Genomic DNA, 110,601 nt, shown 5'->3' with positions numbered 1-110,601 from the left:
GTGCCGTATTTGCCGGTCAGCGTCACGCCGTCCTTGTCGACGTATTCGCCCTCGAAGCGGCGAAGCAGCAGGGTTCCATTGGCCGAGCTGTCGTTTTCGAGGAGATTGCCGTAATGGGCGGCGTCCAGATCGGAGGCGATTTTCAGGCTGTCATGGGCTGCGACAAGCGCAGGCGCCGTGTCCGTGTGCGTCACATCGCCGACCGCGAGACTATCGCTGCTCGCAAGCATCGTCGCCTGGGCCTCGTCGAGCGTCGTGTTGTTGCTGACGGGAAAAGTGTTCGCGGCGATGATGGTGGGGGAGATGCTGGAGGGCGTGACATCGCTGGCGATGACATTGTCGTGGAACGAGCCGGATGCTGGCCTGTCGACCTTCAACGCCGCTGAGGACAGGTCATCGAAAACGTTGCCGTAAATATTGATATCTTCGCGAACGTAAGTGGGGGTGCCGACAGCGCTGATCGCCACGCCCCATACGCCGTCATGGATGTAATTGCCCGAGATATCGTAATCCCGCGTGTCGCCCTGGTCACCGAGGCCGATGGCGTAGGACCAGCTGTAGCCGCCATAACCTGAAATATCGTTGTCGTGAATAGCGACGTTGGTGCCGGCTTGTGCGCCGATCCCGAAGCCGCCACCGATAATCGCGTTGTCCTCGACCAGGACATTGACAGGCCGAACGAGCGCGATGACGCCTTTCGGCGTCGCTGCACCCGTCTGGTCGAGGTAATTGCCGCTGATCACGATGTTGCTGCTGTCGTTCATCTGCACGGCATCTGCGGCGGTGCCGTGAGCGTTGGTGACGGTGTTGTTGAGAAAATTGACGCCGTTGATCTTCTCGATCCAGACGCCGTCGCCGTTGACGTCGTTGATCGTGCTGTTTTCGATGGTGATGTTCGAGCCGGTCCTGAACGTGACGGAACCTGACTTGCCCGCCAAACCGGTATGATCGACCTCGACGTTGCGCACGGTCCAGTTCGAAACATATCCGCCATAGATGGCTGCCCCGCCAGTGTCCGATATCTTGATATTCTCGATGACGATGTTCGATGCATAAAGGCTGTGAATACCATCGCCGGGGCTATGGATGACTGGCGCATCGCCGACCCCGTAGCTGCCGATGGTGATCGGGGCACTCACTGTGCCGGAATATTTCAGATCGAGCTGGTCATTGAACACGCTTCCGGCGGCAAGCAGCACGCTGTCGCCCGGCTGCAGCTTCAAGCTTTCCACCGCCGAGAACGACAAAAACGGCGTGTCCTCGCTCGTTCCGCTATTGCCGTTGGAGCCTATCGCCGGATTCACATAATAGATCGTCATATCGCCTTGTTCTCGAATTGCCGCGCAGCCGTCTGGATCGGCTGCGACACGTGGATCGGATGTGGTCGGGGCTAAAGGCCGTGGCCTTCGAGATTGCCTTCACGACGGTCGGCAGACCCTGTGGGCCTGCCTTGGTCCCGAGAACGCCTGGCGGAGGCGGTATCCTAAAAATGACAACTTATACGGAAAAAATCTACCAAAAAGCGACCGAAAGGTGAATAAACGGTAATCGTCCTCCTTGGCGACGTATGGTCGCAGGAGTGTAGACGTTCTGTTTCAGGTCAGTCGCCAGCCGGAAAGGTTGAGGCCGCTTGCAGCCCCTTACCCTCACCCGGCGGCAGCCGGATGAGGGACGCTGCGAAGCCATTTGGTGGCGAGAGCAACGCCTCCCCGGAAGGAAGGTCTCCGGGCGTAGCGCCGCTCCCGGCACGCTCACCTCAGCTCAGCAAGCCATCCAGGTGGATGAAGACGGTCAACGTATCCCCGTCGCTATGATGCGAGCTTCCATCGTTGATCCCATAGGTGAAGGATTCGCTTACATGTCCGCTATGGTCAGGGAGTTTCGTTTCATCGAGCGTGTAGGCGTAGTTGCCTTCCCGGTCCACATGGATATCGCCGTATTCCCCGGTCAGCGTCAGGCCGTGCTTGCCGACGGTTTCGTCCCCGAAGCGCCGAAGCACCAGGGTGTCATTGTCCGAGCTGTCGTTTTCGAGGAGATTGCCATGATGGGCAGCGCCCGTATCGGTCAGGATCTTCAAATTGTCATGGACAGCGACAACCGTCGGATCTACGGCCGCCTGTGTCGCCGCGGCAGTCTTGGCAACCGGGCTCGCCAGCGCCGTCTCGACATTGGCGACCGTATGGTTGTTGCTGACGGAGAAGGTGTGCGTGTCGACGATATCAGGCGATATGCTGGTGGCCTTGACGCCGCTCTCGATGGTATTGTTGGAAAAGGAGCCGGATGCGGGCCTGTCGACCTTCAACGCCGCCTGTGAGAGGTCGTCGAAGACATTGTCGTGGACCTTGATATTCGTGCGGTCATAGCTCGGGCTGCCGGCAGCGGAGATGACCACGCCCCGGGCGCCGTCATGGATGTGGTTGCCCTCGATATCGTAGTCTCTCGTATCGCCCTTGTCGCCGAGACCGACGGCAAAGGACCAGCTGTAGCCGTGAAATCCCGATATGTCGTTGTCGTGGATGGCAACATTCTTGCCGGCCTGCGCGCTGATGCCGAAGCCGCCGCCGGTAAGCACATTATCCTCGACCAGGGCATTCACCGGCCTGACGAGCGCGATGACGCCCTTCGGGCTATCGGCATGCGTCTGGTCGAGATGATTGCCCTTAATCAGAATGTTGCTGCTGTCGTTCATCTGCACGGCATCGGCCGTCGCGCCATGGGCGTTGGTGACGGTATTGTTGAGAAGCTTGATGCCTGCGACCTTTTCGATCCAGAAGCCGTCGCCTCTGACGCCCGATATCTTGCTGTCTTCGACCGTGATGTTTTTGCTGCTCCGAAAGGTGACGGCGCCGGCGTTTTCCGACAATCCCGTCTTGGCGATCTCGACGTCGCGGACCGTCCAGTTCGTGACACTGCCGCCATAGATGCCCGCACCTGCTGTATTCGATATCTTCAGGTTCTCGATGACGATGTTCGAGGCATAGAGACTGTGGATGCCGTCGCCGCTGCTGTGGATGACGGGCGCAGCGCCCGTCCCGTAACTGCCGATCTTGATCGGCGCATTCTCGCTGCCGGAATATTTGATATCGAACTGCTCGTTGAACACGCTTCCCTTGGCAAGAAGCACGCTGTCGCCGGGTTTCAGTTTCAAGGATTCCACTTTGGACAAAGTCGCAAAAGCCGAGTTCTGGCCCGTTCCACCGTTGCGGTCGGAACCAGTCGCTGAGTTCACATAGTAGACTGTCATATCGCCATGTTGCCCTGTTCGTCGGATCGCTAATGTCGCCGCCGGGACCGCCCAGGATCGGCCGATCGCATGCGGCGGGGGCAACCGGCCACGGCAAAAAGGCGATAAGATGTTGTCAATGGGGCAATGCGCGCCTCGCGGACCTTATTCCACAGGCAATGGCCTGGTGTGACGAACGTTACAACTTTGGCCGAGAAATCGGCGACTTAGAGATGAATAAATCGCTGCGTGTTTGCGCGGGGTGTACGTCGCCTTCTGTCTGCGCGTCATGTGATTCGTGCCTTCGCTTGCGCTCAGGGGAGGAGCGCCAGCGACGAACGCCATGAGCGCAAGCGAAAGGCGCGCTCCAAGGTGAAACCCTACCCCCTCGCCCTCAAAGCCGAGGTCAGCGGGAACCATGTCGCAGCGATGGGGAGACCTCAGGCCCTACAGCGCCGCGCGTCTTTTCAGACGCGCAAAGGACGCTGTAGCACTTTGAATTGCTGCATAATTTTATCCTTAAATCGATCCCGATTTAAGGAATTATGCAGTAGCCGCTTCGGCCTTGATCTTCGGCTTCAGCAGGATGATGAGAAGCAAGCCGGCGATGATGAGTGCCGCGCCTTCGAGGTGATAGCGCTGCAACTGCTCGCCAAGGATCAGATAGGCGAGCACAGCGATGAAGATGGTCTGAATGTAGAGGAGGACGCCAGCCCGAGCCGCCCCCAGCGTCTCGATGCTACGATTGAAGAGGTAGTACATGACCGCCCCGCCAGGGATCGCAACATAGGCGAGCGCGATAAGCCCGCTGCCGTTGAGCGTCGAGCGTTCGTCTGAGAATAGCTCGGACAGGTAGAAGGGCAGCGCCGTCAGCACCGCCGCACCGAGCAGCAGCACCAGGAGCGCAAGGCGATTCATATCGAATTTCGCGCGGCGGAGCAGGACAGTATAGAGACTGAAACAGAACGCGCCGGCGACGATCCACAGTTCACCCGGGTTGAAGTCGAGCCGCATCAGCGCGTCCGGACTACCCTTGATGATGATGACCACGATTCCGAGAAAGGCCAAGATCGATCCGATCACCTGCCAGCGTCCCATCGGCTCGGCCAGCATCAAGCGGGCAAGGATCATGGTGATGATCGGGATCAGGGCAATGATGATGCCGGCAGTGGTGGCATCGGCATGTTCGAGGCCGACAAAAATCATGCCCTGGCAGATCGCCAGTCCCACGCCGCCAATCGCAAGCAGTTCGAGGGCGCGAGCCCGCACCAGCGCGACCATGTCGGCGAAATGCCGGCGCACGATCGGCATCAGGATCGCGAAGGCGATCAGCACGCGCCAGAAGCAGAGCGCCCAAGGCGGCATCTCCGAAGAAACCCATTTCGCGGCGATATAGACGCCGGCCGACAGCAGCCAACAGAGAATGCCCACGGAATAGCCGGCAGCAAGCGAATTGTCTGCCGCCTGTTCCGTCCCAACCGTGTCGCGATGGACCGCCAAGACATTCATTGCCATGGCCTAGTTATGCCATAGTTTCCGCGGGCTGCACAGATGAGGCGGCGGCGCTCCGCCTGTAGCGGATGTCTCCCTCGGGCCGATCAGGGCGGTCGCCGCGATGACGTGACCCGCCCGGAAGGTTTAGACAACCAGCCTCTATCCCCTCGCCCGCAATGCCGAGGTCAGCGGCAACCTTGTCGCGGCAAGCGCCGGCAACGCTCCGCCGATGATGCCGATGGCAAGCCCCAGCAGCCCAGCGGTGAGCGCGACGTCGGCGGTGACGTCGAGCTGGAAGGCCATCTTGGTGTTGTTGGCGCCCATCGTGCTGGCCTGCCAGCCGTTGAAGGCGAGCCACGAGGCAAGGATGCCGAGGGCGGCCCCCACGACCGAGAGAGCCACGGCCTCGACCCAGGTGGCAGTAAAGGCCGACAGGCGGCCGAAGCCGAGCAGGCGCAGCGTTGAGATTTCGACGGTGCGGTCGGAGACCGAGCTCATCATCGTATTCAGCGCGCCAGCGGTGGCGCCGACCGCCATCAAAAGCGCCAGCGGCCAGCCGAACAGGCGGATGAAGCTCGCGGTGCGCTCGGATTGCGCGGCATAGAGATCGGCCTCGGAGACGGCGGTGAGCGGCGCGCCGGGAATTGCAGAAAGATGCTGTCTCAGCACGTCCAGAGCACCCGCCCCATCGAGGCGCATACGCAGGCTCTGCACCTGTCCCTGCCGGTCGAAGGCCGATTGCACCGCCTCCAGATCCGCCCAGATCTCCGATTCGAAGGCGCTGCCGCCTGACGTGAAATGCCCGACGACCGTCCAGTCGACCGCGCCGAGTCGCACCTTGTCGCCGACGGCGAAGCCGGAGAATTCATCGGCGATGCGGCCGCCGACGACGATTTCGCGCGCGCCCGGCGAAAACAGCCGCCCTTGGGAGAGCGTGGCGCGATCGCGCAAGCCGGGGCCGGCCAGATCCATGCCCCGCAGCGACAGTGTCTGCTCAGCGCCGTCGCTGGCTCTGACGACATCGACGGGAACGACGATCTCGCGCGACAGCGCCAGTTCGCCGGCAGGCGCCAAGCCGGCGGCATCCCGCGCCACGCCGATCTCGCCGATTGCGGCGGTCAGGCTGCGGATCGCTTCGGCCGGCACATCCGAGCCGGTCTCCTGGTTGGTGCCGCCGCCGAGAATGACGGCGATGCCAGGCGAACCCGTGCCTTGGAGGGCTGCCTCAAAGCCCCTGGCCATGGCGAGAAAACCCGCAAGCACCGCCACCACTAGGGCCACCGACAACACCATCGACAGCGAGATCCACAGCCGCCGCGGCAGGCTGCCGAGATTGACTCTGAACATGAGAAAGATCTGCTTGAGCGCTGATGACATTGGACTATCTCGATCTGAAGGCGTTGACGATGGGCAGGCGCATGGCATTGGCGGCGGGCAACAGCCCGGTCAGGAGGCCGAGACCGGCGATGATGGCGACGGATTTCAGCAGCGCGGACGAGGTGAAGGCGAGGCCGAATTCCGGCCCGGCAAACAGCGTCGCGAGCTTGGCGAGAACGAGCCCGCCAGCCCCGCCGACGGCGAAGACGAACAGTGTCTCGCCGAGGATCAGTGCCATAATCCGCCCGCTGGAAAAGCCGAGCACCTTCATGACGCCGATTTCGAAGCTGCGCTCCCTCACGGCAAAGAGCATGGTGTTGACCACAATCATCAGGATGGTCACGAATGCGGCGCCGACGACGAGGCTGACGATCAGGCCGATATCGGCGAACTGCCGCAAGAAAGCCTCGAGGAACTGCCTTTCCGATCGAGTGCGCGTCGGTGCCGCCGAATTGGCAAACAGCGCGTCGATCCTTGCCGCCAGCACGCCGGATGAAACGCCCGGTCGCGGTCGCACGACGAAGCCATCGACTGTATCCTTGCCGCGGGCGCGCGCCGCATTGACGGCATCATAGCGGGCGATCATGAAATAGGTGTCGGTGCTGGCGTCGGCCCCTTCGAAGATGCCGGCGATCTCAAAACTCCAGTTGCGGCTGCCGTCTTCCCTTGTCAGGTGGCTGGTGATCCCGATGCGCTGGCCGACCGACCAGCCCTGCGCCTCCGCCAGCGCCCGGCCGACCAGCACCCGGTCACGGCCCTCTTCCAGCAGTGATATCAGTTGCGGCGTCAGCCCGAGCTCGTCGCCATTGGCTGCGGCGATCAATCGTGGATCGACCGCGCTCGTCATCACGACATTCTTCTCGACACCGACGAAGCCCCGCATGCGCGTCATGTAGGCGGCGGCGGCGACATCGCTATCGGCGGCGATCCGGTTGAGATAGGCAAGCGGCAGCGGCTGTGCCCGCCCCGATCTGTTGAAGACGCCGAGCAGACTGTCGCTGGCGCCGGCCGCCCCCTGGCTGCCGCTGACGAAGCTCGCCGTCAAGCCATAGATCAGGAAAGCGACGCCGACCGAGAACATCAGAAGCGTGGCCCTGAGCGGCTTGCGCCATGCATTGCGGCGCATCAGCTGGAAGAAGGTCATTAGGCCAACCTTTCCTGCTCGACGAATTCGCCTTTGTTGAGATGCAGCGTGCGCCGGGCGAAGGAGGCAGCCTCGGGATCATGCGTGACCATGATGATGGTCTTCTGAAGCTCGCGATTGAGAAAGCCCAGCATATCGAGGATATCGTTTGCAGACTTCCGGTCGAGATCGCCGGTCGGTTCGTCGCAGAGCAAGAGGTCGGGATCGCCGACGATGGCGCGGGCGATGCCGACGCGCTGCTGCTGCCCGCCGGACATGCTGGATGGAAACTGCCGCTGCCGCCCCGAAAGCCCGACCAGATCCATGACGGTCTCGACCCGCGCCCGCCGCTCCTTCCGCTTGAGCGGCTTCAACAGCAGCGGCAGCTCGATATTCTCGCCCGCATTCAGCATCGGCAGCAGATTGTAGAACTGGAAGATAATGCCCATGCTGTGTGCCCGCCAGGCGGCTCTGGCGCCTTCGCCCATCTGTTCGAGATGGCTGCGGCCGACCCTGATCTCCCCTCCGTCGGGGCTATCGATGCGGCCGAGCATGTTCCATGACGGCGACGAAATCGCCGCGTTCTATCGAAAGGTCGAGTCCGGAAAAGATCGGGATCGTTTCCGCGCCGATCTTGAATGCCTTCTTGACGCCGCGAAGCGCGATATAGGGTTCTTGAGTGTCGGTCATCGCTCTGCTCCTTGCTGATTGTCTGTGGTATCCGCGGCTTCACCCACCACAAGGCGGATGCGCGCGGCCATGGCGGGGCGCATGTCTGACGGCGGCGAGGAGAGTGTCAGGCGAAGCGTCACCGTCCCCTTTTCCCGCGAAATCATCGGCGCGATCTTCGATACTTCGACCGCAAAGTGCCGGTCGGGAAAGCCGTCGAGCACCGCCTCGCCACGCAAGCCTGGCCGCATCAACGCGATATTCGCCTCGGCCACATCGGCATCGATGACCATGGTGGTCATGTCGGCAATCGCAAGCAGGCTTTCATTCTCCCGCACGCTGTCCTCGCGCGACAGCACGGTGTCGCCGACGTGCGCGGTCAGCCGCGTGACGGTGCCTGATATCGGCGCCCGGACGGTCAGCGCTTCCACCTGCTCGCGCGCCCTGTCGATATCGAGATCGGCCTTGGCCACGTCCTGCCGTGCCTGCAGGGCGGCATTTTCGGCAGTGTCGAACGCCGTCTTCGCCTCCTCCAGCGTCTGCGCCGACATCGTATCGCGCCCGGCCAGCCGCTCTGTGCGCGTCAGGGAAGACCGCGCCTGCGCCAATTCAATAGTCTTCGCCGTCAGCGCCAGCTCCGCCGATTGCCGGGCGATCTCGGCGCCCTGAAGCGCAAAGCGGGCACCGGCATCATCGAGCCGCACCAGCACCTGGCCCGCGACGATCCTGTCGCCTGCCTCGATCTCGACGGCAACGATCCGACCTTCATATTTGGAGAAGACGGTCGCGATATCGGGTGCCACGACGTAGCCGGAGCCGGTGACTTCCCGGGACGGCAATGCCCTGTCCGATGGGTTATTGGAGGGCAGAGCCCGGATCGGATCGGCGGCGGGCACGTCGGTTCCATCGACCGACATTGCGGCCTCGTCCTTGCCTATGAAACCCGCCAGCACAGTCTCGATGCGCTCCAGCGTATCGGGTCGATAGAAAAGAACCACCGCCAGCGATGCGGTCGCGGCAAGGGCCAGCATTGCTCCGGGGATCACACGCCGCCGGACACGGGGCTCCGGCGGCTCTGTCTTGAAGGGCGCAGGCTCGATCGAAAGTGATCTCAGCTTGGCGGCCAGGTCTCGATCATGTTCTGATGTCGTGTTCATGCCGCCAGAATGACCAACGGCAGCAAAACCGCGACCTCGAACGCGTTTCCGACAGTCCTCGATCGCGATTGTGTACGTGGTGGCGGCAATTGTCGGAGGCGGAGGCTTGCTCGCTTCTTCTCCGGGAGTCCGTGGGGCGGGTCGAGCCTCCCTGTCGGTGGAGGGTCGGATGAGCGGCCACACAGCACGCCCTTCATTGCCCTTCGCTTACGCTCCGAGCGTTCGCAGTTCCACTGCTCACCCCTTCGCCTGCCAGCGCCTCTCCTGCTGTGAGAAGATATGTGCGGCAGCGACCTCCTATCCATCCCCCGGCGCCGGGCCGGCACGGCACGTCTTTCACAATTGCGGAATTGTACGGCAATGACCATCCAGACGAATGGGATTTCGGCATTCGAAAACGTCGGTACCTACGAGCCAAAGATACAAATATGTATAACGCTTGTTCATCGATCGCGAATTTGGCACCCGCAATGTTCATGCTAGGAAATCCACGCATCAGGTCGCCGGCAGCGCTGCGACAATTGTCATGAAGGAACAGAACCGATGAACCAGGCAGCGAACATCATTTCTCCTTCGGCAGGATCGGTGACCGGCGGCGTGCGTGAGGTACTGCGGCTCGAGGCTTTCGCGATCATGGCGGCCGCGACAACGGCCTATTTCGTCTCCGGCGGCAACCCCTGGTTCTATGCCATTCTGTTCTTCGCGCCGGATCTCAGCTTCGCGGCCTATGTTCTCAATGCCCGGCTGGGAGCGATCGTCTACAATATGGTTCACAGCTACATCTCGGCCATACTGCTCGCCGGCGCGAGCTGGCTGCTGGGCATCGACCTGCTCTGGCAGATCGCCCTCATTCTGGCGGCTCATGCCGGCTTTGACCGAAGCCTGGGGTATGGATTGAAATACGCATCCGCCTTCACCCACACCCATCTGGGCGTTATAGGCAAGCGAACCTGACGAGGACCAAAGCCCCGTCGGGCCTGCCCCTCACCGCTCGGCCTTCTTCTCCCGCCAGGCAACCGGCGTCATATCCGTGACGCGGCGGAATTCGCGGTTGAAGTTGGACTTGGTCTGGAAGCCGACCTCGAACATCACTTCGGTCACCGATTTCTGGGTCACTGCAAGCAGCCGGCAGGCCTCGCCGATCCTGTAGTCATTGACATATTGCGAGACGTTCTTGTCCATCGCCCGGTTGATTGCCGCCGAGATCTGGCGGGCGGGAATTCCGGCCTTGCGGGCCAGGCGGTCGAGATTGAGATTGGCGTCGCGATAGAGCCTCTTTGCCTCCATCAGCGCATCAACCATGGCGATCGTCTCTTTATCCTCGGCCGTTTCGGGCTTCAGCGCCGCCTCCGCCGTCTCGGCGGGCGCCCGGCTTCGGCTGGCGGCGGCTGCCGCGATGCCAAGGATGCCGAGGACGGCGAGATTGCTGAGGCTGATCAGCGTCAGCGCATGCTCGCCATGTGCCCATGTGAAATCGAAAAAGACGAAGATATCGACCGAGGCCGACAGGCACAGCGCCGCCGCCGCGAAGATGATGGCCCGATAGGCCGGCACCGCTCCCTCGAAGGGCGCAAGCCGAAGCGCATCCGCGCCCGGCCGCATCAGAAGCAGGATCGCCAGGGCATAACCGACGAAAACAAGCACCAGCGCGAGATCGATCACATCCCGCCAGACCACCATCAACAAGAGGATGACGGCAGCGGGCACGGCATGCAGCGCAATCCACGCCGGCAGCGACCGCCGGCTCGTCCTCACCAGACTGAAAACCCCGGCATAGGCAAGCGGCGGCACCATCGCCGCGGTGACCGGCGCGATCACGCTCACCGCCTGCACCCCGTAGCCCCAGCGCAGTCCGGAGAGGACGGATTGCAGCACGGCAAGTAGGATCAGTGCCAGAAACGGCCGATTGGGCTGCGCCTCCTCGTCGCGCCTGAGAACGGTGACGAAGAGGATGAGCAGCAGAAGAGCAACGACGAAGGGAAGCGGAATGAACAGCATGGCCTGCAGGATCGGAGTGGAAAACAGTTGGCCATCATTGCCGAGATCCTCACCCGGCGCGACCTCCATCATGTTTTAGGACGCTTTTTAGGCAGGGATTTTTTGTGAACGGCATGCCGTGCCACCCTCACCGGCCCTCGGGTCGCCAGCCACAAGTCTCAATCGCCGATCAGGTCGGTATGATTGTCTTCCAGCCAATCCGACAGGCTGTCGAGATCGGCAACATCGCAAGTCCGGGTGATCAGCGCGGGCAGGACCGTCTGCGCCGGGTCTTTCGGAAAGTTGCTCTACGAGGACCTGCCTAGCCGAGAGCGCTTTGCGCAGCGCAAATCCGATCGACCAAAGCATCGAGATCGCCCTTTGGCGGCCGGTTCTTGGCCAGGCGCTGCTTGAGATGCATGATCGGCTCCGCCAGAATTTCATCAAGGCTTTCGGCGCAGGTGAAGTCGCCTGCCACGCTTTTGACCTTTGAATTGTCAAAGATCGCCGACCATGCCTTGTCACCGAGCAACGGACCAATCCATTCCGGATTGTACTTGATCAAAGTGTCGGTCGGTACATGGACGATCCTGGCCTCGACGCCTAACAATCTGGCGATCGTCTTTTGAATATCATTCCAAATGTGGGCGCGGTCCGAGGTGATGTGGAAGATCTCGTTCAACGCCGCCTGCTCGCCGAAAAGCCCGACAAAGGGCACTGCGAAGTCAACCGAGCGGGTCAGTGTCCAGGGCGTGTGGCCATCGCCCGCCACGATGGTGGGCTCGCCATCCAGCATGCGTCTCGCCATGACATCGCTGTCGCCCATCATGATGGGCAGACCCGTGCGAACGGTGTGACTGGGACGGACGATGGTCCAGGCGAGCTTCTCGGAATTCTTGAGCAGCGTCTCGCAGGCAATCTTGTCCTGGCTATAGCGCCAGTAGGGGTTGATCGCCGGTGTCTGCTCGGTAATCACATAGTGGCGCGGCGGCTTTTCATAGACCGAGGCCGAAGAGATGAATATGTACTGGCCGCAGTGCCCGGCAAACACATCGACGTCACGCGCGATCTGATCGGGTGTAAAGGCAATGAACTGGCACACGACGTCGTAATTGGCCTTGGCCAAGTCGGCATAGGCCGGTGCCGCCAGGTCGCCGACAATCGCGGTAACCCCCGCAGGCAATGGGTCGCCTCTTAAGCTGCGGTTATAGACGCTGACATGGTGGCCCTGAGCCACAGCGCGCTCGACGCATGGATATGAAATCTGGCCGGTACCGCCAACGAAAAGAATTCTCAAAGCCATATGAAGGACCTCGGTGTCGGATGTGACGGGATATGCGGTCAGTCTTCATAGCGCGAAAGAAATTGGTCGTCTCCCGCAAAAGCACGCGCACCGCGTCACGTCGATTGGCCGACCTGTCCCCACCAACGTTGAGATACGCCGCCGATCGGACGACGTGAGGTTCGGCCGCAACCAGCCATTGCCGATACCGCAAAGATCTCTATCTCAAGCCAATAATGCCCCTTCTGTTTGAGATCGGCACAAGACGGAGGCTTTCTTGAAGGATTATCTGCCCTACGCAGCCGGGGTGCTGGCAGGATTATTGGTCGCCTTCCTCATGTCTAGCCTGTTGGCGCTGACGGAGACACCGCAGCTCATGCTTTTCGCATTGCTGCCGGCCATCGGTGGCGCTCTCGTTGAACGCGTTTGCCGTCGCCGGCCCAACAATTCTTGAAGGGTCCATGGCAAGGCTGAAAGAAATCGTCATTGATTGCGACATTCCCTCGCGCGTCGCCCGGTTCTGGGCGGAGGCGCTCGATGGCTACGAGGTGATGCCATATGACGACGAAGAACTGGCCCGCCTGGCCGCTCTCGGATTGACACCCGAGACTGACCCGACCGTGATGGTCGAAGGTCCCGGAACCCGCCTTTGCTTTCACCTTCGCCACGGGGAACGTCCCGCCCGCAACCGACTTCATCTCGATATTGCCACCCCCGATCGGGCCAGGGAGGTAGAGCGGCTTTTATCCCTCGGAGCGACCTTCGTCCGGGAAGCGGATGGCTACACGGTCTTGAATGATCCCGAAGGCAACAATTTCTGCGTGGCGTCCGAATAGTCCTATCCGGGCCGGAATGTCTGTATCAGACACGATTTAGGAATTCGAGCACGCGGAGCGTGAGCAGCGCGGTTGCATCCGCATCATAGGACGGCAGCGAACTGTCGGCGAAGTAATGCTGATCACCGGGGTACAGGAAAAGCTCCGCGTCCTCGACTTTCTCCACGATCTCGCGGGCGGCATCGATGTCGCCCTCGCCGACGAAAATCGGGTCGTTGTCCATGCCGTGAATCTGCACCGCGACACCGCCCGGCCAGGGCCCGAAGGCCCACTCGCCGCTGATCGGTAGGCAGGAATAGAAGAGCAGAGCTGCGCGGGCGCCGGGCCGTGTCTGCGCCAGCTTCTGCGCCGGCAGCACACCGAAGGAGAACCCGGCATAGACGAGCCCGGCAGGCAATTCGTCGGCGAGGCGCACGCCGCGCTCCCGCATGGCGTCGAATCCGATCTCGCCGATATAGGCGATCCCCGCTTCGATGCTCGGGAAGGTGCGCCCGTCATACAGATCGGGCGCGTGCACGATGTGACCGGCTGCCCTGATATCGTCGGCAAACGAGCGCACACCCGGAGTCAGCCCCTGTGCGTGATGGAACAACAGGATCTCAGCCATGAGGAGCCTCCGGGCGGGACGGTCGGGCGCATCGCCACTCTACAGCGTCGCAGCCTTGCCGGGAAGAGTGCGGATACGTTGCGAAGCAACGTCTGCAAACCCGCCGAAAACCGATAACGGGAAATCTCCGTGACGCTCTACCGGACTGATAAGGCTGAAGAAGCTTTCCGAGACCTGTACATCGATTGCCCCATTCATAGTTTCAGGCTTTGCCGAACCACCGCGATGCGGCCTGCGCGGCTTCCTCAATGTCAGGCACAGCCTCACCAGCCCACGCCACAAAGCCGTCGGGGCGCACGAGCAGCGCGCTCAGCCCCATCCGATCCCTCGCATCGCCTGCAACATAGGTGATCCCATTCCAGCGGCCTGCCAGCGCTTGCAGCGGTGCGCCGGCGTCAAAGTCCAAAAGCAGGCCCTTGCCCTCCCTGAGATGATCGCCGAGCTTCGTTCCGTCGGCCAGCTCGGAGTCCGGAGCGCTGCGGCCGACCAGCGGGTGACTGCCGCCGAGATCGTAGCGGAGAGACACACCCCAGACGCGCTCGGCGAAGTATGTCGCGCCGTCGCGCGTGTCGATCAGATCGCGGATGATGGCTTCGAGCGCGCGCGAACTCCGGCTTGGCCGCATCAGCGCGACCTGGGCGCGCGACCAGTCGAGAACCTGGGCTCCAACTGGATGCCGTTCGCAGAAGTAGCTGTCGAGCAGGCCCTCCGGCGCATCGCCGCGGATCGTCGCTGCAAGCTTCCATCCAAGATTCATCGCGTCGCCGAGCCCGAGATTCAGGCCTTGGCCGCCCAAGGGGGAATGGATGTGCGCGGAGTCGCCCGCAAGCAGCACCCTGCCCTTGCGGTAAGCCGTCGCCTGATAGGCGCGATCCGTCCAGGTGGTGGCAAGATCGAGGCCCGTCAGCGTGACATCGGTGCCGGAGATATGCCGCAACACCTGCTGCACATGCTCCGGCGTGATCGGCTGCGTTCGGTGAAACGCGCCGCCATCGAAATCGACCATCGCGATCGTGCCGGGCTTTTGGTAGGTATACATCCCCGTCGGCGTGTAATGGCGGCCCGGGGCGAGTTTCTCCGGATCGGCCATCTCGAGTAGAACGGAATAGCCGGTGAACTCGGGATCGGTGCCAACGAATTCAAAGCCACCTGCCCTGCGCACGGTGCTGCGCCCGCCGTCACAGCCGATGAGCCACCGTCCGCGAAAGCTCTCACCACCGCCGCGAACGGTCACGCCTTCATCCGACTGGTCGAAACCGTCGACACCGAGCCCGCGCCGGATCTCCACGCCCATCGCGCTTGCGCGCGCGGCCAGGATGGATTCAAGGCGCTCCATCTCGACCGCCATGCTGGTGCCGGCCGGACCTGGCAGACGATAGGGCCACTTCGAGGTGTCGATGGTGTCGTGGAAGAACTGAATGCCGGCGAAATGGCCGCCCGGGCGGCGCGGCTGTTGCATCCAATGCGCTGAAGTCGATTGATCTTTTTCGCGCTGCGGCGCCAAGATGTCATCCAGCAACCCGCGACGGTAGAAGGCTTCGATGGTCGGCGCGGAAAGGCCGCGCATGCCGAACGGCAGCCGTTTCAACGGCGAATGCGGGTCCTCGGCCTGCTCCAGCACCAACACCGAGAGGCCGGCCAACCGCAGTTCGCAGGCGAGAAATAGACCGACAGGGCCGGCACCAGCAATCACAACGTCATGAATCATGAGAAAATCGGGCATGAACTACTCCTTTATGGTCGTTCGACCGGAGCAGTTCGTCGTTTCGAGAACCACACGGACGAACAGTGGGACGCTTGAGTAGCGTCCGTGTTCGTCGTGGAGAACTCATGCACGAGGCAAGGAACAGAGCTTTCGTTTCCGAAAGGACTTGGGCCAACCACACCAAATCATGCCTTTTCCGACATCGGCAACATAGCCGCCGGGCGATCGATCGGCAACAGAAGATATGCCTTTCTGAGGAAGGTTGGGGTAGAGCGTCAGTGCACGCTCGCGTGGCACCTAAAAGCGGGGCTCCAAACGTTCGACAGGGTCCTTGGTGAAATCGGAATATCGTATCCAGCGAGGAACGACCTTAAACAACACGGCGCCCTTCTCGACAAACTCTCTCTCGACTGGAACGCTTTCAAGATGCGCCTTCTGGTATTCCTGCACGTCGGAGGCGGAAACCTTCATGGCATCGCCCTCATATTGCACCGTGATGTTCTTGTCCCAGCCGACGACAAGTGCGACGCTTCCCCTATCCGATAGGTTTTCGAACTTGCGTGTCTGTTCGAAGGTATCGAACACGATTTCGAGGTTGTCACGCACCGAAAAGTCAATGACCGCAGCTTCAGGCTTGCCGTCCGCATGCGATGTCGCGATCACAGCCAGGGTGTGCCGGCGCAAGAACTCCAAGATCACTTTCTTGCCCTGAGCGTTATCCATGGCTGAAATCCCCAAGGTGACATAGAGGGGTATCGAGATCATGCGAACTCGATGCATGCTCATATCTGAAGCCTGACACAGCGCCGGAGCGAGTCAAGATGTGACGTCGGCTTCCCCTTCAGCCTGGAGGGTCGCGTATTCGCAGCCGCTCAGAGCGAACGAGAACCCGGCAGACTAGACCGGCAGGTAGTTCGTCGCCGACAATGTCCACCTCGCCCCGGAAACGGTCACCTTCTGCTTGCCGGACGCAATTGATCGCCTCTACATAAGCAGGAAAAGAGGAGGCCGAGCATGCATTCCATCAAACACCCCGGCAAGACCATCGGCGATTTCTGCCGGCCGGATCAAATGGCTCTCGTCGTCTATGACATGCAGATCGGTATCATGCGGCAAATGCCTGACGGCGCCGGCATCACCGCCCGTGTCCTGTCGATTCTGACCGCCGCGCGGGCATCGAACTTTCCCGTCATCTTCATGCGGCACATGTCGATGCCGCTCGCTCTGATGGGCGCCTTCCAGCGCCGTCAGGCCATGGCCTGGCAAAGGATCGACGATCCGGCCGCCATCAAGCCCTGGTTTCTCAGAGGAAGCGAAGGCTTCGAGATCGTGCCTGAACTTCAGCCGCGCTACGACGAGGCGGTGATCGACAAGATTACCTTTTCGGCTTTCGAAGGCACGCCTTTGTCGATCATTCTGCGCGATCTGGGTCTGACCAGCTTCGCCATTTGCGGCGTCGCCACCGAAATCGGCATCGAGCCGACGGTTCGCCACGGTGCCGACCTCGGGCTTGTGCCGCTCGTCATCAGCGACGCCTGCGGCGCCGGGCATGCCGAGGCCGCCGAACGCTCATTCGCCAACATGGCCTTCATGGGAGATGCGCTGATCTGCCAGTCGGCCGATTTCATCGCAGCAGCCCGGCAGAGCTGACGCTCTCCCGACCTGCCGTGTGAGGCTTTGCGGCGAACGCGCGCGCACCCTTGGATCAGCCCCTGTGTGTGATGAAACAAGAAGACCCCAGCCATAGGGAGCCTCCGGGGTGGGACAGTAGGGCACACATTCTGTATCTCTACAGCGCCTCGCCTCACCGGGAAGATGTTAGTCGTGGGCCAGGCCGTCGAGCATTGCAGCTACATGTGGCAGCAGGAACCATTTCCGGTGTCATCGGCCGAACGTTGCAGGCGATTGTCGACACTCTGGCTGTTTCCTTCCGGCGGCAGGTCCATGGCGATGTTGGATGCGAAGAAGCCGTTCGGTTTCAGCGTGAAGCCGGCATATTCCACGGGCATGATCGGAAAATCCTCGGGCTTGCAGACATGGGTATGGCCGAAGGAATGCCAGAACACGATATCGGCATTCTCGATTTCGCGGTTCTGCTTGACGTAACTCGGCAGGCCGTCGCCACCGGCATGCACGTTCGGATAATCGCCGCTCGCATATTTTTCCTTGGCATCGAAGGCCGTGACCCAGATGTGTTTCTTGGCGAAACCGCCGCGCTGGGCAACGGTCAGATCCGGCTGGGCAAGCATGACCGGCGACGGCATGACGACAATCTTGTAGCCCGGCGCCTTGCCGACGCTGTTCTTTATGTTGGTGTTGGAGACTTTCCAGTAACGGCCGGTCTCGCCATTGGCGAGTGCAGGCGAATCGAGTTCGCGTTTCAGCACACGGCTCCTGGTGTCGAAGACATTGCCATAGGGATTATCCTCACCCCGGGGACGCGGCGCGAACTCATGTTCGGTCACGGTATTGTCGCCGCCGTCGACATCCATGTGCAGGCGCGCATTGAAGAAATGCTGGTGGGTCGGACCGCCGAGATTGTCATCGACCATGCCGCCCCATGGATAGGTTTCTCCGGTCGCGACCGCCGCCGTCTGGATGATGCCGGTGAGCTTGGCTTCGAGCTGGATCGTGCCGTCCTGGTAGAGATACCAGTAAAAGCCGTAATCATAATTGCCGACGGTTGCGAAGAAGGAGATGACGAGGCGGCGCGAACGGCGCACTTCGAAAACACCGTTGCGGAATTCGTAATGCTTCCAGAGGATGCCGTAATCCTCCTCATGGATGCAGATGGCATTCTTCATGATGAAAGGCTGGCCGAAATCGTCCGCCGCCGGCACGTCGAAATAGTGAATATGGCCCAGGCAGTCGCAGCCGAGTTCGAGACAATTGGCCAAGCGTCCGAGACCATATTCGCCGGCATCGAAGGCGCTCTTCCAATAGTGGTTCGCTGTCGGATCGGCATAGGGCACGACCATTTCGGTGATACTGGCGCGAAAGACGACGGGCCGCAGCCTGCCCTGATCCGTGATGCCGAGTTCATGCAGAACGAGGCCCTCGCGCGGGGTGAAACCGACACGGAAACTCCAGTTCTGCCATTCGACTTTCCAGCCGTCGACAGTAAAGCTCGGCCCTTGCGGCTGAACGATATGCAGCGGCGTGAGATCGGGCCGCGGTTCCGGGAAGGTTTCGCGGCCATAATTGCGCTTCTTCCTCGGGACCGGAATGATCTTCTCATCGTCGACGAGATCGACCACTCGGTTGGTGATCAGATCAACGACCGCGACTACGCCCTCGATCGGATGCGCGTAGCCGTTGTCACGGACATCCTCGCGCCAATAGGACACGGCGCGGACGATGCGCTTTCCCTTCTCGAATTCGCGGCCAAAATAGCCCGAGGAAAAAGGATCGATCTGTATGAGCGGAATATCCTCGTCGGTAATGCCGCGCTTCTTGACGGCAGCGATCCAGCGCGGATCGGATTTGACGGTGCCTTCAACGGTTTCGAACTCGCACAGCATGACCGGCGGCTGGCCATAAGGCAATTCATCGAGAGGCAGGCGGATGTAGGAGGACACCGTGCCGGCAGTCAGGTCTACGATGCCCTCGAAGGTTTCGCCATTGCTGATATCCAACGCCAGGATGAAGGCGAGGCGCGGCAGCCTGTCGCCCAAGCGATGGGCGGCAAGATCCGCCTTGGTCGGCTCCTCCAGCCGGGTGATCGGAAAGCGGAAGGTGGGTGCGAGTGTCTGCGTATCCTTGAGTATGGCAACGGCAGAAGCGATCTCGTCGAGGCTCAGAGGATCGAGCGGATGGGTGACTGCGACAACGGCGTCCATGGATATACCTCTTTGGTTTTGGGCCTCTTGGTTTCGGAAGAGACGACGCACCATGGCGCGCCGCTAGCTGCGGTGATCAGGATCGACCGGAGCAGATCTGCGTCTCGATCATCATCGTGCCTCGATGAATGCAGAACACTGAGCAGAAGGCGTGCGCCTCAATGGCAACCAGCAATGTTGCGCCGGCAAGGATCGCGACCGCGAGAACGAGAAGGCGATCGACGGGTGCAAGTTCGACAACGGCACTCATTCGAAGACCTTTCCAAGGGAGGCGTAGAGAGCGGGCTTGGATCTCTTGATCTGGACCGCAAACAGAGCGCCAAGAATGCCCACCAGCACCATGGCATAGGGGAAAGCCTTGACGATCGGGCTTTCGCTGCCGGAAAGGAGTGAAAGATTGGAACTGACCAGCACCAGCGAACCAACGAGGCCAAGCAGCGCCAGCGCCGGAGCGATCATCGTGGTCCAGGCGCTATATCCGTTCGGCGTCTTGCGGAAGAACATGACGATCGCGACGGAGACCAGCACCTGCACCAGCAGGATACCGATACCTGCAAGCGCTGCCATCCACGAGAACACGACAGTGTAGGGGTCGGCGCCGAAGATGACGAATAGGGCAAGGACGATGGCCGCGATCAGACTTTGCAGCAGACCCGCAGCATAGGGTGAGCCATGCTTGCCGTGAACCTTGCCGAGCACCTGTGCGGCCAGGCCTTCACGGCCCAGGGCGAAGAAGTAGCGGTTGAGCGTATTGTGGAAGGACAGAATGCAGGCAAACAGGCTGGTGATCAGCAACACGTTCATCACCTGGCTCGACCATGCGCCGAGCACGGAATTGGCGGCGGCGAAGTAGAAGCTGTCAAGGCCGGCAGCAGCAGTGGCCTGCACCTTGCTTGGACCGTAGAATTGCACGATTGCCCAGGTGGAGAAGGCATAGAAGAGTGTGATTAGCAGCACCGCGACATAGGTGGCACGGGGAATGGTCTTTTCCGGATTTTCGGCTTCTTCGCCAAAAATGGCCGTAGCTTCGAAGCCGATGAACGAACCGATGACGAAGACCAGCGCCGCACCTAGGCCGGGCGCGAAGACCGACGATGGCATGAAGGAGGAGAAGCTGATGCCTTCCGGTCCGCCACCTGAAAAGACGATCGCGAGATCCAGAACCAGCAATATGGCGATTTCAGCAATCATGCAGACGCCGAGGATCGCGCCTGAGAAGGCGATGTTGCGCTGACCGCAGACCAGCACGACGACCAGTGCTGTGAAAGCCCAAGCCCACCAGGGCAGGACCAAACCGAGGGGCGCTATGGCATTGGCCATGAAGAAACCGAACAGGCCGTAGATGGCGATCTGAACCGCGCTATAGGTGACCAGCGCCATGAAGGCGCCACCCACGCCAGCCGGCTTGCCGATGCCATGGGTGATATAGGTGTAGAAAGCGCCTGCCCCGCCCACATGCCGGCTCATGGCGGTGAAGCCGACCGAGAAGAGCAGGTAAAGCAGGCCGGCGAGCACGAAAGCGCCGGGGACGCCGGCGCCATTGCCAAAAGCAAAGGCAGCCGGCGAAGCGCCGACGACGGCCGTGAGTGGCGCGGCCGCGGCAACGACGAAGAACACGATGTGGGCGAGGCCGACCGAGTTCCTGGCCAGACGACGCTCCGGCGATAATGGTGCGGGCATGCTTGCTTCCAGTGTCATGGAGAACCCCTCTTTGCTTGTTTGTTGCCAAGAAGGTAAGCGCGGCGATCTGGCCCCGAAATTGCAGTTTATGCCAATGAATCGATAATTCGCGCCACGACGGTCACCGGAGACGCTGAAAATGGCAGTTGCATCGCATTTGATCAGCCGCATGCCCACAGTTGCTTCAATTCGAGCCTCCGTCTTGATCCCGCTGGTGCAACAAATCGATAAAAGATCCGGGAAAACCGACCTCCTTCTCGCTTCGCACGGCATTTTGCGCTCGCAATTGGACGATCCCTACGCTGTCCTGCCCATGGCGCGTTATGTCGCGCTGTTCGAGGAGGCCGCGACGATAACCGGCGAACCGGCACTGGGAGCTCGCATGGGCACCGGGTTCAAGCCCGCCGACATCGGCCCCATCGGCATGCTCTTTGCGCTCTCGCCGACCATTCGCAGCGCTTTCGAACGGCTGTCGAAATATGTGAACGCGGTACAAGGCGCGACCAGTTCCGGCGTGTTCGAGGAAAATGGCGATTTTGTCTGGAGCTACCGGATCGTCGATCCAGCGATGTGGCCGCGCCGGCAGGACAGCGAATTCACGATCGCCGCCTCCTGTCAACTCGTCCGCTCGTGCTTCCGCCGTGGCTGGCGGCCGATCGAAATCCAACTCGAGCATCACGCCCCTCGCGACGCCGGTGTGCTGGAACGCATCTGTGGCGCGCCCATCCTGTTTGCCCAATCCGGCAACCGGATCGTCATGAACAGGGCGGAGGCTGATCGTGTGCACCGTGCGGAAGACAAAAGCCTGGTCGAGATCCTGGAGCGGCATATCGGCGATCTGGTCAACGAGCCAGCGGCCGGCGATATCGTCACGGAAAAGGTCCAGGCTCTGATCGGCATCTATCTCAGCCGCAAGCCGGTGACGGTCGCAACCCTTGCCGCCGAACTGAAGATGTCGCCGCGAAGCCTGCAGCGCCGGCTGTCGGAGGAAGGCGTGTCGCTTCGCGATCTCGTTCGCCAGCACCGCCAGACACTCGCCGCCCACTATCTCGGCGACCGACATGCCGCACCGATGTCCGAAGTCGCGCGTGTCCTGGGTTATGCAGACAACACCGTGCTATGGCGTGCACTGCGATCCTGGGAAAAGAAGGGGAACGACCCATCTGCGACAGGTTGATCGAAGATGCATGGCAACGAAGATCGCCCGATTGCTGCCCGCGCCAGGCGCGGCATTCTCCAACACCCCTCATCCTGAAGTGTGATCCAAAGGGTCGCCTCGAAGGACACGCCGCAGCGCCGCCTCTTGCGCCATTGTATCTAACGCCGGAACACCCGCCTCGCCCTTCGGGGCACCTCAGGATGAGGCTCTCTTGGGCGTTTCGCCTGCCCGGTGGCGGCGCTCGACGCCCTTTGCCGCCAGGATGTCATCAACGGCGGTTGACGTCAGAAATTCCGACAGTTGCTCGGCAGCGTCTGCGTCCGTTGAATCGGCGCTGATGCCGATGGCGAAGTCGATGTAACTTTGGAGTTCTGCCGGAAATTGACCGACAAGCATGACCTCGGGAGCAGCGGCGAGAATCGACGTCACGGGAACGACGCCCAACTCGGCCTCGCCACGGCCGACGGACGCCGCTGTCTGCCCTCCTGATACGGCCACCAGCTTGGGCTTCACCTCATCGGCAATTCCCAGGCGTTCCAGCAAACCGGAGAAGTAGCCGCCGCTGCTTCCTTCACTGGCGTAGGCGATTGATCTGGCGCTCTTCAACGCATGTTTGAATGCTTCCACCGACCCAATGTCGAGCGGCCGACTGCCTGCCTTGGCCGCTACCCCCATTGCGATCCGGCCGAACGCGACCTCGCTCCCCGCCTTGACTTTTCCCAAGGTGGTCAGATCTTCAACCAGGTTCGGATTGGTGATGACGAGGTCAAAAGCTTCCCCGGCTTCAATCTGCTTCTTGACGACAGGATTGAGCTCCCACTTTACCGCAACCGTGAATCCTGTGGCGGTTTCGAACCGGGATATGAGAGCAAGGACGGCAGGTCGGACCGCAATGGCGCCAAAGAGTCGGATTTCCTGAGTCATGACCGAAATCTGCCCCTGATCTATCGATCTAGTCCAACCGACCCTACGGCCCCGTCCCAAAGAACGCCACCCGCGTGAAAATCGTATAGTCCGCCTCCGACACCATCAGCGCCACGAACACCAGCACCAGCAGCGGCGGCAGAAGTATGGCGTAGACAAGCGCCAGCCGTTCCCAGGCCATGTGCATGAAGACGGCGACGATGAGGCCGGCCTTCAGCATCATGAAGAGCAGGATCAGCGTCCATCTCAGGTAGCTTTGGATGCCGAGATAATCGACCATGTAGGACGCCGCGCTGAGCACGAAGAGCAGGCCCCAGACGAAGAAGTAGAGCCCGATCGGGTGCTGCTGTCCGGTATGTGCCTGTGCATGCGCCGTTTGGACTTGTGCATGCGCCGTTGTCTCGCTCATGACGACCTCACCACAGATAGAAAAATGCGAAGATGAAGACCCAGACCAGGTCGACGAAGTGCCAATAGAGGCCCATGATCTCGACGGCCTCGTAGCGGCCTTTCCGGCTGGTGAAGAAGCCGCGCCGTTCCACGTCGAAATCGCCCCGCCAGACCTTGCGGGCGACGATGATGAGGAAGATGACGCCGATCGTGACATGGGTGCCGTGAAAGCCGGTGATCATGAAGAAAGTAGATCCGAACTGTGCCGCCCCCCACGGGTTTTCCCAGGGGCGCACCCCTTCGGTGATCAGCTTCGTCCATTCGAAGGCCTGCATGCTGACGAAGGTTGCGCCGAGAAGCGCTGTCAGCAGCATGAGGATCGCCGTCGTGCGGCGGTCGCGGCGATAGCCGAAATTGACCGCCATCGCCATGGTGCCGCTGCTCGAGATCAGCACGAAGGTCATGATCGCAATCAGGATCAGCGGCACGTCCTGGCCGCCGATATGGAGCGCAAAGACCTCGCTCGGATTGGGCCATGGAACGGGCGTCGACATGCGGGCGGTCATATAGGCGATCAGGAAACAGCCGAAGACGAAGGTGTCGCTCAAGAGAAAGATCCACATCATCGCCTTGCCCCAGGAGGCGGTCTTGAAGGCGCGCTGATCCGAGCTGAAATCGGCCGCGACACCGCGCAGACCGGCCGGCCTGAGGCCTGGCTCGCCGTGTGTCTCGATAGTCTGTGCCATCTGCAAAGCTCCTAATTCAGAAGGGTGCGGCAGAGATCGACGAAATCATTCGCCCAGCCGGCAAAGAGCGCGAAGAGCAGCAGCCAGACGGCGAGCATGAAATGCGAATAGATGGCGGAAAGATCGACGCTGAGGCGCAGCCTGTCCGGCGTGACGTCGGTTGAAAATGCCCTGACCGTCGTATGCGTGAGCACGGCGAGTCCGCCGAGGATATGCAGGCCGTGCAGGCCGGTCAGCATGTAGAAGAAGCTGTTGGCGGGGTTATCGGCCAGCACATAGCCGGCCGCCGTTAGCTCCCGCCATGCCTGGATCTGCCCGGCGAGAAAGAAGACGGCAAGGCCAAGTCCTGTCACGAGCGCCGGCCGCAGGCTTTCCATGCGGCCCTGCCCCGCCTCTCGTCTCGCCCATTGCAGCGCCGCACTGCTCAAGGCGAGTGCTGCGGTGTTCACCCAGAGCAGCCGGGGGATTGGCATGCCCCACCAATCGGCCGACGCCATACGCATGAAATAGGCGCTGACGGCAAGGCTGAAGACGGCGCCGACGACGCCGAGAAACACGAAGAGGCCGATCTTCACCGCCGGCGGCTGTTGCCGCTCAGTGCCGATATGATCCGGCATCTGCACCGACCCGGTTTCGAGCCAGGGCTTCGAGGTCAACCGCTGCCCGGAAAGCCACCAGATCATGATGGCGGCGATGGCGGCCAGGAAGATCAGCACGACGCTCATGCCGGAACCTCCCGGGTGATGCCGTCGCTTGCCGGCACATTCTGCGGAATGAAATCCTCGGTCGCCCCGGGCACGCTGTAGTCATAGGCCCAGCGGTAGACGACCGGCAGATCCTTGCCCCAGTTGCCGTGGGCGGGCGGCGTCTGCGGCGTCTGCCATTCGAGCGTCGTTGCCCGCCATGGATTGCCGCCGGCCTCCCTGCCCCGGAAAAGGCTCCAGACCAGATTGAACAGGAACACCATCTGCCCAGCCCCTACAACAAGCGCCATGACGGTGATGAAGATATTCAGCGTATGGGCCGAAGGCGGAACGAAGGCCGTTTCTCCCATCTCGAAATAGCGGCGCGGCACCCCGAGCAGGCCGAGATAATGCATCGGGAAGAAGATTGCATAGGTGCCGAGGAAGGTGATCCAGAAGTGGATCTGGCCGAGCACCTCGTCGAGCATGCGTCCCGTCACCTTCGGATACCAGTGATAGATGGCCCCGAAGATGACGAGGATCGGCGCCACCCCCATGACCATGTGGAAATGCGCGACGACGAACATCGTGTTCGACAGCGGCACGTCGACGACGACGTTGCCGAGGAAGAGGCCGGTCAGGCCGCCATTGACGAAGGTGACGATGAAGGCGAGTGCAAAGAGCATGGGCAGCGTCAGGTGGATGTCGCCGCGCCAGAGCGTCAGCACCCAGTTATAGACCTTGATGGCCGTCGGAACGGCGATGATCAGCGTCGTGGTGGCGAAGAAGAAGCCGAAGGCCGGGTTCATGCCGCTGACATACATGTGGTGCGCCCAGACGACGAAGCTCAGCGCACCGATGATGACGATCGCCCAGACCATCATGCGATAGCCAAAGATGTTCTTGCGCGCATGCGTGCTGATCAGATCCGAAACGATGCCGAAGGCGGGTAGAGCAACGATATAGACCTCCGGATGACCGAAGAACCAGAACAGGTGCTGGAAGAGGATCGGGCTGCCGCCGCCATGCTGCAGCTGCGTGCCCATCTCGACGATGGCGGGCATGAAGAAGCTGGTGCCGAGCACGCGGTCGAACAGCATCATGACGCAGGCGACGAAAAGGGCGGGAAAGGCAAGCAGCGCCATGACGGTGGCGGTGAAAATGCCCCAGACGGTAAGCGGCATCCGCATCAGCGTCATGCCGCGCGCCCGCCCCTGCAGCACCGTCACCACATAGTTCAGCCCGCCCATGGTGAAGCCGATGATGAAGACGATCAGAGAGGAGAGCATCAAGAGGATGCCCCAGTCCTTGCCGCCGGGTGTGCCTGACAGAACCGACTGCGGCGGATAAAGCGTCCAGCCGGCCCCTGTCGGGCCGCCGGGGGCGAAGAAGCCGGCAACGAGGATCAGCACCGCAAGCAGATAGATCCAGTAGCTCAGCATGTTCGCATAGGGAAACACCATGTCGCGGGCGCCGACCATCAGCGGAATGAGGTAATTGCCGAAGCCGCCGAGGAAGAGCGCGGTCAGGAGATAGATCACCATGATCATGCCGTGCATGGTGATGAACTGGTAATAGTGATCGGCATCGATGAAGGAGAGAGCGCCGGGAAAGGCGAGCTGAATCCGCATCAACCAGGAGAGCACCAGCGCCACCAGGCCGATCGAGATGGCGGTAATCGAATATTGCACGGCGATGATTTTCGCATCCTGGCTGAACACATATTTCGTCCACCAGCTATGTGGATGATAGAGCTCGACATCCTCGACTTCAGCGGATGGGATGTTGCCGGATGGAATCTCGACCATGATCTCTCTTCCCTTTCCCCGCCGGTTAACCGAACCGGCAAGCGATCTGTGACCGCTACGCCGGTTCAGTTTGCCGGCGGCGGTTCTCCCGATGACGCTGTCAACTGGGTGAATGTCTGCTGCTGCCCGAGCCAAGTCTGGTAGTCCGCATCCTCGTCGACGACGACGGTGCCGCGCATTTGCGGATGGCCGACGCCGCAGAGTTCGGCGCAGAGAATCTCGAAGGTCCCCGTCCGGGTCGGCGTGAACCAGAAATAGGTGATCATGCCGGGGATCATGTCCATCTTGGCGCGGAACTCCGGCACGTAGAAATCATGGAGCACATCGACCGAACGCAGCAAGATGTGCACCGACTTGCCGATCGGCAGATGCAGCTCGCCGCCCTCGATGATGACGTCGTCAAGGCCGCTTGCATCATTCTTGTCGAGGCCAAGCGGATTTTCGGGGGTGACGTCGCGCGTCTCGGCCCGGCCGAGCTTTCCGTCGGCTCCGGGCAGCCGGAAGCTCCACTGCCACTGTTGGCTGACGACCTCGACCGATGCAGCATCTTTGGGCACCGTAATGAACTGGTTCCACACGATCAGGCCGGGCGCCAGCATCGCCGCAACGCCGACCGCCGTTCCCCCTCCCAGCAGCAATTCCAGCCTGCGGTTCTCGGGCTCGTAATGCGCCCGGTTGCCTGGCTTGTGCCGGAAGCGGAAGACGCAATAGGCCATGAACGAAACCACCGCCACGAAGACGATGCCGGTGATCCAGAAGGTGATGACGAGGGTGCTGTCGATATAGGTCCAGTTGGACGCGATCGGCGTCCACCACCACGGGCTCAGCACATGGAACAGCACGGAGCCGACGACAATCAGGACGAGGATCAGCACGACAGCCATGTCCGCTCCTCCTCGAGCAGTCGACCCGTGAAACCGCATTCCGCAAAAAGTTCGTCTTTATTATCGCACAGATAGAAAATATCGGCAATTACGCCAATTTAGGCACGCGCCACCGGCCGCGACCCGTCATTTGCAGTAATGCCCGCAGTTGGAATATTGCCCATCATTTTGAATATTGCTTGAGATAGGCGATGAGATCGGTGATCTCCTGGTCGTCCTTCAGGCCGACGAAGGCCATCTTGGTGCCCTTCACCTTCGCTTTAGGATTGTGCAGATAGTCGCGTAGCGTCGCCTCGTCCCAGACGAGACCGCCGTCTCCGGCCGCCTTCATTGCGGCCGAATAGGCAAAATTAGGGTGCGTTCCGGCCTTCCGGCCGAACAGCCCGTTCAGCGACGGGCCAACCTTGTTCGTATCGGAATCGGCGATATGACAGGTCGCGCATTTCTTGAAAACGACAGCACCCGCCGTCGGATCGCCCGCCTGCGCCCCGGCGCTACCGGGGAAAAGGGTAATAACGGATGCGGCGATCAGCAGAACAACACGGTAATCCATGGCAAACCTCATCCTCCCAAAGGTCGCCACCCACTCGCACCCTCCACAATCATTCGCGTGCGGGTAGTGGTTCTATCCTTAAAGCTTAGTCCTTCGCGGGTGCAAGTCAATCCGTTCCAGTGGGCCACATGGACGCAATCTGATGTCGGCGGATCCGGCGCAGATGATGCAGGTCCCGCGCCACCTCAGCTGCCGCGACTATGCCCCGATCGAAAGCGCCTCGTTCACCGCCAACTCCGCCATGGAAAGCGCTGCCTCGCGGGTCCTCGCGGCGGCGATGAAGCGGCCGTTGTGGCAGAAGCTCGCCCCCTCTATGCAGCAAACCGCCTCCAGTGCGCCATTGGTGAGCCCGGCCCAGGTCGCCGGCAGGTCGGCCCGGAGTTCAAAGCCCTCGTCGCCGCGGCGAATGCCGGTCACGCACCAGTCCTTTTCGCGCGGATGAACGACGAACAGCAGGTGATCGGCGCCAGCCTTGACGATGGCGGGACGGAAGGGCATCCCCCTCGGCAATTCCAGAACACGCCCCTCTCCCGCCGCCTCGATTGCCCGATGCACGATTGCCTCGGCCCGCAATTTTGCGGCACTCTGGGCGATCCTAGCCTCGACGAAACTGCGGGCAATCGCAAGGGCCGCGTGGAAGGCGTGATCGTCGGCTTCAGGGTCCGTCTCGTCGAAAACCGGTTTCAGGGTCTCCAGCAGCGCCGGCAGTGTCAGCCCGGCCAGCGGCCCCGACGGGCTAAGCGCACCGTTGTCGGTCAGATCGATCGGCAGCACGAAGCTGGCGTCGAAAGAGCCATGCATCACTTCCACATGTGCTTCGGGAAGACTGGAGGCTGCCAGATAATCACGGCCATAATGCTTCCAGATCAGGCCGAACGAGCTGTAGGGCTGGCCATCGTCGCGTAGCGGCGCGGCGCGCTGGTGGTGATCGAATATCCCGGCAGCAGGATCATAGGCTCCGCCGACATCATAAATGATCCGGTCTTCGCCCGGCGTGATCCACTCCGGCGCCCGGCTGCGGACGATACGCGCCTGCGGGAAAAGCCGGGTCAGGATGACGCTCGACAGCAATTCGTCGGCATGAAAGCCACCGGAATGGGTGACGAGGAAATCGGGGATCATGGAAGCTATGCGCCTTGTCGTTCGCGGACGATCCGCTTGCCGGTCGGCTTGAGATAACCGTTGCCGCCTGCCATCTCAACCCATACCTTAAATCGGTGTCGATTTAAGAATAAAATGATGCACCAATCCAATGTGTTACAGCGCCCTTTCGCACATCGCCAAAATACCGGTCTCCAGCTCAATTCATCGAAGCCCCTGAAGGGTGCTCAGGATAAGAGGCAGTCCGTGGAAATCCCTCAGCACTTTCACGTTGTCGAGACGGCCGGATGGCTTGTGAACCACCGCATGAACTCCGCCCTTCCCGGTTACCTCATGATCAGCTCCAAGACCGACACCAACGATCTGTCGGATTTGCCTGAAGACGCTTTGGCCGAATTCGGCCCATTGCTCGCAAGGGCTCAGAGTACGCTGAAACGGCAATTGAATGCACAGCGCGTCTATATCGGCCGGTATGGCCACGCGCCCGGTTATCCGATCCATTTCCATGTGATCCCGATATATGACTGGGTGGAGGAGTTGTTCTGGAGGGACGCTCGATATCGTCTGCTCGAGAATTTCGCAGAGGAACCGGGGGAAACCGCAACGGACGGCGCGGAACTGACGCTGTTTGTCTGGCGGGAGTTCTGCGGACGCGCAGAGCCGCCATCGGTCAAAGGGCCATCGGTCTCAGAGGCCATCGAGTTGCTGCGTGAGACAATGCGGTTTCCGGCGCCTCAAGCCTAAGACAACACCGTTCCCGGCTGTCTTGCAACGAGCGCACGGCCGGCTGCCGCGCCGGCATGCAGGCAGATGAGCCCAATCGCCGCGAGAGAATTGATCAACAGAACATCAGCCACGACCGCTGCCGAAAACGCGCCCTCACCGGACCGAAGCACTACTGTTGCGGCAAGCCGCACGCCTTCATAGGCAACGAGGGTCATGGCGATGGCCATTTCCTCGCCGCCATGCAGCTACAACGCATCCAGCGGTATCTTCAGATATCGCCGGCCATTCCCCTCCGGCTCCGGCAATCTCCCGCCTTGGATATTCACCTGCAGCGCGTGCAGCATCAGCTTCGGCTTGGGCAGCGTGCGGTCTCGCGCCTGGCGCAGCGCCACGAAGCCGGGCTCGTCAACACCCGCAATATGAAGATTGGCGCGCTTCTGCGCCGCCACCGTGCTTTCCCAGCGCGGGTGCCGGCCGCCGGGCTGATAGTCGTGGCCGGAAAAGAGCCGGGTCTCCTCGGGCAGCGACAGGATCGCCTGGATCGAGTGCCAGAGGGAGCTAGCACTGCCGCCCGGAAAATCCGTGCGCGCAGTTCCGGAATCCGGCGTGAACACCGTGTCGTGCACGAAGGCGGCGTCACCGATCACATAAGTGATCGAGGCGAGTGTGTGCCCGGGCGAAAACATCACGCGGGTTTTAAGCGTGCCGATCTCGAACGTGTCGCCATCGGCAAACAGCCGGTCCCATTGCGAGCCGTCGGTTTTAAGCGCCGGCCAGTTGTAGATCTCCTTCCAGAGCGTCTGGACGTCGGTGACATGCACGCCGATCGCCGTCGGCGCGCCGGTCTTTCCCTTGATGTAATGTGCGGCGGAGAAATGATCGGCATGCGGATGCGTGTCGAGGATCCACTCGACCGTCAGCCCCTCACTTTCGATATGAGCAAGGATGGCGTCGGCATTGGCCGTTCCGGTCGCCCCCGACATTTCATCGAAATCGAGCACCGGGTCGATGATGGCACAGCGTTTCGTCGCCGGGTCGGAAACGACATATTGCACACTGCAGGTGCGGGGCTCGAAGAAGGCCTTCACATGAGCCGCCTGCCCCGACCGCCTTTCCAGCCAGCGGCGCGCGCCGGCAAGATCGAAGCCGAGGTTTTGACCGAAGGCCTCGATATCCCCGTGCTTCATCCGCCCGTCCAGCACCTCGCCCAGTGCATAGAGCGTCAGCGCCCGCGTACCGGTCTTGCAATGGGCGACGACCGGCCCCTTCGCCTGCGTCACCGCCGTCTGGAAGGCGCGGATATCAGCCTCGGTGATCTCGGCCCCCTTCACTGGCACGAAGCTGTAGGCGAGCCCGACGGCGGCGGCGGAAGCCTTTTCCGCCGTATTGCCTGGCTGCCCCGGCTCCTCGCCATCCGGCCGGGCATTGATGACGGCGGCAAAGCCATCAGCCGCGAAGGCGGCAAAACCTGCGGCGTCGGGCTGCCCCGCTACCGTTATCAACTCATTGACCCTCACGGATGTCATCGAAGCCCCTGCGCCCGCATCATGCAGTATCGCATGTATTACACTACAATCGCACAAGTATATCTCAGAGCGCAAGAATAGCTTCGGCCCGGCCGGTGCGCTGTCAAAACGACAGCGTCACCGCACTTGCCTGATCTCGACATGCATGGCGCTGGCGCTGACGACGATGCCGCCGTCGAGCATGTCCTCCTGTATGTAGCCTCGAGAGGCGACACAGGGCTGGCAGGCCCAGATCGGCCGCCGCGCCGCTGGATCGACCAGCATTGCGAGCGGATGGAGCGGCGGCACGCGTGTCATGCGCTCGCCGATCATTACGATCCAGGTCGTAGTGACGCCTCCGATAACCTCCAAAGCCGCCCGCAAGACGCGGGCGACAGCATCCTCGTGCGGCAGCATCAGCCTCACGCGCATACGATCAGTCCTGGCCCTGCAGGCGGTCCATGACCTGGAGCAAGAGATCGGCGCAGGCCTTCATCGGTTCGTCCTCGGCGCATTTCAGGTCGATCCTGGTGTTGCCGTCCTCGATGCGGAAATGCGCCGCCTTGGAGGGCGGCGGGAGCATCGGGTGATGACCGCGGAAGCCCCTGTCGCCACGGAAGCCGCCGTCATCGCGGAAGCCCATCTCGCCTCTCGGGCCATGCCATTGGCGATCGGGGCCATCGGGACGTTCTCTCGCGTCCGGCCGGTCCATCGTCGGCCCATCCATCGTCGACCCATCATCACCGGAGGCAGATGGAGGCGCTGGCGGCGGCGAAGGCGGTGTGCTGGATTCGGGCACGGCGGGCGGTGTGCCGGCCGATGGCGGGATGGGCGTTTGTTGCGCGAATGCGACGCCGGAGAGCGCGGCGAGGGCAATGCCTGAGAGAAGAAGTCTTTTCATGGGAACGTTCCTGTGTCGGAGATATCAACTGCGTGGGTAAACACCGCAGCGCGGCTTTGGTTCACGCCCGTCAGCCTCTGTGATCGAAATCTCCAAATCGTCTGTGCGGGGGACCTTTCGGCAGACGCAGCGCTTCGGTTCGTCCATCCTCGCGAACAAGGTGGCTCGCATGCAAGAAGCCGTCGTCGAAGCGTCCCTGGACGGTGACGGCCGCGAGCACGACGACGCGCTGATGCCGCCGCAGCCTTCTTTTCCGTGCGGGTGGAAACGCCGCCGCGCGCTCCAACACGCGCATGACCGAGGCGACGCTCGACGATCCCGAATTGCCGCGCGAGTCTTTCGCCTCGCCTCTGCCTTCTTGCTCGCGTATCCTGACGCGCGATTCGCCGTCCGCAAATGAGGGTGGGCATGAACGAAGCATCAAAGGAGAGCGCGATGTCGGACGCCAAGAGCGGCATTTCTGGACTACGGCCGCATATTACAGTCATCGGCGTCGGCGGCGGTGGTGGCAATGCGATCAACAATATGATCGCGGAAAAGCTGGCAGGCGTCGAATTCGTCGCCGCAAACACGGATGCTCAGGTGCTGGCCACCTCCAAGGCGACGCGCCGCATCCAGCTTGGCGCGAATGTGACCGAGGGTCTCGGCGCCGGTTCGCTGCCTGAGGTCGGCCATGCGGCTGCCGAAGAGTCGCTCGATGAGATCATGGATCACCTGGCCGGCTCGCATATGTGCTTCGTCACCGCCGGCATGGGCGGTGGAACGGGCACGGGTGCCGCACCCGTCATCGCCCGCGCTGCGCGTGCCGCCGGCATTCTGACGGTCGGCGTCGTCACCAAGCCGTTTACCTTCGAAGGCAACCGCCGCATGCGGATGGCGGAAATCGGCATCGAGGCGCTTCGCCAGGCGGCCGATACGGTCATCGTCATTCCCAATCAGAACCTCTTCCGCATCGCCGATGCGAAAACGACGTTCGCCGATGCCTTTATGACGGCCGACCGCGTGCTTTATGCCGGCGTCGGCTGCATAACCGATCTGATCGTCAAGGAAGGCCTGATCAACCTCGATTTTGCCGACGTGAAGTCGGTCATGTCAGGCATGGGCCGTGCGATGATGGGCACTGGCGAAGCCTCCGGTGAAAGCCGCGCGATGAAGGCGGCGGAAGCCGCCATTGCCAACCCGCTTCTCGACGATATCTCAATGCGGGGCGCCAGGGGCGTGCTGATCTCGATCTCCGGCGGTTCGGATATGACGCTGTTCGAAGTAGACGAAGCGGCAAGCCGCATTCGCGACGAAGTCCAGGAAGATGCCGATATCGTCGTCGGCGCGATCTTCGACCGCAGCCTCGACGGCAAGTTCCGTGTCTCGGTGGTGGCGACCGGACTGGAAGGCAGCCCGTTGCCCGCATCCGCGCCTCACGCCGCCGAACAGATCCAGACGCGCACGCTGCAGTAAGCGCAGCGGCGCGACATATCCAAGCACGACAGCCTGCCGCGTCTTTTCAGATGCGCAGCGCTGTCGTGCTTCAATGTCATGCGCTCCAGGGAAATCGCCGCGATCACCAGTCGTTGATTCGCGATCACCTGTCGTTGATCGTGGGAAGGTGCGTTTCGACCTCTACGCGGCGCTTATCATCCAGCGGCTCAATGTGCTTCTGCCAGAAGGCCTCGGCCTCCGGCGTGTCATCCTCCCAGTGGCGGATTTTAACGATATTGTCATCGATCTTCGCCAGCCGTTTGCCGCCAAGCCGCAGGTATTCGTCCGCCAGTTCTTTCGATCGGGTCGTCTGCATGTCGTGTTCCTCCATAGGCGAACCGAAAGGCCGATCGTCATTACCGGGTTGGCCGGCAATCGGCATCCCCGTTATCGGCGCTTCGGCGCCTCCCAGTTAAACAGTACGGCGGGATCATGGTTCCAAATCATCGGCCGAAACCGGTCCACGCGGCCGGCTGAAGACGTCGGCCGCCATCCTTGTTCCGCACGGCCCGCCGCTCTTGCTGCCGGGGCAGCCGGAGACGCGTGCTTTCCGAAAATCGCGCATTTTCGGCATCATGCGCTAGACGAACAGGACGTCCGAGATATTGTGCACCACGGAAATTTCGTCGATCCCGGTGTTGGTGATGTAGAGATTATCTACCGCTGAGTCATAGACCACGTTGGTGATCAAGTCGTCTCCCGGTATGGCAATGTTGACGTCAACCGTTGTCTTGACCCCGGTTTCGAAGTCGAAGGCCGTGCCGATATGCTCGCTGCTGGAGGAATCGCCGAAGAAGAAGGTGCCGTCGACGGCAAAGCCGTAGCCGAGCCCGCCGGCGGCGAAGGTCTTGGATTCGATCGGGCTCAGCGTTTCGGGATCGATTTTGGAGACCTGCCAGGTGGAATCATTGATGCGGCCGACGACATAAATGCCAGTCGAATCCTGCATCGTATTGACGGCCGTGAATCCACCCCAGTCGAACGTACCCGCCCAATTCTCGCCGATAAGGCTCGGGATTGGATCGCCCCGCTGATCGAGCGATCCGTCTGCGGCATCCCATTTTGCGAGATAGGTCTGATCGGGGAAAGGATCCTCCTGGCCTCTCGCCTCGTTGGTTCGGCCGATGATTTCACCGCCGCGGACAGAAAAATAGGTTCCGCCGATGTCATATTCGCCCTTGTCATAGTCGCCAAAAGAGATGGCGCCGCTGGCATGGTCGGCTTCAAATGCCGCGGCGTTGTCGTAAATGCTCACCATGGGACCATCTGGGAAACCATGGCCGGAACTGACGTAATACTTGCCGGTTAGCGGATCGATCGCGACCCCCTGGAGTTCGTAATGGTCCAAGAAGGGGCGCACCACTTCCGCCTGGGCCTCGACATGATGGGTATTCAACGACTTCCCGTCCGTCACGCCGTCGACGGTCAGAGTAATCACGCCGGCATCTGCGTGACCGGCGCCGTCGGAGACCTTGTAATATTGGAGTTTCTCGGTGACATGCTCGCCATCATCGAGGCCAGCCTTCACGGCCGGATTGAGATCGTAGGTGAAGCTTCCATCGCCTGCGAAATGGAAGATGCCGAATTCACCCGCCACGTCGGTCGTCTGCCCTTGCCCCTGACCGGCAGGAATGCTCGTGCCCTCGACCGAACGCAGGAAGAGCGTGCCCGCCTCTCCCGCGTGATCATTGGCAAGCACGTTGCGGGCCATCTCGCTTCCTTCGCGGAAGGAGAAGGCGTCGTCGACCGCGAGCGGCGGGCTCGTGACCCCGTGAATGTCGAGCTTGAAATGGCCGAAATCGGTGTTGCCGGCGCCGTCGGAAATCTTGTAGCCGATCGTCTCCGTCAACGTCATTCCGTCAATGAAGCCCGCCTTGGCGGCCTCGTTCAGCGTATAGGTGTAGGAGCCATCGGCCTTGATGTGGAACGTGCCGTGTTCGCCCTCGATATCGGTGACCTGCCCGGCCGTCTTGGCAAGAACTCGCTCGCCATCGAAGAAGTTGAGGAACATGTTGCCGGAGCCACCGGCCAGATCATTATCCAGCAGATTGCCCGAGATCACGTCATTCTCGGAAGCGCTGCTGACATCATCGACCGCTACAGGTTTTGCAATCACTGTCATGGATATCTCCTTCAAGATCCATTCGCCTTGGTCTATCGGGAGGAAAGCAGCTGAGATCGGCTCGGTCAACAAATTTTCTAGCAAAGGTAGTAATTTAGCATTTCACAGCTTTATCACGTTCGGGGGGGGCTTCGCCCTGGCTCTAACCTTAGCGACGTCAAAGCTGAAGACAGCCTCCTCTCAAGGCGCCGAAGCCGAAGGCTACCGGCGCTTGTGAGACATGTCGGCGGCCGGTCACCTCCGAGACGGACGCACATAACCCGCTACTGGGTCGGAGCAGACTGGACGGCCGGCGCGTTCGACGGCGCCTCGCCGGGATGGGCAAACAGCAGATATCCGAGCGCCAGGAGAATGGCGACGACGAAAATGACGAGCACGAAAATCATCATCCCGCTGCGTGCGGGTTTACCGGCATCAGGCAAACCAATCACCCCTTCTTGTCGCCTTTGACTCTGACGCCCGGTTTGCCGATGGGCATGACGCGGTCCTTGTCAAAGACGCTAGGCGCCATGCCTTGCTGCTCGCTCGATTCTCGGATCGGCGGCTCACGGCCCGGGTGTCTGTCTGGCGTCCCGGCCATCTTGTCCGACCGCTGCTCTCTGTCTTCCATGATGTCCTCCTATATGCTTGAAACGTTCTCGCCCCGAAATCGCCGATCAACGGTCTTTGATGGTCGGAAGGTGCCCTTCGGTCTCCCTCCGGGCTCGCCTTCGCCATAAATGTTCCGCACGGTTCGCCACTCTTACGACCGGGACTGCGGGGAGTTCCCGGATCGGCAACAACTAATAGAAGCGCTGCCGAGGTTCCCTCAAGCAACCGCCCTCGCCTCAGCCCACCAACCCCCTGATCTTCGCCGCATCCTCCGCCGTCGCCGGGTTGTACACCACCATGCTGAGATCCGGCCGGCCATCCACCTGGAAGGCGGAATATTCGAAAGCGAGTGGACCAAGGATGGGATGGCGGATGTGTTTGGCGCCCTCGCCGTGGGTGCGCACGTCGTTATCCCGCCACATTGCCAGGAATTCCGGGCTCTTGCGGCAGAGTTCGTCGACGAGAGGCTCGACCTCGGCCGCAGCACCTGCGCGGGCCGCGTCCACGCGGAAGGCCGCGATCACGAAACGGGCCACACTTTCCCAGTCGTACTGGGCGGCGCGCACGCGCGGATCGAGGAAGATGAAGCGCAGTACGTTGCGCTCCTCAGGCGGCAGCGCGCCGTAATCGGTCAGGAGCACGGTTGCTGCCCGGTTCCAACCGACGACGTCCCAAATCGCGGTGCGGATCAGCGCCGGGCTCGGGTCCAGCGCATCGAGCACGCCCTGCAGCCGCGGTGTCACCCCCTCTTGCCTGCGGTAGCGCACCTCGGGCGGGCGTCCAAGACCGAGCAGAAAAAGATGCTCGCGCTCGACATCAGTCAGCATCAGCGCGCGAGAGATCCGGTCGAGCACATCGGCAGACGCCGCGCCGCCACGGCCCTGCTCCAGCCAAGTGTACCAGGTCGGGCTGATATTGGCGCGGCTCGCCACCTCCTCGCGGCGCAAGCCGGGCGTGCGCCGTCTCTCCTGCGCGAAGCCGAAGGCGGCGGGATCGAGCCGCACGCGACGGTCCTTCAAATAAGTACCGAGCCGGTTATCCGAGGTGACGAACTCGCCCATCCTGTTAGCCTTTATACCATGATAATGTCACTACTTTACCATGATATTGACAGAGCCGATATCTGTCTCCGGCAAAAACTGGAGATATCACATGCGCGTATTCGTCACTGGGGCCACCGGCTGGGTCGGCTCGGCTGTCGTCAATGAATTGATCGCCGCTGGCCATCAGGTGCTCGGCCTCACCCGCTCGGACAAGGGAGCGGATCAACTGGCCGCTGCCGGCGCCGAAGTCCATCACGGCACGCTCGACGATCTGGGAAGTCTGAAAAGCGGTGCGGCTGAGGCAGACGCCGTGATCCATACGGCATTCAACCATGATTTCTCGAAATTCGCAGAGAACTGCGCCGCCGACCGGCGCGCCATCGAGGCACTCGGCGAAGCCCTCCAAGGCTCCGATCATCCGCTGCTGGTCACAGCCGGCCTCGGCTTTGCCCCCGGCCGCGTCGGCACCGAGAAGGATCCGCCTATGCCGACATCTGAGACCTACCCTCGCGCCTCCGAAATCACCGCGGTATCGCTTGTCGCGCGTGGCGTGCGGGCATCCACCGTCCGGCTCCCGCCCTCGGTGCATGGCCATGGGGACCACGGCTTCGTGCCGATCCTCATCGATTTGGCCCGGCAGAAGGGCGTCTCTGCCTATATCGGCGAAGGCCAGAACCGCTGGCCGGCCGTGCACAGGCTCGATGCCGCTCGTGTCTATCGGCTGGCGCTGGAGCGCGGCGCCGCCGGCGGCCCGTTCCTGGCAGTCGCGGAAGAGGGAGTTCCCTTCAGGCAGATCGCCGAGGTCATCGGCCGGCGGCTCGATGTGCCCGCCGTGTCGCTCTCACGGGAAGAAGCGGCCGAGCATTTCGGCTGGTTCGCCATGTTCGCCGGCTTCGACATCCCAACCTCTAGCGAGCACACCCGCGCGCTGCTCGGCTGGCAGCCGCAGGAACCCAGCCTGCTCGCCGACATCGACCATCCGGCCTATTTTTAAGAGAGCCCATCCTTGCTGAGGCGCTCGGGGCCTGGAAGGAAGAGGTGGGCGCCCCCGTCGGAAATTAGGGAGCGCCTTCCCAAAAACAGCTGCCTAACGCGAGCGGCCCTCGTTCATGTCGGCCGGGTCGTAATTGATGTCCCAATCCTTTTCGGGCTTGTTCTTGCCAGGCGGGTTCTTGTTCACCGTCGCATCCTCGGAGCCGGTAATGACGGTCGGCTTGGCGCTGGCGACGCCGCTGCTCTTCCGGTCAGCCCGCGACTTGGCGAACTGGCCGGTGGCATCTTTTTTCGGGTTGCCCATGTCAATCGCCCTTCTGCTTCAGCGCGTCGCCGAGATCTCTCGTCTCGGGGTCGCGATTGTTTTCGCCATACGCATCGCGGTCGCGATCCGGATCGTCCTTGGCCTTCATGTAGCCGCGGGGCTTATTTGCCTTCGGCCCTTCCCAGCGGGGTGACTGATCGGTCGTGCCGGGGGCGCCGTCTTTCGGTGTCGTCATGCCCATCGTGGTTCCTCCTTGGTTGGAACAGGGAAAACCGAAAAGACCAGCAAGTGTTCCCGCGGCAATACTTTCGCGCGAAGCGCGCTTTATCGTAGCGAGGCAAGCGTGGCGCAGCAGAAAGCAAGCAAAGTGACCACGGCATTGACCGCGTGCGAATATTCCCATTGGGTGCGAAGGCTTTCCCAATTTTCCGGCTGCACTGTCCAGTTCTCCGTCGCCGCATTCGCCGGCTGGGTGAAGATCATGAAGATGACGAGATTGAGCGCGATCAGCGCGGCTGCCGCAACCGACAACATCATTGCGCTTCCATCAGCCCTGAGGGTCACGGCGTTGCCGATATTGGCCACGAGCGCCAGCGGCAGGAGCAGACCGACGATCCACCATCCGGCATAGGCCTGCTGCGCGATAAAATAATCCGCCTTCGCCATCCCGATCTTGTTCAGGAGCGCGAAGGCGTGCGCTGCAGGTGCCACGAGCGCCAGGCCCGTTATGATGATGGCCAGGAATCTCATGGCGGATAAACCATCCGAAGGACGAAGGGTTCCAGCAGAAAATATGGAACAGTGTCGTCCGCCATCGGTTGATCAGAGGTCCACCTCAACCATGGAGCCGAAAAATGAGCAAGACCAACGTTCGTGAACTTCGGAAACGCGCCGAACAGCAGGTCAAGAACACCAGCGCCGGCGGCCATCTCGGCGGTACATATTTCGGGCAGCAACCGGACGGAAAAACTGCCTCGTCGACGACCAACGACAGCGCCAAAGCGCGGCCGAATGACGGAAGCAAATAATCGCCGGTGCGTTTCACCTCCCAGGAAAGCCCCCTGCTCCAGCCGCTATTGAATGGAGACGCCGCCGCGCTGGCTTCTGGTCGCGGCCGAGCGGCCGCGGGATACGATCTTCGGGCGAAGGCGGAGGGGCGACGTGGCATCCTATTCGATTGACGATGCGATTCGGGAACTTGCCCCGGCTCTCGGCAAGGCGCCGGCAGGCGCGGTCAGCGGCGAATGGACCGCCACCACGATGCAGGCGGGGCGTTCCTCCCGGACGGGCGGCTACCTCGATGCCGAGGGAAAGCATGTCCCGGAGGATTCCAGGCATCCGCTCGACAGCATCGCGGATGTCGTCGAAAAGCTCGCTGCCTCAGAGGGGCCACGTTTCAACAAGATGGTGATCCGCTGGAAGAAGCCGAAATTTCCGTTCATGCAGGCGAAGATCGCGCTCGAAACCAGTTATGATCAGACGATCGTACCGCGCGGCCCCGACGACCCGATCTACGAGATTGCTGCGGCTGCGCGGCGCGCCTTCTGGCAGAGCCGCGGCACACTGCAGGAGGACTTCGCCGTCGAGCGCGGAACGGCCAATATTCACGCCCAGACAAAATGGTTCGGCCCGCATCGCCGCATCCTCGCCATCCACACGCCGGGAAGACTGACACTTGCCACTGACGGGCTGTCGACCCCCTGGGCCGGCATATCCGAGCCGGAGAACGGCGTCGAATGCGAGCTTTTCATGGAATTCGACGCTGCGAGACTGGATACGGCGGGGATCGAAAACTGGGCGAACCTGTTGATCAACATCGGAGACCTCGTGGCAGACGGTCATCGCGTCGCCCGCGATGTCGAGAAGCACGGCGCCATCCTGTTCTGCCGACTGACCGAGGATTATCTCCCGATGTCCCGCATCATGCTGAGCCGCGACGCAGGGCGGATCGATGGCCTGCCTTTCGGCTCCGTACCGCTGATCCGCGCGACCCCGATCGCCGAAGCCGAAATCGAAGGGCAGGACCTTTCCGACGACTGGGGCGCCACGGCCGCCCGGCACGCTCTCGCCAAACGCGCCATCAGATGATCTCAGCCGGATCGACTCAATCCGGCGCGATCTTTTGCTATTCCTGGATGTCGGGTTCGACGATTCTCGCGAGGTTTCGAAGCGACTCCTGCCAGCCGAGATAACAAGCCTCGGGCGGAATGACGTCAGGCACACCTGCCTGCACGATATCCACCTCAGTGCCGACCGAAACCTTCTTCAGCGTCACGGTGACTTCCATTTCGCCAGGCAGGTTGGGGTCGTCGAACCTATCGGTGTAGCGCAGGCGTTCGCCCGGGACGAGCTCGAGATATTCGCCGCCGAAGGCGTGGCTATTGCCCGTCGTGAAGTTGCGGAAGGACATTCTGAACGTGCCGCCGACAACCGGCTCCGAATGATGCACGGTGCAGAGGAAGCCGTTCGGCGGAAGCCACTTGGCAAGCGCGTCCGCCTCCAGGAATGCGCGATAGACTTTCTCCGGGCTGGTCGCCAGAACGCGGTGCAGGCGTATGGTACTCGGCATGGTCATGATCCTTTTGAATGGACTCGAATGGACGAACCTAGGACGGGTGGGGCTTGGCCGATCCGACACCGGATCGAACTTTTCTTCAAGAAAAATTGCTAAAAGCATGTCACGCAAAAGTGTGCAGCCGTTTTGCGATAACGATATGCGTGGAAACAAAGACCTAAAGCGCAAGAGAAAACGCTGAAAGATTGGGACGCGCTTTAGGGCATCGCGGCTCAACCGGGCATGCCTTCGAACTGCGGAAGATCGAGCGGCCTTGCCCAGGCCAGCCGGCGTCGGGTGAACATCTCCACCCCGGCTCGATCAGTTCGGGCCGGTCGAGGCTGCTTAGCGTCACGAAGACGAGGCCGGGAAAGGCCGTTCTGACGAATCAGGAGATTTACCGCCACGCCGAGGCAGTCGTCGCCACGTTCCTGCCGGCATTTCTGATCCAGATAAGCGATGAACACCGCCGAAGATCCGGGCCGCAGAGTCCGACAATGACTGGAATTTTCCACGCGTCCCAACGAGCCGACTGTCACAAAGCTGCCGCTCAATCGTCAGCAAATCGCCCCCTTATCGCCGCACCGTGCCCTCTTAAAGGTTCCATCGTCACGACCTCGCCCTGCCTTTGAGGGCTGAGCGATTGACCGAGGCGGTCCTGCTGCCAACCAAATCATGCACTTGAAGAGGAATGAATATGATCACTCGTTACACATCTGTCGCAACATTGAGCGCGGCAGTCTTCAGTCTGCTTGCTTTCAGCCCGGCATCCGCTGTCGACATGGCCCAGGCGCAACAGCAGCCGGCGCAGGCGCAACCGCAGGGACAGCCCCGCGGCAGCGGTGCGACCGCTCCCGTCAGCGATCAGAAAATCGAGGCCTTCGCCGTTGCCTATCTGCAGGTCGATAAGGTGAGACAGGAATATTCCGCCAAGATCGGCGCGACGAAGGACGAGGCCGCCAAGCAGCAGTTGCAGGAAGAAGCTAAGAAGCAGATGGTCGATACCGTCCAGGCTTCTCCAGATATCTCCGTCGAGGAATACTCGTCGATCCTAACGGCCGCACAGAGCGACCCGGCTCTGGCCAAGAAAGTTCTGGAAAAGATCGGCACGCCGCCCCCGGGCCAGCAACAACAGCAGCAGGGGCAGCAGCAGCCGCAGCAATAAGGCAACGCAGCGCTTATGTCGCCACGAATAGGCAGCGGACGCCTTGCCGTTCGCGCCGGAAGCAGAGCCCGCCATTTGCCGGGCTCTGTTCACCTCGCTACGTCGACGACGGGATCACTCAATATTCGGACCCGCTCTTGTTGTGCAGGTCGTGCCGTTCGGTTCCCGCCAGCGGCGGATTGAAGATGCTGACGAGAATAAGGTCCTGATCCTTGCCGCCGCGCAGATAATGCCGGTCGTGCTTGTCGAGCACGTAGATATCGCCGGCCCGGATCGGAAAGACGTTGCCGTCCATATCCTCCACTTCGCCCTCGCCCTTGATGCAATAGCAGGCCTCCAGATGATTGCGGTACTGAAGCAGGGCCTCGCTATTGGCGCGAACGACGGTATGGCACACGGTAAAGCCCATGCCGTCGTCTTTGGTCAGCAGGCGGTGGCTCGTGCCGTTGCCCCAGTCGACGAAACGCTCGGTGAGTTCCACCTCCTTCAGATTTCCGACGAACATCGCCGATTCTCCTGACAAATTATTGAAGATGTAGCGATGATTCATTTTCATCGCCCACCACAATTAGCTATTGAAATGGCTGGCGTTTTCAAATGATGATTCCTGCGTCATCTGTTAGGAAATTTTACACATGCAGTTGCCGCCGCTGAATGCCTTGCGCGCTTTCGAAGCCACGGCCCGCCTGATGAGCCTTTCGAAAGCGGGCGACGAGCTGCACGTCACCCATGCGGCGATCAGCCATCAAATCAAGCATCTGGAAAACTGGCTCGGCCGCAAGCTGCTGCAGAAATCGGGCCGCGGCGTTGCGTTGACCGCAGCCGCCAGCGAATATTACCGGGCCATCTCCGGATCGCTGGTGGCGATTGCGCATGCGACCGGCAACATGCGACGCGATCACGACATGCGCGCCATCACCGTCGGCTGCATTCCCTCGATCGCATCGCGCTGGCTCGTCCCTGCCCTGCCCTCGTTCCAGGAAAGCAACCCCGATCTCGACGTCAGGATCGTCTATGCCCGCGCCGAAGAACGCTTCGACGACGAGAGCCTCGACGTGCTCATCACCATGGGCGAGGATCTGAGCGGCGGCAGGGAAAGCCGCCTGCTCTTCTCCCGCCGCAACCAGCCTGTCGCCAGCCGCCACTACATTACCAAACGCAACTGGACGATCGGCGACGTCTCGCTCGGCGGCACCGATCTGCTGCACGACGAATCCATCGACGGCTGGAAGGAATGGTTCCGCAAGGCCGGCCAGAAAGCGCCGGAGCCGCTTCGAGGCCCGATATTCCAGGATTTCAACATGCTTGCGACGGCCGTGATCGCCGGGCATGGTGTGGCGCTCTGCCCAGTCGAGGTGTTCCGCCGGGAGATCGAGCGCGGCGATCTGCTGGTGCTTTCCGACATCGCGACGGCTGAGAACCAGGGCTATTACGTCATATCGAACAGCTGGGCGAAAAAGCCGGTGCGCCGCTTCATCGACTGGTTCATGACAGAGTGCGGATCGGGAGCGTGAGATCCCTTGCCCTCAGTTTGTCGAGAGGGTCGCCGCCGAGACGATGGATGCAAATGGGTCGCGGTAATAAAGACATGGCATAAGCCCATCCGTGTGCGAGTTGGGCAGAGGTTGGGGATTGTTAATCAGAAATACCTAATGTAAATCTTGGCGTGCACAGGTTGTGCGGGATCTGATTTGCTACATTATCTGGTTTTACATGCGACTAGGGAGGGCCTGGACATGCGGAAAATTCATGCGGCCCCCTCGGCGCTCGGACAAACACAGTCAAAAGCTTCGAGCTCGATCGACCGGCTTTTGTTCTTTGACCGCGATTTCAATCCCGTCGAGAATTTGCTGGGCAATGAGCTGCCTGCTTCTGTCAAACCAGCAGTGTCGTTTTGGCAGCATTTTCCAGAATTGGACAAATCGGCGATTACGCTCGCCCTCCGTTCATTGGGCGACAGCGCTCAGCCTTTGCGAATATCGGGTAATCTTGGCACGCCAGCGTCGCACGGACTGACGATCTATCGGATCGGAGATCTGTTTGCCGTAGTTCGGTCCGAGGAATCTGTCGACGATGAACGCGCAACCCTTTTGCACCTGGCCACCCACGATCCACTCACTGGACTGCCGAACCGACGCCAGTTCAGCGAGGACCTCACTATATTGCTACAGGAGACCGCCGGTTCGAACGAGACTTTGTCCCTGATGCAACTCGATCTTGACGATTTCAAACCCGTTAACGACACGCTTGGGCATCCGGCCGGCGACAAGCTTCTTCAGCTCGCTGCAGGCCGCATTCAAGAGTGCCTTACCGAGGACGACAGAGCCTATCGACTGGCGGGTGACGAATTCACCGTCATATCAAGAGGCCCGGGACATCCCGCCAAAGGACACCAGCTAGCAGAAGCTTTGGTTGATGCATTCAAAAAGCCCTTCACGATAGATGGCATCGCGCTATTTGTCGGTGCCAGCATCGGCATATCAGCTGCTCCACCGGACGGTACAAGTCCGGAGCAGCTGATGAAGGCGTCCGACGTCGCACTCTACGCCGCGAAGAAGGACGGGCGCGGTCGCGCGAGACCCTTTGATCCCTCAATGCTTGAGTTGCTGGAACAACGCGAACTGCTGCGCCGCAGCCTTCGCATGGCTCTGGTCCAACAACAATTCTATATTGAGTACCAACCCATTGCCGAGGGCGGCAGCATTGTCGGCTTCGAAGCATTGCTCAGATGGCACCACCCTCTCCTTGGAATAATCCCACCAACGGCATTCATTCCGATGGCCGAGGCCGATGGAATGATGCCGGAAATAGGTGCCTGGGTCTTGGAGCAGGCATGTCGCGAGGCAATGAAGTGGCCGCAGAACTATATCGTCGCTGTCAATTTGTCCGCGGCTGAATTCTTGACGAGCGGCCTCACGGATCGGGTGTCCCAGACGCTGGACCTGGTCGGGCTACCGCCCGACCGTCTGGAGCTTGAAATAACCGAAAGCGTGCTCCTTGAGCGGACCGTCAACAATATCGATACGTTGAACACTCTCAACGTGCTGGGCATACGAATCTCGCTTGATGATTTCGGGACCGAATATTCCTCCCTGAGTTATCTGAAGACATTCCCTTTCGACACGATCAAAATCGACAAATACTTTATCACCGATCTGGAAAGCGATCCGAAAAGCCAGACGATCGTCCGCTGTATCGTCAACCTCGCACATGGTCTCGACATGCAGGTGACGGCCGAAGGGGTCGAGACTCCGGCTCAGGCGGAATGGTTGGGCAGTGTGGGCTGCGACAGGCTTCAGGGCTATCTGGTGAGCAGGCCGCTTCCGGTCGAGGCGATCGGCGAGTTCATCAACCGGGCTGAAACATCCGCGAGCCACGTTCTGGTATAAAGAACGAGTGATTTTTGAGGGCATCTAACGCTCCAGACAACTGATGGAGGCTGTATTGGAAGAGGAAGCATCTGGCTTCGATGACCATGCATTGGCGCCGATGGTATCGCTGGAATTGAACGTTGCGACGTTCAAATCTCAGTGGCAGTTTTGCGACAGGATTACCGAATATCTCTCAGACATTCTCGGCCAAGGTCACAGCGATCCCGCTCGATATTCGAATTTTCTTTCCGTCGCAGCCAACGAGCTCGTTGAACTAGCCTTTCGCTCGACGGGTGAGCTGGGAAGGATAAGTTTCAGCCTCTATCGGGGCGCGACGTTCAACCGGCTGAGAATTGCCTTTGCCCGCGAGGACCGCGAGAGTACGAGTATGAAATCAAGTGAACGCCAGTCTCTACCGGGCGCCGGGTCTGACCTGAAGTCCGGCGGGACGATTTTGCTCAGAGATCTGGCAACCATATTCCGCGCCGCTATCCGAATTGAGCAAGACGGCGCCCGCAGGATGCAAATCATCGCGGATTTCCCCTCGGCCGAGGATTTCCGATGACCCTGCTTGCCCGCCCTTTCACCGTTCATTTTGATCCGACAAATCAGGAGCTGTTGTTGTCCGGCAAGATGCGGCCTGAAAGCTCCGACGAGATTGCCGATGCTCTCGAACTCGTGCGGCAAAGTTTGGAAAATTACAGCGGCGTCGTTTATCTCAATGTCAAACGCCTGACGCATATCAACATGACGGCCTTCGCAGCCCTTTCCGAGGTGCTCACGGAAAGCTGCCGGACCATGCCTGAACGGAAGATCGTCATCGTTACGTCGAGCGTGGTGGCATGGTCGACCTCGTTGTTCCAGACCTTGGCGGCAGCACAACCAAACCTGTCGGTTGAAGTCTACGATTCGGCGTTTTATCCCGGCCAGAGCTTTGTCGAGGATGAGAGCTTCATTCCCATTCTGCGCACCCAGACGAAGATGACATGGCAGCACGAACGCGAACTGTTGCCTCGCCACGGTTTGCGCAGCGGTCTTGTCATCGCGGATATCTGTTGCGGAATTGGGGACTTCGCGGCGTTGGTTCAACGAGAATTTAAACCGGCACGACTTGTCGCGTTGGATCACTCCGTGCGCAGCCTCGAATATGCACGCAGGGTCGCTGCCGACTTCGATCTGCAGGGAATCGAATACACCTATGGTGACGCGTCGCAAATGCTGCTGCGAGACAATCAATTCGACTTTGTCACCTGCCGACATTCACTGCAGATTTTCAACCGTCCCGAGACGCTGCTCAGGGAGCTTTACCGCATCTGTAAACCTGGCGGCCGCGTCTACATCACCAATGAAAAAAATTCGCATTGTCTGGGCGAGCCACATGCTGAATCCATAAAATGGACTTATGAGGAGGTCGCCAAACTGTTCAAGCACTTCGACATGGATGTCGAGATGGGGCCGAAAAGCCGCCATCTTCTTGCTGACGCCGGGTTCGATAGCATCGAGGTCGATTGCTTTATGGTCACGAACCTTGACGGGGATCCCCAAGACTTCGCAGACATCATCGAAGCTTGGGAGAATGTCTATGCTGGCGAGATGGCCGTCCGGCGGGGGGACTCATCAGATTTCATTCGCAGGTTCCGGCAAGGATTCAGAGATCATATCTTTGCTGCTCTTCACCCCAAGGGTTATGCAGGCTGGCCGATCTGGGCCGCTTCCGGCCGAAAGCCGCTGTGATGGACGGGAGATCATCATCGAAGAGACCGGCACGACTGGGCTCATTTCGGGCGAAGTTCATCCTAGTCGTCGGTGGCGCCGTCCTTTTCGACTTGCTGGTCAGCGGCGGCCTAGCGCTTTGGAATGTTCAGAGGCTGTCGCGCGACGCCACCCTCGAAGTCGGACAGGGTCTCGAAGCAGCAAGCCAGGAATACATCCGCACCTATGCCGATTCCACCGCAGCCCAGGTGAGTTTGCTCCTGCGGCAGGTTCATAGCGACGTCAGTACGCTGGCAGGCGTGCTCCAGGCGCAGATCGATGATCCCGCCCGCAATTCGGACGTCGGCGCGGCAATCGCCCGCACATCGCCTGGCAGCGTCAGCCTTGTTTACGATGAGAAGGGAAAATGGTCTCAGAACCTGCCCGGCTCCGCTTCGGTTGTGAGCGTCTGGGGTTACTTGCTCGGACCTGACCATCGGCCGAAACCCGACATTCAGCGCGATCTAGAGACGAGCGCGGTTCTTGACATCGTTGCGCCGAGCCTGCTGCAGCACGGCGCTTCCAAGCTGCAGATGTACTACATCGGACCGAAAGAACGGCCAATCTTCAGGACGGCGCCTTACACCGACCAGGCTCAGACCTTCGATCGCCTTTATTCGGGGCACAACGAAGCCGATTTCTGGGACTTCTTTTTCCCCGGGCTTTACGAGTCCTGGCAGAGCTGGGCCAAGGACGCGAAAACGCGGCCGGTCGCGGACGATATCACGCAGACCGCTCCATATACCGATGCCATTACCGGAAAGCTGATCGTCAGTTTCTTTCATCCATTGTGGACAGCCGACCGGAAGGATGTCGCCGGGACGGCCGGCGCCGATATCACCCTCGACCAGCTCGCGCAGATTGTTGAGAATGTGAAAGTGGCCCAGTCCGGCTTTGGATTTCTCGCAATGTCCGACGGAAACGTTGTGGCGATCAACAGCACAGGAGAAAAAACCCTCGGTCTGCGTTCTGCGAGCGATCCGAGCGGAGCCGGCGCCTTGACCGGCCTGGAGCGCTCCCTGAAGGGAAGCTCCCAGCCTGCGATAGCAAAACTGGCCCTCGACCGCGAACAGGGCATCCAACATTTGTTGTTGCAGCAGGACGGCAACGAGGTCCCCTATATCGCTATCGTCAAGAAACTGCCGGCGACCAATCTCTGGGTCAGTGGCCCGGTTCGGCAAGAGTCGATGTTGCTGGGGGTCGTTGTGCCCGAGCGAGAAATCGATGCCTCGCTCTATGCGGCCCAGGCCAAGATTTCCGAAGCGACGAACCGGATCGTGCTCTACCAAATTCTGGCGATCCTGATGTCCCTGCTGATCGTGACGATCGCGGTCTTTGCGGCCTCGAAACGAATAACCAGCGGAATCAGCGCCCTGGCAGGGGCCGCCAAACGGATTCAGGCGAAGGATTATTCCGTCAGAGTGGCCATCACAAGCAGGGACGAAGTCGGTGAGGCCGGTGAAGCCTTCAATCGCATGGCCGAAGAGATCAGCTATCACACCGAAAATCTCGAGCAGCTCGTCGAAGAGCGAACCGCTCAAATCGAAGATGCAAAGGAAGAGATTTCGACACTGAACGCACAGCTCCAGCGTGAAAATCGACGTCTCGGAACAGAGCTGGCCGTCGCCGAGAGAATCCAGCTCATGGTTCTTCCGCTGCATCAGGAGCTTGAAGAATTTCAGGCCCTCGAGATCGCAGCCTATATGAGACCGGCGGAAGAAGTCGGTGGCGACTATTACGACGTATTGAAGAACGGAAGCCGATTGAAGATTGGCATCGGCGACGTCACCGGACACGGGCTCGAAAGCGGCGTGTTGATGTTGATGGTTCAGTCCGTCGCCCGCGCCCTGCAGGAAGCCGGAAACACCGATGCAGTCAAATTTCTCACGGACCTGAACAGCGCCCTGTTTAAAAATATCGTGAGGACTAAAATCGACAAGCATCTCACCCTGGCGTTTCTTGATTACGACGGAAAAGAGATGATCCTGTCGGGACAACACGAGGAAGTTGTTGTCGTGCGGGCGAACGGCGAAGTCGAGCGCATAGATACGATGGATCTCGGCATACCGATCGGGTTGGAAGCCGACATTTCTGCCTTCATTAAAACCCGTGAAATAGCCTTCGATAAAGGGGACCTCATACTCTTGCATACGGACGGCGTAACAGAAGCCGAAAACGACGCGGGAGAACTATTCGGCATCGAACGTCTGTGCCGCGAAGCACTTCGCTTGAAGGATCAGAGCGCTGAGAAAATCGTTTCCGGAATTGTAACGACACTGATGCTCTTCATTGGATCTCAGAAGATCTACGACGACATCACGCTTCTCGCAGTGCGGCATAGGTGAGACATGACGCCAACGGTATATGGTATCGAATCTCTGGCGGGCATAAGTCTGGATTCAAGCACCCGCCTCACGTTAAGCGACGGACCGCTTCAGCTTGGATGGAAGCACTCAGGAATGACTTCGGACTTTATCGCGGAGGTCATGGCTCTGCGGTATTCCCGTTCAAGAAAAGACTATGTGCAGGCGCATCATGACATCGGATATCTCAGCAATGAGTTGATCGAAAATGCCGTTAAGTTTCGACAGCCTGGGGAGATCCTCATTGAAGCCGGCATATTCGACGGTACTTTTTTAATAAGGGTGAAGAACACGATCGATGGCGTGACATCCTCTCGCTTTCAGCAACTGCTGCATCGCCTCCAATCGAGGGACCCCGGGGAACTTCTTCTTGAGCAAATCGAAACCAATGCCATATCGGCAGAAAGCGGTTCGGGATTGGGGTTGCTCACCCTTCTGAGCGATTACGATGCAAAAATGGCATGGGCGTTCGAAGAGAACTACGACCAGCGTATCATACTGACGACGACTGCAGCTGTGGCGATGCCGCCCTCCTCCAATCTGTGAGCGAAGAATGGAAATCAGCGACGAAAACTTCCGTGTATGGGCTGAGAAAAACGAGGTGTATTTCGATGGCGTATTCCGGCTGGCAGGACCGGACGCCTATGCGCCCATTTACTCATTGGTATCAGGCCTGCTCCATGAGGGGCACAAACAGGTGACGTTCAACCTCACAGGCCTCGAATTCCTCAATTCCTCTGGCATAAATCTCCTGGCCAAGTTGACAATTGAAGCCAGAAAAATGGGCGACCTCCTGCTCATAGTCAAAGGCACCAATCAATATCCTTGGCAAGCGAAGTCCCTCCCGAATCTCAAGAAGCTGCACCCGCTTCTCGATTTGCGCCTGGCGTGATTCTCTTTGGGCGAAAGTGCCCTGCGCCGAGAGGTGTTCGCCGCCGCGCGGGGATGAAAAAGGGATTCGTTAAGTATTCCACGCCATCTAGGACCATAGACGTGACCGACATCGGACCTCGGTCCGATGTGCGGTCGGCGATCACCGTCTAACCTCTCGTATCTGTGCAAGCGGTGCATCTGCACGGCGCTTGATCGGATTTGGAGGAAAACAATGCGGATAGCAACCTTAGCGTCCTTGGCCGTGCTCTCGCTGGCTCTTGCAGCAAGCCCGGCAACGATTGCCGGGATCGACATGACCGCGCTGGCAAAGAGCGGTGGAAACGGTGGCGGCAACAGTGGGGGCAATGGCGGCGGCGGTCACGGCGGCGGCGGCGGAAACAGCGGCAACCATGGCAGCAGCAGCCAGGATAGCGGTTCAACCCATGGCAACTCCAAATCTCAAGGTGTGAAAGGCAAATCCACCGAGGCGGAAAGCAAGTCCAAGTCCGTCAAGGCAGACGAGACCAAAGTCAGCACCAAAGAAAAGAACCTGTCGGCGCAACTTGCGGGCCTGAACTCCTTGAAGCGAAACTACAAGGCGTTGATGCATACGTCCGACCCACGCATGACGGCCATTGCGGCCTATGCCGTGACTTATGCCCAGTATGAACTCGACAATGGAATCGAGCCCGCAGCCGATGACCCTCTGTTGGGGGATCAGGCGCTGGAGGACGCATTGGCTTCAGCGACGAAAACCGGTGAAGTCAGCCCGGCGGTTTTGGACGAAGCCAAAACCATCTTGGGGGTTGGCGAAGCAAACGGGAAGATCGATCAAATCCGCACCTCTCTGGAGAACCCCGCGCCGGCGACATCCGAGGAATAGCCGATAAATCAGTTGCGAGCGGTGTGGAGCCGACAAGTATGGCTCCGCACTAAACTACGAAGAGCATCTCCGTTCTGTTTGAGTATGGAGATGCTCTTTTTTTATCAATTTCAGACGCAGAACCCTTTGCTCGAATTGCTCCAAGATGACGGTCGATCACCCGCCGCCTCGAAGTCCCTATGTTGTGATGAGCCTTCGAGCGTGCCGAATTCGTTTCACGTCGGCAGTCAAGTTTGTCGACATCCCGACGGACAACGGTGTCGCCGTATTGAAAACTATCGGTCGTTTACGAACCCGCCTTGATCAGGCAGAGGCCGGTCTGCGGCCCCTGCCTTGCACGCGAAAGCCGCGTCACCCCGCGAGCTCGATGATCGCGCAGCCGTAGCCTTCGAGATCGAGCCTGCCGGCAACCGGCTTTTCGTCACCGAGAAGGTCGCGGCCAGCGGGAACGCCGCCGATGGCGGCCGGCTGGTCGGTGTAGTTCTGGATGAACAGCAACCGGCGCTCTTCGTTCATCCGCATGGTCACCTCGACGCCCTCGGGAAGGTCGCCGAGCAGCGGCTCGATGCCGACAGGTGCAAACAGCCGTTCGGCAAGCGCTGCCGTCAGATCCGGGGTGAGATAGGTGCCGACATAGACCACCTGCCCCTTGCCGAGCTTGCGCGACGTCGCCATCGGCTGGCCCTCGGCATAGCGGTTGGACCAGGCCGCGACCACCTCGACATCGCCTGCGATCGCGAGGTTCTCATAAAAATAGCCGGCAGCCAGCTCGCGATTGCCGATCTTGAAGCGGCGTTCGCGCCGATGTGATTCCGCCGGCTTGTTCGGAGGAATGACAAGCCCGCCGGAACGCTCCATCACATCGAAGAGCCCGTTGGCGCCTGGAGCGGCAAGGCGGCCGAAATCCTCGACGCGCACGCCTGTGAGCTGCGACAGCGAGGTGCCGGGCGCGGTCTCGCGGATGACGTGGTTGTCTTCGTTGCGCGTGCCGGTGCGAGCGCCGATGATGACGGTGCCGCCCTGCTCGGCGAAGGATTTCAGCCTTTCGGTCCATTCGTCCTTCCACATCACCCAGTGGGGGACATAGAGCAGCTTCAGCTTGGAAAGATCGTCCTCGGGATGAATGAAGCCACAGGCAATGCCGCGGTCGTAGCAATATTGGTGCAGCAGGATCGCATCGTCCTGCGGGCTCGGCAGGCCGATCGGATAGGTCTTGTGGGCTTCCTGATTATCGAAGTCGGAGCCGGCAATGCCGACATCCATGCGCACATAAGTGCCGAGGATCTTGGGCGACAGGGCGGTCATCTCGGTTGCGAAGCGCTTGGCCTCGTCATAGCGATGGCGGGCGACGTCGTCGTGGTCGATGATGCCCATCCAGTAAATCTCGGCGCCGAAATGCGCGGGACGCCAGCGGAAGAACATCAACCCGTCAGCGCCATGGGCGACCGAGGAAAGTGCCATGCGGCGCAGTTCGCCCGGCTCCGGCGTCAGCGTGCAGAAGCCCGGCTGGCTGCCGAAGCCCGATTGCTGCTCGGGAACGATATAGTTGCCGGAAAAACCGCGGCAGATATCGAGATGCAGCGCCTGGACCTTGGCGTGGTTTCCGAGCCGCTGGAACTCGTCGTAGAGCATCGGGTAGATGTCGTAGCCGATGAAATCGAGATCGGTGGTGAACTGGCCGCGAAAGTCGATATCCCTAAGACCGCCGAGATTGTGAAAGACGAACCAGGAGGATTTGACGGCGCGCAGGATCTCCACCTGGTCGTGCTGAAATCGTGCCGTCGAGAAGGCGAGGAAACGATGATAATCCTGCAGATGGCCGGGGCTCGGGAAGGTCGGGCCGAACTCGATCGGCAGCACCACCTGGTCGAAGCTGTCATAGGCCGTCGCCCAGAAATCACCGCCCCACGCCGTGTTGAGCTTGCTGATCTCGCCGTATTTGCCAGCGAGGAAGGCCTGGAATTCGGTGAGCGTCGCCTTGGAAAAGCTTTCCGGCATGCTGGTGTTCAGCTCGTTGTCGGTCTGCCAGCCGACGACAAAAGGATTGTCGCGATAGTGCTCGGCCATCGCTTTGGTGATGCGCCGGCTGTGTTCGCGAAACACCGGGCTTGCCGTGTCGCAGTGCTGCCGCGAGCCATGGCTCATCGGCCGCCCCTTGCCGTCGACTCGTAGAATCTCTGGATGCGCCACGGTCAGCCAGCGCGGCGGCGTTGCCGTCGGCGTGCACATGATCGTGTCGATGCCGTAGCGCCCGAGCATGGCGATGGCGCGGTCGAACAGGTCGAAATCGAAGATGCCGAGCTTCGGCTCGAGAATATGCCAGGCGAATTCGGCCATTCTGACCACGTTGAAGCCGGCCTTCGCCATGCGCTCGGCATCGCGCTCCCAGTAGCTTTCATCGACGTGCTCGGGATAATGCGGGGCGCCGACGAGGAAGCGGTCGGTCTTGACGGGGTTCCATACGGAAAGGCTTGCGGTCTTGTCGGACACGGTGATGTTTCCTGTGTTATCTGTCGAGGATCGTCTTGCGGGCGCTGATCGTGCGTCCGCCATCGGGCGAGAAGAGATAGAGTTCGCTGGCGTCGAGCTTCAGCGCCACGTTCTGGTCGGCGGCAAAAGGCGCGACGTAGCTGAGCTGCACCGTGATGTTGCCGGTGCCGCTTTCCGAGGCGATGGTCCTGAGATTGCCGGCATCGATGTAGAGAATGGTTTCGCGCCCGAGATGCTCGACCAGCCGGACCTGGCCGTTGATCGCCCCGCCCTGCGCCCCGTCGGCGACCACCGATATGTTTTCCGGCCTTACACCGAGCGTCAGGCTGGCGCCCTTCGCCAGCACCGTCGCCTCCGCCAGCTCGATCGTCACCGGCATGAGGCCCGGCGCCGAAACCGTAATATAGCGGCCGGAAACCTCGTCAACGGTAACGCCGAGGAAATTCATCCGCGGCGCGCCGAGAAAGCCCGCGACGAAGAGATTGTCTGGGTTGCGGTAGAGTTCGAGCGGCGAGCCGACCTGCTCGATCACACCCTGGTTCAAGACGACGATCCGGCTTGCCATGGTCATGGCCTCCACCTGGTCGTGGGTGACATAAACCATGGTGGCGCCGAGTTCGGCGTGAAGGCTGCTGAGCTCGACACGCATCTGGGTTCTGAGCGCCGCATCGAGGTTCGACAGTGGCTCGTCGAACAGGAAGACATCGGGCGAACGGGTGATTGCCCGGCCGATCGCCACGCGTTGCCGCTGACCGCCGGAAAGCTGCTTCGGCCGCTTTTCCAGCTGATCGGTGATCCTCAGGATCTTGGCGGCGCGCGCCACGGCGGCCTCAATCTCGGCCTTAGGGCGCTTGGCCATGCGCAAACCGAAGCCCATGTTCTCCGCCACCGTCATATGCGGATAGAGCGCGTAGGATTGGAAGACCATGGCGATGCCGCGGTCCCCTGGCTCCTGTTTGCTGACGTCGCGGCCGTTGATCAGGATCTGGCCGGAGGAGATCTCCTCCAGGCCGGCGATCGTTTTCAAAAGCGTCGACTTGCCGCAGCCGGAGGGGCCGACCATGACGATGAACTCGCCCTGCGCTACGGAAAGATCGATGCCGCGCAGCGCATGATAGGCGCCGTAATTCTTGTTGATTTGTCGGAGTTCGAGACTGGTCATGCGTCCTGGCTCTCTGCTGTTGAAATCGGAACTTCCAAGGGCCCGTTGTCGAGATCGCTCATCCCTTCACCGCGCCCATCGTCAGACCGGCGATGAAGTGCCGCTGCATCAGGAAGAACATGATAACGGGCGGCACGGCGACGACGATGGTGCCGGCGGAAATCAGGTTCCAGGCCGAGACCCACTCGCCGCGGAGATTGGCAAGGCCGGCAGTCACAGGCTTGACGGAGTCGCTGACGGTCAGCACCACGGCCCAAAAATAATCGTTCCAGATGAAGGTGAAGATCAGGATGGCGAGTGCGGCCAGCGCCGGCCGCACCAGCGGGATCGCCACATGCCATAACGTCTGGAAGGGAGACGCCCCCTCGGCGCGCGCCGCCTGGAACAGCTCGTCGGGTAGTGCTGCGATGAAATTGCGCATGAACAGCGTGGCAAAGCCCGTCTGGAAGGCCACATGGAAGATGATCAGCGATGCCGTGGTATCGATCAGGTCGAGCCGGACCATCAGGTCGCGCACCGGAATCATCATGATCTGGTGCGGCAGGAAATTGCCGCCGACGAACAGCGCGAAGATCAGCATGTTGCCGGGAAAGCGGTAGCGCGACAGCACATAGCCGGCGAGCGTGGAGAGCACCAGCACGCCGATCACCGAGGGAATGGTGATCGTCAGGCTGTTGAGGAAGTAGCGGGCCATCGGTGTCTGCGTGAAGACATCAGTATAATTGTCGATGACGCCGATCCCGGTCGGCCATCCCCACAGATTGCCGCCCATGACATCCTCGGTCGAGCGGAAGGAGGTGAGGATGATCGCAAACAGTGGGCAGAGCCAGAGCAGCAGGACGATGACGACGGCGAGCACGTAGAGGCGGCGCTGCCAGATGGCGCCATCGGGAATGGGACGAGGATACATCAGCCTCCCCTTTCTTCGGTATGGATGATGCGGCTGAGGTACCAGACGATGAAGGCGGCCATGATCACGAACAGCACGGAGGCGATCGCCGCGCCGTAACCGAAGCGGTAGGAGAAAATCGATTGTTCGAACATCTGGTAGGCGAGAACCGAGGACGAACCGAAAGGACCGCCGTTCGTCATCACCGACACCATGTCGAAGGACCTGAGCGCCCCGACGACGGTAACGGCAATGGCGATGAAGGTAACCTGAGTCAGCTGCGGCAGCACGATGTGCCACAACATGTTCCAGCCCCTCGCCCCATCGACGCGCCCTGCCCCGATCAGCTCTTCGCTCAAATTGTTGAGGCCGGCGAGATAGAGCACCATGCAGAAGGTGATCTGCGGCCAGAGCGCGGCAATCACGATCGCGAAAGTGACGAAATGCTCGTCGGAGAGAACCGCTGGCGCCGTCGCCCCGAACGCCCTGAAGATCAGCGCGAGCAACCCGAACTCCGGCGTATAGACCCAGGTGAAGACCACGCCGACCGTCACCGAGGCGAGCACCAGCGGAATGAAGAACAGCGATTTCAGGAAGCGCATGCCGCGGATTTTCTGGTTGACCAGCAGCGCGATGGCGAGCCCGAGAGGTGGTGCCGCCATGAACATCACCAGCCAGATCAGGTTGTTCTTCAGCGACACGTAGAATTGCGGATCGTTGTAGAGTTCGACGTAATTGCCGAAGCCGATCCAGACCATCGGGCCAAAGCCATCCCAGTCGTGCAGGCTGATCCAGAGACTTCTGACCGCCGACAGCAGGATAACCGTGAAGAACAGCACGATCGCGGGCGCGATGAGCAAAGTCGGGGTAAGCCACCAACGCTGGCGGCGCCATAATGTCAGCATTTCAGGAGCCTCATTTACGACAGAGCAAGCGGTGAAGCTGCCCCTCATCCGGCTGCCGCCACCTTCTCCCCGTAAACGGGGCGAAGGGGATGTGCCGCAACCTCTTCGTCCCTCGCCAACGTCCCGTATGGCACGTCCCCTCTCCCCGTCCTTACGGGGGAGGGTTAGGGTGAGGGGCAAGCGTCAAAATGCCTTCCAGGCTCAGATCTTATAGATCCGCTTGCGCGTGCCTTCGAGGCGCGTGAGGATGGCCTTGCGCCGGTCGGGCTTGGCCATGAACTCCTGGAAGCCGACGAGCCCCGCCTGCGCCATGTCGGGGTCGCTGTCGCGGTCGTAATATTGCGACGTGCCTTGCACCGTCTTCATCGTCTCGACGGCGATATTGACCAGCGGATCCTTGCTCGGCGGCAGATCGCTGCGCGGCGGCACGTTGCCGCCCGGCTCCAGGTAGGCCGCCAGATTCTCCGGCTTGTAGAAATAGGCGAGGAATTCGCGTGCACCCTGCTTGTTCTTGGCCTTGGCGGGAATGTGGATCGAATTGACCGAGAATTCCTCGAAGTGGCCGACCTTGGCATCGAGCACCGGGAAGGTCGCATAGGAGAGCTGCGGCAGATCTTCGGCGGTGAAGGCCGAGCGCAGGAAAGCGCCGAGGTTCATCATCCCGGCCTTCTTCTGCGCCAGGAGCGCCGCGGCCTCCTGCCAGCCGAAAGACGTGTGGTTCTCCGTGAAGAACCCCTTCGAAATCATCGCCTCCCACTGATCGAAAACCGCCGTCAGCGCGGGATCGAGATAGCTCATCTCACCGTTCATCAGCGCCATATGCTTGTCGAGGCCGTTGATGCGCAGGTTCATCTGGTCGAACCAACCGGCCGCCGGCCATAATTCCTTGGTGCCGATCGCGACCGGCGTGATGCCCGCGGCCTTGCACTTGTCGCCATAGGCCATGAACTCTTCGGCCGTCTTCGGCACGGTGAGACCATGCTGCTCGAACACGTCCTTGCGGTAGAACATGCCCCAGAGGGTGCCGCCGGTGGGAAGGCCATATTGCTTGCCCCCGTCGGTGACGGCGCCGGCCGTAGCACCCAGCACGTCCTTGTACTTCTCCTTCTCGAAAAGGTCGGAGATGTCGTCAAACAGGCCGCGCTTGACGAAGGCGCGCATGCGGTTGCCCGAAAACCAGGAGCAGACGTCAGGCGCGCCGGCGACGAGATAGTTGCGAATGGCCGTCTTGTGGGCCTCGTGGTCCATATTGTTGATGACGACGTTGACGCCGGCTTCCTTGCTGAAGCTCGCGGCGATCGCCTTCAGCGCGTCGAGTGCGGCGCCATTGTTTTCGGCAGAGATCATCGTGACCTCCTGGGCCTGCGCGATCGCCGGGATCGGAAAGCTGCCGCTAACCGCTGCGGCGGAAACCAGCCCCGCGCCCTTGAGGAAGCGTCTGCGGGTGGTCGACGGAAATTGCTTCAAAAACGTCATTGAATTCCTCCCAGTTGATCGATCGACATCTCCCGACCGTCGCCTCCTCCATGAAACGACCGACCAGGCATTCAATGCTGCGATCCGCTCCGCGATTCCTGCGATAATCCGCTTGGCTGAGTTGATCCGCGGCCGAACTTATGCATAGATCGAACCGGCCCGCAATAATTAATTTACAAAATTAAGGAATGCATCGTGAAACTGAAAGGCGACCAGACCACGGCAAGAGCCATGAACCGACGCCTCATCCTCAACCTCCTCCGGCGGGAGGGGCCGAGGAGTCGTGCCGACATCGCCACCGTCATCGGCTTGAGCCCGGCCGCCGTCACCTTCGTCGTCGCCGACCTTCTGGAGGAAGGCATCGTCATCGAAGGGAAGACCGTGCCCGGCCTCACCGGCCGCCGGCCGATCCCGGTGGATATCAATTACGAACACGCGCTTGCCGTCGGCTTCAAGCTGATGGTGGATTCGGTAGAGTGCGTGGCAACCGATCTTGCCACCAACCCCGTCGCCGCCATGCGGGTAAGCCTCGACGGCCACCAGCCCGATAGGGTCGCAGACCTGCTGGCGGGCACCGTTCCCGAACTGGTGAAGCTCGCCGGCCGGCCGAACGCGAAGCTCGCCGGCATCGGCATCTCCATGCCGGGCGTCATCAACCACGAACAGACGGCCTGCGTGCGCAGCTACCGATTCAAATGGGACAATGTCCCCCTCGCCTCGCTGGTCGCCAGCCGCGTCCATGTGCCGGTCTGGTTGGAAGACGACACCAATGCCTATGCCATCGCCCAGCAACTCTTCGGGCTCGGCCGCCAGCATCGCAACATGGCCGTTCTCGCCGTCGGCGTCGGCATCAGCTGCGCCCTCGTCATCGACGGCAAGCTCTATCGCGGTGCCAATGGTGCTGCCGGCAAATTCGGCCACACGCTTTACGAGGAGAACGGCCGGCTCTGCGAATGCGGCAAACGCGGCTGTCTGATGGCCTATCACTCCGAAGCCTCGATGCTCCGGCGCTGGCGGGAAGCGACCGGTCGCGAGAAACTCGGTCTACCGGAACTGTCGGCTGCGCTCGCATCAGGCGATACCGTCGCCCTCGCCCTCGTCGCCGATTCCGGCCGCGGCATCGGCACCGCCCTTGCCAATCTCGTCAATATCACCGACCCCGAAGTCATCGTCGCCGGCGGCGAAGCCGTCTCCCTCGGCGATCCTTTCCTGACACCGCTGCGCGAAGCGCTCGCCGCCCGGACTTTCCGGACTGCGCCTCCCCTCCTGCCCGACTGGGAGGACAATTCCTGGGCGCGAGGTGCGGCTGCGCTGGTCACCCAGAAAATATTTGACTTCGAGGCGTCGGGCGGCGTTACCGACATCGCCAGCTTGGCGAGTGTCATGACCGCGGGTTCGTCGTCGGCGGCGTAAAGCCGCGAGAGATCGGCGGGATTGCTTGCCGGGTAAGGCGTGCCGTGCAAAGCCCCCCTTTGGCCTGCCGGCCATCTCCCCCACAGGTGGGGAGATTGGCTGGGCTCACCGGCTTCCCAAACAATGAGCGGCCAGCACGACGAAACTATAGATGGGCAGGAAGTTCAAGCCACTTGTGATCTCCCCACCTGTGGGGGAGATGCCCGGCAGGGCAGAGGGGGGCTCCAGGGCACACCCTATCACAAGCAACGTAGGCCAACCGATGCCGGCCCAATCTTGGACAGTTATCTCACGCAAAACAACCCAGCCGCGCCGCAGATATACTGGCTTACAAAAATGGGGGTTCGCCGACACATCCCTGGTTCACTGATCGACTTAAATCCCGATACGGCCAACCGGTCGGAAAGGTCAACTCAGGAAGGATGACGACATGAAAATGATCCAGGCTATCGCGCTCGCCCTCGTTCTCGGCGGCGCAGCTGCAGCACACGCAGAACAGCCGCTGCAGCGCACCGATCTCCTCAAGAACGATATCGACGTGCCCGGACACGAGGTCGTGCAGGTGCGCGTCGATTTCGCGCCCGGCGTTCTCGCCCCCAGTCACTCGCATCGCGGCGAGGAGATCGCCTTCGTTATCGCGGGAACGCTGGAATACCAACTCTAAGGCAGGCAGCCGGTTACCCTTAAAGCCGGCCAATCCTTGTTCAATCCCACCGGCGTCGTTCATTCTGCGAAGAATGTCGGCAGCGGCAAGGCGTCGGAATTGGCAACCTACATCGTTCGCAAAGGGGCGCCGCTCGTCGTGCCCGCCAAGTGAGCCGTTCGTGTGCTGCGTGGGAGCCGCCGTTTCACCCTTGCGGCCGCCTTCCATTCACGGCAGCATGCAGGTGTCCCCAGTCATCTGAACCTCTCACATCAGGAGGATTACCATGGCAACGTTGGAGCGGCCGGCCTTTGTCGTCCATTGGAGCGAGATCGAACAGCCTGACAACTCGCATTATGACGATGACGACGAGCTGATGAGCATCGGTGCGCCGTTCGGACGCTTTTTCGGCCTGGCGAAATTGGGCATTCATCACGAGCGCTTGCCGCCTGGCCGGCGCACATCCTTTCCGCATGCCGAGAGCGCCGAGGAAGAATTCGTCTATGTCATCGAAGGCGCACCCGACGTCTGGCTCGATGGCTACCTCTATCGGCTGAGGCCCGGCGACGCTGTCGGATTTCCCGCCGGCACCGGGATCGCCCATAGTTTCCTCAACAACACGCAAGCCGAAGTGCACCTCCTCGTCGTCGGGGAGCGCCATAAGGCCGAAAACCGGATCTTCTATCCACTCCATCCTCACCGCCGACCGCTGCTCGATGATTGGTGGGATGACCATCCCACTCACGCCCTCGGTCCGCACGACGGAATGCCGGACCTGGTGCGGGAAGCAAAGGACAGAGGAAGCAGCGAATAGATCAGCCAGGCCGATAGCCGGCCGCAATGGTGGCCTCGCGCAAAGCGGAGACCAACGGTCGGCTGGAGCTTCGACAGTTATCAACTCACGCCAGCCAACCGCAACAGCTCGTCATTTTCGTGCGCAACGCCTTCCGTCAGCCGGGCGGCGGCAATCGCGGGAAGCCAGGCCAGAATGCCGCTGACTTCCGATCCGGTGAGCGAGGCGTAAGCTTCGACATAGCCCATCGCTCGGTCCGGCATCGCATGGTGCAACAGCACGTATGTTCGGCAGACATCGGCCAGAGGATTGCCACAGGAGGCGTCGAGCCAATCGACGATCATGAACCCCTGCCCCGAGCCGTGAACATTCCAGGGGTGGAAATCGCCATGACACACGCTGTCGCCATCTGGCAGGGATTCGAGTTGCGCCAGAAGCCGATTTCTGGATGAAGAATCCAAGTGCTCGGCCCGGCGGATCCTGGCGAAAAGCCTGGCCATGAGAGACGGCAACCCGTCGCCGGGTTTTTCGTGAATTCTTCGATGCAGTTGCGCCATGTCTTCAAGTGGCGCTCTTCCTGCCGTCGAGACGAATTGGTCGGCAAAACAGTAGCTGGACGCGCGATCCATCAACACGCCCCAGCGCCCATCGAATTCACCGACCGCGTGAACCTTTGGCGCCGGCAGCGCGAGCCTCTCAAGGATCGACAGGTTCGCGGCCTCCCTGAATGACGACGCCTTGGAGGCGGCTCGCCTGTACAGCTTCAGCACCAAGGCGCCATATTCGAAGACTTCGGCCTCTTTACCCGAACCAAGGATCCGACCGATTTCGGTCATTGCAGAACCTCCATCTGAAGCCAGGACAGCTCGCGGAATTGTCGCGTTCACCGTCATCGCAGTCTGTCATGTCGGCGAAAACAGTGTAACGAATGTCGAGGCCCGCACCCGCCGACGGCACAAGATCGGCGCCAATCACACTGATTTTATCGCCGGATTAAAGCGTATCGCGGGGTGCCGATCGCGCAGGCTGACACGATCATCCCCGTCAAGCCAAAACAAAACTCGTCAGTTGGACGTGTCATTCCCTTGTCGCACATCGGCCCGCCGCATATCTTCTCGGCAGCGGCCGCGCTCCGATATCATGGCAGCCATGGCGGAATGCCTCACGATGAAAGGCAATCCGCCGCATCTAAGATTACTCGCTTTCGCAGTATGCCGAGAGCATTGCGATCGCGGCGCTGAGCCGCGCATGATGACGTTCATAGCAACGGATCGGAGCCCAAATGTCCATCGCCGCTTTGCCTGAACCGCCATACTACATGGTCAGTTTTTCCTCTCAACGAACAAAGGTCGACAACGGCTATGGCGAGATGGGTTATGCGATGACGGAACTCGCAAAACAGCAGCCGGGCTATCTAGGCTTCGAAAGCGCACGCGGGGCCGACGGTTTCGGCATACTCATCTCGTATTGGAAGGATGAGGACAGCATTCGAGCCTGGAAATCCGTCGTCGATCACGTTGAGGCGCAAAATCGCGGTCGGTCAGACTGGTATACTCGGTATGAAATCCGTATTGCGCTCGTCGAGCGAGCCTATGGATTCAATATTGAAGAGACATGAGTTGGCTTGTTGAAGGGAGTTCTACGACAGCCCAAGAGCAGATTCGATCTCCTCATACTCAGATGCTGAATGACTTCACGGCCGAATTGGCGAAGCGTCTTATTCGCCTGCCGGCACCTCCCCCGCTTAAGAAGAGAACGCGGTAGCGGTCTCGCCCTCCTAAACTTATCCTCTGTAAAGCGACTGACAGGCCTACCGCGCAAACCTGCGGGCGCCGGCGACGCAGAGGATGACGGCAACGGTCACGGCGAGCATGGCTGAGGTCACGGGCTCGTGCAGCAGGGTTGCGGCGAGCGCCAGGCCGAAGAACGGCTGGAGCAGTTGCAGTTGGCCGACGGCGGCGATGCCGCCCTGCGAAAGGCCGCGATACCAGAAGATGAAGCCGATCAGCATGGAAAACAGCGAGACATAGGCAAGGCCGAGCAGCGCCGGCGTTTCGACGCCGGAGAAGGTTGCCGGCCGATGCAAAAGTGCCACCGCGACCGTCACCGGCAGCGACAGCACAAGCGCCCAGGAAATCACTTGCCACCCACCAAGCGTGCGCGAAAGCCTGCCGCCTTCGGCATAGCCGAGGCCGCAGACAATGACAGCCGCCAGCATCAGCAGATCGCCGACCGGCGAGGCCGTCAGGCCTTGTGTCAGTGCAAATCCCGCCACCAGCGCGCTGCCGAGAACCGAAAAGGCCCAAAATGCCGGCTTCGGCCGTTCTCCGCCACGGATCACGCCGAAGATCGCGGTTGCGAGCGGCAGCAGGCCGATGAAGACGATCGAATGGGCTGAAGTGACATGCTGCAGCGCCAAGGCCGTCAGCAGGGGAAAGCCGACAACGACGCCGAGCGCCACGACCGCCAAGGAGAGGATATCACCTCGGCTCGGCCGCTTCTCTCTGAAAGCGATCAGCAGGCCGAGGGCGATGAAGCCGGCGATCGCCGCGCGCGCCACGGTGAGGAAAACCGGATCGAACTGCATCACCGCCACGCGCGTCGCCGGCAGCGATCCGCTGAAGATCACCACCCCGATAAAACCATTGATCCATCCCGATGCCATGCGGTCCATGATGCGCTGCACTCCTTCATTCTCTGACTCTTATCGGCCAACACGGATGGTCATGACAGTGACAGTCTGATACGATTTTGCGAAACTGTAGTGATGCAGAAAGCAATACAGATGAGCGAAGGACGTACACGCGTGGAGATGGTCGCCGCGACGATCAGGCAACGCATCGCCGGGCGCAGCTTGACGCCGGGCGCAAGACTGCCTTCCGTCCGGGGGCTGGCTGCGACGTTGAAGCTGTCAACTTCGACCGTCGTCGATGCCTATGAGCGCTTGGTCGCCGAAGGCGCGATTCTGGCCCGGCCAGGCTCGGGATTCTACGTTGCCAACCAGACAGCACCCTTTGCGCTTGCCGAGGCCGGGCCGAAGCTCGACCGCGCGGTCGATCCGTTTTGGATATCGCGGCAATCGCTGGAGGCCGGCGAAGCCGACCTGAAGCCCGGCTGCGGCTGGCTGCCGTCCTCCTGGCTGCCGGGAGACGGCATGCGCCGCGGGCTCAGAACACTTGCCCGCGCCGACGGGCCGGCGCTTGCCGATTACGGCTCGCCGCTCGGCTTGCCGCAATTGCGCCAGCTGATTTCCCGCCGCATGGGCGAACGGGGAATCGAAGCCTCCCCGGACCAAATCATGCTGGCCGATTCCGGCACGCAGGCAATCGATCTGCTCTGCCGCTTCCTGCTGGAACCCGGCGACACGGTGCTGGTCGACGATCCCTGCTATTTCAATTTCCATGCGCTGCTGCGTGCTCATCGAGCAAAGATCGTCGGCGTGCCCTACACACCGTCTGGTCCCGATATCGAGCTTTTTGCGCAAGTCGTCGCCGATGAGCGTCCGCGGCTCTATATCACCAACTCCGCCATCCACAATCCGACCGGCGCAGCCCTGTCTCCCGTTACGGCTCACCGGGTTCTAAAACTCGCCGACCAGTTCGACTTGACCATCATCGAGGACGATATCTTCGCCGATTTCGAATACACGCCGGCGCCCCGCCTTGCCGCCTTCGACGGGCTCGAGCGGGTCATTCACATCGGCAGTTTCTCAAAGACCCTGTCAGCCTCGGCGCGCTGCGGTTTCGTCGTGGCGAAACCGGAATGGATCGATGGCCTGACAGACCTCAAGATCGCCACCTCCTTCGGCGGCGGCCGGCTAACGGCGGAACTGGTGCTGAACGTCTTGAGCGACGGCAGCTATCGCAAACACATGGAGACGCTGAGACACCGGCTCTCCCGGGCGATGAGCGAGGTCTCGGCCAGGCTGAAGAATCTCGGCATAACGCCCTGGCTGGAGCCTCAGGCCGGAATGTTCCTCTGGTGCCGGCTGCCAGACGGCATCGATGCGGCTGATGTGGCGCGCGCCGCACTGGGAAAGAGGATCGTTCTGGCTCCCGGAAACGCATTCAGCCTGTCGCAATCGGCCACGAATTTCATGCGCTTCAACGTGTCTCAAACGCTCGATCCGCGGGTGTTCGAGGTGCTGGGTGATGCGCTGGCAGGAAGGGGATAATGGAAGGCGAGCCGTCGCGGATCAAGCGCCTTGCCCCGCGAAACGTCTGTGGCGAGGCAACAGCAAGCGCCTTGCTCCCTCTTCTCCCCAGCGGGGAGAAGGTGGCCCGAAGGGTCGGATGAGGGGGCTGCACGGCACACCATTCATTGCCCTTCACTTGCGCTCAGCGCATTCGCTCCTATCGTCGCTCACCCCCTCAACCGCCTGCCGGCACCTTCTCCCCGCTGGGGAGAAGAGATTCGTGGCGACGCCTCGCCCTTCCGGAAAGCGTCTTTTGCGGAAATGGAAGACATGTGCTTTCTTCCCTCGTCCCGCCCGGTAACCCTCAGAACGACCGGTGAACCGCCTTGTCGTTGGCAAGACGGGTCACGCAGCCTTCGAGCTTGGCGAGCAGCAGATCGAAATCGAGCGGCTTCGTCAGATAGTCCGCCGCTCCGCCGCGAAGGCCGGCAAGCGTGTTTTCCCGGTCGGTCAGCGCTGTCAGCAGGATGAAGGGAATATTGGAGAGCTGCGGATGATTGATCTGAATTTCCGCCAGAAGCTGGTGCCCGTCCATCACAGGCATCGAAATATCGCTGATGACGATATCGGGCCATTTCGACAGGATCATTTCCAGCCCTTCGGCGCCGTTCGAGGCCACGAGCGTCTTGTAACCGGCTTCGCTCAATTCTTCGACGAGGAGGTTCCTGATCTCGACTTCGTCTTCTATGCACAGGACTGTAACCATGAGCTCTTCCTTAAGCTGCGACTTGTTGATCCGACAACAGAAACTCTATTGGCAGAAGAATGGTGAATGTTGTGCCCTTGCCGAGTTCGCTCGTCACCTCGACGGTGCCGCCGTGCAGTTCGACGACCTGCTTGACGACGTTGAGGCCGATGCCGGTTCCGGCAATGCCCGTCGCGCTGCGGGCACGGTAATAGGGCTGGAACAGCTTCGGCAGATCCTCGGCATCCATGCCGATGCCGCCGTCGGAGATGGCAATCTCCACCGTCTTCTCGTCGGTCCGGGCGCGAAGATGAATATTAGGCGCGTTCGGCGAATATTTGACGGCGTTCGAAATCAGGTTGGTGAAGACCTGTTCCATCGCGCTGCGGTCGAATGTCAATACATCAGGTATGCGCTCGAGATCGAGATGGAACAGATGCGAGCGGCTGAGCTGGCGCTGCCTGTCGCAACAGGTGACGAGCAGGGCCTTCAGATCGCCTTGGCTGCGCTTCAGTGTGATCTGCCCGGTTTCGAGCCGGCCGCTGGCGAGGATGCTCTCCATCAGGTCGACCATGCGTACGACAGCGCTGCGGATCACGCCGGCTTTTTCGTGAACGTAATCGCCGCTGACGTTGGTGATCGAGCGGCAGAGCCGCTGGGCAGCGGCATCGATGATGGCGAGCGGCGTGCGAAACTCGTGCGAAGCCATGGCGACGAACTGGCGCTGGAGCACATTCACCTGGCGTTCGTGCACCAGCAGGCGATCCAGCTCCTCTCTCTGCCTTTCGATCTCGGCTGTTCGATCGGCCACCATCTCTTCCAGATGGTTGCGGTGGTGGGTGAGCTGCGCCTGGCTGTCCAGCAGGGTCAGCGAGGTCCGATGCAGACCTCGTCCGAGCCAGAACACGACGGTGATCAGCAGCGCCAGGCAGCCGAGCCCCGCCGGCGCGATCTGCCGAAGCAGCATGAATCCGGGCAGGATAGGCGGCCACACGAGATAGCCGATCGTACCGCCGTCATGGGACGACACAGGCGCCTGCGCCCGCTCGTCCTCACCCTTCGAAGGCGCGAAATGCAATCCTTCGAGCCGCGCATAATGGGCGATGCTTTCGGCAGCTTTCCCATCGATGAACTTGACCGAGATGGCGATGAACTCTTGACCCGCCTCGATCTGCATCCGGGCCGAGCTCGGCAGAATGGGACGTGCGCTGGCAATTGCCGGCCTGTTGCCGATCATGATCGTGCGAACCACAGCCAGTTGACCAAGCGCCTCTGTGCCGGGCTTTGCAGCCCGCTCGACGAGAGCGGCGCGCATCTCTCCGGCAAGCGCGGTCATTTCTCGGCCGGCGTCATTACCGAGGCGGGGCGGCATGGCATCCGCGCCGTCGCGGAATGCAAACATCAGGCGATTGGCATCGTCGAAGATATAGGTCCTGTCGTGCCCGAAATACCGGCTCGTCCACCGGCCGACGTTATCGAGCAGCCATTCATGGTTCCGCTGCTTGGCATAAAGGAAGGCATCGTCCCATTTTGTGACGCTTTCCTGCTCCCGGGGAAGGGCCGCGATCTGCTCTTCCAATCCTTGGCCGACGAAGTCGGCCTGCCGGCGCAAAGAGAGATCATCGACCTTCACCGCGGCAAGCCACGCAAATCCGCACAGCAACGCAGCAGCCGCACAGGTGAGCGTCACCAAGACGAATGTAATGTGGGATGTGAGCCCAACCTTCAATACCTGCAACCTTTTGATGGCGCCCGCCGCCGAGAAATTGACACGCAAAGGTTGACGGACCGTGAATTATGCGCTCCCGTGCGGGTCTGCGGCAGGTCTCCGATAGGCATTTCGCAACCGTTGAAGGAGAAGCATATGGATGCAGCAGCATTATCGGATACGCCAGGCATCAGGTTCGAACCGATCGCTCCCGTTCATATTGACAGCTTTCATCACGCGCTCGACGTGGTCGCGCGGGAGAAAAAATACCTGTCCATGCTGGAAGCAACTCCACTGCCGCAGACGCGCGAGTTCGTGATGGGCATGATTGCGAAAGGCAATCCGCAATTCGTTGCCATCGCGCAGCACCAGGTCGTCGGTTGGTGCGACATCAGCCGGCATTTTTTCCCGTCGCACGCCCATCGCGGAAAACTCGGAATGGGGATTCTTCCCGCCTATCGGGGCAAGGGTCTCGGACGACGGCTCATCGAGACGACATTGAGAGCCGCACAGAAAAGCGGTTTTGCCCCGGTCGAACTCGATGTTTATGAAGACAACGCCCGTGCTATCGCTCTCTACGAAAAGATGGGATTTGCCCGCGAAGGCATCGTCCGACGTGCGGCACGTATCGACGGTCGGTTCATCGATGCGATCAGCATGGCGCTTTTGTTCGACGAGCGCGGGGCGGCTGTTATCGCCGAGAATTCTTGAAGGAATCCAGCTGACGAATGCGACGCCATGCATCGGGCTTAGCGAGGGCGATCGCTGGACCGGGTTTTGAGGCAATTCGAGGTATCGCGACATGATTATGCAGGCTCCAGTCGCCCGGCCACTTCCCCTATCGGGCGAAAGCCTCGAATGGATTCTCATGGGTCAGGCGCATCAAGGTCCCGTCGTCTATGCCCCGCCGTTTCAACTCGGGCAGCAAGACCGTGGAAAGATGGGTATACGGTTTGGGTATCCCGCCCATCGGCAACGCCGGATCGAACCAGCCGCGGTCATGGCTCAACAACATGCGATCGCCGCAGCCCGCCTGCAGCGCCCTGATCACCAACTCAGCCACCTCGTTGTCCCCGCCCCGGCCGACATGGTCATACTCGATCCAGGCGCCTCGCTCGGCGACGGCAACGTTATAGGCGAAGTCCTTTTCTTCCTGCGTGTGGATCGAGATGAACCTGTCGGCCCTGTAGCCCTCCGCTTCGATGACATCGAGCTGGTCCATGACGACCCGTCCTCTGATCGTATGACTGCCGATGACGGCGTCTGTCTGGGCCGCGGCGCGCGCTGCTGCCCGCAGTATTTTCGTCTCGAGCGCCGTCATCCCGTCATCGCCGGCGCTGAGCTTGATCCAGCCTGCCTGGAATCCGGTCTCGTCGATCTGCTCCGTCAGCTCGCGAAGCATCCACGCCTCCAGCTCCTTCTCGGAAGCCTGGCGGACCCATTCGGGAATCCAGGGCTCGCGGTAATTGCCGGTGGGCACGACGATCGGAAAATCCGTCGCGAGCGACACGGCAAGATCGATATCCGCGCGGCGCCCGACGCCGCCTGTCGAGCATTCGACCAGTGCCGTCACCCCGAGCTTCTTGATCCGCTCGATTTCGGGAGCCATCAGCCGAACGACGTCTTCGGTCACCGCTTCGGCATAACCGGGCTGGTCCGGCGTCCTGAGGTCGACGAAGACGTGCTCGTGCGGGAGGATCATCCCAAGTTCGGATTTGCTCTTAGGCCCGAGCGTCGTGCGCAGATGTTTCAAAGTCTCTCCCCCGCGATCATACCGGCTTTGCGTACAGGCCTCGACCGACACTGCCGCGAAAGTAGATCGTCACGTAACGAAATCAATCGCTCACTCGATTGAAATTCCCACAACTTGACCCTTGGTGTCGACTTCCAACTTGGCTCCCGGATTGCTGACGAACTGAATGTCGCTGGGGAAAGATATGCTGCATCGGCCTCTTCGGCGTCGCATCGGCTACTTCCCCTTCGCCTCCTTGCTCTGCGCCGGCCGGCTGATCGCGCGGACCTTGCCGCTGCCGCCACCGCCGCAGAAGAAGCAGTCTCCGCCGTCGGATTCGAGACCGGAGACGCCGGTTCCCTCGGGCATATCAAGCCGCTCCAGCACCTCCCCCGTTTCGGGGTCGATGCGCCTGACGTCGCTGTCATCGCCCTCCCAGGTACCGTGCCAGAGCTGGCCGTCGACCCAGGTGACGCCTGTCACAACGCGGTTGGATTCGATGGTGCGGAGGATCTTGCCCGTCTCCGGGTCGATCTGATGGATCCGGCGCCCCCGGTGCTGGCCGACCCAGAGCGAGCCTTCGGCCCAGGCAAGGCCGGAATCGCCGCCATTGCCGGGCGCCGGGACGGTGGAAACGATACGTCCGGTCTTCGGGTCGATCTTGTGAATGACGTCCTCGGCGATCTGATAGAGGAACTCGCCGTCGAAGGCCGTTCCGGCATGCGATGCAACTTCGATCGAGCGCACCACTTCGCCGCTTGCGGGATCGAGCGCGTTCAGCCTGTCGCCCGAGGCGAACCAGACGTGCTCACCATCGAAGGTGACGCCGTTGACGCGCTCGGCGCCGGGAAAAGGTCCATATTCACGGATGATGGTCGCAGCCGATTTTTTCATCTCTTCTATCCTGTTCGCCCCGTGCCAGGGCCATCTTCATCTGTCAGGCCATATTAGTCGCTTGGCAAAGGTCCCGGGAGTAACAAGATCGTCGGGAAACCGGGCAGTGGCGGGCTCATCCAACGCCTTGCCCGCCCGCGCCCGAAGGATTGCACCTTGCTCTCCCCGGCAAGAGAATCCAGCGCCCGCTGCACGGTGCGCGGGCTGGCGCCGAGCGCGATCGCCAGCGCCGAACTCGACCACGCCTCGCCATCGGCGAGAAAGGCGAGCACCGCCCCATGCTGGCCTTCGACCAGCGGCGCCAGCACGACGGTCTCGCCGGCGCGCCGAGGCGAAAGCGCAAAGCCGCGTTTCGTCGCCGAAACCTCGGCGAGCGCCCGCAACTCGGCGCGCAACCGGCCGATCTCGACGCGCAGCCGGGCACGATGCGATTCATCGGCATGTTTGCCGCGGAAGGCACGCGCGACCAGCGTACCCCTGGCCATATCCCCCGGCCAGGCTTCGGCAAGCGCGCGGGCGAGCGCGAAGAGCACAGGCCGCGTTGCCAGCGACACGGAAAGTTGATCGTCGAGCACGACATGACGGCAGGCATCGACGACGAGCACACCCGAACCTAGCAACTCTTCCACCTCCTCAAGCCGCAGCGGGTTTTCCCGCCAGCGCGAGATCATCCGTGCCACGGGTGCGTTGAGTACGTCGGCGGCATTTTCCACCTCCGCCGTCAATACGGGCATACCGGCCTCGCGCGCCGCCTGCCTTGCCCTATCAAGCGCCGCACGCGCCGCTTTCGTCTGCAGGCGTCTGATCGCGATACCCGCGACCACCAGTTCGTGGGCAGCCCTTGCCGCCGGCGGCAGCGGCGTCGGGTCGAGTGTTTCGAGCGCCCGCTCGGCCTCGTCGAGCCGGCCGATCAGCACCAGCCGGCGAAGCTCGACATTCCTGGCGTGGGCGGCGTTGACCCTGTCGCCATGCGCTTCGAGCACCTTGCGCGCCGCCTCCAGCGCTTTTGGCGGCCAGGTGAGATCGCGCGAGACCAGCGCGATCTCGGCCTCGGCGACCACGCAGCGGGCTCGCGCCACCGCCTCCCGCGGGCCGAAAGCACGCGCCGCACTCTTCAGCAGCGCCTTGGCACGGACGAGATCGCCGAGCTGCGCCATCGCAATGCCGCGCAGCGCCAGCGCCGGCGCATCGTCGCGCAATGCCACCCGCTTCAGCGCGCCGAGCGCGTCTCCCACTGCCAGCGCCCGCGCAGCTGCCGTGATCAGCGAGTCCATTCAAATCCCGTCACACTTGTCACTCCCACCCTTGCCCTGCCCGGCCGTAGCTTTGTCGTCGACCGGCAAGCAACCCCGCGCCGGATGGTACGACGAGAAACAGGCAAAGGAGAAGACCCATGACGATACAACTCGGAACACGGCAGCAGTGGCTGGAAGCGCGGCTCGACCTGCTCCAAGAGGAGAAGGCGCTGACGCGGCAGAGCGACGCGCTGGCGATGAAGCGCCAGCAATTGCCCCGCGTGAGGATTGACAAGGAATACCGCTTCGACACCGAGGCCGGCAACGTTTCGCTGAAGGATCTCTTCGGCGGCCGTTCGCAGCTCCTCGTCTATCATTTCATGTTCGGGCCGGATTATACCGCCGGATGCCCCTCCTGCTCGTCGATCGCCGACGGCTTCAACGGCTTCTTCGTCCATCTCGAAAACGACGACGTCGCCTTCACCGCGATCTCGCGCGCGCCGCTGGCAAAGCTTCTGGCATTCCGGCAGCGCATGGACTGGAGCTTTCCCTGGGCCTCCTCCTCCGGCAGCGACTTCAACAGCGATTTCAGCGTCTGGTTCACCCCCGATCAGCAGCGCCAGGGCGGGATAGAATATAACTACCGCCGCGAGCCGCCCGCTCCCGAACAGTCCGCCTCCGAACCATTGGCCGGCAGGACCGTGCAGGAATGGCAACTGCGCGGCAGCGAGGGACCGGTCGCCCAGATCGCCGCCATGACCGAAACGGATGTCGCGACCTACACCCGCGACCGGCCCGGAGTCAGCGCCTTCGAGCTTGCCGACGGCGCCGTCTACCACAGCTATTCCAGCTATGCCCGCGGCCTGGACGGGTTATGGGGCATGTACCAATGGCTCGACCGCGCCCCCAAGGGCCGCAACGAAACCGGCATCTGGTGGCGCCACCACGACCGGTACGGCAAGGAGTGACGCCGATGCTGCTTTCCGCCCACACTCCAGAGCGAGGCGACGGCAACGTCGCTCTCAACGCCGCCGAATGGCTCTCGCTGGCCGCCGCAGCAGACGGATCAGTTGCTAAGCCGAGCAGCGGCATCGCTAGCCGGGGCGGCCGGATCGCCGCCCACACCGCCGATTGGCTGTCGCTCGCCGCCGCCCCGACATTCGCTGTCATGGCGCTGCTGACAGCCACGACCGGCAGCATCGACATGATCTGCATGACGGCGCCGGATGCCTTCCCGATTGGCGGAATGGTGCCGATGTACCTGCTGATGAGCGGCTTCCACCTGGCGCCCTGGCTACGGCTCGCCGCCGCCGGCTGGCGGGTCTGAGTGGGTGGCGTCGCGCCCTCTTCTCCCCGCTGGAGAGAAGAGGCAGCAAGCCGCACTGCCCCTCCCGTAATATCTCCCTGCCGGCCCTCCCACGTTCACGCCCTCGCCTCGATAAAATCGATCGGCCCGCCAGCAAACTCGTCGTCGAAGACCGCGCAGGAAAGCTTGCCGCCGAAGACGCAGCCGCTGTCGATGTTTGTGCGGTTTCCCGTCGTCATGGGGTTGGACAGTGATGGCGTATGGCCGTGGACGAGGTGCTTGCCCCAATATTCGCCTGGCTCACCGGCCACGAACCGCATCCATAGAAGATCGTCCTCGCTCTGCCGGTCCAGCGGAAATGCCGGATCGACACCGGCATGGACAAAGATACGATGCCGATCGACATGCATGAGCGGACGATCGGCCGCCCATTGAAGATGCTGAGGCAAAACCCTGCCCCCATAGGATATTTCGGTCTCCAGCCCGCCGTTGCCGAGCCACACGGCTCTGCTCTGACCGTCGGCATAGGCTGCGACCATCATATCCTCATGATTGCCTTTCAGGCAGATCCATCTCCACGGCTCAGATGGACCGGCAATGATCCGGTCGAGGACACTTTTGCTGTCAGGCCCACGATCGATATAGTCGCCAAGGAAGACCACTGTCCCTTCAGGCGCATAGGCCTCGATAAGATCGATCATCCTATTCAGGGGATCGATACAGCCGTGGATATCACCTACGGCGAATGTGTAGCGCATGTTTCAACCCTCTCGGCTGCTGCGACGGCCCGCGGCCAAGGACGTGGAGGCGCGCCAGGACATTGTGCCGAGGCTCGCACCGCTCGCCGCCCGCCCATCATCCAACGAAAGCCAGTCGCCGTCGCGAAAGCCGACTCAATCTCCGGCATTTATGGCGGTTGGCTCTCCTTCCGCTTGAGGCAATCGCCACAACGCTCAAGCCTGTTCAGTGGGGTAGAGCGTCAGGATATTGACATTGACCCTGCGCGGCTGCGTCACCGCATAGACAATGGCCGCGGCGACGTCCGCGGCCTCCAGTTGCTCCATGTCGCCCAGCCTTTGCTCCACCGCCTCGCGGACACTGGCGCGCATATGAGAGGTAAACTCGGTCCTGACGGCGCCGGGCTCGATGCAGGTGACGCGAATGCCATCCCGGCCAATCTCGCGCCGCAGCGATTCCGCCATAGCGCTCGCCGCATGCTTGGTTCCGGAATAGACCGTCGAGGGATGAATGTACCGGCCGGTGCCGGAGGAGACGATGACGATATGGCCGGTCCCCTGCCGCTGCATCGCCGGCAACGCCGCATGGATCGGATAGAGCAGCCCGAGGAAGTTGACCTCGACCATCTCCCGATACTCGGCGGTGGTCGTGTTCCGGAACGGCGCGGCAACGCCGACGCCGGCGACGCAGAGCAGCATGTCGAGCCTGCCGAAATCGCCGATCGCCCGCTCCACCATCGCCACAGCCTGTGCCTCGTCGGACACGTCGGCCTCGATCGGCAGGACCTCACCGCCGCGCTCGCGGATGCGCTCCGCCAACGCCTCGAGGCGCGGCATGCGGCGGGCGGCGATCACCACACTTGCCCCTTCCTCCACCAGCGCCAGAGCGGTCGCCGCACCTATGCCAGACGAAGCGCCGGCAATGAGGGCGACCCTGCCACTGAGCTTTTTGTCTGTCTGCATACCGGCTCTCCCGTCTTTTGGTTCAGGGTTGGCGAAATTATCGGCAATTTAGGCTGCGATGATCATAGCAACAATGCTATATAAATCGAACAGACTATGTGGACTTCGAGGCATAATGCGCGGCAGCGACTCCGCGGAGCTCAAGGCGTTCGTGACCATCGTCGCGCAGGCGCGGTTCGGGGGCAGCAGAGACCGCTCGAAGAAACCGCAATGGATCGTAGGATGACAACCAGACAGGGCACCCGTCAGCGATCGCCGTGACAGTCGCCGAAGATGCCGATCCACGGACGCTTGGCGCATCAATAAAAGCCGGGCGTTGCGTACCATCAAGGGCAGCTTGTAGCCCTAAGGCGACCTTGCATTGTGCGGTCGCCACCGGGTATGCGTTCATCCCATGAAAAAATACGGACGAACCTATCACCTGCCGATTTCGCCCGGAGCGACAAGCGACGATAAGGTCATGGCGAAGCTTGACGGGCTGATGATCGCCGATCTTGTCATCACCGAGAAAATGGATGGTGAGAACACGACAATTCATCGGAGTGGGTCTCACGCCCGCAGCCCCGACAGCCGTTACCATTCGTCGCGCGATTGGCTTAAAGCCTTTGCCGCCGGGATCAGCCCGCAACTGGCAGACGGCGAACGCATCGTGGGCGAGAACCTCTATGCCCGGCACTCGATCGGCTATGATGATCTGCCGTCATACTTCCTCGGCTTTGCATGGATTATCGAAGGCGAAGTTCAGTCCTGGGATCTGACTCTGGCTCGGTTCGAAGAACTGAGCATCGTTCCCGTGTCGACTCTGTATCGGGGACCATACAAAGCCGGCCTGTTCGAGGATACTGCGGCCTCGCTGGATAGGACCAGCTAGGAGGGGTTTGTCGTTCGGATCGCTGATGCCTTCCCAGAAACCGAAATGCCAGTTCGCATGGGCAAATATGTGCGGGACAACCACGTTCAAAGTGAAACGCATTGGATGCAGTCGGAACTCATTCCCAATCGCTTGGCGAATCACTGACGGCCGCTCGCCACCCCATCCGCCATTCCTGTGATTGTCACAGGCATGGCGGATGGGGTGGCGCTTCTGCCAAACTTCACACCGGCGCAATGCCGAACCACACCCGCGATCACCCCTCCGTAAAACTGCGGCGGATCGCCTTCCAACTCTCGGCATCCGGCGCCAAGAGCAGCCGGCCCTTGGTCATCGCGGGACGATAGGCTTCACCGCTGAGCAATGCCCCGTAGCCGCCGGCTTCGTGATGGATCAGCACGCCGGCGGCGTGGTCCCAGGGTTTGAGCTCGGCGTTCAGCGAAAAACTCATCGCCCCCGATGCCACCGACCGGTACTCATAGGCCGAGCAGCGCCATGTGGTGGTGCGGGCAAAGTGCAGCATGCTCCGAGCGTAGACCGGCTGCTCCTCGGCGGGAAACATATGCAGCGGCACGAAGCCGTGCATTTCCCCGATCGGCCTCGGCGGCGCGACGCTGAGCCGGGTCTGCGTGCCGTCGCCGGCAATATGCCACGCCCCTCGCCCCTGCCGGGCGGCGAGGAATTCGCCGGTCACGGGATAGTGGATCAGCCCGGCCACGGTCTCTCCGCCGGAGACGATCGCCACGATCATGCCGAACAGTGGCAGGCCGTGGGCGAAATTCCAGGTGCCGTCGACCGGATCGATGATCGCGGCGAGATCGGCGTCGGCAAGCCGCGCCAATACGGCGGGATCGACCGAAACCGCTTCTTCGCCGATGAGCAGTGCCTCGGGAAAGCGCGCCGAAAGCGCCTCGGTGAGCCGTCGCTCGGCGCCGAGATCGGCATCGGTCACCAGATCGTCGGGCGCGGTCTTGGTGCGAATGCCCTCGGCGGTGATGCCGCGGAAGCGGGGCAGGATTTCCGCCTTCGCCGCCCGGCGCATATCCTCCATCACGGCGAAGAATACGTCATCCGACACCTCCCTCATGCGCGGCGTGCCTCGATATAGGCCTTAAGCGCGGCGGGTTGGTCGGTCTGGATGACGCTGATGCCGGCCGCCATCATCCGTCCCCAGATCGCGTCGGGATCGGCAAGCGCCGCACTATCGGTCAAGCCGCAGCAGGAGACCGGATCGAGCGTGTTGACCCAGAGCGAGATTCCGGCGTTACGCAGACGCGCGTGCTGGCCGGCCAGCGTCTCAAGCGCATCGAACTTGGCTTCGCACATGAAGGGGCGCGCCGCGATAACTGCCTTGGCGGTCTCTTCGGCGCTCCCGACCCTGAAGAACGCCTGGCCCATGAACGGAATGCCGTCGATCCCGGGCTGCCTGGCGAGCCAAGCCAGCGCCTCCGGCGTGTCGGCGCGAGCCTTGAGATCGACCTGGTCGGCCATGCCAATCTCTTTGACCTTGGCCGCGACGATGCCCATCATCTCAAGGTCCTTGAGGTCGAGATCGACGAAGATGCGGCCGCGCACGGTTTCGAGCACCTGTTCCAGCGTCGGAACGGTCTGCGTCGTGAACGGCTGGTCCGGCCCGCCATCGGCCATGCGCAGCCGCAGGCTGGTGATCTCGGCGATCGTCATCTCCTCGGGGATGCGATCGATGCCAGCCATGCGCTCTAGCGTGTCGTCGTGCAGGATGAACAGCACGCCATCGGCGCTCTGGCGGATATCCACCTCAACGATGTCATAGCCGCCGGCAATCGCATTCTCGATTGCCGCAAGGCTGTTTTCGGGAGCCTGATGCCAGGCACCGCGATGGGCGACGATGGCGCAGGCGCGCGACGGGTCGGCAATGTGGTCGATGTATTTCATGGGATTTCCTCTAGAACAATTCCAGCAAAAGTGCGCAGCGGCTTTGCGTCCGGAATTGTGTTAAAACAAAGAGATAGAACGTTTCCGTGTTTCGGAGAAAAACGGTAATGTTCTAGTTTGCGCCGAATGCGCCTGGTATGGCCCTGCCGCTTTCCGCATCGAAGAGATGCAGGCGGGAGGCAGGGAAATTGAGAGAGAGTTGGCTGTGATCCGGCATCTCGACGCCGAAGGGTGTCGCGATCCTGATGACTGAGCCGCCGAGCGCGGCTGCCAGGATCGCGTGCGAGCCGAGATCCTCGCGAAACCGCAGAGCTGACGTGACCACATGTCCGTTGGCCCCGCCACCGATCAGGATATCCTCTGGCCGGATGCCGAGCTTATAGTCTCCGGTGAGCCGGGCTTGCGCCACCACCTGCCCGTCGGCGAGCCTGAGCACCGTGCCGTCGCCGGTGACCGGCAGGATATTCATCGGCGGCGCGCCGATGAATTTGGCGACGAAGACCGAGGCCGGCTGGTGATAGATCGCCTTCGGCGTGTCGAACTGTTCGATCCGCCCCTTGTTGAGGATGAGGATGCGGTCGGCCAGCGTCATCGCCTCCACCTGATCGTGGGTGACGAAGATGGTGGTGGCGCCGATGCGCCGGTGCAGTTCGGCAAGTTCGACACGCATGTCGTGCCTGAGCTGCGCGTCGAGGTTGGAGAGCGGCTCGTCGAATAGAAGCACGCCGGGCTCGCGTATGATGGCGCGGCCAATCGCGACGCGCTGGCGCTGGCCGCCGGAAAGCTGTACCGGTTTGCGGCCGAGGAAATCCGACAGCCCGAGCATCTTCGCCACCGCCCCGACCCGCTCGATGCGCTCGGCCTTTTGCATACCGGCGACCTTGAGGCTGTAGGCGATGTTGTCGAAGACGCTCATATGCGGATAGAGCGCATAGTTCTGGAACACCATGGCGCAGCCGCGGTGTTTCGGCTCCAGATCCTGCACCTGCCGGCCGCCGATGACGATCGTGCCGCCGCTTACCCGCTCCAGCCCCGCGATCATCTGCAGCAGCGTGGACTTGCCGCAACCGGAGGGACCGAGCACGACGCTGAATTCACCGGCCCTGAGCTCGACATCCATCGGCGGAATGATGACGGTCTCCGCGTCATAGGCCTTGGTGACGCCTGACAGCGTGATGTTGGCGGCAGCAGCGCGAATGGCTATGTCGATGGCGTTCATGGCTATTTCTCCGTGAGAGTAAGGCCCTGGACGAGATAGCGCTGCAGCAGCGCGATCATCGCGAGCGGAAATATGGAAACGATGACGGCGCCGGCCATGATCATCGGAAAGTCGGGAATCTCTCCGTCCGAATCCGGCACGAGCCGCGCCAGCCCGACGACGGCGGTCTGCATGTCTGACGTCGAGGCGGCGACCAGCGGCCAGAGATATTGCGTCCAGCCGCTGAGGAAGGTCAGCACGAAAAGCGCGCCGAAACTGGTACGCGACAAGGGCAGCAGGATATCGAAAAGGAAGCGGATCGGCCCCGCCCCATCCATGCGCGCCGCTTTGAGCAGATCCTTGGGCAAGGTGAGGAAGAACTGGCGGAACAGGAAGGTGCCGGTGCCATGCGCCACAAGCGGCGCGATCAGTCCGAAATGCGTGTTCAGCACGCTCCATTCAAGCTTTACCGGCGCGCCGAAGACTTGGGCGATCAGCCCGTTCAAACCGGTGATATCGAGCAGCGCGTTAACCGGCGAAAACACGTTCGACGCGGCCTGGTAGGTGGTGATGACGCGGATCTCGATTGGCAGCATGATGGTCGCCAGAATCAGCGCGAAGACCACACCCGCCCAGCGAACACGGAAATAGACGATGGCATAGGCCGACAGAAGCGACAGGACGCAGGTCGCGAATGCGTCGCCGAAGGCGACCACCAGACTGTTCAGCATCTGGATCGGGATGTGCGTCTCGGTGAAGATGTGCGCCGCATTGGCGAAAAACTGGTCGCCGGGATACCAGGCGAGCCCGTTGCGCAACATGAATTCATAGGATTGCGAGGCTGTCGTCAGGGTCAGGTACAGCGGCCCGAGGATATAGACGATGCCGACGATGAGGACGAGGCTGGCTGCGATATTGAGGGAACGTGCGTTTTCGATCATGGGGTCACCGCTCGTAGTTGATGCGCCGGCCGAGGAAGAGGAATTGGGCGGCGGTGAGGAGGACGACGAAGACCATCAGGATCGCCGTCTGGGTCGAGGCGCCGGAGAGGTCGTAGCCGCTGAAACCGTCGGTGTAGATTTTGTAGACGAGCAACGTGGTGGCCCCGCCCGGACCACCACGGGTGATCGTATCGATCAGCGCGAAGGCCGAGGTGACACTTTCGGTGAACTCAAGCACCAGCGTCAGGAAGAGCTGCGGCATGATGAGCGGCAGTTGCACGTCGAAAATCCGCCGCCACGGCCCCGCCCCATCCATTGCGGCTGCCTGGTGCATGGTCTTCGGGATCGACTGCAGTCCAGCGAGCAGAATGACGAAATTGAACGGGATGCCGCCCCAGACATGCGCTGCGATCAGCGTGATGAAGGCATCCGTGCCGTCGATGCCGGGCGCCCAGATGCCCGGAAAGGCTGAGTTGAGTGGCGCGAGCACGCCGACGAACGGATTGAAGATGAAAGCGAAGACGACGCCGATCGAAGCGCCGGCAACCCCCTTCGGCCAGACCAGCACATTGCGCGCCGGCAACGACAGGCGGATCTTCCGGTCGGCCGCGACCGCAAGGATCAGCGGGACCACCACCGCGAGTGAGGAGGCGGTGACCATGAAGACGATGGTGCGCCAACAGCCCTCCCAGAACTCCGGATCGGAGAACACCCGGGCGAAATTGTCCCAGCCGACGAACATCGAACCGCCACCGAAGGGGCGTTCGAGGAAGAATGACCAGTAGAAGGCCTGAAAAACAGGCACGTAGAAGAAAAATGCGATCAGCAGCATGAGCGGCGCCACCAGCAAAAGCGGCAGCCAGCGATGGCTGAAGAGAGAAGATTCCGACATCATGGAGAAGCCCTGCATTGGGAGGACCGGCATGGGTGTATGGGTCACATGCCGGACACGGGAGCACGCGCGCCCGTGCGCGGGACGTCCAAACGTCCCGCGCGTGAGATGTCGGGATCACTGCATCTTCACGCCCTTGTAGGTCTGCTCGAAGCGACGCAGCAGCTCGTCGCCACGCCTCTTGGCGTTGTCGAGCGCCACCTGCATGGTCTCCTGGCCGGCAAATGCCTTCTGGGTCTCTTCCATGAACACCTGGCGGAACTGTACGTAGAAGCCTAGACGGATGCCGCGGGTATCCGGCGTGCGCGGCTGGTTCATCGATTCGATGCCGACGGCCGCCGTCGCATATTTCGGCGAGTTCGCCTCGCCGCTCTTGGCGATCGCATCCATCACGTCGTTGGTGACGGGGACGTAGCCGGTGGCCGCGGTCAGAAACATCTGCTGTTCGGGACGGCGCAGGAAGTCGAGGAAGGCCTTGGCACCTTCGATCTCGGCTTTGTCGTGACCTTTCATGATGTAGATCGAGGCGCCGCCGACAAAGGTGTTGTGTCGCTCGTAGCCATCATACATCGGCGCCATGCCGATGCTGAGCTCGTATTTGCCTTCGAACGCCTTCGCCGAGGCGGTATAGGAACCCGAGGAATTCTCCATCATGGCGCATTCGCCGGTGTTGAAGGCGGCGGTGAAGTTGCCGGCCTTGGTATCGGCATTGAGCTTGACGAGGCCTTCCTTGCGCCAGTCGATCAGATTCTGGAGATGCTTGGCGGCGAAGGTCGTGTTGAACACATATTCGGCGTCGAGACCGTCATAGCCGTTATGCTTTGAGGCGATCGGCAGGCCATGGCGGGCGGAAAACTGTTCGAGCACGCGCCATGTATCGCCATCGGTGGTGAAGGGGCAGGCATTACCTGAAGCCTTAAGCTTGCGGGCGGCCTCGATGATCTCTTCCCAGGTCGCAGGCGTCTTGGTGATGCCGGCTTTCTCAAGCTCGGTCTTGTTGGTGTAGAACAGTAACGTCGAGGCATTGTAGGGCTGCGCGAAAAGCGCGCCACCGGAGGTTTCGTAGTAGGCCCGCGCGCCAGCGATATAATTGCCCCACTTGACCTCGGGCAGCTCCGCCTGGACCGGCACGACGGCATCTGACAGCATCAGGTCGAGCGTGCCGGCGTCGAAGAACTGGATGAGGACGGGATGGTTGTTGGCACGGAAGGCGGCGATTGCCTTCTGCATCGACACTTCGTAGCTGCCCTGGCCGACGCAGGTGATGTGATGCTCCGATTGTGCGGCATTGAAAGCGCTGCACTGGTCCTGGATCGCCTTTTCGACGACGCCCGTATTGCCGTACCAGAATTCGATATTAGCGGCCTGCGCCGAACATGCGCCCGCCATCAGCGCGGCCGCAGCCGCCAGAATGGAAATCTTCATCTTGCCCTCACCTGATTTGATTGGCCGGCCTCCAGCGCCGACGCCGTGACAGCACTTTATTACACATCACGTGTAACAATTTGGTGACGGGCGCAAGCCGCTTGTCGCAAAGCAGGGCTGCTGCTATAGCGCATGGACGCAAGTACTGGAGACAACAGCAATAATTACTACACGCCTATAGTAATTATTGACGAAGGAAGTGCTGATATGACCTATTTCCCGGAGCCGCTGATCGCCCAGCACTTCCTTCGCGAAGGCGGGGGCGTCGTCTCCTCGAACGAACGCGATCTGCTGAGGTTGATCTGGCGTCACCCCGGCCTGTCGCGCTCCGAAGTCACCGGCCACACCGACCTCACCCAGCAATCCGTCTACCGGATCATCGACCAGTTGGAGGAACGCGCCATCATTTCCTTCGGTTCGCCGAAACCCGGCGCCGGTCGTGGCCAGCCGAGCCCAACGCTCCGGCTTAACGGTCGCTACGCCTATTCCTGCGGCATCTCGGTCAATACCGACGTGATTGGCATCTGCCTGATGGATATATCTGGCAAGGTGCTGGCCGAAAGCAGCATCATCCTGCGGGAACGTTCGATGGCCCAGTCGCTCGATCTCGTCCTGGAGCAGCTGGTCGAACACCAGAGAGAGAACGACCTCTCCGAGGAGACTTTCTTCGGGATCGGCTTTGCCATCGCCGGTTTCCACGTCAGCGGCACCCGCTACAACGCCCCGCTGCCGCTGCACGAGTGGTCGCTCATCGAACTTGGGCCGCTACTGTCGGAATTTTTCGGCAAGCCGGTCTGGGTGCACAATGGCGGCAAGGCGGGAACGGTCGCCGAATCCATGTTCGGCGCCGGCCGCTATATCAGGCACTTCGCTTATCTGAGCTTCAACTACGGCTTCGGCGGCGGCCTGGTCAGCAACGGCGAGCTGCTGCATAACGGCATCGGCAATGCCGGCGAATTCTCGGGCATGTACGACGCCGAGGAGAATAAGCGCCGGCCGGCTTTGCAATATCTGATCGAAAACCTCACCCGCAATGGCGTCGACGTTCCCTCGATCAGCTACATGCGCAAGCATTTCGACCCGAAATGGCCAGGCGTCGTGGAATGGGTGGACGAGGTGGCGCCTGCCTATAGCCGCCTCATCAACGCGATCTGGGCGATCTTCGATCCGCAAGGGATCGTCTTCGGCGGCCAAATTCCCTCCGCCCTGGCACAGCTTTTGATCGACCGCACCGAGATCTTCGACCGCCCCCGTTACGGCGTGCCACGCCCTCGCCCGAAGCTGATCATCTCCGAGATAGCAAGCGACGCATCGGCTATGGGAGCCGCCATCGCCCCGTTCAAATCGGCCTATTATTGATCCGAGCGACTTCGCCGCCGTCGGCAGAAATCGATTCCCTCTCGGCCTCTTACGGCAACTCTCTCTGCTTCCGCTTGAGGAAATCACGCATTTTCCCTCGAAACGCGAAGCAGGCGATTTTCGGCCGCGCGGTCCTGCGCTATGATCTGATTCTGGCACAGCCCACGCCTCCCCCCTCCGTCGGGAAAGCAGACGTCATGCGGGGCCACCTGAACCGAGCCGACTGTTCGAGCATCTTGCATAAGGAGGGATTGCGAAAACCGCTCGCAATAGGAGGTTTATGAATGAAGATGTCTGCGCCTATCTATCACCTGAAGCGTAAAGCCAGAAAGCTTTCCCGAGCCGAGGACATGCCCTTGCACCAGGCGCTCGACCGCATAGCCCTGGAAGAAGGCTACGGCGGCTGGAGCCTGCTTGCGGCAAAAGCAGCGGCGGAAGCACCCGCCGGCAAGCTGTTTCAGCAATTGCGGCCCGGCGATCTCCTGCTCGTCGGCGCCCGGCCCGGCCACGGCAAGACCCTGATGGGGCTCGAACTCGCCGTCGAGGCGATGAAATCAGGCCGTCCAGGTGTGTTCTTCTCGCTGGAATATACGGAAGAGGATATTGTCGATCGCTTCCGCGCCATCGGTGTCGACCGGGCACGATTCGAGCGTCTGTTCGAATTCGACGGCTCCGATGCTATCAGCTCCGCCTACATCGCCGAGAGACTGGCGGCCGCACCGCGCGGCACGCTCGTCGTCATCGACTATCTACAACTGCTCGACCAGAGGCGGGAGAACCCCGAACTCTCCGTCCAGGTCCGCACTCTGAAGGCTTTCGCCCGCGAGCGCGGCTTGATCGTGGTCTTCATCTCCCAGATCGATCGATCCTACGAGCGATCGCAAAAGCCCCTGCCTGATATCGCCGATATCAGGCTGCCGAACCCGCTCGACTTGAAACTGTTCGACAAGATGTGCTTCTTGAACAACGGCCAGGTGGCATTTCAGGCTGCGCGATAAGGACCTGCCGTGACCCCGTCGCGGGCCCGCGGGACCTTGCCCTGCCACGCCGGTTTTATCATACTGCCCGACATGAGCGGATATCAGAGCCCTGTCGATTTCTACATGCGCCCCGGCCCGATGACATCGGCCGGGTCGCATGCCCCTGCCCTTGCTGCGCTCAAGGGCGTCGAAACCGTTGCTGCGGCCGTGCAAGGCGCGCTGCTGCATGAAGCCTGGGCTCCGCACTACAATCAGCCGCTCACCCCGGCGCGAAGGGCGCAGTCACACACGCGGCCGGCGCGAGAGATACTCGATGCGATCATGGAAATCGATCCCGCCCCGCTCGACATCCCGCGCCCACCGGAGAAGCGCAGCATCGGCGTGTGCCGCCATTTCACCGTTCTCGCCTGCGCGGCACTCAAGGCCCAGAGCGTCCCGGCGCGTGCCCGCTGCGGCTTCGGCATGTATTTCGAGGTCGGTAAGGGCATCGATCACTGGATCGCCGAATATTGGGACGGAGAGCGCTGGATCTCTGCGGACTTCCAGATCGACGATCGTCAGCGCGCCGCCTTGCAGCTCGATTTCGATCCCCTCGACCAGCCGCCGGGCAAATTCCTCAGCGCTGGCGAAACCTGGCAGCGCTGCCGCGCCCGCTCCGCCGACCCCGCCAGTTTCGGCATCTTCGACGAGTCGGGCCTATGGTTCATCGCGATGAATCTCGTGCGCGACTTCGCCGCCCTCAACAATATGGAGATGCTTCCCTGGGACAATTGGGGAGCGATGCCGCAGCCCGAGGAAGAAATATCTCCGGATGGATTGGCGCATTTCGATCGTCTCTCCGCCCTGACGACCGACGTGGACGAACGCTTCGGGGAGCTGCGGGCGCTCTACCAGTACGATGCCGGACTGCGCGTGCCGGCGCAGGTCTTCAATGGCGTGCGCAAGCAACTGGAGGATATCGGCGGCGCGTGATCACGCAATGAGACTATCATCGGTCGGTGCATGACACGTTCGCGCGCTACACCGCCGTAGGCACACTATTCCTGTACTCGTCATAGGGACAATTCCTGTACTCGTCATAGGAACATCGTCTCTTGTCAGATCGGCTTGATTTCACCCCAGACAATCCCGGTGCGGACAATGAAGCTCAACCGATCATCAGTCGAATAAGAGCGCAACAGCTCCGAGAGTTCCGCGTCAAAGCTTGCGATCTGGTCGCCGAGTTTCGAAGGTGCAAACGTATCGCGCGAATGCTGGCAGGAGATGAAATCCGCGACGCTCGGCTCAAAGGGACGCTCTGACACGAACTGTTCGCTGCCGCAGAGGTTGAGATGGCTCTGGTAGCTTCGCATGCCCTCGGACCTCTTGTCGTGATCGAAAGGCTGACCCTTGACCTCCGGCACCCACTTCCGCAGGAAAGAATGCCAATCCGATTGCCATGGAGGTTCGAACGGGTCGTCTCCGGAAATCACGGCCATGACGTGACCTGCTGTGGCGTTTGCCAAAAGATGCGGAAACAGCCTGCCATGATCCATCCAGTGGATGCTTGCCGCTGCGACCGTCAGGTCGAAAGATTCACCGCCGGTCGGGAAGTCCTCGCCGAAACTTTCTACCCACCGGATATTCAGCGCGTTACCGCCCGGCAGCGATCTGCCGAGAGCGATCATCTGCTCCGAGAGATCAACCGCCGTGACTGTTGTAAACGCACCCGCCAGCGGGCGGGAGATTTTTCCAGGCCCGCAACCAATATCCAGGAGATGCTGTGATCGCGGCGCAATTGCCAGAAGCTTTCGAAATACGGCATCGGGGTAAGGTGGCCGATACCGGTAATTTGCGACAACGTCGGTTTCCGAAAAGGAAGAGCCCCTGCGCTGATCCATCAAAAACTCCATGCTCTCGCCGCATAAGCAGAGGCTGCAACACGCGTTTATGTCAATTGGTTTTCATCGATCCAGCCATCCGGTTCCGATTGTCTTCCGGCCCCAAACTGTGCCATGACGCATCAACCCCAGACGCAACAGACCAAGGTGCGGCATCGGCATGAAGAAGATCGGTTTCCTCTCGTTCGGACACTGGACGCCCTCGCCCCAATCGCAGACGCGCTCGGCCGGCGACGCGCTGCTGCAGTCGATCGACCTTGCCGTCGCGGCCGAGGAGCTCGGCGCCGACGGAGCGTATTTTCGCGTGCATCATTTCGCCCGACAGCTGGCCGCACCCTTCCCGCTGCTATCAGCCGTCGGCGCGAGAACCAAGCGGATCGAGATCGGCACCGCCGTCATCGACATGCGCTACGAGAACCCGCTTTATATGGCCGAGGATGCCGGTGCGGCCGACCTCATCGCCGGCGGCCGCCTGCAGCTCGGCATCAGCCGCGGTTCGCCCGAACAGGTGATCGATGGCTGGCGCCATTTCGGTTATGCCCCGCCAGAGGGCCAGAGCGAGGCCGATATGGCCCGCCATCACGCCGAAGTCTTCCTCGAAGTGCTGCGCGGCGAAGGATTTGCCAAACCGAACCCACGGCCGATGTTTCCAAACCCGCCCGGCCTCCTGCGCCTAGAGCCGCATTCCGAGGGCCTGCGCGAGCGGATCTGGTGGGGCGCAAGCTCGAATGCCACCGCCGTTTGGGCAGCCAAGCTCGGCATGAACCTGCAGAGTTCGACGCTGAAGGACGATGAGACGGGCGAACCCTTCCACGTCCAGCAGGCCGACCAGATCTGCGCATACCGCGAGGCCTGGAAAGAAGCCGGCCACACGCGCCAGCCGCGCGTCTCGGTCAGCCGCAGCATCTTCGCACTGGTCGACGACCGCGACCGCGCCTATTTCGGCTATGGCAACGACGGTGAAGACAAGATCGGCTTCATCGACGAGAAGACCCGGGCGATCTTCGGCCGCAGCTACGCCGCAGAGCCCGACGCCCTGATCAAGCAACTCGCCGAAGACCAAGCCATCGCCGAGGCAGACACTCTGCTGCTGACCGTCCCCAACCAGCTCGGCGTCGACTACAACGCCCATGTCATTGAAGCGATCCTCACCCACGTCGCGCCTGCGATGAGTTGGCGCTGACGCCGCGGCACGACAGGCTGTCTTCGCCGGCTACAGCGCCGCGCGTCTTTTCGGACGCGCAAAGGACGCTGTAACACTTTGAATTGCTCCAGCACGCTACGGCTCATGCGCCGTTCGATTTGCCGCGGCCATTTTCCCCATGGCCTGCTGGATAGCCGAGAAGAACAGCGCCGTCGTGATCCCGAACATCATCAGCCCATTGGCTGCCTGCAGCGGCGCAAGCAGCCGGATACGGCCATCTAGCACCACGTCGCCATAACCGAGCGACGTGAAGGTGACGCCCGAAAAATACATGGCAGTTTCGAAGTCCTCGAAGGCACCGAGCACGCGATATAGCAGTGCCCAGAAAGCGACCTGGAGGATATTGCCCAGCATGAGCACGATCATCAGAACCGAGAACTGCACGAAGATCGTCCGCCAGGGCTTTCGGCCAACGGGCTGTGCGCGAGCATGAACAAAATAACGCGCCGCCAGCAATGAAGCCGCTGCCTGCAGCACGAGGCATATCGACATCGCAAGCAGCCCGAGGCCAATGACTGTAATCATAGGGCCGGACCCTCGATCCGGGGTCCGTCCTCGACCGGGCGCTCATGCAGCCATTCCATCAGCAACACGAAGCCGACGGCCAGCAGCACGGGGCCGACAAATATGCCGAGAAGGCCATCGGCTATCATCCCTCCGATGACACCGACCAGGATGACCGGCATTGGCACATCAGATCCACGACCGAGCATCAATGGCTTGAGAAAATTGTCGCTCAGCCCGGCGATGAAAGACCATATGGCGAAGATGATTGCCGGCGTTGTTGCTTCCGTAGCAAAGACATAAGCCATGACAGGCAGCGTCAGCAGCAGCGGCGGTATCTGCACGACTGCCAATAGAAACGTGACGAGCGTCAAGGCACCGGCCGCGGGAAGGCCGATGGCGAAGAAACCAATGCCAACGAGCATCGACTGGATCACCGCCACGCCGACCACGCCGACCGCCACGCTCCGGATCGTTGTGGCGGTCAGATGGATGAGCCGGGCACCCCGCGCCCTGCTGTTGGTGATATGCTCCAGCAGACTGAGGGCAAATGCCGCAGCACCCTTGGCATAGGCGACAAGCACGGCGGCAATCGCGATGGAAAGAACGAAGGACAGGCCGCCAGAGGCCAGGCCGCCGGCGAAGGATGCGAGCCACGCGGCAGGCTTGCTCAGCATCTCTCCGTATTGACGCAGTGCCGAGGGCAGGTTGGCGGCAGCAAGCGACCAGCCCGCCGAGAGCTTCGCTCCGACCACCGGCAGGTCGGCAAGCCGCGTTGGAGGCGGCGGGATCGTGAGGCTGTGGTTCTGCAAGCCGGAAACAAGCCAGTAGATGGAAGACCCAAGCGACGTAATCACGACGAACATCGGCACCAGAACGACGGCAACGCCGACGATCCCGATGAGAGATGCGGACCAGCGATTGCCGATCCGATCGGACAGGCGCAGATGCAAGGGATGAAGCATGACCGCCAGGATCACCGACCAAAGCAGAATGCCGAGGAACGGCACCATGATCCTGGCGCAGACATAGACCAGAAGCGCGACCAGTCCCAATTGAACCGCCGCATGGATGATAGACGGTCTCGACGGCGCGAGATCGACATTCGATGCGCTGTACGTCATTTTCCCCTCCCGGTCCGGAATCTCCGCAAATGAGCGAAACCGGACGTTCCCCAATCGGACAACGAAACCTTCCACCCGGTATCGAACCTGCAATTGGTGGTGCGGCGAAGATTTTGCCGACGCCATGAAAGGTCGTCCCCAATGCCCCCATCATACATGACTTTGTGTAAACCGGATACGGTCACTACCGCCGGGCTCTCAAACCCTGGTGTACCTGGCGCGGAACTCGCGGGGACTGCAGCCCTCGTATTCGTGAAAGACACGCGAAAAATAGAACGGGTCATCCAGACCGACCGTGGCGGCGACCGTTTCTATCTTTTCGTCGGTGGTTGCCAGGAGCTGCTTGGCTTGGTCCATCCGCACCCGAAGCTGAAATGCCTTGGGCGGCAGCCCAGTTTCGAGCACGAACCGCCTGCGCAGCGTCGCCGGCGACATGCCGTGCTCGGCGGCGAAGGCTGTAAGGTCCAGCGGTTGCATTGCGCGTTGCCGCAGCGTCTCGACGATTTCGGCCATGTCGGGCCTGTCTCGGCGGTGATCGGCCGCGCCGCTTGCCTGTCTTGCGGCTGATATGACGATGCGATGCAGCATCAAGGCCGCCGATGCCTGCCCGAGGTTGCTATCGTCGAGCAGGTCGGCATGCAGGATGCCGAATAGCCGCGCCATCTCATCTACGTGAGGTAAGCCCACGACGGGCTGTCGCTCGGTCATGAGCCTCAACCGGACGAAGTCTCGCGTAAACGATCCTTCGAAAAGCGCCCAGCGCTCGTCCCAGCCGCCTTCATCGGGGCCATAGGAATGAACGCGGTTCGGAAACAGCCAGAAGAGGATCGGCCCGGTGAGGCTCAGGTGGCCGCTGGCCGAGGTGTCCAGCCAGCCCTGCCCGCGCTCCACCAGCACGACGGCGAAACTCGGCAATTTCCGGTCCGTCACCGCACGGCGGGCATGCTGCCTGCCACTGCCGGTAACAGCAAGTCCGCCGGCAACGGCAAGCGGCGTCCTATAGATGGCCTCTGGGTCTCTCATGGTGAGCGAAAAGTCCAGCTACGAATTTCCTCTATGTCGGTTGGCGCGCCGGGTCAGGTAATTGATGGTAAGGCAACTCAAGCGACGGAGGAGTGAAATGTCAATTGCTGCGGAGGCCGTGCAGATCCGAAGGCCGGAATTTCCCCTTGCCGCCCATGGCAAAACCTTGCCTGCGGAGCGGACGGGCTGGCTGATGCCGACCGATCCCGCCATCGGCGTCGACGCCATCCGGTGTCGCTACCAGCACGATGGCTATGTCTGGCTAAAAGGCCTTCTGCCGCGGGCCGATGTCATCGATTTCCGCCACTGGGTCTTCGAACGCCTTGCCGAAACCGGACTGGTCGAGCCGGGCAGCGATTTTTCTCTGGGGATCGCGCCTGCCGGTGGCTTCGACAGAAGCCTGGCGGACCGGCGCCTGATGTCGCTCGTCCGCTCCGCCGCCTATGAAGGCTTCTGTGCGCAACCACTGCTCGCCGGCTTTATGGACGATTTCCTGCAGGGCATCTCCTATCTGCACAAGCACAAGATCATGCGCTTCGTCCAGCCGGGATCGCTGACAGCCACGCCCGCCCACTACGATCTCGTCTATCTCCGCGGCGGCACCAGCCGCCTGGTGACGGCCTGGATACCGATCGGCGACACCCCCGCCGAGATGGGCGGCCTGGTCTATCTCGAAGGTTCGCATGCTCTGGGCACCAAGTTGGAAGCCGAATTCAGGGCGGCAAGCGGCGATCTTTCTCCGGAAGAGCAGATCAGTGCCTATAACAGCCACATGAGCGAAGGCGGCTGGGTCTCGAAGGATCTCCCCGACATGGCAGAGCGTTTCGACACCCGCTGGCTCGCCGCCGATTACGAGGCCGGCGACGTGGTGCTCCACTCGCCCTACATGATCCACGCCTCGACCATCAATCAGGACCGCAGCCGGCGGCTGCGCCTCTCCACCGACATAAGATATCAGAATGTCGACGACGAGATCGACGTCCGATGGAACAACCACTGGAGCCTCGGCGACATGCTGTAGCCCGACTTTCCAGTGCCCATCTTTGACCTGCGATCCGGGGCGATGGCTGCTGTAGCAGGTTGATTGGCGAAGGGACGTCTACATAAAGCGAAGCGTGGGGACCTTACTGCCGCGATCGGCGTTGATGTTCCGGGCCTTGAACGATCCCATGATTGCCCGACTTATTGACGTAGCCGAACCGCTCGAGTTGCCTCATGCCGCGTACGAACCTGAACGATATCCTGGTTTTCATGGCCGTCGTCGATGCGGGGAGCTTTATCGCCGGCGGCCAGGCGATGGGCCTGTCCCGTTCCGCGGCAGGCAAGGCGGTCATCCGTCTGGAGGACCGGCTCGGCGCGCGTCTGCTCAACCGCACGACGAGAACGCTGAGCCTGACCGACGAAGGCCGGATGTTCTACGAGCGCGGGCTGCAGATCCTTGCATCGGTCGACGAGGCGGAGGCGAGCGTGGCAGGGCAGAACAGCACGCCGCGAGGTGTTCTCAGGCTCACCGTTCCCGATGCCTTCGGGCGGCTCGTCGTCCTGCCTTTGCTTGAAAAATATCTTCGGGCCTGGGCCGATATCCAGGTTGAAGTGAACTTCACCGATCGCCTGGCCGACATTATCGAGGAAGGCTTCGATCTGGCGATCCGGATCAGCGCAACGACGACGTTGGACACCCGCCTGGTCTCGCGCATCATCGCCAGCTACAAGGCGCGGCTCTGCGCCTCGCCGTCCTACCTTGCCGAGCGCGGCGAGCCGGGCGATATCGACGATATTACGGCCCACGACTGCCTCATCTTCGCCAGCCGCAATCAAAGGCAGGGCTGGCGCTTTCGCGGCGAAGGCGGTCCCTGGGTCAAAGCGCAAGGGCGCAGCCGTCTGAGGCTCGATAGCGTACAGGCGATCCGCGACGCCGCCCTGGCGGGACTGGGGATTGCCCTCCTTCCCGATTTTCTCGTCGCCGACGATCTCGTCGCCGGGCGCCTCCAGCAGGTCCTGCCCAGCCTCGAAACTGCCGACGCAAAGATCGTCGCTCTCTATCCCGACAAGCGCCTGCTGGAGCCGCGTGTCCGCCGCTTCATCGATCTGATGGTCGAGGAGCTTGGAGACCAGGGCCAGGCACGCAACCGCGACGCTAGCTCTGGGTGATAGCCTTGTCGAATCCGCGAAAGCTTTTCAGCGCCAGGGGAAAGAGGGTAGCGGCGAAATAGGCGAAGCCTGTGAGCGAAAGCGCCGCGGCAAGACCGATCATGCTGATCAGCGCGCCACCGACGAGACCGCCAAAGGGGATGAGAACAAAGCAGAGGGCGGCGTTCATCGCGGTAACGCGGCCGGTCAACGGCTTGGGGATGCGCTCGAAGATCACCGCAGACAGGATCGGATTGAGGAAACCCGATGCAAATCCTGCGGCTGCCAGGGTGATGAAGATGAGGGCGAGCGGCGCATCCAGCGCAACAACGAGAAAACGCGGAAATCCGGTCAGCAGGAATGCCACGGTATAGACCATCAGGCGCGGCATCCGCTCGCCGATCGCAGCGGCAATTGCAGCACCAGCGATCGAGGCGCCGGTGAAGGCCGAAAACATCGCCCCCAGCAATTCCGGGCCATGGCCCGACCTCTGTGTCCAGACGGGCAGCAGCACGGCGTGATAAGCCTGGTCCAGTAGGTTGGTGGTCGCCACCATGGTGGCGATGCTGACAAGCACCACATCGCCGCGCAGAAAGCGCCAGCCTTCCCTGAGATCGCTGAAATAGGAGGACATCCCGCCGGGCCGAGCCTCTGGCGCGCCGCGTGTCGGCCCGGGGATGCCGACTCCCACAATCAGCGCAGCGGCGGCGAAGGTGACGGCATTGACGACGAGCGCCTGCCCCGAGCCGATCAGACCAATCAGCGCGCCGGCGCCGGCTGCCCCCGCCGTCGAGGCCAGCCGCTCGATAGCACCGACGACGCCGGTGACCCGTTCGAGCGGCATGGCCGCCAACGTGGCGATTTCGGGAACCATCGCCTGCTTGGCGGCATCGGAAGGGCCGCGCAGCACGCCCATGGCAAAGACGACAGGCAGGAGCAGCGGCATATCAAGCAGGCCAAAGAGATCGAGCAGCGGCACCAGCCCCACCACGGCCACCGAGGCGGTATCGCAGACGACGGCGATGCGCGTCGGGCCGACGCGGTCGATCAGCGGCCCACTGAGCGCCTTGGCGGCGACATAGGGCAGCATTTCCATCATCGCCGTCAGCCCGGTCAGAACCGGGCTGCCCGTCGTGCTCAGCACCAGCCAGGGAATAGCGATGGTCGACAGCCGCGTGCCGGAAAGCGAAAGCGTCTCGGCTGCGGCAAGCGCCAGGAATGGCCCACCCCTTCTCATGGCTCGTCATCCCCCTCGCGGTGCGGAAGCCGGCCCGGATAGGGAAAGGCGTGCAGCATGATCGAGAACGGAACCATATCCTGGGGTGCCAGCTCTCCCAAAGGCGGAGCCACCCGCATCGCTTCGAGAATGATATCGGTCAGCCGCTTGGTCAGGGCTTCGGCCTGTTCCGCCGTCATCGGAATGATGATGTCGCTGGCCGTACTCGCCTTGCGCCATTCTGCCGGCAGCTCGGCATATTCCTCCAGCGCCTGTTGCATCTGGCCGACCTGCAGCGAGAGTGCGGCCTGGTTGAAGGCGAGATCGAGATCCAGCGTTTCGCCCTCAATCTCGCTTGCCGGCACCGAGGTGAGCTCGTGGCTGGCGCGCCACCAGCGATCGCGCCGCGAAGCATGCGGCGCTTCCTCGATGAAGCCGTATTGGGCAAGCTGACGCAGGTGATAGCTGGTGGCGCCGCTGTTCAACCCGAGCCGCACTGCCAGCTGCGTCGCCGTCGCAGGTCCATCGACCCTGAGCATGCCGAGCATGCGCAATCGGACTGGATGCGCCAGCGCCTTCAGCGCGGTCGGATCGGGCACGACGCGGCTGATAGTGCGGGGTGCGGTGACTGATTGAGCAGGCTGCGGGCGCGGTGTTTTCATGCCGCCAGCCTAGTATTACAAACATATTTTTGCAAATCTTTCTTTGCAAAACTTCTTGGCTGCCCGCAGCTCAATCCGTCGGCAGGGCAAAGACAGCGCAAGGGTCGGCGATGCCGCGCAAGGTGTGCTCTCCGAGCGGCGTCAGCGCCGTCGCCGTATTCGCTGCCACCGTGCCCGAGATCAGCACGCTTCGGCCGAGCGGCTTGCAGAGCCCCTCCAGCCGGCTGACCAGATTGACGGCGGGACCGATGGCGGTAAAATCCAGCCGGTCGGCCGCGCCGATATTGCCCCACAGGATCTCGCCGAAATGCAGTGCTGCGCCGAAGGGCAGCGGCGCCAGCCCCTGCGCCTGGCGCAGCTGATCGAGATGGGCCATGCCGGCACGGCTGGCGGCGACCGCCCGAAGTGCGGCCTCGCAGGCCTCGCGATCCGCTCGGCCTGCGTCGCGCTCGCCTGACGTAGCCGTGACCGGAAAGATCGCCAGCACGCCGTCGCCGATGAATTTCAGCACCTCGCCGCCGAAGGCATGCACTGCGCCGGCGACGCGGTCAAACCAGGCGTCCAGTGCTGATATCATCACGTGAGGTTCGGTCACCTCGGAGAGGGCGGTGAAGTCGCGCAGATCGGCGCAAAGAAGGGCGGCGCGGATGGTCTCGCCGGATCCGCGGGCAAGCGCGCCGGCCTGCACTCGCGCGGCGCTACGGCGGCCGAGATAGGCTTCAAGCAGCGCTGCCCGCGCCTCGCGCGCCGCCAAAGCGGCGAGCGGCGCTGCGGCAAAACGCGCGACCTCGCGCAGCAGGCCAGCCTCGGCCGGGCCGAATGCACCTGCCCCTTCCCCGCTGGAAACCCTCGCCCAGCCGAGCAGCGGGCTGTCCGACCGATTATCCTGCGCAGGCCCGATCCGGTCCTCCCATACCGGCCCGAGCCCGGCCAGCCACTCGCGCCCGGCTTCGCTCCGCGGAGCCGCGGCAAAGGCCAAAGCCTCAATGACAGCGCCGGTCTCCGCCCGCCACAGCCAGGTGCGCCGCGCGATGATCGGATGCGGCACCGACAGCGTCAGCGCGCCGCCCAAAAGCTGCAAGCCATCGGCCAGCAGCCGGCGTCCGAGTTCGGCCAGAAACCATTCGGGACTGGGTGAGGCACCGGCCTCGTCAACCAGCCAGGCAAGGGGAGACGGCAGATCCATGGCTTAACATCGCACGCTGACCGGGGCGGCCGCAAGGATGTCCCCGGGTGAGCGCAGGCAGCCACTCCGAATGTCCATGAGGACGTTCCCATCGACTCAACCTGTGGCCCCCAAAAGGACGACCGCATCCCCTGTCGAAAACCACCGCGGTGGAAAACAAAAAATAAACACTTTAAACTTGCGCGACTTTGATTCCATTATAAGGTCGTTCATCATCGTGTGATTGAGGGGTGCGATGGGTACGACATTCTGGCCGAAAGATCCGCTGGATGGGAACGACATGACGCTGCTGACGTCGATCCTTCGGCGATGGTGCGAAAGATATCAGGTCGAACTGACGGCGGAGGAGAGCAGCCGCAAGGCGAAGGAACTTGTCGAATGGTTCGAATTCGGCGTCAAGGATCCCGTCGAGCTCGAGGAATTGATCGACGACAAGCACTGGCTCGTCAGCAGGATCTGACCGTACGACAAATCGGGAGGACGCTGCCGGTCAGCGTCGACGAACCTATCTCATCAGAAAAGGCCGGGCGAAATCGCTCCGGCCTTCGTCCATTTTCACCTAAGCGAGACCCTTAATCATCATCATCCCGCCAACGCCGATCGCGATCCCAGCGCCGCTCATGGCGCCAGCGCGGACTATCCCAATCCCGGTGACGCCGCTCCCAGCCCCAGCGGGGCGGACCACCGTAGAAAGCTACCGGCGGCGGGCGTCTCCAGTTTGGCCGGCATTCGCCCCAGCGCGTCAGATGCCAGCCGCGACCGCAGGCGTAGTCGACCTTTGTGACATTGCTTTGCACATTGATTGTCCCAAGCGGCATCGCCTCCGCGGTGCCGAACGAGAGGCTGCCGGCAAGCAAGGCAGCCGCGATAGAAAGTGCCTTCATCGAGAACTCCATTTTCAATCCAGCCACCCCGAGCTTATGGCCGCTAAATTGAACTGGAGATGAATTGCGCGTTCATGTTTGACGCGCGCAGAGAGCGTGGTTGGCCCGCGAGGAAACCGCTCAAGTTCTGCCGTAAAAAGCGTCGGGACCCGGATCACGCCCGGCGGCGACCTCGGTCAGCCGCCCCAGGTAATGCGCCCAGCCTTCCGCATGGCCGGCACATTGCTCGGCGCTCGGCAGGCCGCTATGGGTGAGCCGCAGCAGCGTTCCGCCCCCCTGCTCGATCAGGTCGATCTCGACCAGGCTCGACCCTGGCGGCACCACTTCGCTGCCATCCCAGCCAAAGCTATAGGCAAGGCGATGAACCGGAACCACTTCTCGAAACGAGCCGCGCGCAAAGCGGGCGCCGGTGACGTTGACAAGATAGAGCCCGCCAGGCTGCGGCTCGACCTGCGCCTCCGTTCCCATCCAGCGCAGGATCTTTTCCGGGTCGGTCATCAGCGCGAACACCGCGGCCGGCGGCGCCGCGATATGCGCCTCGCGGTGGACGACGAAGGGGTCTTGCATCTCTCTCTCCCGTGGTTGCCACGGCCCTGCCCGCCTCCGGTGGAGACGGCGCATCCTGTCTTGCCGTGCTATTCTGACGTGAATGTCCTCACTGGATGCATGTAGGCGCAAGCGCATCCTCAGCAAGAGGGCTTGCCCGTCGCGATCAACCAACAAGCGAAATCGCCGCTTCGGAGCCCTGATCCTACATTGGCCGCGAAGCATTTCGACCTATTGCCAGCCCGTCGCCTTCCCCCTATTGTTCGCGCCGTTCTCAGGGCGGGGTGCAAGTCCCTACCGGCGGTATGTAATCAGATTGCGAGCCCGCGAGCGCCTTCTCAGGAAGGGTCAGCAGATCAGGTGAGATGCCTGAGCCGACGGTCATAGTCCGGATGAAAGAGAACGTGCGTTCCTGCCGCCCTTGCGGCTGTCGGGGACGTTCGTGATCGCCTTGGGTGATGTGTCTTTTCGCCAAAGGAGATTACCATGGCACCCACCCGCTATGCCTTCATCAAAGCCAGCTGGCACGCCGACATCGTCGACCGCGCCCTTGATGGCTTTCATCAGCTTATTCCGCCCGAGCAGATCGATGTGTTCGATGTTCCCGGCGCATTCGAGATGCCGCTGCTGTCGCGCGATCTTGCGGCAACTGGACGCTATGCCGCTGTCGTTGCCGCCGCCTTCGTCGTCGATGGCGGAATCTACCGCCACGAATTCGTCGCCCAGGCCGTCGTCGATGGGCTGATGCGCGCCGGCATGGATACCGGCGTGCCGGTGCTGTCGGTGTCGCTGACGCCGCATCAGTATCAGGAAACCGAGCATCACAAGCAGATCTACCGCGCACATTTCGTCGAGAAAGGGCGCGAGGCAGCAAAGGCGGCTCTGACGATCGGCAAAACCCGCGCCGCCCTTGCTGCGTAGGAACTTCCTGCACGCCGGCTCGACGAGCCGCAGGACGACAGACGAAGGTGGCGGGGGACCGACCCCGCCGCCTCATCGGATCGACATGACCTCACCAACCGCAGGAATCGAAAGCGACGCGCCGTGTGTCGCAGCGGAATCCGCTAATACCGGCCAAATCAGACAGAATAATTGATTCGACGACCCCACCGCGCCGTGGTCAACTTGGCCCGTCACGTGTCCGCAATTCTCAAGACATCCAGAACCCAAGGAGCTTAAGATGAGCAATGCACTGCGCAGCGAAACCCCCATCGAGACCCCGAGAACTCAGCCCGTCGACACCAAGCTCGAGGTGGTCGTCATCCCCGTTTCCGACGTCGACCGCGCCAAACGTTTTTACGACGGGCTGGGTTGGCGGCTCGACGCCGACTTCGCCAATGATGCCGATTTCCGGGTGATCCAGTTTACCCCGCCCGGCTCCGGCTGCGCGATCATCTTCGGCAAGAACGTCACCGCCGCAGCCCCCGGCTCAGCCCAGGGGCTTTATCTTATCGTCTCCGACATCGAGGCCGCCCGCCGCGATCTCATCGCCCGCGGCGTCGAGGTGAGCCAAGTGTTCCATGACGCGGCCGGCATCTATGCCGGCAAGGACGAGCCCTATCTGTTCGGGCGGCTGCGGATCGCCGGCCGCGATCCCGATCACCGCAGCTATCGCTCCTTTGCATCTTTCAAGGATCCCGACGGCAACGGCTGGCTGTTCCAGGAGGTCACCACGCGGTTGCCGGGACGCATCGATGCCGACGAGACGAAATTCACGACGTCGACAGACCTTGCGTCAGCGCTGCGCCGCGCGGCGACCGCTCACGGTGAACACGAGAAACGGAACGGCGGCAAACACGACGAGAACTGGCCGGACTGGTACGCCGAATACATGGTCAGCGAACAAGCCGGCAAGCAACTGCCCTTATAGGCAATGGCGGCGACATCCTCTGAGAAGCAACGGCATTTCGGTATGGCGCGCCCATGCCGAAATGCTCTATCGTGTCTTAGCCTAACATTACCGATCTCCTTGCCGGCGTCAGATCGAGTACCGGGATCCGCCAGAAGCCGTCATTGGGACGCGGGAGACATCTGCGACGTTACCCAACCGGAAAATGCGAGCATGGCCGCTGTTGGCGGCCTCGATTGAAGTCGGGTTAGCCAATAGCTCCCCAACGATATGGTGGTAGCAAAAGGTTGTCTGATAGCCCCCGAGGATAGGTGTCTGGAAAACATCGAAGGCGGGGCCAGAGCGATCCCCAGTCCTTGCAGGGCCGCCTCCATCATCGCCAGGGAAGAGTCGAAGACGATGCCTGCGTTTATCTGGGGCGCCGGAGGAACGTTCGCTGCGACAAACCAGGTGCTCCATTCGTCCGCCCTATAGCTCCGCAAAAGCGTCGCCTCGACCAGGTCTGCAGGCCGCCTCAAACGCTCGGCCAATTTGGGCGTGCACAGAGGAGAGAGCGGAGCGTCGAACAGACGCAGCGCTTCTGTGCCATGCCAGGAACCGCTGCCGAAGCGAATGGCAAAGTCCAGTCCCTCGGCCGCCATATCGACGCGATTATTGTTTGTCGAAATGCGCACATCGATGAACGGGTGCTGCCGTTGAAAATCCGAAAGCCTTGGCAACAACCAGCCGACGGCAAACGTCCCGACCACGCCAAGGAACAGCAATTCCCGCACCTGCCCGGCTTCAATCCGGTCCAACGTGATCGCCATCTGATCGAAGGAATTGGTCAAGGTCGGCAAAAGAGCTTCGCCTTCTGCAGTGATTTTCAAGCCTCTTGGGAGGCGCTGAAAAAGCGCAGCCCCCAATCGCCTCTCCAGGCTTTTGACCTGTTGGCTTACAGCGGCCTGGGTAACGCAAAGCTCAATCGCGGCACGGGTAAAGCTGAGATGTCTTGCCGATGCTTCGAAGGCCCTCAAGCCATTTAAAGGGAGGAATTGCCGAACCATCTTAGCCCTAGATTTTCTTGGATCTCCTCCGAGATATCATCGTTTGCTGCCGCAAAACAGTGCCGTTAAATGCCGTCCTCATGCGCCTTTGCGTTGATTGAAAGCTGCCTGCGGAGGATGAAAATGAATCGCAATTGGATAAAAACTCTATCGGCTACGTTGGTCTCGACATGTATTTCCACGAGTGGCTTTGCGGCCGACGAAGTGAAACTGAAAGCCATCTCGGACGCCGCGATAAGACCAATTATGGATAAATACGGCATTCCGGGCATGGCCGTTGCCATCGCCGTTGACGGGCAGAACCACATCTTCAACTACGGCGTCGTGTCGAAGGACACTAACAGGCCCGTCACTCCGGCGACCATGTTCGAACTGGGATCGATCAGCAAAACCTTTACAGTCACCCTCGCCTCCCACGCGGACGTGACCGGCCGACTTTCGCTGTCGGACAAGGCAGGAAAATATCTTCCGTCGATGAACGGAAGACCCTTCGGCAATGTCGAGTTGATGAATTTTGGCACGCACACGGCTGGCGGATTTCCGCTGCAAGTTCCCGATGAAGTCAAAACCGAAAAACAGCTGATGGAGTATTTCGCAAGTTGGAAACCTTCATACGCCGCCGGAACGCACCGAACATACGCCAATCCGAGCATCGGCGTGCTCGGATACATAACGGCGAAAAGCATGGGCAAAGATTTCACAGCTCTTATGGAAGACCAATTGTTTCCTTCTCTCGGGTTGACGAGCACGTATATCAATGTGCCGAAATCGAGAATGGCCGACTATGCCCAAGGCTACAAGCGAAGCGGTGAGCCGGCTCGGATGACACCCGCCACTCTTTCGTCCGAGGCCTATGGAGTGAAATCCACAGCAAGCGACATGATCCGGTTCATCGACGCAAACATGGGACTGGTCAAGTTGGACGGAAAACTCCAGCAGGCGATCACCAATACGCACACTGGATACTTCCATGTCGGCGCGATGACGCAAGACCTTATTTGGGAGCAGTATTCCTATCCCGCGACGTTGACGACCTTAATGGACAACAATTCCAGCGCGATGCTCAAGACTATTCCCGTCAAGCAGCTGAAGCCGGCGATGGAACCGCGCGACGATGTGTGGATCAACAAAACCGGCTCCACGAATGGTTTCGGCGCATATGTGGCGTTCATCCCGAAAGAGCGAGTTGGTATCGTCATTCTGGCCAACAAAAACTATCCCAACGAGGACCGTGTCTCTGCCGCATACCAGATACTGACTGATATAACTACGGCGCGTTAATCCGGGCATCAGCGGTCGAAGATATCCCGCCATTGCTTCTCACCAATCAGGCAGTCAGTGCCCGCCTCAGCGCCGGCGATTTTCTGCACCATCGCCGGCGGGGATAGGTCGCTGATCTCCAGCACCAGCTTGCGGCGCACGGCAACGGCGAAATCCTCGATCTTGCGGACCGGCAGCACGAAGGCGCCGGGGCCGCCGATCACGCAATCCGCATAATATTTGTCGAGCCCGTTGGGCGCATCGGAGGGCCGCAGCATGATGGCAAGGCCGTTGATGACCATGCCGGCTTCAACCGCCTTGTCCCGAGTGGGGGTGACGGGATCGCCGGAATTGTTGGGACCGTCGCCGGAGACATCGATCACCTGTCGCCTGGACTGAAAGGGACTGGAAACGATCATGCTGGCGCCCTGGGCGATCGCGGTAGAGATCGATGTGCGCCGTTGCGTGGCAATCGGCCGGGCTTCGAGTTTGCCGGCAAAAGCGATCGCATCCTCTTCCGTCTCGATCACCTGCCAGTCGATCACGGAATCCTGGACGACATAGCCAGCCCATTCGAAATAGCTGATGGCGATGCGGCCGGTCAGCCCGCCCTTCACCGCGTCGATGAACTCCTTGTGCTTCAGCGCTTCGACATAACCTTCGCGCTGGATGCCGATCTCCTCGAAATCCATCGACCGCGAGGTGTCGACGGCAAGCACGAGGGTCACATCGACCTCGCTTCCCCCCGCCTGGGCGACGGAGACGAGGCCGGAAAGACCCATAACCACCGCAAGTGTCGTCAGCATTGGCAATCCAATCCCTGCGCCATCCAAGCCAGCGAACTCTAACACAGCTTGGCCGACGCAGATCGCTCGGCCCCGCGTACGGCTTCAATTTTCGGTGATGGATCGGAAGGCCTTCAATGCAAGGGAAGCCACAAGGGGGTCTTCCATGCTTTCAGCGCCTCGAGAAAGACCTGCAATCGGGAAGGCAGAAAGCGGCGCGTGGGATAGACGGCGTGCACGAAAATTTCCTCGGACGACCAGCCCGGCAGCAGGCGGACGAGTTCACCTTTTCTGATCTGTTCGTCGCAATAGGTCGAAGGCAGCAAGCCGATACCGTGTCCGCGATAGGTGAAGGCGCTTACCGCATCGAAATCCCGGCTCGATACCGGCCCCGACACATGCAGGCGAACCGATTTGCGACCGCTCACCAGATACCATTCCGCCTCGCCGTTGCGGCCGTTCAAGAGCACGCATTGATGGTCCTTCAGATCTTCGGGCTTCAAGGGAAGCACCCTCCCCTTCAGATAGTCCGGTGCGGCGACCAGATAGCGCACGCTCTTGCCGAGCCGCTGCGCCACGATGGAGGAATCCTTAAGTCCGCCGAAACGGATGCCGAGATCGATGTTCTCCGCGATCAGATCGAGGAACAGGTTGGTGACGAAGAGATCGACCTGGATCTTTGGATAGGTTTTCAGGAAAGCCGAGACGAATTCGTGGAAGACTTCCTGTCCGAAGATGACTGGCACGGAGATTTTCAGCAGACCTTCCGGCTTTCTCTGTGTCTCGGTAAGCGCCTGCTCGGCATCAAGCAGATGGGCGAGCGGTTCGCTGCACCTGTTGTAATAGGCCTGGCCCTGCACGGTCAGGCTCAGTTTGCGGGTCGTCCGCTGCAGCAGCATCACACCGAGCTGCTCTTCCAGCGATGTGACCTTCCGGCTGACGGTCGATACAGGCATGCCGAGGGAATGGGCAGCGCGGCTGAAGCTGCCGTACTGCGCCACCTTCACGAAAACGGCGATATCGTTCAGATCAGCCATGTTCTGATTTTTGCATGGATGCAAAAGAGAATCCAGATATTTCCATCTAATCGCGTAATGGAGTTTTCGCCATATTCACCTTGCGAAAACAAGACAACCGGATGGAGGCGCATTCGCAGCAGCCCCATCTCGAGCGACCCCGCCTTTGCAACCGCAAGGTCCGCGTTGCCCGAACCAGATTATGGAAATCAGCATGACTACGAGAAAAACAGTCATCGTCACCGGCGCCTCCCAGGGTATCGGAGCCGGCCTCGTCAACGCCTTCATCCAGCGCGGCTATAATGTCGTCGCCACCTCGCGCCAGGTCAGCACTTCGAACGCTTTCCAAGCCTCCGACAGGCTGGTGCTCGTCGACGGTGACATCGGCAATGCCGAAACCGCCGCGCGGGTGGCAAGGACCGCAATCGATCGCTTCGGCTCGATCGACGCGCTCGTGAACAATGCTGGCATTTTCTTGGCCAAGCCGTTCGTCGAGTTCACGATGGCCGACTTCCAGAAAATGTCCTCGACCAATCTCGAGGGCTTCATCCATCTGACCCAGCTGGTCGTCCGACAGATGCTCGCGCAGAAAACCGGCGGTAGCGTCGTCAGCATCACCACGCCGTTGACCGATCATCCGATCGCCGGCTTCTCCGCCTCAGTCTCGATGATGACAAAGGGCGGCATCAACGCCATCTCCAAGAACCTGGCGATGGAATATGCGAACGAGGCCATTCGCTTCAATATCGTCGCTCCCGGTGTGGTGGACACGCCCCTGCACAAGGACAATCCGAAGGATTTCCTGAAGACGCTGTCGCCGATGGCAGGCATATCGAACGTCGAGGAGATCGTTGACGCCGTCATCTTCCTCACCGAAGCGCCGCGCGTAACCGGGGAGGTGCTGCACGTCGACGGCGGCGCACATCTGGGCAGATGGTAGACCATGCGAAAGCTAAGGCAGCCGGCGCGGAACGACGGCTGCAGGAACTCGGCATCACGCTTCCCCCGCCGCCGACACCCTTCGGGGCCTATGTCGAAGCGATAAGGACCGGCAACCTGGTCTTCTTCAGCGGGATGCTGCCGGTCGTCGGCCATGAGCCGCGCTATATCGGCCGCGTCGGCGGTGCACTGACGGCCGAGGACGGCAGGAAGGCGGCCGAAACCGCAACGCTGAACGCGCTCGCAGCCGCCAAGGACTATCTCGGCTCGCTGGACAGGGCCGTCAGGATCGTCAAGCTTGGCGTTTATATCGCGACCGAAGGCGATTTCCGCGACCATCCGAAGGTTGCGGACGGAGCATCCGAAATGCTGCTTTCGGTCTTCGGCGAGGAAAAGCTCTCAGGCCGCGTCGTGCTCGGCGTCGCCAGCCTGCCTTTAGGCGTGCCGATCGAACTCGAACTTGTTCTTGAGGTCGAGGGATGAAAACGGCCGGGCGCGTTTCGGCGCGCCCGGTGGAGCGAATCTCGCTCTTCGACGCCGCTGGGGCGCGCTACGCTCACACCGCCACCAACAGCAGCACATAGGCGATCACACTCACCATCAGCCCGCGGAACGCAAAAGTGACGCAGCGGTATTTGTTGCGGGCGATGGTGGAGAGGATGTCGGCGTTTTCGAGGTACTGTTCGAAAAGGTAGCGCTCGTCGCGCCGCAGCGCCGCATCGAAGAACCGGTCGCGATGACCGTGCCAGGCGCCCCAGAACAATGACGTCGAGTTGTTCAAATGGCGCGGCAGTACGACGAGGATCGCCGACAGCATCGAAAAGACCGAAGCTGCGGCAAGCAGGCCGGAGAACAGCATACTGCCGGGCGTGCCGCTCACGTAGCGCGCCAGGCTGAAGACGGCCCTGACATCGCTGGAACTCACCAGGAATGCCAGCATGAAAGTGAAAATATAAGCGGCTTTCTGGTCAGAGATCTTGATCTGATCATAAAATATGTCATTGATTTTCTTGATATGATCGAAATACCCGGCGCCGATGTCACCCGTCGATGGTTCGCTTGGCATAAGTTCAGTTGCACTCTCGAATTCGCTCACCCGAATACTCCATCCCATAAGTGTTTCCCTGATATTACACTTCACACGGAATTCAAGAACACGTGTGCAATATGCTTGACTTTTCTTTTCTACTTGGACAAAGGGGAAGCGGGGGTTGGGGTCATGCTGGGTCGCTGGAAAAACATCTGTCGCGCCGGGGTGGCGCTTGCGCTTGTCGTGCCGGGCTTTTCGCCGGCGGCGGCTGACCCCGTGCAGCGTGCAACACCGGTCGCCGGTTCCGTCATCGCCCGCAAGACCGGCGAGGAGGTCCGCTTCATCGACGTGTCGAACTGGCGCGTCGTCGACATCAATCAAGACCTACTGACCGGCGACGTGCTGCGCACCAACGCCAACGGCCAGCTCGCCATTGTCTTTTCCGATCACACGCAGGTTCGCCTTGGCCGCAATTCCTCGCTGCAGGTCAAGAAGATGGCCGCGAGCGGCGACACGACGCTGGAGCTGCAATCGGGAACGATCTGGGCGCGCGCCGAGCGCGGTGGCCAGGGCCTGACTGTGGAAACGCCGGCGGCCGCAGCCGCCATCCGCGGCACCGACTGGACCATGACGGTCGAGGGCGCCAAGACCTCGATGATCGTGCTCGAAGGCCGCGTCGCGCTCACCAACCCGCAGGGCAGCGTCGAGGTAAATGAGGGCGAGGGAGCGGTCGCCACGATCGGCCAGGCGCCGCGCAAGCTCGTCATCGTCACACCCGACGATCGCGAGCAGATGCTGTTCTACCTGAACCTGCGCGACGGCTTCGGGCTGATGCCGACCTCGCCGCTGCCGGCAGGCCGCATGGCCGACGAGCGCCGCCGGCTGCTGGCTTTGCCGCCGGAACGGCGCACCACTGAGGACTGGCTGGAGCTTGCCGAAGTGCAGAGCGCCTTCGATGGCCGGCAGGTTACGGCCGCCACGCTTCACGAGATTCGCCGCCGCAAGCTGACGACCACCCAGAAGGCCCGCCTCGACCTGATCGATGCCACGATCGCCGGCTCCGAAAAACGCTACGACGAAGCGGCAAGATTGTTTGCGGCAGCACTGCCGCATCTCGACGCCAGCCGCCGGAACATGGCCCAATATGGCGGCTATTTCGCCCGTTCGCTTGCTGATCCCGCCCATGTCGAAAAGCCGCCTTCGGCTGCTGTCGGCCCCTATGGCGCGATCATGCAGGCCTATACCGCCGGCTTTTTGCAAAACCCGCGCACTGCCCTCGATGTGATCAGCCAAGCCGAAAAGCGCTTTCCGAACGATCCCACCCTGCCCGCGATCCGCGCCCAGCTGGCGCAGCTGATCGACGACCGCGCCCAGATGCAGGAGGCGGTGAACCGCGCCCTCTCGCTTGATCCCAACCATCCGATCGCCCTTGCCGCGCGCGCCTCCTACAAAGCGAGCTACGAAAGCGACATCGACGGCGCTTTAGCCGATCTGAACCGCGCCATCGAGCTTGCGCCGGGGGCGTCGGGATCGTTGAACTCGATGGGCCTGCTGCAGAGCGCCCGCGACGCCAATGGCGAGGCCGAGGCCGCCTTCCTGAAGGCAATCGCGCTCGATCCGCAGGATCCCGTGCCGCACGCCAATCTCGCCATCCTCTATCTCGATCAATCGCGCATGAAGGAAGCCAAGCGCGAAATCGATACGGCGCTTGCCGTCGATCCGTCCTTCGACATCGCGCTTCTCGCCCGCGGCCGCTACTATCTGCAGACTGGCGAACGCGACAAGGCGCTGGCGGATCTGCTGGCGGCCAGCACCGCTAATCCGGCGCATTCGCAGTCACAACTGATGCTCGCCGCCGCCCATTACGAAAAGGGTGACCGCATCCCCTCCGCGCAGGCGGTCGACAATGCCGACAGGCTCGACAAGAACGATCCCGTCATCTCCTCCTTCCGAACCGCTGTCGACATCGATGACTACGACGCCGACGGCGCGATCCGCAACGCCCAGGAGTTTCTCCGCCGCTCCAGGGCGCGCGGCGGCGACTACAGCGCGCTCGGCGCCAACCAGGATGCCGGCTCGACGCTGAACAATGCCTTCCGCCTACAGGGCCTGGATGCCTGGGGCCGCTATTATGGCGATGCCGTCTTCAGTCCCTTCGAAGGCAGCGGCTATATCGATCAGTCGATCAAGGGCAGCATCTTCCCCTTCGTCAACGCGACGAGCTTCAGCGACGACAATGTCATCCAGTATCGCAACAATGCATCGAGCTATTCATCCTTTATCCAGGGCTTGCTGCTTGATCCGCACATGCTCTCCGGTCGCTCGCGCTCGGCAACGCTGCTGCGCACACCCTTCATAGAAGGCTCGCTCGGCGGCGGCATCAACAGCGTCGACGGCCATACCAGAGGCATCGGCGAGGCTGAGATCCAGGGCTTCTCCAACGAGACGATCCCTCTCAGCTTCTACGGCAACCTGACATGGGAAGAACTGGCGCTCGACGGGGACTATCGCGACTTCGGTGGCTTCTCGACCGATAACAAGCTCGTCGGCGGCAATGGCTACCTGACGGCAACAGTGACGCCGGACGATCGCGTAGTGGCCTATGTCAACCATGCCAAGAACGATGGGACGCTGAACGCGCTGTCATCAAACACCGGGTTCATGGAACTCCTCTTCCGCGTTCCTCTCCCGTTGCCTCTTTATACAGCGCAAGACACTGACAGCCAAAGCACGAGTGCCGGCATTGGCTGGAGCCACACGTTTGCCTATGAAAACGTGTTGAATGGAGCGCTGCTTTATTCAGGCAGCAAGTCGAAGACGAGCAACGTCCTTGATGTTGATGTGGACCCGCTGTTTATCGGCGCAGGGGTTCCCTTTATCATTCCCTTTACCAACGTCACGCAGGAGGCGGAATCAAAAACCTATATCGGTGCCTTGAGCCATTCCATAGGTGCCGGACCTTTGACATTGCGCTACGGTATCGAAGGCGGCTGGATGGACGTCAGCAGCACCGTCGATACGACACTTCTGGGCTTGACGGCGCCCCTCGAGCACAACGAGAACACCGTCAATATAGGCCGGGCCTATGTCGATGTGCTGCATGAGATCACGCCGGATCTCAAGGGCGAATACGCCTTGTTCGCCACGCGCCTGGAGGGCGACGGCATCGATATCAGCCGGCTGGAGCCGCGCTTCGGCCTCGCCTGGGCACCGGTTCAAAACCACTGGCTGCGTGCCGCCTTCATGCGTCAGAGCTTCGATAGCGGAGTGCCGACGCTTGCACCGATCGGCATATTAGGGCTGCAGGCCAACCAGTTTTCCGCCAATCCGCAGGGCTATACGGATACGGTCGCGCTGCAATGGGATGCCGAGTGGACCGATCGTTTCTTCACCTCGGTCGAATACCAGCACCAGGAATTGCATGATTTCTCGATCGACTTTCCGCTGATCTCGCTTCCGGCAGCCGACAGCCTGCCGCTATCACGCGGCAGCATCGACCGCGCCGCCGTGACCGCCAACGTCGCGCTCGGCCATGGTTTGGGCCTCTCCGCCACCTATGCCTATATGGAATCGGAGAACAAGGATCCGCTGGAGCCGAACTACGGCGGCTCGCTGCCCTACATTCCGAAGAATTCCGGGCAGATCGCCCTGACCTGGGTCAGCGAGGCCAAGGTCAAGGCGACGGTGGCCGCCAATTATGTCGGCGAGCGCGACGGCGACGATCTCGGCACCAAGCTCGACGACTATTGGAGCCTCGACGCCCACCTGATCTGGGAACCGCTGGACAAGCGCATCGCGCTGGAAGCGGCCGCCTATAACCTGCTCGACGAGGATTTCGAGCTCACGCCCGGCGTGCCCGGCTGGGGCCGCGCCTTCAGGGGCACGCTCAAAGTTCGCTTCTGATGCGGGTGCGAGGCAAGCCTCGGCAGGTCAGGTCAGCCAGCCGGCAAGCCGAGAGCCGCCATCTCAGGCTGCTGATACTGGCGCTTGCGACGCTGGTCGCAATCTCGCTCTTGTCGCGCCTGCCCGCCTGGTCGCTGCTGGAGCTGAGAAGCTTCGACTATCTCTCGACCGTCGACGATCCCCGTCCGCCACCCGGCGGACCCGTCATCGTCGCGATCGACGAGCCTTCGCTTGCCGATATCAATGCGCAGTGGCCCTGGCCGCGCAGCCTGCATGCCCGGCTTGTCAGGCAGCTACGCACGGCCGGTGCCCGTGTCATCGGCCTCGATATCATCATGGCCGAACCTTCGAACCCCGACAACGACGACGCGATCACTAGGGCTGTCGGCCCGGATGTCGTGCTCGCCGGCGACGAAACGCTGATCGAGACGCCCCAGTCCTCGCAACTGATCCGCGCCACGCCGCTGCCGCAACTGACTGAAGCGGGTGCTGTGACCGGCATCGCCTCCGTCGATCTCAGCGGCGACGGTGCGTTCCGGCGCATTCCAGGTTATGAGGACGGCTTTGCCGCCATGCTGATGAAGGCGTCGGGAGCAGCACCCAAAGCCTTGCCTGCTGGCCGGCTCATCCAATCCTTCGGCGCGGCCCGCAGCTATCCCACAGTCTCCTACTACCAGGCGCTCGACCCTGAGAACCTGCTGCCGCCGGATTATTTCAAGGGCCGCGTCGTGCTCGTCGGTCTCAGCCTGCAGAATGCCCCTGCCATCGACAAGGGCGGCATCGATGCCTTCGCGACACCTTATACCGTCCACACCGGCACGCTGACCTCCGGCGTCGAGATCCAGGCTACGATCTACGACAATATCCGCCGTGGCCTGTCGATCGCGGAAGCCAGCCTTCCGCTGGTCGCCGCCTGCATCCTGATCTCCGTGCTGCTCGCCGCTGCCACCGTCTGGCGTTCGACTGGATGGCTGACGATCGTCGCCAGCGTCGTGGCCGTATTCGCCTTCGCTGCTGCGAGTTTTGCCGGCATCCGCTTTGCCCATATCTTCGTCCCGCCGCTCGGGCCAGTCGTTGCCTATGTCTCGGTCGCCTTCGGCCAAGCCGCCTTCGATTATGCCGAAGAACGTCGCAACAAGCGCCAGATCATCCGCGCCTTCGCCCAATATATCTCGCCCGATCTGGTCAAGCGCCTGTCGAACGACCCCTCGCAGTTGAAGCTCGGCGGCGAGCGGCGCACGCTCTCCGTGCTGTTTTCCGATGTGCGTGGGTTCACCACCATCGCCGAGACGTTGAAAGATGATCCGGAGCAACTGACCGGCCTGATCAATCGGCTGCTGACGCCGCTCTCCGACGTGGTGATGGATCACGGCGGCACGATCGACAAATATATGGGCGACTGCATCATGGCCTTCTGGAACGCGCCGCTCGACGATCCCGATCATGCACTCCATGCAGTCAGAGCCTCGCTCGCCATGCAGGCGGCGATATCGAGCCTGAACCATGAGCTGGAGCGGGAGGCGGCAGCGCGCGGCGGCAGGCCGCACGTGTTGAAGATGGGTGTCGGCATCAACACCGGCGAATGCATCGTCGGCAATATGGGCTCGACCCGCCGCTTCGACTATTCCTGCCTCGGCGACAGCGTCAATCTCGCCTCCCGCCTCGAAGGCGCCTCGAAGAATTATGGCGTGGCGCTGCTGCTCGGCGAGGAGACTGCAAGACTTGTCGCCGGCACCTATACCGTCGTCGAGCTCGACCGCATCATCGTCAAGGGCCGCACCGTGCCCTCGCCTGTCTATACCGTCGTG

General features: G+C 61.3%; 108 protein-coding genes, 5 pseudogenes and 1 riboswitch (2 of these 114 cut by a window edge). Of the genes and pseudogenes, 42 read left to right on the top strand and 71 right to left on the bottom strand.

Annotated features, from left to right (window positions below):
- From ACS4RR_RS11755 to ACS4RR_RS11725, 7 genes and pseudogenes are all read right to left on the bottom strand, one after another.
- On the bottom strand, positions 1–1,319 hold the 5' portion of the coding sequence (locus tag ACS4RR_RS11755) for a right-handed parallel beta-helix repeat-containing protein (RefSeq protein WP_260108935.1). Its footprint begins 175 nt before the window's first position; 1,319 of the gene's 1,494 nt are visible here — the first part of the coding sequence; the start codon lies at positions 1,317–1,319; its stop codon lies beyond the left edge, outside the window.
- A 437-nt stretch (positions 1,320–1,756) separates the two neighbouring features.
- Positions 1,757–3,244, bottom strand: a complete 1,488-nt coding sequence (locus tag ACS4RR_RS11750) for a right-handed parallel beta-helix repeat-containing protein (RefSeq protein ID WP_260108936.1) — start codon at positions 3,242–3,244, stop codon at positions 1,757–1,759.
- A gap of 522 nt (positions 3,245–3,766) precedes the next feature.
- Positions 3,767–4,738: a DMT family transporter gene (locus ACS4RR_RS11745; protein WP_222291260.1), complete on the bottom strand. Its 972-nt coding sequence runs from the start codon at positions 4,736–4,738 to the stop codon at positions 3,767–3,769.
- A gap of 138 nt (positions 4,739–4,876) precedes the next feature.
- A complete protein-coding gene (locus ACS4RR_RS11740) occupies positions 4,877–6,094 on the bottom strand; it encodes an ABC transporter permease (RefSeq protein WP_260108937.1) in 1,218 nt (405 codons plus the stop codon).
- A 4-nt stretch (positions 6,095–6,098) separates the two neighbouring features.
- Positions 6,099–7,238, bottom strand: a complete 1,140-nt coding sequence (locus ACS4RR_RS11735; protein WP_260108938.1) for an ABC transporter permease — start codon at positions 7,236–7,238, stop codon at positions 6,099–6,101.
- Positions 7,238–7,907, bottom strand: a pseudogene (locus ACS4RR_RS11730) (ABC transporter ATP-binding protein). Before ACS4RR_RS11730 ends, ACS4RR_RS11735 begins: the two are co-directional and overlap by 1 nt.
- Positions 7,904–9,043: an efflux RND transporter periplasmic adaptor subunit gene (locus ACS4RR_RS11725; protein ID WP_456190107.1), complete on the bottom strand. Its 1,140-nt coding sequence runs from the start codon at positions 9,041–9,043 to the stop codon at positions 7,904–7,906. Before ACS4RR_RS11725 ends, ACS4RR_RS11730 begins: the two are co-directional and overlap by 4 nt.
- Before the next feature lie 543 nt (positions 9,044–9,586).
- Between ACS4RR_RS11725 and ACS4RR_RS11720 the strand changes: the two genes are divergently transcribed.
- Positions 9,587–9,997 (top strand): DUF4260 domain-containing protein, encoded by a 411-nt coding sequence (locus tag ACS4RR_RS11720; protein ID WP_260108940.1) that lies wholly within the window; start codon positions 9,587–9,589, stop codon positions 9,995–9,997.
- Positions 9,998–10,027: 30 nt separating this feature from the next.
- Here ACS4RR_RS11720 and ACS4RR_RS11715 read toward each other — a convergent pair.
- Positions 10,028–11,079 (bottom strand): annotated as a pseudogene (locus tag ACS4RR_RS11715) (helix-turn-helix domain-containing protein).
- A 263-nt stretch (positions 11,080–11,342) separates the two neighbouring features.
- A complete protein-coding gene (locus ACS4RR_RS11710; RefSeq protein WP_260108942.1) occupies positions 11,343–12,323 on the bottom strand; it encodes an SDR family oxidoreductase in 981 nt (326 codons plus the stop codon).
- 256 nt (positions 12,324–12,579) lie between these two features.
- Between ACS4RR_RS11710 and ACS4RR_RS11705 the strand changes: the two genes are divergently transcribed.
- Positions 12,580–12,756 carry a hypothetical protein gene (locus ACS4RR_RS11705; protein ID WP_018485750.1) on the top strand — a complete coding sequence of 59 codons (177 nt, stop codon included), beginning with the start codon at positions 12,580–12,582 and terminating at the stop codon, positions 12,754–12,756.
- Between the two features lie 7 nt (positions 12,757–12,763).
- A complete protein-coding gene (locus ACS4RR_RS11700) occupies positions 12,764–13,138 on the top strand; it encodes a VOC family protein (RefSeq protein WP_222291277.1) in 375 nt (124 codons plus the stop codon).
- A gap of 25 nt (positions 13,139–13,163) precedes the next feature.
- Here the strand turns inward: ACS4RR_RS11700 and ACS4RR_RS11695 are convergent, their stop codons facing one another.
- From ACS4RR_RS11695 to ACS4RR_RS11685, 3 genes are all read right to left on the bottom strand, one after another.
- Positions 13,164–13,745: a dienelactone hydrolase family protein gene (locus ACS4RR_RS11695; RefSeq protein WP_260108943.1), complete on the bottom strand. Its 582-nt coding sequence runs from the start codon at positions 13,743–13,745 to the stop codon at positions 13,164–13,166.
- A gap of 202 nt (positions 13,746–13,947) precedes the next feature.
- Positions 13,948–15,468, bottom strand: a complete 1,521-nt coding sequence (locus ACS4RR_RS11690; protein ID WP_260108944.1) for an FAD-dependent monooxygenase — start codon at positions 15,466–15,468, stop codon at positions 13,948–13,950.
- A 279-nt stretch (positions 15,469–15,747) separates the two neighbouring features.
- Complete coding sequence (locus tag ACS4RR_RS11685; protein WP_170255125.1) at positions 15,748–16,173, bottom strand: pyridoxamine 5'-phosphate oxidase family protein; 426 nt, start codon at positions 16,171–16,173, stop codon at positions 15,748–15,750.
- A gap of 291 nt (positions 16,174–16,464) precedes the next feature.
- Between ACS4RR_RS11685 and ACS4RR_RS11680 the strand changes: the two genes are divergently transcribed.
- A complete protein-coding gene (locus ACS4RR_RS11680; protein ID WP_018074382.1) occupies positions 16,465–17,100 on the top strand; it encodes a cysteine hydrolase family protein in 636 nt (211 codons plus the stop codon).
- Positions 17,101–17,300: 200 nt separating this feature from the next.
- On the opposite strand, the gene ACS4RR_RS11675 is transcribed toward ACS4RR_RS11680, so the two are convergent.
- The 3 genes from ACS4RR_RS11675 to ACS4RR_RS11665 all read right to left on the bottom strand — a co-directional run bounded on the left by ACS4RR_RS11675 (position 17,301) and on the right by ACS4RR_RS11665 (position 20,987).
- The gene (locus tag ACS4RR_RS11675) at positions 17,301–19,289 is read right to left on the bottom strand and encodes a primary-amine oxidase (RefSeq protein WP_456190106.1); all 1,989 of its coding nucleotides are present in this window, start codon (positions 19,287–19,289) and stop codon (positions 17,301–17,303) included.
- A 76-nt stretch (positions 19,290–19,365) separates the two neighbouring features.
- Positions 19,366–19,539 (bottom strand): hypothetical protein, encoded by a 174-nt coding sequence (locus tag ACS4RR_RS11670; RefSeq protein WP_170262339.1) that lies wholly within the window; start codon positions 19,537–19,539, stop codon positions 19,366–19,368.
- Positions 19,536–20,987, bottom strand: a complete 1,452-nt coding sequence (locus ACS4RR_RS11665) for an APC family permease (protein WP_170262338.1) — start codon at positions 20,985–20,987, stop codon at positions 19,536–19,538. Before ACS4RR_RS11665 ends, ACS4RR_RS11670 begins: the two co-directional genes overlap by 4 nt.
- A 121-nt stretch (positions 20,988–21,108) precedes the next feature.
- Here ACS4RR_RS11665 and ACS4RR_RS11660 point away from each other — a divergent pair, with 121 nt between their 5' ends.
- Positions 21,109–22,146, top strand: a complete 1,038-nt coding sequence (locus tag ACS4RR_RS11660; protein ID WP_456190105.1) for an AraC family transcriptional regulator — start codon at positions 21,109–21,111, stop codon at positions 22,144–22,146.
- A 177-nt stretch (positions 22,147–22,323) separates the two neighbouring features.
- Here ACS4RR_RS11660 and ACS4RR_RS11655 read toward each other — a convergent pair whose 3' ends face one another.
- The 8 genes from ACS4RR_RS11655 to ACS4RR_RS11620 form a co-directional block, all read right to left on the bottom strand.
- Entirely contained in the window at positions 22,324–23,052 is a 729-nt protein-coding gene (locus ACS4RR_RS11655; protein WP_456190104.1) for a molybdate ABC transporter substrate-binding protein, read from the bottom strand.
- A gap of 43 nt (positions 23,053–23,095) precedes the next feature.
- Positions 23,096–23,461, bottom strand: a complete 366-nt coding sequence (locus ACS4RR_RS11650) for a cytochrome C oxidase subunit IV family protein (RefSeq protein ID WP_017964866.1) — start codon at positions 23,459–23,461, stop codon at positions 23,096–23,098.
- 7 nt (positions 23,462–23,468) lie between these two features.
- Positions 23,469–24,188, bottom strand: a complete 720-nt coding sequence (locus ACS4RR_RS11645) for a heme-copper oxidase subunit III family protein (RefSeq protein ID WP_170276504.1) — start codon at positions 24,186–24,188, stop codon at positions 23,469–23,471.
- Between the two features lie 11 nt (positions 24,189–24,199).
- A complete protein-coding gene (locus ACS4RR_RS11640; protein WP_170276503.1) occupies positions 24,200–24,913 on the bottom strand; it encodes a cytochrome c oxidase subunit 3 in 714 nt (237 codons plus the stop codon).
- On the bottom strand, positions 24,910–26,679 hold the full coding sequence (gene ctaD, locus ACS4RR_RS11635; protein ID WP_456190103.1) for a cytochrome c oxidase subunit I: 1,770 nt from the start codon (positions 26,677–26,679) through the stop codon (positions 24,910–24,912). The genes ACS4RR_RS11640 and ctaD overlap by 4 nt, the downstream gene beginning before the upstream one ends.
- A gap of 65 nt (positions 26,680–26,744) precedes the next feature.
- A complete protein-coding gene (locus ACS4RR_RS11630; RefSeq protein ID WP_017964870.1) occupies positions 26,745–27,563 on the bottom strand; it encodes a cytochrome c oxidase subunit II in 819 nt (272 codons plus the stop codon).
- Between the two features lie 163 nt (positions 27,564–27,726).
- Positions 27,727–28,116, bottom strand: a complete 390-nt coding sequence (locus ACS4RR_RS11625; protein ID WP_170276501.1) for a c-type cytochrome — start codon at positions 28,114–28,116, stop codon at positions 27,727–27,729.
- Between the two features lie 198 nt (positions 28,117–28,314).
- Positions 28,315–29,238: an MYG1 family protein gene (locus tag ACS4RR_RS11620; RefSeq protein ID WP_260108951.1), complete on the bottom strand. Its 924-nt coding sequence runs from the start codon at positions 29,236–29,238 to the stop codon at positions 28,315–28,317.
- A 225-nt stretch (positions 29,239–29,463) separates the two neighbouring features.
- Between ACS4RR_RS11620 and ACS4RR_RS11615 the strand changes: the two genes are divergently transcribed.
- Positions 29,464–29,961 (top strand): HIT family protein, encoded by a 498-nt coding sequence (locus tag ACS4RR_RS11615; protein ID WP_260111052.1) that lies wholly within the window; start codon positions 29,464–29,466, stop codon positions 29,959–29,961.
- Here the strand turns inward: ACS4RR_RS11615 and ACS4RR_RS11610 are convergent.
- From ACS4RR_RS11610 to ACS4RR_RS11595, 4 genes and pseudogenes are all read right to left on the bottom strand, one after another.
- A pseudogene (locus ACS4RR_RS11610) lies at positions 29,958–30,149 on the bottom strand (hypothetical protein); the annotation flags it as partial. The gene ACS4RR_RS11615 and the pseudogene ACS4RR_RS11610 overlap by 4 nt on opposite strands.
- A 39-nt stretch (positions 30,150–30,188) precedes the next feature.
- Positions 30,189–31,469 (bottom strand): bifunctional sulfur transferase/dioxygenase Blh, encoded by a 1,281-nt coding sequence (blh, locus tag ACS4RR_RS11605; RefSeq protein ID WP_456190102.1) that lies wholly within the window; start codon positions 31,467–31,469, stop codon positions 30,189–30,191.
- Positions 31,470–31,586: 117 nt separating this feature from the next.
- Positions 31,587–31,880 (bottom strand): hypothetical protein, encoded by a 294-nt coding sequence (locus ACS4RR_RS11600; RefSeq protein WP_260108953.1) that lies wholly within the window; start codon positions 31,878–31,880, stop codon positions 31,587–31,589.
- A 4-nt stretch (positions 31,881–31,884) separates the two neighbouring features.
- A complete protein-coding gene (locus ACS4RR_RS11595) occupies positions 31,885–32,349 on the bottom strand; it encodes a hypothetical protein (RefSeq protein WP_260108954.1) in 465 nt (154 codons plus the stop codon).
- Positions 32,350–32,784: 435 nt separating this feature from the next.
- Between ACS4RR_RS11595 and ftsZ the strand changes: the two genes are divergently transcribed.
- Complete coding sequence (gene ftsZ / locus ACS4RR_RS11590; RefSeq protein ID WP_017964879.1) at positions 32,785–33,804, top strand: cell division protein FtsZ; 1,020 nt, start codon at positions 32,785–32,787, stop codon at positions 33,802–33,804.
- A 124-nt stretch (positions 33,805–33,928) separates the two neighbouring features.
- Here the strand turns inward: ftsZ and ACS4RR_RS11585 are convergent, their stop codons facing one another.
- From ACS4RR_RS11585 to ACS4RR_RS11565, 5 genes are all read right to left on the bottom strand, one after another.
- On the bottom strand, positions 33,929–34,207 hold the full coding sequence (locus ACS4RR_RS11585; RefSeq protein WP_017964880.1) for a hypothetical protein: 279 nt from the start codon (positions 34,205–34,207) through the stop codon (positions 33,929–33,931).
- A gap of 198 nt (positions 34,208–34,405) precedes the next feature.
- The gene (locus tag ACS4RR_RS11580; protein WP_456190101.1) at positions 34,406–35,947 is read right to left on the bottom strand and encodes a cadherin-like domain-containing protein; all 1,542 of its coding nucleotides are present in this window, start codon (positions 35,945–35,947) and stop codon (positions 34,406–34,408) included.
- Positions 35,948–36,210: 263 nt separating this feature from the next.
- On the bottom strand, positions 36,211–36,378 hold the full coding sequence (locus ACS4RR_RS11575; RefSeq protein ID WP_170254696.1) for a hypothetical protein: 168 nt from the start codon (positions 36,376–36,378) through the stop codon (positions 36,211–36,213).
- Positions 36,375–36,557 (bottom strand): hypothetical protein, encoded by a 183-nt coding sequence (locus ACS4RR_RS11570; protein ID WP_162116136.1) that lies wholly within the window; start codon positions 36,555–36,557, stop codon positions 36,375–36,377. The genes ACS4RR_RS11575 and ACS4RR_RS11570 overlap by 4 nt, the downstream gene beginning before the upstream one ends.
- 217 nt (positions 36,558–36,774) lie before the next feature.
- A complete protein-coding gene (locus ACS4RR_RS11565; RefSeq protein WP_260296493.1) occupies positions 36,775–37,599 on the bottom strand; it encodes a helix-turn-helix transcriptional regulator in 825 nt (274 codons plus the stop codon).
- A 91-nt stretch (positions 37,600–37,690) separates the two neighbouring features.
- Here ACS4RR_RS11565 and ACS4RR_RS11560 point away from each other — a divergent pair, with 91 nt between their 5' ends.
- On the top strand, positions 37,691–38,575 hold the full coding sequence (locus ACS4RR_RS11560) for an SDR family oxidoreductase (protein ID WP_017964885.1): 885 nt from the start codon (positions 37,691–37,693) through the stop codon (positions 38,573–38,575).
- A 93-nt stretch (positions 38,576–38,668) separates the two neighbouring features.
- On the opposite strand, the gene ACS4RR_RS11555 is transcribed toward ACS4RR_RS11560, so the two are convergent.
- From ACS4RR_RS11555 to ACS4RR_RS11545, 3 genes are all read right to left on the bottom strand, one after another.
- Positions 38,669–38,878, bottom strand: a complete 210-nt coding sequence (locus tag ACS4RR_RS11555) for a hypothetical protein (protein WP_017964886.1) — start codon at positions 38,876–38,878, stop codon at positions 38,669–38,671.
- 1 nt (position 38,879) lies between these two features.
- Positions 38,880–39,080 carry a hypothetical protein gene (locus ACS4RR_RS11550; RefSeq protein ID WP_017964887.1) on the bottom strand — a complete coding sequence of 67 codons (201 nt, stop codon included), beginning with the start codon at positions 39,078–39,080 and terminating at the stop codon, positions 38,880–38,882.
- Between the two features lie 83 nt (positions 39,081–39,163).
- On the bottom strand, positions 39,164–39,589 hold the full coding sequence (locus ACS4RR_RS11545) for a hypothetical protein (RefSeq protein WP_162116133.1): 426 nt from the start codon (positions 39,587–39,589) through the stop codon (positions 39,164–39,166).
- Between the two features lie 104 nt (positions 39,590–39,693).
- Here ACS4RR_RS11545 and ACS4RR_RS11540 point away from each other — a divergent pair, with 104 nt between their 5' ends.
- Together ACS4RR_RS11540 and ACS4RR_RS11535 are read left to right on the top strand one after the other, a co-directional pair.
- Positions 39,694–39,867: a hypothetical protein gene (locus tag ACS4RR_RS11540; RefSeq protein WP_017964889.1), complete on the top strand. Its 174-nt coding sequence runs from the start codon at positions 39,694–39,696 to the stop codon at positions 39,865–39,867.
- A 133-nt stretch (positions 39,868–40,000) separates the two neighbouring features.
- Positions 40,001–40,927, top strand: a complete 927-nt coding sequence (locus tag ACS4RR_RS11535) for a hypothetical protein (RefSeq protein ID WP_170255109.1) — start codon at positions 40,001–40,003, stop codon at positions 40,925–40,927.
- Between the two features lie 37 nt (positions 40,928–40,964).
- Here ACS4RR_RS11535 and ACS4RR_RS11530 read toward each other — a convergent pair whose 3' ends face one another.
- Together ACS4RR_RS11530 and ACS4RR_RS11525 are read right to left on the bottom strand one after the other, a co-directional pair.
- A complete protein-coding gene (locus ACS4RR_RS11530) occupies positions 40,965–41,408 on the bottom strand; it encodes an SRPBCC family protein (protein WP_064247377.1) in 444 nt (147 codons plus the stop codon).
- A gap of 218 nt (positions 41,409–41,626) precedes the next feature.
- Positions 41,627–41,769 (bottom strand): annotated as a pseudogene (locus tag ACS4RR_RS11525) (GFA family protein); the annotation flags it as partial.
- 315 nt (positions 41,770–42,084) lie between these two features.
- Here ACS4RR_RS11525 and ACS4RR_RS11520 point away from each other — a divergent pair.
- The gene (locus ACS4RR_RS11520) at positions 42,085–42,558 is read left to right on the top strand and encodes a DUF4168 domain-containing protein (RefSeq protein ID WP_456190100.1); all 474 of its coding nucleotides are present in this window, start codon (positions 42,085–42,087) and stop codon (positions 42,556–42,558) included.
- 118 nt (positions 42,559–42,676) lie between these two features.
- Here ACS4RR_RS11520 and ACS4RR_RS11515 read toward each other — a convergent pair whose 3' ends face one another.
- Positions 42,677–43,063 (bottom strand): ectoine synthase, encoded by a 387-nt coding sequence (locus ACS4RR_RS11515; RefSeq protein ID WP_456190099.1) that lies wholly within the window; start codon positions 43,061–43,063, stop codon positions 42,677–42,679.
- A gap of 130 nt (positions 43,064–43,193) precedes the next feature.
- Between ACS4RR_RS11515 and ACS4RR_RS11510 the strand changes: the two genes are divergently transcribed.
- The 8 genes from ACS4RR_RS11510 to ACS4RR_RS11475 all read left to right on the top strand — a co-directional run bounded on the left by ACS4RR_RS11510 (position 43,194) and on the right by ACS4RR_RS11475 (position 51,800).
- A complete protein-coding gene (locus ACS4RR_RS11510; protein WP_222331652.1) occupies positions 43,194–44,072 on the top strand; it encodes a LysR substrate-binding domain-containing protein in 879 nt (292 codons plus the stop codon).
- A gap of 222 nt (positions 44,073–44,294) precedes the next feature.
- Positions 44,295–45,947, top strand: coding sequence for a putative bifunctional diguanylate cyclase/phosphodiesterase (locus tag ACS4RR_RS11505; RefSeq protein WP_222291349.1), 1,653 nt, complete (start codon positions 44,295–44,297; stop codon positions 45,945–45,947).
- A gap of 55 nt (positions 45,948–46,002) precedes the next feature.
- On the top strand, positions 46,003–46,494 hold the full coding sequence (locus ACS4RR_RS11500) for a hypothetical protein (protein ID WP_456190098.1): 492 nt from the start codon (positions 46,003–46,005) through the stop codon (positions 46,492–46,494).
- Positions 46,491–47,663 carry a methyltransferase domain-containing protein gene (locus tag ACS4RR_RS11495; RefSeq protein ID WP_456190097.1) on the top strand — a complete coding sequence of 391 codons (1,173 nt, stop codon included), beginning with the start codon at positions 46,491–46,493 and terminating at the stop codon, positions 47,661–47,663. Before ACS4RR_RS11500 ends, ACS4RR_RS11495 begins: the two co-directional genes overlap by 4 nt.
- On the top strand, positions 47,663–50,026 hold the full coding sequence (locus ACS4RR_RS11490; protein ID WP_222331649.1) for a SpoIIE family protein phosphatase: 2,364 nt from the start codon (positions 47,663–47,665) through the stop codon (positions 50,024–50,026). The genes ACS4RR_RS11495 and ACS4RR_RS11490 overlap by 1 nt, the downstream gene beginning before the upstream one ends.
- 3 nt (positions 50,027–50,029) lie before the next feature.
- Complete coding sequence (locus ACS4RR_RS11485; RefSeq protein WP_222291357.1) at positions 50,030–50,590, top strand: slr1658 superfamily regulator; 561 nt, start codon at positions 50,030–50,032, stop codon at positions 50,588–50,590.
- 7 nt (positions 50,591–50,597) lie between these two features.
- Entirely contained in the window at positions 50,598–50,936 is a 339-nt protein-coding gene (locus ACS4RR_RS11480) for a slr1659 superfamily regulator (protein WP_222249534.1), read from the top strand.
- A 213-nt stretch (positions 50,937–51,149) separates the two neighbouring features.
- A complete protein-coding gene (locus ACS4RR_RS11475; RefSeq protein WP_260108958.1) occupies positions 51,150–51,800 on the top strand; it encodes a hypothetical protein in 651 nt (216 codons plus the stop codon).
- A gap of 351 nt (positions 51,801–52,151) precedes the next feature.
- On the opposite strand, the gene ACS4RR_RS11470 is transcribed toward ACS4RR_RS11475, so the two are convergent.
- The 5 genes from ACS4RR_RS11470 to ACS4RR_RS11450 all read right to left on the bottom strand — a co-directional run bounded on the left by ACS4RR_RS11470 (position 52,152) and on the right by ACS4RR_RS11450 (position 58,722).
- A complete protein-coding gene (locus ACS4RR_RS11470; RefSeq protein ID WP_260108959.1) occupies positions 52,152–54,290 on the bottom strand; it encodes a beta-galactosidase in 2,139 nt (712 codons plus the stop codon).
- 16 nt (positions 54,291–54,306) lie between these two features.
- Entirely contained in the window at positions 54,307–55,452 is a 1,146-nt protein-coding gene (locus ACS4RR_RS11465; protein ID WP_260108960.1) for an ABC transporter ATP-binding protein, read from the bottom strand.
- Between the two features lie 58 nt (positions 55,453–55,510).
- A complete protein-coding gene (locus ACS4RR_RS11460; RefSeq protein WP_260108961.1) occupies positions 55,511–56,362 on the bottom strand; it encodes a carbohydrate ABC transporter permease in 852 nt (283 codons plus the stop codon).
- On the bottom strand, positions 56,362–57,246 hold the full coding sequence (locus ACS4RR_RS11455) for a carbohydrate ABC transporter permease (RefSeq protein WP_162116119.1): 885 nt from the start codon (positions 57,244–57,246) through the stop codon (positions 56,362–56,364). The genes ACS4RR_RS11460 and ACS4RR_RS11455 overlap by 1 nt, the downstream gene beginning before the upstream one ends.
- A gap of 201 nt (positions 57,247–57,447) precedes the next feature.
- Positions 57,448–58,722 (bottom strand): ABC transporter substrate-binding protein, encoded by a 1,275-nt coding sequence (locus ACS4RR_RS11450; RefSeq protein WP_170255102.1) that lies wholly within the window; start codon positions 58,720–58,722, stop codon positions 57,448–57,450.
- A 195-nt stretch (positions 58,723–58,917) separates the two neighbouring features.
- Between ACS4RR_RS11450 and ACS4RR_RS11445 the strand changes: the two genes are divergently transcribed.
- From ACS4RR_RS11445 to ACS4RR_RS11435, 3 genes and pseudogenes are all read left to right on the top strand, one after another.
- Positions 58,918–60,135: an ROK family protein gene (locus ACS4RR_RS11445; RefSeq protein WP_260108962.1), complete on the top strand. Its 1,218-nt coding sequence runs from the start codon at positions 58,918–58,920 to the stop codon at positions 60,133–60,135.
- Between the two features lie 430 nt (positions 60,136–60,565).
- Positions 60,566–60,952: pseudogene (locus ACS4RR_RS11440) on the top strand (cupin domain-containing protein).
- A 112-nt stretch (positions 60,953–61,064) separates the two neighbouring features.
- A complete protein-coding gene (locus ACS4RR_RS11435) occupies positions 61,065–61,592 on the top strand; it encodes a cupin domain-containing protein (protein WP_170260678.1) in 528 nt (175 codons plus the stop codon).
- 80 nt (positions 61,593–61,672) lie between these two features.
- Here ACS4RR_RS11435 and ACS4RR_RS11430 read toward each other — a convergent pair whose 3' ends face one another.
- On the bottom strand, positions 61,673–62,407 hold the full coding sequence (locus tag ACS4RR_RS11430) for a phosphotransferase family protein (protein ID WP_456190096.1): 735 nt from the start codon (positions 62,405–62,407) through the stop codon (positions 61,673–61,675).
- A 446-nt stretch (positions 62,408–62,853) separates the two neighbouring features.
- On the opposite strand from ACS4RR_RS11430, the gene ACS4RR_RS11425 reads away from it, so the two are divergent.
- Positions 62,854–63,189 carry an antibiotic biosynthesis monooxygenase family protein gene (locus ACS4RR_RS11425; RefSeq protein WP_062943321.1) on the top strand — a complete coding sequence of 112 codons (336 nt, stop codon included), beginning with the start codon at positions 62,854–62,856 and terminating at the stop codon, positions 63,187–63,189.
- A 192-nt stretch (positions 63,190–63,381) separates the two neighbouring features.
- Here the strand turns inward: ACS4RR_RS11425 and ACS4RR_RS11420 are convergent, their stop codons facing one another.
- On the bottom strand, positions 63,382–64,245 hold the full coding sequence (locus tag ACS4RR_RS11420) for a DMT family transporter (protein ID WP_222384061.1): 864 nt from the start codon (positions 64,243–64,245) through the stop codon (positions 63,382–63,384).
- Between the two features lie 90 nt (positions 64,246–64,335).
- On the opposite strand from ACS4RR_RS11420, the gene ACS4RR_RS11415 reads away from it, so the two are divergent.
- Positions 64,336–65,745, top strand: a complete 1,410-nt coding sequence (locus tag ACS4RR_RS11415; RefSeq protein WP_260108964.1) for an aminotransferase-like domain-containing protein — start codon at positions 64,336–64,338, stop codon at positions 65,743–65,745.
- A 325-nt stretch (positions 65,746–66,070) separates the two neighbouring features.
- On the opposite strand, the gene ACS4RR_RS11410 is transcribed toward ACS4RR_RS11415, so the two are convergent.
- Both ACS4RR_RS11410 and ACS4RR_RS11405 read right to left on the bottom strand, forming a co-directional pair.
- Positions 66,071–66,472, bottom strand: coding sequence for a response regulator (locus ACS4RR_RS11410; RefSeq protein ID WP_017964915.1), 402 nt, complete (start codon positions 66,470–66,472; stop codon positions 66,071–66,073).
- Positions 66,473–66,482: 10 nt separating this feature from the next.
- Positions 66,483–68,228 (bottom strand): sensor histidine kinase, encoded by a 1,746-nt coding sequence (locus ACS4RR_RS11405; protein ID WP_260108965.1) that lies wholly within the window; start codon positions 68,226–68,228, stop codon positions 66,483–66,485.
- A gap of 87 nt (positions 68,229–68,315) precedes the next feature.
- Between ACS4RR_RS11405 and ACS4RR_RS11400 the strand changes: the two genes are divergently transcribed.
- Positions 68,316–68,870, top strand: coding sequence for a GNAT family N-acetyltransferase (locus ACS4RR_RS11400; RefSeq protein ID WP_260108966.1), 555 nt, complete (start codon positions 68,316–68,318; stop codon positions 68,868–68,870).
- A 127-nt stretch (positions 68,871–68,997) separates the two neighbouring features.
- Here the strand turns inward: ACS4RR_RS11400 and ACS4RR_RS11395 are convergent, their stop codons facing one another.
- The 3 genes from ACS4RR_RS11395 to ACS4RR_RS11385 all read right to left on the bottom strand — a co-directional run bounded on the left by ACS4RR_RS11395 (position 68,998) and on the right by ACS4RR_RS11385 (position 72,059).
- The gene (locus ACS4RR_RS11395) at positions 68,998–69,912 is read right to left on the bottom strand and encodes a phosphotriesterase family protein (protein WP_260108967.1); all 915 of its coding nucleotides are present in this window, start codon (positions 69,910–69,912) and stop codon (positions 68,998–69,000) included.
- A 216-nt stretch (positions 69,913–70,128) separates the two neighbouring features.
- Complete coding sequence (locus ACS4RR_RS11390) at positions 70,129–70,785, bottom strand: Vgb family protein (RefSeq protein WP_260056377.1); 657 nt, start codon at positions 70,783–70,785, stop codon at positions 70,129–70,131.
- Between the two features lie 53 nt (positions 70,786–70,838).
- Complete coding sequence (locus tag ACS4RR_RS11385; RefSeq protein WP_260108968.1) at positions 70,839–72,059, bottom strand: helix-turn-helix domain-containing protein; 1,221 nt, start codon at positions 72,057–72,059, stop codon at positions 70,839–70,841.
- A 119-nt stretch (positions 72,060–72,178) separates the two neighbouring features.
- On the opposite strand from ACS4RR_RS11385, the gene ACS4RR_RS11380 reads away from it, so the two are divergent.
- Positions 72,179–72,988, top strand: a complete 810-nt coding sequence (locus ACS4RR_RS11380; RefSeq protein ID WP_260108969.1) for a DUF899 domain-containing protein — start codon at positions 72,179–72,181, stop codon at positions 72,986–72,988.
- 5 nt (positions 72,989–72,993) lie between these two features.
- Positions 72,994–73,347 carry a hypothetical protein gene (locus tag ACS4RR_RS11375; RefSeq protein ID WP_222384055.1) on the top strand — a complete coding sequence of 118 codons (354 nt, stop codon included), beginning with the start codon at positions 72,994–72,996 and terminating at the stop codon, positions 73,345–73,347.
- A 95-nt stretch (positions 73,348–73,442) separates the two neighbouring features.
- Here the strand turns inward: ACS4RR_RS11375 and ACS4RR_RS11370 are convergent, their stop codons facing one another.
- Both ACS4RR_RS11370 and ACS4RR_RS11365 read right to left on the bottom strand, forming a co-directional pair.
- Positions 73,443–74,084: a metallophosphoesterase family protein gene (locus ACS4RR_RS11370; RefSeq protein WP_260108970.1), complete on the bottom strand. Its 642-nt coding sequence runs from the start codon at positions 74,082–74,084 to the stop codon at positions 73,443–73,445.
- 195 nt (positions 74,085–74,279) lie between these two features.
- A complete protein-coding gene (locus ACS4RR_RS11365; RefSeq protein WP_162116106.1) occupies positions 74,280–75,026 on the bottom strand; it encodes an SDR family oxidoreductase in 747 nt (248 codons plus the stop codon).
- Between the two features lie 394 nt (positions 75,027–75,420).
- Between ACS4RR_RS11365 and ACS4RR_RS11360 the strand changes: the two genes are divergently transcribed.
- The gene (locus ACS4RR_RS11360) at positions 75,421–75,897 is read left to right on the top strand and encodes an RNA ligase family protein (RefSeq protein ID WP_260108971.1); all 477 of its coding nucleotides are present in this window, start codon (positions 75,421–75,423) and stop codon (positions 75,895–75,897) included.
- Positions 75,898–76,153: 256 nt separating this feature from the next.
- Here the strand turns inward: ACS4RR_RS11360 and ACS4RR_RS11355 are convergent, their stop codons facing one another.
- From ACS4RR_RS11355 to ACS4RR_RS11330, 6 genes are all read right to left on the bottom strand, one after another.
- Positions 76,154–76,984, bottom strand: coding sequence for an inositol monophosphatase family protein (locus tag ACS4RR_RS11355; RefSeq protein WP_162116105.1), 831 nt, complete (start codon positions 76,982–76,984; stop codon positions 76,154–76,156).
- Positions 76,981–77,811, bottom strand: a complete 831-nt coding sequence (locus ACS4RR_RS11350; RefSeq protein ID WP_017964925.1) for a glycerophosphodiester phosphodiesterase family protein — start codon at positions 77,809–77,811, stop codon at positions 76,981–76,983. The genes ACS4RR_RS11355 and ACS4RR_RS11350 overlap by 4 nt, the downstream gene beginning before the upstream one ends.
- A 112-nt stretch (positions 77,812–77,923) precedes the next feature.
- Positions 77,924–79,030, bottom strand: coding sequence for an ABC transporter ATP-binding protein (locus ACS4RR_RS11345; RefSeq protein WP_260108972.1), 1,107 nt, complete (start codon positions 79,028–79,030; stop codon positions 77,924–77,926).
- Between the two features lie 2 nt (positions 79,031–79,032).
- Positions 79,033–79,950 carry an ABC transporter permease subunit gene (locus ACS4RR_RS11340; protein WP_222384051.1) on the bottom strand — a complete coding sequence of 306 codons (918 nt, stop codon included), beginning with the start codon at positions 79,948–79,950 and terminating at the stop codon, positions 79,033–79,035.
- 4 nt (positions 79,951–79,954) lie between these two features.
- Positions 79,955–80,845 carry a carbohydrate ABC transporter permease gene (locus ACS4RR_RS11335; RefSeq protein WP_026154219.1) on the bottom strand — a complete coding sequence of 297 codons (891 nt, stop codon included), beginning with the start codon at positions 80,843–80,845 and terminating at the stop codon, positions 79,955–79,957.
- Positions 80,846–80,959: 114 nt separating this feature from the next.
- On the bottom strand, positions 80,960–82,267 hold the full coding sequence (locus ACS4RR_RS11330) for an extracellular solute-binding protein (protein WP_222384049.1): 1,308 nt from the start codon (positions 82,265–82,267) through the stop codon (positions 80,960–80,962).
- Between the two features lie 207 nt (positions 82,268–82,474).
- Between ACS4RR_RS11330 and ACS4RR_RS11325 the strand changes: the two genes are divergently transcribed.
- The 3 genes from ACS4RR_RS11325 to ACS4RR_RS11315 all read left to right on the top strand — a co-directional run bounded on the left by ACS4RR_RS11325 (position 82,475) and on the right by ACS4RR_RS11315 (position 85,578).
- The gene (locus tag ACS4RR_RS11325) at positions 82,475–83,626 is read left to right on the top strand and encodes an ROK family transcriptional regulator (protein ID WP_222384048.1); all 1,152 of its coding nucleotides are present in this window, start codon (positions 82,475–82,477) and stop codon (positions 83,624–83,626) included.
- A 284-nt stretch (positions 83,627–83,910) separates the two neighbouring features.
- A complete protein-coding gene (locus tag ACS4RR_RS11320; RefSeq protein ID WP_222384047.1) occupies positions 83,911–84,624 on the top strand; it encodes a DNA helicase in 714 nt (237 codons plus the stop codon).
- Positions 84,625–84,696: 72 nt separating this feature from the next.
- On the top strand, positions 84,697–85,578 hold the full coding sequence (locus ACS4RR_RS11315; RefSeq protein ID WP_260108973.1) for a transglutaminase-like domain-containing protein: 882 nt from the start codon (positions 84,697–84,699) through the stop codon (positions 85,576–85,578).
- 125 nt (positions 85,579–85,703) lie between these two features.
- Here the strand turns inward: ACS4RR_RS11315 and ACS4RR_RS11310 are convergent, their stop codons facing one another.
- The gene (locus tag ACS4RR_RS11310) at positions 85,704–86,486 is read right to left on the bottom strand and encodes a class I SAM-dependent methyltransferase (protein ID WP_260108974.1); all 783 of its coding nucleotides are present in this window, start codon (positions 86,484–86,486) and stop codon (positions 85,704–85,706) included.
- A 160-nt stretch (positions 86,487–86,646) separates the two neighbouring features.
- Between ACS4RR_RS11310 and ACS4RR_RS11305 the strand changes: the two genes are divergently transcribed.
- Positions 86,647–87,669, top strand: coding sequence for an LLM class flavin-dependent oxidoreductase (locus ACS4RR_RS11305; protein WP_456190095.1), 1,023 nt, complete (start codon positions 86,647–86,649; stop codon positions 87,667–87,669).
- Positions 87,670–87,765: 96 nt separating this feature from the next.
- Here ACS4RR_RS11305 and ACS4RR_RS11300 read toward each other — a convergent pair whose 3' ends face one another.
- The 3 genes from ACS4RR_RS11300 to ACS4RR_RS11290 all read right to left on the bottom strand — a co-directional run bounded on the left by ACS4RR_RS11300 (position 87,766) and on the right by ACS4RR_RS11290 (position 90,341).
- Positions 87,766–88,215, bottom strand: coding sequence for a potassium channel family protein (locus ACS4RR_RS11300; protein WP_222384044.1), 450 nt, complete (start codon positions 88,213–88,215; stop codon positions 87,766–87,768).
- Positions 88,212–89,318, bottom strand: coding sequence for an AI-2E family transporter (locus ACS4RR_RS11295; RefSeq protein WP_456190094.1), 1,107 nt, complete (start codon positions 89,316–89,318; stop codon positions 88,212–88,214). The genes ACS4RR_RS11300 and ACS4RR_RS11295 overlap by 4 nt, the downstream gene beginning before the upstream one ends.
- A gap of 198 nt (positions 89,319–89,516) precedes the next feature.
- Complete coding sequence (locus ACS4RR_RS11290; RefSeq protein WP_456190093.1) at positions 89,517–90,341, bottom strand: helix-turn-helix transcriptional regulator; 825 nt, start codon at positions 90,339–90,341, stop codon at positions 89,517–89,519.
- A 97-nt stretch (positions 90,342–90,438) separates the two neighbouring features.
- Between ACS4RR_RS11290 and ACS4RR_RS11285 the strand changes: the two genes are divergently transcribed.
- Positions 90,439–91,362, top strand: coding sequence for a phytanoyl-CoA dioxygenase family protein (locus ACS4RR_RS11285; RefSeq protein WP_260108978.1), 924 nt, complete (start codon positions 90,439–90,441; stop codon positions 91,360–91,362).
- Positions 91,363–91,556: 194 nt separating this feature from the next.
- Positions 91,557–92,492: a LysR family transcriptional regulator gene (locus ACS4RR_RS11280; RefSeq protein ID WP_170282596.1), complete on the top strand. Its 936-nt coding sequence runs from the start codon at positions 91,557–91,559 to the stop codon at positions 92,490–92,492.
- On the opposite strand, the gene ACS4RR_RS11275 is transcribed toward ACS4RR_RS11280, so the two are convergent.
- From ACS4RR_RS11275 to ACS4RR_RS11265, 3 genes are all read right to left on the bottom strand, one after another.
- Entirely contained in the window at positions 92,479–93,708 is a 1,230-nt protein-coding gene (locus ACS4RR_RS11275) for an MFS transporter (protein ID WP_260108979.1), read from the bottom strand. The genes ACS4RR_RS11280 and ACS4RR_RS11275 overlap by 14 nt on opposite strands.
- Entirely contained in the window at positions 93,705–94,349 is a 645-nt protein-coding gene (locus ACS4RR_RS11270) for an ArsR/SmtB family transcription factor (RefSeq protein WP_222384039.1), read from the bottom strand. Before ACS4RR_RS11270 ends, ACS4RR_RS11275 begins: the two co-directional genes overlap by 4 nt.
- A gap of 70 nt (positions 94,350–94,419) precedes the next feature.
- The gene (locus ACS4RR_RS11265; protein WP_222384038.1) at positions 94,420–95,535 is read right to left on the bottom strand and encodes an adenylate/guanylate cyclase domain-containing protein; all 1,116 of its coding nucleotides are present in this window, start codon (positions 95,533–95,535) and stop codon (positions 94,420–94,422) included.
- A gap of 235 nt (positions 95,536–95,770) precedes the next feature.
- On the opposite strand from ACS4RR_RS11265, the gene ACS4RR_RS11260 reads away from it, so the two are divergent.
- A complete protein-coding gene (locus ACS4RR_RS11260) occupies positions 95,771–95,995 on the top strand; it encodes a hypothetical protein (protein ID WP_162116089.1) in 225 nt (74 codons plus the stop codon).
- 112 nt (positions 95,996–96,107) lie between these two features.
- Here the strand turns inward: ACS4RR_RS11260 and ACS4RR_RS11255 are convergent, their stop codons facing one another.
- Complete coding sequence (locus ACS4RR_RS11255; protein WP_222384037.1) at positions 96,108–96,419, bottom strand: GCG_CRPN prefix-to-repeats domain-containing protein; 312 nt, start codon at positions 96,417–96,419, stop codon at positions 96,108–96,110.
- A gap of 120 nt (positions 96,420–96,539) precedes the next feature.
- On the bottom strand, positions 96,540–96,986 hold the full coding sequence (locus ACS4RR_RS11250) for an SRPBCC family protein (protein ID WP_017964945.1): 447 nt from the start codon (positions 96,984–96,986) through the stop codon (positions 96,540–96,542).
- Between the two features lie 245 nt (positions 96,987–97,231).
- Positions 97,232–97,373: riboswitch (FMN riboswitch) on the top strand.
- Between the two features lie 78 nt (positions 97,374–97,451).
- Here ACS4RR_RS11250 and ACS4RR_RS11245 point away from each other — a divergent pair.
- Both ACS4RR_RS11245 and ACS4RR_RS11240 read left to right on the top strand, forming a co-directional pair.
- The gene (locus ACS4RR_RS11245; RefSeq protein ID WP_222384036.1) at positions 97,452–97,886 is read left to right on the top strand and encodes a 6,7-dimethyl-8-ribityllumazine synthase; all 435 of its coding nucleotides are present in this window, start codon (positions 97,452–97,454) and stop codon (positions 97,884–97,886) included.
- Between the two features lie 259 nt (positions 97,887–98,145).
- Entirely contained in the window at positions 98,146–98,835 is a 690-nt protein-coding gene (locus tag ACS4RR_RS11240; protein WP_162116086.1) for a VOC family protein, read from the top strand.
- Positions 98,836–98,975: 140 nt separating this feature from the next.
- Here the strand turns inward: ACS4RR_RS11240 and ACS4RR_RS11235 are convergent, their stop codons facing one another.
- Positions 98,976–99,860 carry a LysR family transcriptional regulator gene (locus ACS4RR_RS11235; RefSeq protein ID WP_162116085.1) on the bottom strand — a complete coding sequence of 295 codons (885 nt, stop codon included), beginning with the start codon at positions 99,858–99,860 and terminating at the stop codon, positions 98,976–98,978.
- A 123-nt stretch (positions 99,861–99,983) separates the two neighbouring features.
- On the opposite strand from ACS4RR_RS11235, the gene ampC reads away from it, so the two are divergent.
- Complete coding sequence (gene ampC, locus ACS4RR_RS11230) at positions 99,984–101,141, top strand: class C beta-lactamase (RefSeq protein ID WP_260108980.1); 1,158 nt, start codon at positions 99,984–99,986, stop codon at positions 101,139–101,141.
- Positions 101,142–101,149: 8 nt separating this feature from the next.
- On the opposite strand, the gene ACS4RR_RS11225 is transcribed toward ampC, so the two are convergent.
- Positions 101,150–101,926 (bottom strand): DUF1194 domain-containing protein, encoded by a 777-nt coding sequence (locus ACS4RR_RS11225; RefSeq protein ID WP_456190092.1) that lies wholly within the window; start codon positions 101,924–101,926, stop codon positions 101,150–101,152.
- 113 nt (positions 101,927–102,039) lie between these two features.
- A complete protein-coding gene (locus ACS4RR_RS11220; protein WP_456190091.1) occupies positions 102,040–102,942 on the bottom strand; it encodes a LysR family transcriptional regulator in 903 nt (300 codons plus the stop codon).
- A 193-nt stretch (positions 102,943–103,135) separates the two neighbouring features.
- On the opposite strand from ACS4RR_RS11220, the gene ACS4RR_RS11215 reads away from it, so the two are divergent.
- Together ACS4RR_RS11215 and ACS4RR_RS11210 are read left to right on the top strand one after the other, a co-directional pair.
- Positions 103,136–103,861: an SDR family NAD(P)-dependent oxidoreductase gene (locus ACS4RR_RS11215; RefSeq protein WP_260108982.1), complete on the top strand. Its 726-nt coding sequence runs from the start codon at positions 103,136–103,138 to the stop codon at positions 103,859–103,861.
- A complete protein-coding gene (locus ACS4RR_RS11210; RefSeq protein WP_260108983.1) occupies positions 103,855–104,343 on the top strand; it encodes a RidA family protein in 489 nt (162 codons plus the stop codon). Before ACS4RR_RS11215 ends, ACS4RR_RS11210 begins: the two co-directional genes overlap by 7 nt.
- 73 nt (positions 104,344–104,416) lie before the next feature.
- Here the strand turns inward: ACS4RR_RS11210 and ACS4RR_RS11205 are convergent, their stop codons facing one another.
- Entirely contained in the window at positions 104,417–104,956 is a 540-nt protein-coding gene (locus ACS4RR_RS11205; protein ID WP_017964951.1) for a Pycsar system effector family protein, read from the bottom strand.
- A 123-nt stretch (positions 104,957–105,079) separates the two neighbouring features.
- On the opposite strand from ACS4RR_RS11205, the gene ACS4RR_RS11200 reads away from it, so the two are divergent.
- Together ACS4RR_RS11200 and ACS4RR_RS11195 are read left to right on the top strand one after the other, a co-directional pair.
- On the top strand, positions 105,080–108,793 hold the full coding sequence (locus ACS4RR_RS11200) for a FecR domain-containing protein (RefSeq protein WP_456190090.1): 3,714 nt from the start codon (positions 105,080–105,082) through the stop codon (positions 108,791–108,793).
- Positions 108,793–110,601: the 5' portion of a CHASE2 domain-containing protein gene (locus ACS4RR_RS11195; protein WP_260296532.1), read on the top strand. It continues 174 nt past the right edge of the window; 1,809 of the gene's 1,983 nt are visible here — the first part of the coding sequence; the start codon lies at positions 108,793–108,795; its stop codon lies off the right edge, out of view. Before ACS4RR_RS11200 ends, ACS4RR_RS11195 begins: the two co-directional genes overlap by 1 nt.

It is taken from the genome of Rhizobium zaerense, assembly GCF_051810725.1.
GTDB classification, from domain to species: Bacteria; Pseudomonadota; Alphaproteobacteria; order Rhizobiales; family Rhizobiaceae; genus Rhizobium; species Rhizobium leguminosarum_I.
This window is presented reverse-complemented; position numbering and strand designations above follow the sequence as displayed.

Excerpts from the sequence above, each read along its gene's own strand:
- ACS4RR_RS11750 (WP_260108936.1), bottom strand. The coding sequence starts at position 3,244 with ATGACAGTCTACTATGTGAACTCAGCGACTGGTTCCGACCGCAACGGT.
- ACS4RR_RS11745 (WP_222291260.1), bottom strand. The coding sequence starts at position 4,738 with ATGGCAATGAATGTCTTGGCGGTCCATCGCGACACGGTTGGGACGGAA.
- ACS4RR_RS11740 (WP_260108937.1), bottom strand. The coding sequence starts at position 6,094 with ATGTCATCAGCGCTCAAGCAGATCTTTCTCATGTTCAGAGTCAATCTC.
- ACS4RR_RS11735 (WP_260108938.1), bottom strand. The coding sequence starts at position 7,238 with ATGACCTTCTTCCAGCTGATGCGCCGCAATGCATGGCGCAAGCCGCTC.
- ACS4RR_RS11725 (WP_456190107.1), bottom strand. The coding sequence starts at position 9,043 with ATGAACACGACATCAGAACATGATCGAGACCTGGCCGCCAAGCTGAGA.
- ACS4RR_RS11720 (WP_260108940.1), top strand. The coding sequence starts at position 9,587 with ATGAACCAGGCAGCGAACATCATTTCTCCTTCGGCAGGATCGGTGACC.
- ACS4RR_RS11710 (WP_260108942.1), bottom strand. The coding sequence starts at position 12,323 with ATGGCTTTGAGAATTCTTTTCGTTGGCGGTACCGGCCAGATTTCATAT.
- ACS4RR_RS11700 (WP_222291277.1), top strand. The coding sequence starts at position 12,764 with ATGGCAAGGCTGAAAGAAATCGTCATTGATTGCGACATTCCCTCGCGC.
- ACS4RR_RS11695 (WP_260108943.1), bottom strand. The coding sequence starts at position 13,745 with ATGGCTGAGATCCTGTTGTTCCATCACGCACAGGGGCTGACTCCGGGT.
- ACS4RR_RS11690 (WP_260108944.1), bottom strand. The coding sequence starts at position 15,468 with ATGCCCGATTTTCTCATGATTCATGACGTTGTGATTGCTGGTGCCGGC.
- ACS4RR_RS11685 (WP_170255125.1), bottom strand. The coding sequence starts at position 16,173 with ATGGATAACGCTCAGGGCAAGAAAGTGATCTTGGAGTTCTTGCGCCGG.
- ACS4RR_RS11680 (WP_018074382.1), top strand. The coding sequence starts at position 16,465 with ATGCATTCCATCAAACACCCCGGCAAGACCATCGGCGATTTCTGCCGG.
- ACS4RR_RS11675 (WP_456190106.1), bottom strand. The coding sequence starts at position 19,289 with ATGGACGCCGTTGTCGCAGTCACCCATCCGCTCGATCCTCTGAGCCTC.
- ACS4RR_RS11670 (WP_170262339.1), bottom strand. The coding sequence starts at position 19,539 with ATGAGTGCCGTTGTCGAACTTGCACCCGTCGATCGCCTTCTCGTTCTC.
- ACS4RR_RS11665 (WP_170262338.1), bottom strand. The coding sequence starts at position 20,987 with ATGACACTGGAAGCAAGCATGCCCGCACCATTATCGCCGGAGCGTCGT.
- ACS4RR_RS11660 (WP_456190105.1), top strand. The coding sequence starts at position 21,109 with ATGGCAGTTGCATCGCATTTGATCAGCCGCATGCCCACAGTTGCTTCA.
- ACS4RR_RS11655 (WP_456190104.1), bottom strand. The coding sequence starts at position 23,052 with ATGACTCAGGAAATCCGACTCTTTGGCGCCATTGCGGTCCGACCTGCC.
- ACS4RR_RS11650 (WP_017964866.1), bottom strand. The coding sequence starts at position 23,461 with ATGAGCGAGACAACGGCGCATGCACAAGTCCAAACGGCGCATGCACAG.
- ACS4RR_RS11645 (WP_170276504.1), bottom strand. The coding sequence starts at position 24,188 with ATGGCACAGACTATCGAGACACACGGCGAGCCAGGCCTCAGGCCGGCC.
- ACS4RR_RS11640 (WP_170276503.1), bottom strand. The coding sequence starts at position 24,913 with ATGAGCGTCGTGCTGATCTTCCTGGCCGCCATCGCCGCCATCATGATC.
- ctaD (WP_456190103.1), bottom strand. The coding sequence starts at position 26,679 with ATGGTCGAGATTCCATCCGGCAACATCCCATCCGCTGAAGTCGAGGAT.
- ACS4RR_RS11630 (WP_017964870.1), bottom strand. The coding sequence starts at position 27,563 with ATGGCTGTCGTGCTGATCCTCGTCCTGATTGTCGTCGGCTCCGTGCTG.
- ACS4RR_RS11625 (WP_170276501.1), bottom strand. The coding sequence starts at position 28,116 with ATGGATTACCGTGTTGTTCTGCTGATCGCCGCATCCGTTATTACCCTT.
- ACS4RR_RS11620 (WP_260108951.1), bottom strand. The coding sequence starts at position 29,238 with ATGATCCCCGATTTCCTCGTCACCCATTCCGGTGGCTTTCATGCCGAC.
- blh (WP_456190102.1), bottom strand. The coding sequence starts at position 31,469 with ATGACATCCGTGAGGGTCAATGAGTTGATAACGGTAGCGGGGCAGCCC.
- ACS4RR_RS11600 (WP_260108953.1), bottom strand. The coding sequence starts at position 31,880 with ATGCGCGTGAGGCTGATGCTGCCGCACGAGGATGCTGTCGCCCGCGTC.
- ACS4RR_RS11595 (WP_260108954.1), bottom strand. The coding sequence starts at position 32,349 with ATGAAAAGACTTCTTCTCTCAGGCATTGCCCTCGCCGCGCTCTCCGGC.
- ftsZ (WP_017964879.1), top strand. The coding sequence starts at position 32,785 with ATGTCGGACGCCAAGAGCGGCATTTCTGGACTACGGCCGCATATTACA.
- ACS4RR_RS11585 (WP_017964880.1), bottom strand. The coding sequence starts at position 34,207 with ATGCCGATTGCCGGCCAACCCGGTAATGACGATCGGCCTTTCGGTTCG.
- ACS4RR_RS11580 (WP_456190101.1), bottom strand. The coding sequence starts at position 35,947 with ATGACAGTGATTGCAAAACCTGTAGCGGTCGATGATGTCAGCAGCGCT.
- ACS4RR_RS11570 (WP_162116136.1), bottom strand. The coding sequence starts at position 36,557 with ATGGAAGACAGAGAGCAGCGGTCGGACAAGATGGCCGGGACGCCAGAC.
- ACS4RR_RS11565 (WP_260296493.1), bottom strand. The coding sequence starts at position 37,599 with ATGGGCGAGTTCGTCACCTCGGATAACCGGCTCGGTACTTATTTGAAG.
- ACS4RR_RS11560 (WP_017964885.1), top strand. The coding sequence starts at position 37,691 with ATGCGCGTATTCGTCACTGGGGCCACCGGCTGGGTCGGCTCGGCTGTC.
- ACS4RR_RS11555 (WP_017964886.1), bottom strand. The coding sequence starts at position 38,878 with ATGGGCAACCCGAAAAAAGATGCCACCGGCCAGTTCGCCAAGTCGCGG.
- ACS4RR_RS11550 (WP_017964887.1), bottom strand. The coding sequence starts at position 39,080 with ATGGGCATGACGACACCGAAAGACGGCGCCCCCGGCACGACCGATCAG.
- ACS4RR_RS11545 (WP_162116133.1), bottom strand. The coding sequence starts at position 39,589 with ATGAGATTCCTGGCCATCATCATAACGGGCCTGGCGCTCGTGGCACCT.
- ACS4RR_RS11540 (WP_017964889.1), top strand. The coding sequence starts at position 39,694 with ATGAGCAAGACCAACGTTCGTGAACTTCGGAAACGCGCCGAACAGCAG.
- ACS4RR_RS11530 (WP_064247377.1), bottom strand. The coding sequence starts at position 41,408 with ATGCCGAGTACCATACGCCTGCACCGCGTTCTGGCGACCAGCCCGGAG.
- ACS4RR_RS11520 (WP_456190100.1), top strand. The coding sequence starts at position 42,085 with ATGAATATGATCACTCGTTACACATCTGTCGCAACATTGAGCGCGGCA.
- ACS4RR_RS11515 (WP_456190099.1), bottom strand. The coding sequence starts at position 43,063 with ATGTTCGTCGGAAATCTGAAGGAGGTGGAACTCACCGAGCGTTTCGTC.
- ACS4RR_RS11510 (WP_222331652.1), top strand. The coding sequence starts at position 43,194 with ATGCAGTTGCCGCCGCTGAATGCCTTGCGCGCTTTCGAAGCCACGGCC.
- ACS4RR_RS11505 (WP_222291349.1), top strand. The coding sequence starts at position 44,295 with ATGCGGAAAATTCATGCGGCCCCCTCGGCGCTCGGACAAACACAGTCA.
- ACS4RR_RS11495 (WP_456190097.1), top strand. The coding sequence starts at position 46,491 with ATGACCCTGCTTGCCCGCCCTTTCACCGTTCATTTTGATCCGACAAAT.
- ACS4RR_RS11490 (WP_222331649.1), top strand. The coding sequence starts at position 47,663 with ATGGACGGGAGATCATCATCGAAGAGACCGGCACGACTGGGCTCATTT.
- ACS4RR_RS11485 (WP_222291357.1), top strand. The coding sequence starts at position 50,030 with ATGACGCCAACGGTATATGGTATCGAATCTCTGGCGGGCATAAGTCTG.
- ACS4RR_RS11480 (WP_222249534.1), top strand. The coding sequence starts at position 50,598 with ATGGAAATCAGCGACGAAAACTTCCGTGTATGGGCTGAGAAAAACGAG.
- ACS4RR_RS11475 (WP_260108958.1), top strand. The coding sequence starts at position 51,150 with ATGCGGATAGCAACCTTAGCGTCCTTGGCCGTGCTCTCGCTGGCTCTT.
- ACS4RR_RS11465 (WP_260108960.1), bottom strand. The coding sequence starts at position 55,452 with ATGACCAGTCTCGAACTCCGACAAATCAACAAGAATTACGGCGCCTAT.
- ACS4RR_RS11460 (WP_260108961.1), bottom strand. The coding sequence starts at position 56,362 with ATGTATCCTCGTCCCATTCCCGATGGCGCCATCTGGCAGCGCCGCCTC.
- ACS4RR_RS11455 (WP_162116119.1), bottom strand. The coding sequence starts at position 57,246 with ATGCTGACATTATGGCGCCGCCAGCGTTGGTGGCTTACCCCGACTTTG.
- ACS4RR_RS11450 (WP_170255102.1), bottom strand. The coding sequence starts at position 58,722 with ATGACGTTTTTGAAGCAATTTCCGTCGACCACCCGCAGACGCTTCCTC.
- ACS4RR_RS11435 (WP_170260678.1), top strand. The coding sequence starts at position 61,065 with ATGGCAACGTTGGAGCGGCCGGCCTTTGTCGTCCATTGGAGCGAGATC.
- ACS4RR_RS11430 (WP_456190096.1), bottom strand. The coding sequence starts at position 62,407 with ATGACCGAAATCGGTCGGATCCTTGGTTCGGGTAAAGAGGCCGAAGTC.
- ACS4RR_RS11425 (WP_062943321.1), top strand. The coding sequence starts at position 62,854 with ATGTCCATCGCCGCTTTGCCTGAACCGCCATACTACATGGTCAGTTTT.
- ACS4RR_RS11420 (WP_222384061.1), bottom strand. The coding sequence starts at position 64,245 with ATGGACCGCATGGCATCGGGATGGATCAATGGTTTTATCGGGGTGGTG.
- ACS4RR_RS11410 (WP_017964915.1), bottom strand. The coding sequence starts at position 66,472 with ATGGTTACAGTCCTGTGCATAGAAGACGAAGTCGAGATCAGGAACCTC.
- ACS4RR_RS11400 (WP_260108966.1), top strand. The coding sequence starts at position 68,316 with ATGGATGCAGCAGCATTATCGGATACGCCAGGCATCAGGTTCGAACCG.
- ACS4RR_RS11390 (WP_260056377.1), bottom strand. The coding sequence starts at position 70,785 with ATGAAAAAATCGGCTGCGACCATCATCCGTGAATATGGACCTTTTCCC.
- ACS4RR_RS11385 (WP_260108968.1), bottom strand. The coding sequence starts at position 72,059 with ATGGACTCGCTGATCACGGCAGCTGCGCGGGCGCTGGCAGTGGGAGAC.
- ACS4RR_RS11380 (WP_260108969.1), top strand. The coding sequence starts at position 72,179 with ATGACGATACAACTCGGAACACGGCAGCAGTGGCTGGAAGCGCGGCTC.
- ACS4RR_RS11375 (WP_222384055.1), top strand. The coding sequence starts at position 72,994 with ATGCTGCTTTCCGCCCACACTCCAGAGCGAGGCGACGGCAACGTCGCT.
- ACS4RR_RS11370 (WP_260108970.1), bottom strand. The coding sequence starts at position 74,084 with ATGCGCTACACATTCGCCGTAGGTGATATCCACGGCTGTATCGATCCC.
- ACS4RR_RS11365 (WP_162116106.1), bottom strand. The coding sequence starts at position 75,026 with ATGCAGACAGACAAAAAGCTCAGTGGCAGGGTCGCCCTCATTGCCGGC.
- ACS4RR_RS11360 (WP_260108971.1), top strand. The coding sequence starts at position 75,421 with ATGAAAAAATACGGACGAACCTATCACCTGCCGATTTCGCCCGGAGCG.
- ACS4RR_RS11355 (WP_162116105.1), bottom strand. The coding sequence starts at position 76,984 with ATGAGGGAGGTGTCGGATGACGTATTCTTCGCCGTGATGGAGGATATG.
- ACS4RR_RS11350 (WP_017964925.1), bottom strand. The coding sequence starts at position 77,811 with ATGAAATACATCGACCACATTGCCGACCCGTCGCGCGCCTGCGCCATC.
- ACS4RR_RS11345 (WP_260108972.1), bottom strand. The coding sequence starts at position 79,030 with ATGAACGCCATCGACATAGCCATTCGCGCTGCTGCCGCCAACATCACG.
- ACS4RR_RS11340 (WP_222384051.1), bottom strand. The coding sequence starts at position 79,950 with ATGATCGAAAACGCACGTTCCCTCAATATCGCAGCCAGCCTCGTCCTC.
- ACS4RR_RS11335 (WP_026154219.1), bottom strand. The coding sequence starts at position 80,845 with ATGATGTCGGAATCTTCTCTCTTCAGCCATCGCTGGCTGCCGCTTTTG.
- ACS4RR_RS11330 (WP_222384049.1), bottom strand. The coding sequence starts at position 82,267 with ATGAAGATTTCCATTCTGGCGGCTGCGGCCGCGCTGATGGCGGGCGCA.
- ACS4RR_RS11325 (WP_222384048.1), top strand. The coding sequence starts at position 82,475 with ATGACCTATTTCCCGGAGCCGCTGATCGCCCAGCACTTCCTTCGCGAA.
- ACS4RR_RS11320 (WP_222384047.1), top strand. The coding sequence starts at position 83,911 with ATGAAGATGTCTGCGCCTATCTATCACCTGAAGCGTAAAGCCAGAAAG.
- ACS4RR_RS11315 (WP_260108973.1), top strand. The coding sequence starts at position 84,697 with ATGAGCGGATATCAGAGCCCTGTCGATTTCTACATGCGCCCCGGCCCG.
- ACS4RR_RS11310 (WP_260108974.1), bottom strand. The coding sequence starts at position 86,486 with ATGGATCAGCGCAGGGGCTCTTCCTTTTCGGAAACCGACGTTGTCGCA.
- ACS4RR_RS11305 (WP_456190095.1), top strand. The coding sequence starts at position 86,647 with ATGAAGAAGATCGGTTTCCTCTCGTTCGGACACTGGACGCCCTCGCCC.
- ACS4RR_RS11300 (WP_222384044.1), bottom strand. The coding sequence starts at position 88,215 with ATGATTACAGTCATTGGCCTCGGGCTGCTTGCGATGTCGATATGCCTC.
- ACS4RR_RS11295 (WP_456190094.1), bottom strand. The coding sequence starts at position 89,318 with ATGACGTACAGCGCATCGAATGTCGATCTCGCGCCGTCGAGACCGTCT.
- ACS4RR_RS11290 (WP_456190093.1), bottom strand. The coding sequence starts at position 90,341 with ATGAGAGACCCAGAGGCCATCTATAGGACGCCGCTTGCCGTTGCCGGC.
- ACS4RR_RS11285 (WP_260108978.1), top strand. The coding sequence starts at position 90,439 with ATGTCAATTGCTGCGGAGGCCGTGCAGATCCGAAGGCCGGAATTTCCC.
- ACS4RR_RS11280 (WP_170282596.1), top strand. The coding sequence starts at position 91,557 with ATGCCGCGTACGAACCTGAACGATATCCTGGTTTTCATGGCCGTCGTC.
- ACS4RR_RS11275 (WP_260108979.1), bottom strand. The coding sequence starts at position 93,708 with ATGAGAAGGGGTGGGCCATTCCTGGCGCTTGCCGCAGCCGAGACGCTT.
- ACS4RR_RS11270 (WP_222384039.1), bottom strand. The coding sequence starts at position 94,349 with ATGAAAACACCGCGCCCGCAGCCTGCTCAATCAGTCACCGCACCCCGC.
- ACS4RR_RS11265 (WP_222384038.1), bottom strand. The coding sequence starts at position 95,535 with ATGGATCTGCCGTCTCCCCTTGCCTGGCTGGTTGACGAGGCCGGTGCC.
- ACS4RR_RS11260 (WP_162116089.1), top strand. The coding sequence starts at position 95,771 with ATGGGTACGACATTCTGGCCGAAAGATCCGCTGGATGGGAACGACATG.
- ACS4RR_RS11255 (WP_222384037.1), bottom strand. The coding sequence starts at position 96,419 with ATGAAGGCACTTTCTATCGCGGCTGCCTTGCTTGCCGGCAGCCTCTCG.
- ACS4RR_RS11250 (WP_017964945.1), bottom strand. The coding sequence starts at position 96,986 with ATGCAAGACCCCTTCGTCGTCCACCGCGAGGCGCATATCGCGGCGCCG.
- ACS4RR_RS11245 (WP_222384036.1), top strand. The coding sequence starts at position 97,452 with ATGGCACCCACCCGCTATGCCTTCATCAAAGCCAGCTGGCACGCCGAC.
- ACS4RR_RS11240 (WP_162116086.1), top strand. The coding sequence starts at position 98,146 with ATGAGCAATGCACTGCGCAGCGAAACCCCCATCGAGACCCCGAGAACT.
- ACS4RR_RS11235 (WP_162116085.1), bottom strand. The coding sequence starts at position 99,860 with ATGGTTCGGCAATTCCTCCCTTTAAATGGCTTGAGGGCCTTCGAAGCA.
- ampC (WP_260108980.1), top strand. The coding sequence starts at position 99,984 with ATGAATCGCAATTGGATAAAAACTCTATCGGCTACGTTGGTCTCGACA.
- ACS4RR_RS11225 (WP_456190092.1), bottom strand. The coding sequence starts at position 101,926 with ATGCTGACGACACTTGCGGTGGTTATGGGTCTTTCCGGCCTCGTCTCC.
- ACS4RR_RS11220 (WP_456190091.1), bottom strand. The coding sequence starts at position 102,942 with ATGGCTGATCTGAACGATATCGCCGTTTTCGTGAAGGTGGCGCAGTAC.
- ACS4RR_RS11215 (WP_260108982.1), top strand. The coding sequence starts at position 103,136 with ATGACTACGAGAAAAACAGTCATCGTCACCGGCGCCTCCCAGGGTATC.
- ACS4RR_RS11210 (WP_260108983.1), top strand. The coding sequence starts at position 103,855 with ATGGTAGACCATGCGAAAGCTAAGGCAGCCGGCGCGGAACGACGGCTG.
- ACS4RR_RS11200 (WP_456190090.1), top strand. The coding sequence starts at position 105,080 with ATGCTGGGTCGCTGGAAAAACATCTGTCGCGCCGGGGTGGCGCTTGCG.